This window comes from Pseudenhygromyxa sp. WMMC2535, assembly GCF_011083025.2.
The window spans coordinates 4,653,306-4,768,648 of record NZ_JABJWV010000001.1 but is presented as its reverse complement, the minus strand read 5'-3'; the positions used below and the strand labels follow the sequence as shown (position 1 = coordinate 4,768,648).

67 protein-coding genes and 1 tRNA gene (2 of these 68 cut by a window edge) are annotated in these 115,343 nt (G+C 68.8%); 40 read left to right on the top strand and 28 right to left on the bottom strand.

Translation table 11 applies throughout. The annotated features are described in order from the left end of the window. The 4 genes in view from G6O69_RS18655 to G6O69_RS18640 are tightly spaced (at most 50 nt apart) and all read right to left on the bottom strand, a layout consistent with a single transcriptional unit that may run on beyond the window. On the bottom strand, nucleotides 1–2,165 hold the 5' end (the start) of the coding sequence (locus G6O69_RS18655) for a HEAT repeat domain-containing protein (protein WP_172304856.1). The gene continues 2,206 nt to the left of window position 1, outside the view; only the first 2,165 of its 4,371 coding nucleotides appear in the window; the start codon lies at nucleotides 2,163–2,165; the stop codon falls past the left edge of the window. Between the two features lie 50 nt (nucleotides 2,166–2,215). After that, nucleotides 2,216–3,415: an undecaprenyldiphospho-muramoylpentapeptide beta-N-acetylglucosaminyltransferase gene (murG, locus tag G6O69_RS18650; RefSeq protein ID WP_172304855.1), complete on the bottom strand. Its 1,200-nt coding sequence runs from the start codon at nucleotides 3,413–3,415 to the stop codon at nucleotides 2,216–2,218. Nucleotides 3,416–3,422: 7 nt separating this feature from the next. Then, nucleotides 3,423–5,387 (bottom strand): VanW family protein, encoded by a 1,965-nt coding sequence (locus tag G6O69_RS18645; protein ID WP_172304854.1) that lies wholly within the window; start codon nucleotides 5,385–5,387, stop codon nucleotides 3,423–3,425. A gap of 49 nt (nucleotides 5,388–5,436) precedes the next feature. Then, nucleotides 5,437–6,858 carry a TIGR00366 family protein gene (locus tag G6O69_RS18640; protein WP_172304853.1) on the bottom strand — a complete coding sequence of 474 codons (1,422 nt, stop codon included), beginning with the start codon at nucleotides 6,856–6,858 and terminating at the stop codon, nucleotides 5,437–5,439. A 184-nt stretch (nucleotides 6,859–7,042) separates the two neighbouring features. Here G6O69_RS18640 and G6O69_RS18635 point away from each other — a divergent pair, with 184 nt between their 5' ends. After that, nucleotides 7,043–8,662, top strand: a complete 1,620-nt coding sequence (locus tag G6O69_RS18635; protein ID WP_172304852.1) for an ABC-F family ATP-binding cassette domain-containing protein — start codon at nucleotides 7,043–7,045, stop codon at nucleotides 8,660–8,662. Nucleotides 8,663–8,729: 67 nt separating this feature from the next. Here the strand turns inward: G6O69_RS18635 and G6O69_RS18630 are convergent, their stop codons facing one another. The 5 genes from G6O69_RS18630 to G6O69_RS18610 all read right to left on the bottom strand — a co-directional run bounded on the left by G6O69_RS18630 (nucleotide 8,730) and on the right by G6O69_RS18610 (nucleotide 17,450). Continuing rightward, entirely contained in the window at nucleotides 8,730–9,671 is a 942-nt protein-coding gene (locus tag G6O69_RS18630) for a phosphatidylinositol-specific phospholipase C domain-containing protein (RefSeq protein ID WP_172304851.1), read from the bottom strand. 251 nt (nucleotides 9,672–9,922) lie between these two features. Further along, nucleotides 9,923–12,976 carry a serine/threonine-protein kinase gene (locus G6O69_RS18625; RefSeq protein WP_255215813.1) on the bottom strand — a complete coding sequence of 1,018 codons (3,054 nt, stop codon included), beginning with the start codon at nucleotides 12,974–12,976 and terminating at the stop codon, nucleotides 9,923–9,925. A 193-nt stretch (nucleotides 12,977–13,169) separates the two neighbouring features. Then, nucleotides 13,170–14,240: an FAD-dependent monooxygenase gene (locus tag G6O69_RS18620; protein ID WP_172304849.1), complete on the bottom strand. Its 1,071-nt coding sequence runs from the start codon at nucleotides 14,238–14,240 to the stop codon at nucleotides 13,170–13,172. Continuing rightward, nucleotides 14,240–16,687: a LodA/GoxA family CTQ-dependent oxidase gene (locus G6O69_RS18615; RefSeq protein WP_172304848.1), complete on the bottom strand. Its 2,448-nt coding sequence runs from the start codon at nucleotides 16,685–16,687 to the stop codon at nucleotides 14,240–14,242. The genes G6O69_RS18620 and G6O69_RS18615 overlap by 1 nt, the downstream gene beginning before the upstream one ends. Before the next feature lie 283 nt (nucleotides 16,688–16,970). Beyond that, the gene (locus G6O69_RS18610) at nucleotides 16,971–17,450 is read right to left on the bottom strand and encodes an acyl-CoA thioesterase (RefSeq protein ID WP_172304847.1); all 480 of its coding nucleotides are present in this window, start codon (nucleotides 17,448–17,450) and stop codon (nucleotides 16,971–16,973) included. 36 nt (nucleotides 17,451–17,486) lie between these two features. Between G6O69_RS18610 and G6O69_RS18605 the strand changes: the two genes are divergently transcribed. Further along, on the top strand, nucleotides 17,487–18,278 hold the full coding sequence (locus G6O69_RS18605) for an enoyl-CoA hydratase/isomerase family protein (RefSeq protein WP_172304846.1): 792 nt from the start codon (nucleotides 17,487–17,489) through the stop codon (nucleotides 18,276–18,278). A 79-nt stretch (nucleotides 18,279–18,357) separates the two neighbouring features. Here G6O69_RS18605 and G6O69_RS18600 read toward each other — a convergent pair whose 3' ends face one another. Continuing rightward, entirely contained in the window at nucleotides 18,358–19,494 is a 1,137-nt protein-coding gene (locus G6O69_RS18600) for an aromatic ring-hydroxylating dioxygenase subunit alpha (RefSeq protein WP_172304845.1), read from the bottom strand. Nucleotides 19,495–19,612: 118 nt separating this feature from the next. Between G6O69_RS18600 and G6O69_RS18595 the strand changes: the two genes are divergently transcribed. Next, nucleotides 19,613–21,223, top strand: a complete 1,611-nt coding sequence (locus G6O69_RS18595) for a right-handed parallel beta-helix repeat-containing protein (RefSeq protein WP_172304844.1) — start codon at nucleotides 19,613–19,615, stop codon at nucleotides 21,221–21,223. Between the two features lie 5 nt (nucleotides 21,224–21,228). Beyond that, nucleotides 21,229–22,800, top strand: coding sequence for a hypothetical protein (locus G6O69_RS18590; protein WP_172304843.1), 1,572 nt, complete (start codon nucleotides 21,229–21,231; stop codon nucleotides 22,798–22,800). A 19-nt stretch (nucleotides 22,801–22,819) separates the two neighbouring features. Here the strand turns inward: G6O69_RS18590 and G6O69_RS18585 are convergent, their stop codons facing one another. The 4 genes from G6O69_RS18585 to G6O69_RS18570 form a co-directional block, all read right to left on the bottom strand. Next, entirely contained in the window at nucleotides 22,820–23,683 is an 864-nt protein-coding gene (locus G6O69_RS18585; protein WP_172304842.1) for a hypothetical protein, read from the bottom strand. 178 nt (nucleotides 23,684–23,861) lie between these two features. Beyond that, nucleotides 23,862–24,965, bottom strand: a complete 1,104-nt coding sequence (locus G6O69_RS18580; RefSeq protein WP_346017062.1) for an MBL fold metallo-hydrolase — start codon at nucleotides 24,963–24,965, stop codon at nucleotides 23,862–23,864. Nucleotides 24,966–25,071: 106 nt separating this feature from the next. Next, nucleotides 25,072–26,007, bottom strand: coding sequence for a DUF1295 domain-containing protein (locus G6O69_RS18575; RefSeq protein ID WP_346017061.1), 936 nt, complete (start codon nucleotides 26,005–26,007; stop codon nucleotides 25,072–25,074). 34 nt (nucleotides 26,008–26,041) lie between these two features. Next, nucleotides 26,042–26,677 (bottom strand): RDD family protein, encoded by a 636-nt coding sequence (locus G6O69_RS18570; protein ID WP_172304840.1) that lies wholly within the window; start codon nucleotides 26,675–26,677, stop codon nucleotides 26,042–26,044. Between the two features lie 191 nt (nucleotides 26,678–26,868). On the opposite strand from G6O69_RS18570, the gene G6O69_RS18565 reads away from it, so the two are divergent. Next, on the top strand, nucleotides 26,869–30,024 hold the full coding sequence (locus G6O69_RS18565; RefSeq protein ID WP_172304839.1) for a tetratricopeptide repeat protein: 3,156 nt from the start codon (nucleotides 26,869–26,871) through the stop codon (nucleotides 30,022–30,024). A 17-nt stretch (nucleotides 30,025–30,041) separates the two neighbouring features. Here G6O69_RS18565 and G6O69_RS18560 read toward each other — a convergent pair whose 3' ends face one another. Then, nucleotides 30,042–31,664 (bottom strand): hypothetical protein, encoded by a 1,623-nt coding sequence (locus tag G6O69_RS18560; RefSeq protein ID WP_172304838.1) that lies wholly within the window; start codon nucleotides 31,662–31,664, stop codon nucleotides 30,042–30,044. 198 nt (nucleotides 31,665–31,862) lie between these two features. Here G6O69_RS18560 and acnA point away from each other — a divergent pair, with 198 nt between their 5' ends. Next, nucleotides 31,863–34,526, top strand: a complete 2,664-nt coding sequence (gene acnA, locus G6O69_RS18555; RefSeq protein ID WP_346017147.1) for an aconitate hydratase AcnA — start codon at nucleotides 31,863–31,865, stop codon at nucleotides 34,524–34,526. Between the two features lie 113 nt (nucleotides 34,527–34,639). On the opposite strand, the gene G6O69_RS18550 is transcribed toward acnA, so the two are convergent. After that, nucleotides 34,640–36,832, bottom strand: a complete 2,193-nt coding sequence (locus G6O69_RS18550) for a serine/threonine-protein kinase (protein WP_172304836.1) — start codon at nucleotides 36,830–36,832, stop codon at nucleotides 34,640–34,642. A gap of 363 nt (nucleotides 36,833–37,195) precedes the next feature. On the opposite strand from G6O69_RS18550, the gene G6O69_RS18545 reads away from it, so the two are divergent. Then, nucleotides 37,196–37,972 carry a GNAT family protein gene (locus tag G6O69_RS18545; protein ID WP_172304835.1) on the top strand — a complete coding sequence of 259 codons (777 nt, stop codon included), beginning with the start codon at nucleotides 37,196–37,198 and terminating at the stop codon, nucleotides 37,970–37,972. Nucleotides 37,973–37,991: 19 nt separating this feature from the next. On the opposite strand, the gene G6O69_RS18540 is transcribed toward G6O69_RS18545, so the two are convergent. Then, nucleotides 37,992–38,183 carry a YjzC family protein gene (locus G6O69_RS18540; protein WP_172304834.1) on the bottom strand — a complete coding sequence of 64 codons (192 nt, stop codon included), beginning with the start codon at nucleotides 38,181–38,183 and terminating at the stop codon, nucleotides 37,992–37,994. Between the two features lie 118 nt (nucleotides 38,184–38,301). On the opposite strand from G6O69_RS18540, the gene G6O69_RS18535 reads away from it, so the two are divergent. From G6O69_RS18535 to G6O69_RS18510, 6 genes are all read left to right on the top strand, one after another. Beyond that, complete coding sequence (locus G6O69_RS18535; RefSeq protein WP_172304833.1) at nucleotides 38,302–40,146, top strand: hypothetical protein; 1,845 nt, start codon at nucleotides 38,302–38,304, stop codon at nucleotides 40,144–40,146. Beyond that, nucleotides 40,143–41,120 (top strand): hypothetical protein, encoded by a 978-nt coding sequence (locus tag G6O69_RS42240; RefSeq protein ID WP_172304832.1) that lies wholly within the window; start codon nucleotides 40,143–40,145, stop codon nucleotides 41,118–41,120. The genes G6O69_RS18535 and G6O69_RS42240 overlap by 4 nt, the downstream gene beginning before the upstream one ends. Further along, the gene (locus G6O69_RS42235) at nucleotides 41,117–41,818 is read left to right on the top strand and encodes a DUF6339 family protein (protein ID WP_172304831.1); all 702 of its coding nucleotides are present in this window, start codon (nucleotides 41,117–41,119) and stop codon (nucleotides 41,816–41,818) included. Before G6O69_RS42240 ends, G6O69_RS42235 begins: the two co-directional genes overlap by 4 nt. Before the next feature lie 230 nt (nucleotides 41,819–42,048). Further along, nucleotides 42,049–42,186, top strand: coding sequence for a hypothetical protein (locus G6O69_RS18520; protein ID WP_172304830.1), 138 nt, complete (start codon nucleotides 42,049–42,051; stop codon nucleotides 42,184–42,186). A 264-nt stretch (nucleotides 42,187–42,450) separates the two neighbouring features. Beyond that, nucleotides 42,451–42,819 carry a hypothetical protein gene (locus G6O69_RS18515; protein WP_172304829.1) on the top strand — a complete coding sequence of 123 codons (369 nt, stop codon included), beginning with the start codon at nucleotides 42,451–42,453 and terminating at the stop codon, nucleotides 42,817–42,819. Nucleotides 42,820–43,368: 549 nt separating this feature from the next. Next, the gene (locus G6O69_RS18510; RefSeq protein ID WP_172304828.1) at nucleotides 43,369–43,791 is read left to right on the top strand and encodes a hypothetical protein; all 423 of its coding nucleotides are present in this window, start codon (nucleotides 43,369–43,371) and stop codon (nucleotides 43,789–43,791) included. Nucleotides 43,792–44,134: 343 nt separating this feature from the next. Here the strand turns inward: G6O69_RS18510 and G6O69_RS18505 are convergent, their stop codons facing one another. From G6O69_RS18505 to G6O69_RS18495, 3 genes are read right to left on the bottom strand one after another with little or no spacing between them, the layout of a single operon-like run. Continuing rightward, on the bottom strand, nucleotides 44,135–45,295 hold the full coding sequence (locus tag G6O69_RS18505; RefSeq protein ID WP_172304827.1) for a ThiF family adenylyltransferase: 1,161 nt from the start codon (nucleotides 45,293–45,295) through the stop codon (nucleotides 44,135–44,137). After that, on the bottom strand, nucleotides 45,285–46,715 hold the full coding sequence (locus tag G6O69_RS18500) for a hypothetical protein (protein ID WP_172304826.1): 1,431 nt from the start codon (nucleotides 46,713–46,715) through the stop codon (nucleotides 45,285–45,287). Before G6O69_RS18500 ends, G6O69_RS18505 begins: the two co-directional genes overlap by 11 nt. A gap of 21 nt (nucleotides 46,716–46,736) precedes the next feature. Further along, nucleotides 46,737–47,411: a hypothetical protein gene (locus tag G6O69_RS18495; RefSeq protein ID WP_172304825.1), complete on the bottom strand. Its 675-nt coding sequence runs from the start codon at nucleotides 47,409–47,411 to the stop codon at nucleotides 46,737–46,739. A gap of 1,202 nt (nucleotides 47,412–48,613) precedes the next feature. On the opposite strand from G6O69_RS18495, the gene G6O69_RS18490 reads away from it, so the two are divergent. The 15 genes from G6O69_RS18490 to G6O69_RS18420 are packed head-to-tail and all read left to right on the top strand — an operon-like array spanning nucleotide 48,614 to nucleotide 67,578. After that, a complete protein-coding gene (locus tag G6O69_RS18490; RefSeq protein WP_172304824.1) occupies nucleotides 48,614–51,880 on the top strand; it encodes a hypothetical protein in 3,267 nt (1,088 codons plus the stop codon). Beyond that, nucleotides 51,877–52,569: a hypothetical protein gene (locus G6O69_RS18485; RefSeq protein WP_172304823.1), complete on the top strand. Its 693-nt coding sequence runs from the start codon at nucleotides 51,877–51,879 to the stop codon at nucleotides 52,567–52,569. Before G6O69_RS18490 ends, G6O69_RS18485 begins: the two co-directional genes overlap by 4 nt. Then, nucleotides 52,566–54,821 carry a hypothetical protein gene (locus G6O69_RS18480; protein ID WP_172304822.1) on the top strand — a complete coding sequence of 752 codons (2,256 nt, stop codon included), beginning with the start codon at nucleotides 52,566–52,568 and terminating at the stop codon, nucleotides 54,819–54,821. The genes G6O69_RS18485 and G6O69_RS18480 overlap by 4 nt, the downstream gene beginning before the upstream one ends. Then, complete coding sequence (locus G6O69_RS18475) at nucleotides 54,814–56,313, top strand: hypothetical protein (protein ID WP_176396944.1); 1,500 nt, start codon at nucleotides 54,814–54,816, stop codon at nucleotides 56,311–56,313. Before G6O69_RS18480 ends, G6O69_RS18475 begins: the two co-directional genes overlap by 8 nt. Next, nucleotides 56,310–56,759 carry a hypothetical protein gene (locus G6O69_RS18470; RefSeq protein ID WP_172304820.1) on the top strand — a complete coding sequence of 150 codons (450 nt, stop codon included), beginning with the start codon at nucleotides 56,310–56,312 and terminating at the stop codon, nucleotides 56,757–56,759. Before G6O69_RS18475 ends, G6O69_RS18470 begins: the two co-directional genes overlap by 4 nt. Next, a complete protein-coding gene (locus tag G6O69_RS18465; protein WP_172304819.1) occupies nucleotides 56,746–57,480 on the top strand; it encodes a hypothetical protein in 735 nt (244 codons plus the stop codon). Before G6O69_RS18470 ends, G6O69_RS18465 begins: the two co-directional genes overlap by 14 nt. Next, nucleotides 57,477–57,944: a hypothetical protein gene (locus G6O69_RS18460; protein WP_172304818.1), complete on the top strand. Its 468-nt coding sequence runs from the start codon at nucleotides 57,477–57,479 to the stop codon at nucleotides 57,942–57,944. The genes G6O69_RS18465 and G6O69_RS18460 overlap by 4 nt, the downstream gene beginning before the upstream one ends. Nucleotides 57,945–57,988: 44 nt before the next feature. Then, complete coding sequence (locus G6O69_RS18455; RefSeq protein WP_176396943.1) at nucleotides 57,989–59,365, top strand: hypothetical protein; 1,377 nt, start codon at nucleotides 57,989–57,991, stop codon at nucleotides 59,363–59,365. Then, nucleotides 59,362–61,263, top strand: coding sequence for an AAA family ATPase (locus G6O69_RS18450; protein WP_172304816.1), 1,902 nt, complete (start codon nucleotides 59,362–59,364; stop codon nucleotides 61,261–61,263). The genes G6O69_RS18455 and G6O69_RS18450 overlap by 4 nt, the downstream gene beginning before the upstream one ends. A 1-nt stretch (nucleotide 61,264) precedes the next feature. Beyond that, nucleotides 61,265–61,921, top strand: a complete 657-nt coding sequence (locus G6O69_RS18445; protein ID WP_172304815.1) for a 4Fe-4S single cluster domain-containing protein — start codon at nucleotides 61,265–61,267, stop codon at nucleotides 61,919–61,921. Beyond that, nucleotides 61,914–62,789 (top strand): hypothetical protein, encoded by an 876-nt coding sequence (locus G6O69_RS18440; protein WP_172304814.1) that lies wholly within the window; start codon nucleotides 61,914–61,916, stop codon nucleotides 62,787–62,789. Before G6O69_RS18445 ends, G6O69_RS18440 begins: the two co-directional genes overlap by 8 nt. Beyond that, a complete protein-coding gene (locus G6O69_RS18435) occupies nucleotides 62,786–63,619 on the top strand; it encodes a hypothetical protein (protein ID WP_172304813.1) in 834 nt (277 codons plus the stop codon). Before G6O69_RS18440 ends, G6O69_RS18435 begins: the two co-directional genes overlap by 4 nt. A 10-nt stretch (nucleotides 63,620–63,629) precedes the next feature. After that, on the top strand, nucleotides 63,630–64,505 hold the full coding sequence (locus tag G6O69_RS18430) for a hypothetical protein (RefSeq protein ID WP_172304812.1): 876 nt from the start codon (nucleotides 63,630–63,632) through the stop codon (nucleotides 64,503–64,505). Further along, nucleotides 64,502–64,753: a hypothetical protein gene (locus G6O69_RS18425; RefSeq protein WP_172304811.1), complete on the top strand. Its 252-nt coding sequence runs from the start codon at nucleotides 64,502–64,504 to the stop codon at nucleotides 64,751–64,753. The genes G6O69_RS18430 and G6O69_RS18425 overlap by 4 nt, the downstream gene beginning before the upstream one ends. Beyond that, nucleotides 64,711–67,578, top strand: a complete 2,868-nt coding sequence (locus G6O69_RS18420; RefSeq protein ID WP_176396942.1) for a hypothetical protein — start codon at nucleotides 64,711–64,713, stop codon at nucleotides 67,576–67,578. Before G6O69_RS18425 ends, G6O69_RS18420 begins: the two co-directional genes overlap by 43 nt. A gap of 417 nt (nucleotides 67,579–67,995) precedes the next feature. Here the strand turns inward: G6O69_RS18420 and G6O69_RS18415 are convergent, their stop codons facing one another. Continuing rightward, nucleotides 67,996–69,231, bottom strand: coding sequence for an ISL3 family transposase (locus G6O69_RS18415; protein ID WP_172304809.1), 1,236 nt, complete (start codon nucleotides 69,229–69,231; stop codon nucleotides 67,996–67,998). 86 nt (nucleotides 69,232–69,317) lie between these two features. Between G6O69_RS18415 and G6O69_RS18410 the strand changes: the two genes are divergently transcribed. Both G6O69_RS18410 and G6O69_RS18405 read left to right on the top strand, forming a co-directional pair. After that, nucleotides 69,318–69,533 carry a hypothetical protein gene (locus G6O69_RS18410; protein WP_176396941.1) on the top strand — a complete coding sequence of 72 codons (216 nt, stop codon included), beginning with the start codon at nucleotides 69,318–69,320 and terminating at the stop codon, nucleotides 69,531–69,533. Between the two features lie 27 nt (nucleotides 69,534–69,560). Further along, nucleotides 69,561–70,037, top strand: a complete 477-nt coding sequence (locus G6O69_RS18405) for a transposase (RefSeq protein WP_172304808.1) — start codon at nucleotides 69,561–69,563, stop codon at nucleotides 70,035–70,037. A 57-nt stretch (nucleotides 70,038–70,094) separates the two neighbouring features. Here the strand turns inward: G6O69_RS18405 and G6O69_RS18400 are convergent, their stop codons facing one another. Together G6O69_RS18400 and G6O69_RS18395 are read right to left on the bottom strand one after the other, a co-directional pair. Further along, nucleotides 70,095–70,742: an RNA polymerase sigma factor gene (locus G6O69_RS18400; protein ID WP_172304807.1), complete on the bottom strand. Its 648-nt coding sequence runs from the start codon at nucleotides 70,740–70,742 to the stop codon at nucleotides 70,095–70,097. A 2-nt stretch (nucleotides 70,743–70,744) separates the two neighbouring features. Then, the gene (locus G6O69_RS18395; RefSeq protein ID WP_176396940.1) at nucleotides 70,745–73,180 is read right to left on the bottom strand and encodes a serine/threonine-protein kinase; all 2,436 of its coding nucleotides are present in this window, start codon (nucleotides 73,178–73,180) and stop codon (nucleotides 70,745–70,747) included. Nucleotides 73,181–73,404: 224 nt separating this feature from the next. On the opposite strand from G6O69_RS18395, the gene G6O69_RS18390 reads away from it, so the two are divergent. Beyond that, on the top strand, nucleotides 73,405–73,767 hold the full coding sequence (locus G6O69_RS18390) for a hypothetical protein (RefSeq protein WP_172304805.1): 363 nt from the start codon (nucleotides 73,405–73,407) through the stop codon (nucleotides 73,765–73,767). Between the two features lie 110 nt (nucleotides 73,768–73,877). Here G6O69_RS18390 and G6O69_RS18385 read toward each other — a convergent pair whose 3' ends face one another. Continuing rightward, on the bottom strand, nucleotides 73,878–76,634 hold the full coding sequence (locus tag G6O69_RS18385) for a CHAT domain-containing protein (protein WP_217909862.1): 2,757 nt from the start codon (nucleotides 76,632–76,634) through the stop codon (nucleotides 73,878–73,880). Between the two features lie 506 nt (nucleotides 76,635–77,140). Here G6O69_RS18385 and G6O69_RS18380 point away from each other — a divergent pair. Beyond that, the gene (locus G6O69_RS18380; protein ID WP_176396939.1) at nucleotides 77,141–79,585 is read left to right on the top strand and encodes a CHAT domain-containing protein; all 2,445 of its coding nucleotides are present in this window, start codon (nucleotides 77,141–77,143) and stop codon (nucleotides 79,583–79,585) included. 338 nt (nucleotides 79,586–79,923) lie between these two features. Here the strand turns inward: G6O69_RS18380 and G6O69_RS18375 are convergent, their stop codons facing one another. Beyond that, nucleotides 79,924–80,574 carry an RNA polymerase sigma factor gene (locus tag G6O69_RS18375; protein ID WP_172304802.1) on the bottom strand — a complete coding sequence of 217 codons (651 nt, stop codon included), beginning with the start codon at nucleotides 80,572–80,574 and terminating at the stop codon, nucleotides 79,924–79,926. A 104-nt stretch (nucleotides 80,575–80,678) separates the two neighbouring features. Between G6O69_RS18375 and G6O69_RS18370 the strand changes: the two genes are divergently transcribed. Next, nucleotides 80,679–82,436: a caspase family protein gene (locus G6O69_RS18370; RefSeq protein ID WP_172304801.1), complete on the top strand. Its 1,758-nt coding sequence runs from the start codon at nucleotides 80,679–80,681 to the stop codon at nucleotides 82,434–82,436. 545 nt (nucleotides 82,437–82,981) lie between these two features. Here G6O69_RS18370 and G6O69_RS18365 read toward each other — a convergent pair. Continuing rightward, nucleotides 82,982–83,251, bottom strand: a complete 270-nt coding sequence (locus G6O69_RS18365; RefSeq protein WP_172304800.1) for an addiction module protein — start codon at nucleotides 83,249–83,251, stop codon at nucleotides 82,982–82,984. A gap of 228 nt (nucleotides 83,252–83,479) precedes the next feature. Here G6O69_RS18365 and istA point away from each other — a divergent pair, with 228 nt between their 5' ends. Together istA and istB are read left to right on the top strand one after the other, a co-directional pair. After that, entirely contained in the window at nucleotides 83,480–84,925 is a 1,446-nt protein-coding gene (istA, locus tag G6O69_RS18360) for an IS21 family transposase (RefSeq protein WP_172304799.1), read from the top strand. Then, a complete protein-coding gene (gene istB / locus G6O69_RS18355; RefSeq protein WP_172301660.1) occupies nucleotides 84,922–85,680 on the top strand; it encodes an IS21-like element helper ATPase IstB in 759 nt (252 codons plus the stop codon). Before istA ends, istB begins: the two co-directional genes overlap by 4 nt. A 758-nt stretch (nucleotides 85,681–86,438) precedes the next feature. Here the strand turns inward: istB and G6O69_RS18350 are convergent. After that, nucleotides 86,439–86,511: transfer RNA gene (locus G6O69_RS18350), tRNA-Gly, on the bottom strand. A gap of 290 nt (nucleotides 86,512–86,801) precedes the next feature. Here G6O69_RS18350 and G6O69_RS18345 point away from each other — a divergent pair. Both G6O69_RS18345 and G6O69_RS18340 read left to right on the top strand, forming a co-directional pair. Further along, complete coding sequence (locus tag G6O69_RS18345; RefSeq protein ID WP_172304798.1) at nucleotides 86,802–104,369, top strand: type I polyketide synthase; 17,568 nt, start codon at nucleotides 86,802–86,804, stop codon at nucleotides 104,367–104,369. 21 nt (nucleotides 104,370–104,390) lie between these two features. Next, complete coding sequence (locus tag G6O69_RS18340) at nucleotides 104,391–110,684, top strand: type I polyketide synthase (protein ID WP_172304797.1); 6,294 nt, start codon at nucleotides 104,391–104,393, stop codon at nucleotides 110,682–110,684. Between the two features lie 131 nt (nucleotides 110,685–110,815). Here G6O69_RS18340 and G6O69_RS18335 read toward each other — a convergent pair whose 3' ends face one another. Beyond that, nucleotides 110,816–111,136, bottom strand: coding sequence for a hypothetical protein (locus G6O69_RS18335; RefSeq protein WP_172304796.1), 321 nt, complete (start codon nucleotides 111,134–111,136; stop codon nucleotides 110,816–110,818). Nucleotides 111,137–111,574: 438 nt separating this feature from the next. Between G6O69_RS18335 and cysD the strand changes: the two genes are divergently transcribed. The 3 genes from cysD to G6O69_RS18320 all read left to right on the top strand — a co-directional run. Then, nucleotides 111,575–112,480, top strand: coding sequence for a sulfate adenylyltransferase subunit CysD (cysD, locus tag G6O69_RS18330; protein WP_172304795.1), 906 nt, complete (start codon nucleotides 111,575–111,577; stop codon nucleotides 112,478–112,480). Next, entirely contained in the window at nucleotides 112,480–114,426 is a 1,947-nt protein-coding gene (locus tag G6O69_RS18325) for a bifunctional sulfate adenylyltransferase subunit 1/adenylylsulfate kinase (RefSeq protein WP_172304794.1), read from the top strand. The genes cysD and G6O69_RS18325 overlap by 1 nt, the downstream gene beginning before the upstream one ends. Nucleotides 114,427–114,551: 125 nt before the next feature. Beyond that, nucleotides 114,552–115,343, top strand: the 5' portion of a protein-coding gene (locus G6O69_RS18320) for a cytochrome P450 (protein ID WP_172304793.1). The gene runs 537 nt beyond the window's last position; only the first 792 of its 1,329 coding nucleotides appear in the window; the start codon lies at nucleotides 114,552–114,554; its stop codon lies off the right edge, out of view.

Below are 115,343 nucleotides of genomic sequence, written 5' to 3'. Positions count from 1 at the left end.
AGCGCGGCCGCGGCCTCCTTCTTGACCGCCATCTGCGGCCGCTCGAGCGCCGCGAGGACCAGCGGCTCGGCCCAGCGCGCCTCGAGGCGTGCGACGGCCGCGAGCGCCTGCCGGGCCAGCCGGGGCTCCTCCGCGGCGACGAGGCTGGCCAGCGAGCGCTCCAGACCGCGGGCCTGCTCGGCCTGCATCTCTCGCCCTGCCCCTCCCTCCTCGTCCTGGCCACCGATGATCGCCTCGATCGCCGCGCGCCGCAGCTCGACCTCGCGGTGACGCCAAAAGTCCTCGACCATGCGCAGCGCCACGCCCTCGGGGCGGTGACGACCGAGGGTCTCGAAGAGCGCGACACAGACCGCCGGCTCGGGCTGCGGATCTTCTCGCAGCCAGTCGATCACCAGGCGCAGCAGGAGCGCGCGGCCGCCCTCGGGGCCCGCCTCGGCCCACCCACGAACGCTGCGTCCGCTGGCGGCGAGCTGGCGACCGTAGCGGTAGATCAGCTGCTCGAGCGCCGGCATGCGCTGGCGCTTGACCGCAAAGTCTCCGGCGAGGGCCTCGCCGACATAGCGGCGAAAGACCTGGCGAAAGCAGCGGGTGACCTCGGGCAGGAGCGCGATCTCGTCGCTCGCGCACAGCCGAGTCAGGCGCTCGAGCGGATCGAGTGAGTCGGCCAGCCCTGCCTCGATCCAGGGCTGCTCGAGCAGCAGGCTCGCAGCCAGGTCGTCGTGCGCGGGCAAGCGGCGAAGATCGAGGAGCCCGCTCTCGCGCGGGCCCAGGCGCCGAGACAGCGTACGCATCAGCTCCCGGCGATCCTTGGTCAGCGCCCACAGGCTCTCGATCGCCAGGCTGCGCAGCGGCGCCGGCGAGCGCTCATCGAGCGCCAGCTCGCGCAGGCGGAGGATCGCGGCCTCACCACCTTTGACCCGCAGCGCGGGGATCACCTGCTCCGGCAGGCGCTCGAGCCAGGCGAGCAGCGCCGCCTCGTCGTCGAATTCTGGCGAGCGCGCGGCGGCGTCGATCAGCGCCGCGGCCACCCGCGGCGCCTCGCAGGCACGAAGCTGCGCGGCGATGACCTGCTGCGCGCCCACGTCGACGCTGACCGCGAGGATCCCCGCGCGTCGGATCCAGCGCGGATCGTTGGCGGGGAGCTCGGCGAGCGCTGCCGGCAGCGCCCGGCGGGCGAGGTGAGCGACGCGCACGAGCTCTTCCGGGCGCCAGCCCAGGTGCCCGTCGTAGGCCGCGAGCAGCGTGGCGAGCAGCGGCTCGCGCACGAAGGCGCCGTGGCGGTGCGCCGCGAGCACGTGTTCGCGGCTGCTCGCCCCAAAGGCGAGGGGATCCGCGGCGGCCAGGAGCAGCGCGTACTCGACGTCCTCCTCGTTCGCCAGCACGCCGAGCCCCGCCAGCGCGTCGCCGCGAGCCGCCTCGTCGAGCCGCTCGTCGCAGGCTGCCGCGGCCAACCAGTCTCGACCCTCGAGCGCCACCGCCAGCGCGACGCTGGCTGCCCGCACCACGGGGTCGTGGTCCTCGAGGCCCGCGGCGATCCAACCCGCGCGCGTGGCCTGGGCGGCCGGGGAGAGCACGCGCAGCCACACCTGCCCGAGCGCCCGATAGCGGGCGCGGCGGGTGTGCAGGTCCTCTGCATCGGCCAGCGCCTCGAGGCACGCAAATGCCTGCGCCGGGGAGATCGCCAGGTGCTCGATCGCCGGCCCGAGGCTCGGGCAGACCCGCGCCCGCAAGCGTGGATCCGCAGCCCCTGCCATGCGCCGCAAGAGCGTGAAGGGCTCCCGCGCCGCGTGCGGGGCGAGACCCTCGGGGCCCTCGAGCGCGCGCAGCAGCCACAGCTCGTCGAGCGCCCCGAGAGAGGCTCCCGCGCGCAACGAGACGCGCAGCCAGGCGACGCGCAGCGCCGGCGCGAGCGCGTCGACGTCCCGCGGCGCGACCACGCCGTGATCGACCAGCGCCTCGGCGACACGCAGCAGGCGCAGGTTGATCTCCGGCGTGAGCCCTGCGAGCTCGCGTGGCAGCGCCGCGGCGATCGCCCCGAGGCGCGCAGGATCGGCGCAGCCACCAATCGCACGCTCGAGCGCGCGCAGAGCCTCGTCGGCCTGCGCCGGTGCGCCCTCGAAGAGGCTGGCCAGGGTCTTCTCTGCGCGCTCGAGGGGGGTGTCCATGGCTGACGCAGCATAGCGTCAGCGAGAGACCCCCCGCGAGCTGGCGCAGCTCAGCGCTTCGCCAGCTCGCCGAGCCCCGCGAGGATCTCCGCCGCAGCCCGCGGGCGCGCAGCCCCGAGCATGGCCTGGCGCATCTTCTCGAGCCCAGCCTCGTCTCCGAGCAGCCCCCCCACCTCCGCGACCAGACGGTCCGCGTCGAGCTCACTTTGGGGGATCAGCCGCGCCGCGCCAGCCTCGACCAGCGCCGCGGCGTTGTGGGTCTGGTGGTCGTCGGTCGCGTGGGGAAAGGGCACGAGCAGCGCCGGGCAGCCGACCGCGGCCAGCTCCGCCAGCGAGGTCGCGCCCGCTCGGCACAAGACCAGATCACACCAGGCGTAGGGCTCGCTCATGTCGCGGATGAAGGGCACCGCGCGGACCCGCGGCTCGCTCAGCCCGGCGGCGGCGTAGCCCTCGCGCACGCGCTCGACCTCGCTCTTGCCGGTCTGGTGCCAGATCTCCAGGCCGGGGAGCGCCTCGGCCAGCGCGGCCGCGGCCTCGATCATCGCGCCGTTGATCGCCTGGGCGCCCTGGCTGCCCCCGAACACGAACAGCCGTGGGGGACGTCCCCCCGCCGCGCTGGTGGCTTCGGCGTTGGCGTTGGCGTCGGAGCGGGCCTGCTCGAGGCGCTCGACCAGGGCCGCGCGGATCGGGTTGCCGGCGAGGACGACCTTGCGGGCCGGGAAGCGCCCGTGGACGTCGGGGAAGGTCGCAAACACCTTGCGGACCAGCCGACCCAGGATCCGGTTGGTGATCCCGGGGACGGAGTTTTGCTCGAGGATCGCCGTGGGCCGGCGCATCAGCCAGGCCGTGGCGACAATCGGCCCGCTGGCGTAGCCGCCCACGCCCACGACCACGTCGGGGTCGAAGCCCGCGATGATCCGCCGGCTCTGCAGCCAGGCCTTGGGCAGGCGCAGCAGCCCCGAGATCAGCCCGCGCACGCCTCGACCCTTGATCCCGCTGACCTCGATGCGGTCGAGCGTCCAGCCGAGCTCGGGGATCACCCGGGCCTCGATGCCGCGCTCCGTGCCCACGAAGCGGACCTCACCGCCGGCCGCGAGCACCTGCTCGGCCAGGGCGACGCCCGGGAAGAGGTGCCCGCCGGTGCCGCCGCCGGCGATCATCACGCGCAGGGGCCGAGCGGTCCCGGCAGCAGCAGCAGCGGGGGTGTCGGTGGAGTCGTGGGTCGGGGATCCCATCACGAGCGCGTTCATGACGATCCTATACCGAAGGGAGGATCGTCGACCCAGATTCTGGCGAATGCGATCGCCGCGCAGGCTCGGCGGCGGCGACCTCGGTTCCCTCGGCGTCGCCCAGGAGCTCCCTCAGCGCCTCGAAGAGCGCGTCGCGGTCGCCCGTGGGGAGCTCGCGGATCCCCGCCACGCCCGCGAGACCGCAAGCTCGAGAGGCGATCACCGGCACCCCCGCGGCGGCGGCCCGCAGCAGGCTGCGCGGCTGATGCTCGACCCACGCCGGGCAGACCACGGCGTCGAGCTGGTCGAGGCGCGTGGGGGCGCCCTGGTGCAGCGTTGCGCCCGTGTCCGCCCAAAAGCGCGGGCCCTCGAGCTCGCGGCCGGAGATCCACAGGTGCAGCGCGAGCTCGGGCCGCAGGGCGTGCAGGCGCTCGATGGCCGCGCGCAGCTCCCAGGCGCCCTTGCGACCGACGGTGCTCGTGGGCATCCACAGCCGCAGCGGCGCGTCGGCCTCGCGCCGCCCAGGCTCGCGCCGCGCGTCCAGATCGCCCCCCTCGCCCGCCCACGCCTCGCCCTCTAGGAGCCCGCCTGCACGCGCGCGCCCTCCCGCCCAGCGCAGGCGCACCGCCTTGTCGGGGAAGCAGGCGGCGACCTCGGCGTGGGGCGTGACCACGGCGATCGCCTCGTCCAGGGCCCGCGCCTCGTCCTCGACCAGCTGCGGATCCGCGCGAAAGTCCGCGAGGGTCGGGCTATTGGGGTTTTGCGCCGCCGCCTCGTCGAGGCGAGCCTGGAGCGCCGCGAGGGGCAGGCGCTGCATCAGCACCGTGACCCGCCGACCCCCGAGCGCCCCCAGCCGCCACAAGAAGGGCAGCAAGTTCTGGCTGACGACGAGCGCGGTGTCCTCGGGGCCCAGGGCCTCGGCCATGGCGGCCGCGAGGGCGGCGTCGTCGGCCAGCAGCGCGCGCTGGCGAGCGGCGCCCTGGCTGGCGAGGCTGCGCGCGCGCAGAGATCGGGTCAGCGCGCGCGCGGGGAAGTACTCGCGCGAACCCACGGCCGCCCGCGGCCAGGCGTAGCGCGAGCCCGGTCCGGCCAGCGCGGAGATCGGCAGCGCGGCGAGCTGCTCTCCGGGCAGGGGCGCGAGCAGGCGGTCGCTCGTGCGCCCCTGCCTGCGCAAATAGTCGGAGAACTCGGGCCACACGCCGTCGACGAGCCACGCCCGCCGACCCCAGCGAGCGCGCGCGTCGTCGGGCCCGAGGGGCGCGCGCGCCTGACCACAGGGCTGATCGCAAGACATGCAGCTGGGCTGCGCCTCGCCGGACCACCCTCCCCGCTCGGCCTGCCGGCGCTCCTCGACGACCTTCAAGCTCACCCCGGTCCGCCGCCGCTCGCCACGGACGGCGACGTGCAGCCACTCGGCGTCGAGCCGAAGCTCGAGGCGCCAGGGGAAGTCGGCGCAAAAGCGCAGGTCGATGTAGTTCCAGGCGACCGTCGCGTCCGTGCCCAGGGCCGCCCGCGAGCCCGGCGGGCGGCGGCTGTGAGCGTGGCGCTCGAGCATGGTCATGCCCGCCCGCGAGGCCGCGGCGAACAGGGCGTTGGACAGCAGGCACAGACCACCGGCCACGCCCGGGACCACGCAGCCCTCGCGCAGCTCTCGACCGTCGACGAAGCCGCGCGCGCGCAGGGGCGGGCCGACCTGCCGCCAAAACGAGAACACCTGCCCGGCCGCGAGCTCGAGGCCGTCGAGGGAGCGCGCCGCGATCCGCAGGTTCTCGACCTTGCCCCCCTCGAGCGGCCACTCCCGCGGATCGGCCGCGAGGATGTCGTGGTTCCACAGCGCGCTGCGGTCCTCGGCGATCACCGGGCGATCCACCAGGAGCCGGCTGTGACGAGCCAGAGGCACCGGCTCTCGGCGATCCGCCACGAAGCGCAGCAGCCGGTGGGCCTGGACCTTGGCCTGGTGGACGGCGAGATCGATGCGGTCGAGCTTGGCCATGGCGTCTGCGGACGTGGGAGCGCTCGGGGTCATTCCAAGCCAAAGTGGCTCAGGGGAGCAGCGCGAGGGCGGCGAGGATCCAGGCCCCGCCGACGAGCATCCACAGCGCAGCATAGCCGACGATGTCCCGAGCCCGCACCCCGGTGACGGCGAGCAGCGGCAGCGCCCAAAAGGGCTGAAGCATGTTCGTCCACTGGTCGCCGTAGGCCATGGCCATCAGCACCCGACCCGGGGCCACGCCGGTGTCGACGGCGGCCTGCATGATGATCGGCCCCTGCACCGCCCACTGCCCGCCGCCCGAGGGGACCAGCAAGTTGAGCAGCCCGGCGCTCAAAAAGGTCAGCGGGGCGATGAGATCGGGGCCCGCCGAGGCGACCGTGGTGGTGATCATCGCCGAGAGCCCCGAGCTGGCCATCACCGCCATGATCCCGGCGTAGAGCGGGAACTGGAGCACGATCCCCGTGCAGCTGCGGATCCCTCGCTCGCAGGCCGCCAGGAAGCTGTCCGGGCGCCCGTGGAGGATCAGCGCCGCCACCCACAGGCAGAGGTTGACCGTGTTCAGGTCGAGGCTGGCGAGGCCGCCGCGGGCAAAGCGAAAGCCGAGGGCCGCGAGCATCGGCAGCGCCAGCATCCAGACCACCGCACGCGAGCGCTCGAGACGATCGAGCAAGGCGGCGCCCTCGGCCCTCGCACTCTCGCTCTTCTCGCTCTCCCGGCTCGCATCGATGACGGCGGCCGGCGCGGCCATGGGCGAAGGGTCCTCGCCCTCGGCCGGCGTCATCGCCATGAACAGCCCCGTGGCCAGGACCAGCAGCCCGCCGCTGATCACCAAGTTGAGCGGGCTGAGCAGGCTCTCGCTCAGCGGGATCACCCCGACCTGCTCGGCGAGCGCGGGCCCGAGGACCTCGCTCATGTCCTTGGCCGTCGTCGCCTTGAGCGGCGCCGTCCCGCTGAAGCCGCCGTGCCAGCACATCAGCCCGGTGTAGGCCGCCGCGCACAGCAGCGGGTAGTGCAGCGTCCAGCCGCGCGCCCGCGCCACTCGTCCGGCCTCGCGGGCCAGCAGCGCCCCGCCGATCAGGCTCAGCGACCAGCTGAGCAGCGAGAGCACCACACTCACGAAGGCGGTGATGCCCACGAGCATGCGCGGCCCTCGAGCCAGGCTGGCGAGCCCCGTGATCCCCCGGCGCACCGGCGGCGCCTCGGCCAGGGCCGTGCCCAGCACCAGGATCACCACCATCTGCATGGAGAAGGCGAGCAGCTTCCACAGCCCCGACCCACCCCAGCCGTCGAGCGCCGCCTCGAGCCTCGCCAGCGGCTCGCCGCTGCGCTCGCCCAGCCCCGGCCAGTCACCAAAGACCAGCGCCGCGACGAGCACCAGCAAGGACAGGCCGACGGCGAGGACGAAGGGCTCGGGCGTGATCCGGCCAAAGCCGCGACGAAAGCTCACTCCCAGGCGGGCGAGGAGTCCCATCGGCCCAGCCTAGCAGTTCCAGGGGGCGGGTGCGCGTGAAGCTCCATGCCATGGACCGAGCCTGCTCGCCCTCGACAGAGCCCACGATCCCCGCGTCGAGCCGGCCGTCGTTGGCGAGCAACGCGTAGTGGATCACCAGCTGAACTCGCGCCCGCGCCCGCTGACTTGTAAGGTCCCGGCGCCCATGATCAAGCTCGAGAACATCAGCAAGCGCCACAGCGCCCAGATCCTCTTCCTCGACGCCTCGATGCAGGTCTTCAAGGGCGAGAAGATCGGCCTGGTCGGGCCCAACGGCGCCGGCAAGTCGACGATCTTCCGGCTGATCATGCGCCAGGAGCAGCCCGACGAGGGCACGATCACCATCGACCGAGGCGTCAGCGTCGGCTACTTCGACCAGGACGTCGGCGAGATGGCCGGGCGCAGCGTGCTGGCCGAGACCATCGCCGGCGCCGGCGAGGTCTCGGCCCTGGCCGCCGAGCTCGCCGAGCTCGAGCAGGCCATGGCCGACCCCGCGCGCGGCGACGAGCTCGAGCAGCTGCTCGCCCGCTACGGCGAGGTCCAGCCGCGCTTCGACACCCTCGGCGGCTACGAGCTCGAGCCCCGCGCCCAGGAGATCCTCGCCGGCCTCGGCTTCGCGGCCGAGGTCGTCGCCGGCGACGTCGGCAAGCTCTCCGGCGGCTGGAAGATGCGGGTCGCGCTCGCGCGGATCTTGCTGATGAAGCCAGACGTGCTGCTGCTCGACGAGCCCACCAACCACCTCGACATCGAGTCGATCATCTGGCTCGAGGAGTTCCTGCGCGGCTACCCGGGCGCCCTGGTCATGACCTGCCACGACCGCGAGCTCCTCGACCGCCTCGTCTCCAAGGTCGTCGAGATCGACGGCGGCGAGCTCACCACCTACTCCGGAAACTACGCCTTCTACGAGCAGCAGCGCGACCTGGCGGCGGCGCAATACGAGGCCCAGTACGCCCGCCAGCAGGCCATGCTCGCCAAGGAGCGCGCCTTCATCGAGCGCTTCGCCGCCCGGGCCAGCCACGCCGCCCAGGTCCAGTCGCGGGTCAAGAAGCTCGACAAGATCGACGAGTTCGAGCCGCCGCGCAAGCGCAAGCGCATCGAGTTCGAGTTCCCGAGCCCGCCGCGCTCCGGCAACGACGTCATCAAGCTCGAGGGCGTCGGCAAGCGCTACGCCGACAAGGTCATCTACGAGGACTTCAGCTTCATGGTCCGCCGGCTCGAGCGCTGGTGCGTCATGGGCATCAACGGCGCCGGCAAGTCGACGCTGCTCAAGCTCGTCGCCGGCGCGACCGAGGCCGACGCGGGGACCGTGAACATCGGCGCCAGCGTGACCATGGGCTACTTCGCCCAGCACGCCATGGATCTGCTCGAGGCCGACCTGACCGTGCTCGAGCTCCTCCAGCAGACCTTCCCCCAGGCCAGCCAGGGCTCGCTGCGCAACCTGCTCGGCGCCTTCGGCTTCTCCGGCGACGACGTCGACAAGAAGTGCCGCGTGCTGTCCGGCGGCGAGAAGGCCCGGGTCGTCCTGGCCAAGCTGCTCTACGTGCCGCCGAACCTGCTGGTCCTCGACGAGCCCACCAACCACCTCGACCTCGACACCAAGCAGGTGCTGATCGAGGCCCTGGCAAACTACCAGGGCACGATGCTCTTCGTGTCCCACGACCGCCACTTCCTCAGCCGCGTGGCCACGCGGGTGCTCGAGCTCGGCGAGGCCGGACCGCTCGAGTATCCCGGCAACTACACCGAGTACGTGGCCGCCAGCCACCACGAGGCGCCGGGGCGGGGCTGAGCGGGACGCCCGACGGGCGCGGACGACCCCTCTCCAGGCGCGCTCGCTTGCGAGGCCCGAGACCTGCTCAGAGATGTTGACAGCGCTCGTTCTGCCGATAAATGAAGCGAGTCGTGTTCGCGTCCGCGGAGTCGATGCAGACGAGCCCGACCATGGGCAGATGATAGCCTTGAGGGATCTGCCGGAGCTGAGTGTTCATGGCGTCCCCGTGCACTCGCGGCTGCTGACCTTGAACCACATAGCTAGTGAAGTTCAGATAGAGCCGCTTCCTGTTGAACTTGAATTTGTCAGTCCGCGCCCGCCTCAGGGCCGCTTTGATTGCGACCATCTTCTGGTGCGCATTGACTCCACTGAAGCGATCCTGGACTTCGGCCGTCAGGCTCCCCCCGATTGAATTGACGTTGATCTGATCGGAATTCCCGTTCCACCCCGTCACGTTGTAGTAGCTCGCGTGCGGGATGTTGGTGCGGCTGAGGACCAACACCTTTCCCCGGAGTTCGTCCACCGCGGGCCAGTGATACAGGCCCCGCGGCAGCGGGTGCGTCCACAGCCTGGCCCCGAGCTTCGCATTGAGGGCCGCGTTGAAATGGTTGCTCCAATCCATACCGTGCCAGACCTCGAACTTGAGCATGAAGATCAGAAACTCGGTCGGGTTGTTGGTCAAGAACTGAATCATGTCGTCCATCAGGTTCTCGACGTTGCTATTCGGCAGCTGGAAAGGCCCATGATATAGAGCGTATCCGTTGAGTCCGCCCGCTAAGGGGTTGTAGATTGTTCCAAGCCGAAGATCGAAGACCCGAACCCCGTATCCCAGCTGCGTGGGAATGTCCACGTGCTGGGCGTAGGTCATCGGCCGAGGGATCGTCCAGGGAGGCTGGTACGCGCCGCTGTCGTGTGTCCCCGGGATCGCAATCTGAGTGATGCATGACGCGTCGGACAGCCCCGACATCCAGTCATTTCCAGCCATTGTCTCCCTCTTGCACTCGACGCCAGGGGCGGCGTCGTTCATGACACCCTAGCACCGCTCCAAAAGCTTCCCAAAAATCCCCCCTCGCCGACTGCGAATTATGCGCTCGCTGCCTGAGTGTACAGAGAAAATCCTGTTTCCACTCGAGAACATGACAGGCGTTTCGATCTTCAAAATACGAAAGCACCACCATACTCGCCAACTTCCCTGGGATGAATGCACAAATCCCTCCCTGCTCTTCAATTGATTCAGCTATGCCAAAACAGATCGGCACATCACCTCATGAGGGCGGCCTAGTGTGCGCTGGCCTTCAACCACCGCGCGATGTTGTGACGCGCCAACGCGGCTCCCTCGGCGTCCTCCAGCTGCCTCATTGCCTCACGGGCATATTTCCGTGCGGCGCTCCTCTCCGACATGTCCGCTCCCGCGAGGCCAAAGCGCGCGGCGGCAAAGGCGAGCTTGATCTTGCCGAACTCGCTAGGGCTGCAGCCCTCGGTGCACAGCGAGATTCCCCTGCTGGCTAACGCGAGCGCGCGTCCCTCCTCCCCACGGGCGAGTTCGATGGCGCTGAGCGAGGCCAGCGACCCGACGAGCTCGACGTGGTCGTCGCCATGGATGTGCTCCTTGATGGCGAGCGAGCGTAGCTCGGCGGCCAGGGCTTCGTCGTAGCGCCGCAGCCCGCCGAGGGCGACGGCCCGGTTGTGGTCGAGAGCGGCCATCGCCGGGTGCTCGAGCCCATACACGGCAGCGAACAGCGGCTCGGCCTGGTCGAGGCTAGCGAGGCCAGTCTCCAAATCGCCTCGCGAATCGCCCCAGATGCCGCGCTCGACCTGGCTCGCGCCGATGTTCTGAAGACACACGCCCACGCTCACGTGCTCGCCACCCAAGCTCTCGGACAGGATCTCACGCGCGAGCTCGTAGTGCTCGATAGCCTCGTCGTAGCGCGCGAGGTTTTGTTTGGCCGAGCCGATGTTGACCTCGACGACGGCCACGTCCGGGTGCGCCTCGCCTCGATGCCTCACCATGATCGCCCTCGCGCGCTCGAGGGTACGCACCGCCGCGCCGTAGCGACCCGCCTCGTCGTGGATGATCGCAATACTGTTGAGAGTGCGCGCGACCTCGAGCGAGCTCGGTCCATGAATCTCCTCGCTGATCGCCAAGGAGCGCTGGGCGAACTCGAGGGCCTCGCCAAACCGACTCTGCTCGGCGAGGACATTGGCCAAGGCCACGAGGGTACGGGCGACGTCGGGGTGCTTGGGGCCCCAGACCTCGATCGCTTGTTCGCGGCCCTGCTCGAGCAGCTCTCGGGCCTCCTCGAAGCGCCCGATCTCGCGCAGGTCGTCGCTGACCTTGCGCAGCGCCCGGAGGTGGCTGGGGGTTTTCTCGTCGACGAGCCCGAGGACCCGGCGATGGTGAACGAGGGCCAGCTCGTAGTTGCCCTCGACCATCGCCAGGTCGCCGATCGCTAGCCCCAGGCCAACCTCCAACTCGAGGTCGCCCCCCAGCTCTTCGAGGGCGATCCGAGCGAGCTCGGACCACAGCTTGGCGAGCTCGACATCCGAGAGCGCATACTCGCCAACGAGCACCGTCGCCGCCTCCACGAACACGCGCTCGGCCCTCGAGCGCCTCGCCAGCAACGCAGCCTCACGCAGCGTCGCTTTCGCGCGCTCGGGGCTGCGACCGCGAGCGTGCAAGGTCGTGCCCAAAATGCGCAGGGCCTCCGCCTCTAGCGCCTCGTCGTCAACGAGCCGGGCGTCGCTGACCACCCTCTCGGCTTGCTCGATCGCCTCACCGTAGCTCGCCGCATCGAGCAGGCCCTCCACACCCGCGATCCGCTCGAGCAGCGCTCCGCGGGCATCATCGGCAGCCAGCTCACCGGAGCTATCGCCCCCCCCTCCCTCGAGGATGCTCAGGGCGTCGCAGCGCTCGGGGCTGGGCAGCCATTCCCGCTGCTCGACCAGGCGATCGAGCAGCACCCCCGGCTCGAGATCTACTTTTCGAAGCCCCCCGAGGGAGGTCTCGAAGCGGACCAGCTGGCGGTCGAGGCAGGCGAGGCGCAGCTCGAGAACGTCGGCGGTCTGCTCGCCACGCAGGCGAGTCGCCTGACAGGCCTGAAGTCGGGCGGCGCGCCAGCTCTCGCTCCAGTCGTCGAAGCCATCGGCGACGATACGCCAGGTCTGCTCGGCGTAAGGCAAATTGGAGGCCAGGGTGCGCGCTCGAAGATCGCGCTGTGCGCCCTCGTCCCATATCCCCGCGAGCATCTCCTCGCCATCGCTACAAACTTCGTGGAGATCCCCCGCATGGGTAAATCCCCATACACTACCGGAAATGGCAGCAGCCGCGGCAATTGGAGCGAGCCAGCTCCGCCACGAGCGCCGCGGAGAATCCGAGAGCGCGACCAGGAGCTCCGTCATCGTCGCCCAGCGAGCGTCTGGGTGGGGCTCGAGTCCACGCAAGAGCGCCTTGCGGACATGGCAGGGAACATCCGACCACCTCGATGCCGGCGCGACGTCGCGGCTCAAGATCGCTTTTCCCAGTTCCCCGAGGTTCTCGCCCGAGAACGGCCTCTCGCCGTAGAGGGCCTCGTACAAGGCCACACAGAAGCTGAACTGATCGCTCCTCGCGTCCGCGCTTCCCCCCGCGATCTGTTCGGGAGACATATAGGCGGGGGTCCCGAGCAGCGTCCCCGTCCGGGTCAGAGAATTCCTCGACAGACACTTCTCTCCGGCCTCCAGCGTGTCCGAGATCGCCTGGAAGCTGAGGCCCTCCTCGCCCTCTTGCCCGGCCGCCTTCACCAGACCAAAGTCCATGACTCGAACGCGCCCGTCGTCACCCAACATGACATTCTCGGGCTTGAAGTCGCGGTGAACCATGCCCGCGGCGTGGGCCGCCGCCAAGCCCCGCCCCGCCTCCGAGAACACCTTTAGAACATCTTTCCAGGTCCGCTGCTGCTCCGTCGATCGCATCCATGCCTTGAGGGTGTTGCCCTCGACAAACTCCATGCCAACAAAGAGTCGACCTCGGTGGACACCAACATCGTAGACCGTCACGACATTTGGATGATCGAGCTTGGCGAGCGCCTGCGCCTCACGCTGTAGCCGGGTACGGGCTGCTTCCTGCCCCCCCGCCTGGGACTTGATGAATTTGAGGGCGACCTTTCGTTCCAGTTCGGGATCGTATCCCGAGAGCACCACTCCCATGGCGCCAGCCCCTATCTTCGACAAAACGATGTATCGACCGACGATTGAGCCCCGCTCGGGTATATCACCAGGCGAAGCGCCTCCTTCGCCATGCCAGGACCCACTTTGGATGGTACTCTCCAGTGTTTCCAACTGTATGATTTGCATCGTTCCGTAGCCCGCTCTCGAATACATATGCCCGTTTGCGTCTCGGTGTTAGATCCTTTCACGCTTTTTCGATGGCGATTTTTTTGCGTCGCCAGCCCCGGCGCGCGAGGCGCCTAATCGATATCAACATGTTCTCCATCACCCATCGACCCAGGTCAACATCACGCCCCTCGCGCCAAACGACTCGACTCGGCTATGAACTAGCAGACCTGTGATATTGGCGTCGCTGTGCGAGGTACTGCGCGAAGATCGTCTCCATCCTCCCCGCATATCGAGCGACCAAGGTGGTATCGCCCGTCGTGTACCAGACCTCGATGGCCGAAGCCGCGACACTGGCCGAGAACACCGCGTTGCTGATGCCGTGCGAAGAGAGCGGATCGAAGGCGATCGCGGCGTCTCCCACCGCCAACCAGCCCGGCCCGCACAGCTGGCTCGCGCGTGAGGAATTCGCCAACGCTCCCACGGCGCCCTGGGTAGGCGCCCGAGCAGGGGCGAGGAGACGTCCCAGCAACCGCGTATCCGCGAGCAGCTCGGACCAGCGCCCTAAGTCCCGCATCGCCAGCGCCACGGGGCTGCCCCGCTCGGCGAAGAGAGTCAGGACATTGGTCGTCTCATCCAGGGCGGAGGCAATGCCCCAGCCCCCCGCGAAGCTCTCCGTGACCACGCCATGGCACAGTTCGGGGATCCGTACGCCCTCGACGTGGCAGGAGCTCGCAACTTGATGATCCTGAACCAAGCTCGGGACGTTCAACCTGCGCAGAACCGCGCGCCTGCGCCCCGTGGCGTCGACCAGCAGGGCCGCGTCGGCACTCATCTCGCGCCCTCGTTGCGCCCAGCTGATTCGCACGCGGCCTCGCCGAGGCTCTATACCCACAATCTGATTCAAAGTGACGACTCGATCCCCAACGATCTCGGTGAGCTGGTGAATCAGCCCCGCCTTGTCGACCTTGAGCCCATGGCCGTAGCGGCCCTGACCAAAGAAGTCGACCCGACGCAGCGGCCCAGTTCCCCACTGGGCGCAGTACCCAAAGGTCTTGCGCCCGTGGGCAAAAAACAGCTCGAGCAGCCCCTCGCGCTCCAACAGCGCGAGCGTGGTCGGAGGAAGGGTCTCGGCCAGCGAGCACGCCCTGACCCGCTCCTGGCGAGCGAGCACCAAATGCGGAACACCGGCCGCCCGCAGGCGCAAGGCCAGGCACAAGCCCGCGATCCCTGCTCCCACGATGACGACCGGCGCTCGTTCGCCAGCATGGTGCTCGTGCGCCACTACTGAAAGCACAGGTAGATTTCGGAGGCCCCGATCGACCCGCCACACTTGTCGCTGTACTCGATCTTCAAGGTGACGTAGTTGCCCGCGACCTCCGCGAAGGCGTCGGTGATGTCTCGAGGCGCGAGCGGCACGACTTGACCGCTGCACCCGTGACTGTAGTCATGCTCGAAGACCTGCCCGCCCCTGGCCCAGATCCTCACGACGTCGTCGACGCGGGTGTCACCTGTCCCGTCGGGCCTCGAACTCAACCAAATTTTCCTATCTTTGGGGATCCAGATTGTATCCCGGGAGTTTTGGTAGAACACTGTGGGCGAGTCGGGTGGCGCAGGTTCGTTGGGGTAGGCGGCTCCGAGGAACACCGCGAGGCGGTCCTTGCGGTTCTCACTGCCAGAAGACACGTACACGAGCTTGGGGATGCCGTCGACTTCGACGCCGGACGGACGACCCGCGATCATACCGATGTCCCTCCACTGATAGACCATATTGATGAGCCCATTGAGGTAGCCCCCCTCTGCGTGATAGCCAACAAAACCAGTGTCCGTAGTCTTCAGCCAGGGGAGACGGCTTGCGTAGATGTTGCGCCTGGTCGAATCGAGGACCGACACGTCCTGGATCTTCACCAAGCTCTCCTCGGTGAGGACGTCGACGGGGAGGTTCGCGGCCCACCATGCGGGCACGGGGTACTCGCTGTCGGTGAACACGGCCTGGCAGCTACCGGCATCGGACTGCCAGGGGATGCCCATCCACTTGGTCAGATCCCCGGGCGTGGACTTCCATAGCCAGGCACAAGCGCTCCCCGGCTTCAGCGAGTCCGTGACGTTTTGCGAGGTGATCTGCAGGCCGAAGTCGTTGTAGTAGATCTGCGCTTGCTCCTCCTCGCTGGCGGCGTTAACTCGGATCTCACGTAGTCCCATGAGCGAACTCCCGGGCGCCACGTCGTCGACGACTTGCTGATTGACGGCGTACATCTGCTCGTGGCGCATGGGCCAGGTCAGCTCGACCCCAGGGTGAAATCCGCCACCGTAGAGCGTCTCGAGCACCGCGCGGGTCATCAGCAGCGCGGCCTTGCCCGGGTCCTCGGCCGCCGCCGCGAACTGCTGCTGGTAGTGCCTCGCCAGCGCGTCGATGTCTGAATATTTTCCCGCGAGGGGCGGAAAGTCACCATCACGCCAGGCCTCGAGCTGACGATAGAGCAGCGGCGGAATCGCAAACCACTGCGCGGGACTGCCAGGGTAGTTGACGCCATCACCAGGGTAGTAGGGCAACTTGAGCTCTTGGGTGCCAGTCCCGGGGTTGCCGATGCTGGTCTTCTCCTTGCTGGGGATGATCGGCTCGTTGTCGTTGGGATAGCTCGGGTTGCGGAACAAGCTGAACACGGCCTCACGGACGCCGCGGGCCCCCGGACTGGGGTCGTAGAGCTTGCTGAACTCCCCACTGGCGATCAGCTCGTCGATCACCTCGCGGAAGGATGGAGCGAGGAAGTCGCCGAGGTTGACCCACTGCATTCGATATAGGCGCAGAAAGATCGGAAACACGAGGCTGAAGTCGGTCTCGTATACGGTCTTCCCCGCGCCGCAGATGAGGTCGTACATCGTCGCCAGCGGCTGGATCTGGGGGGCGTAGTCCGGGGGGGCGCTCGTTACCCACGCGGCCGTCTGGGCGCAATTCAGCTCGGCGACAACCTCTCCGGTCCCCCGGTGCCGGATCGTCGCCGTCACCCGGCCATCACAGATGTCGTCGTACCAGTTGGAGTTGTCGGCGAAATCAGTGTTCAGGTCGGAGGGGTTGAGGGCTGCAGACACCCCGTCACCCGCATAGAAGATGAGGCTCCCCTCGTCGTACTCAACCGTGCCCAATTTGACGTTCTTGGGCTCGAGGTCCATGGCCCGAGCTATCTGCGAGACTTCTTTGCTCTGTGGCTTGGGGAAGCAGCCCTCGATGGGGCTCTGCGGGGCGTCCTCGGACACGCTCACCGCATCAGGGTTATTTACCAGTTCACGCCGGTAGTTGTAGTTGTCACTGGTCTGCGCGGCGCTGAGGATGTTGGGGTTGCGATAGGAAGCGCCAATCCCCGGGGCGAGCTTCCGCTCGAAGAAGCTCGCGCTCAAGTTGTTATGGTTCTCGAGCGTGGCGGACAGATCGAGGCAGTTGTTGAAGTCATACCAAAATGGTTTCTTGTTCGCTACCTCGACCGTCCACTCGATCTTGTAAGTTTCGGCGTTGAGCTTGCTCTTCGGGAACCCTCGCTCATCGCATTCGTAGATATAGAAGCGCTGGGCCTGCTTGCGGATCGCTCCCTCTTCGTTGAGATATTGAGCTCCCGGATCAAACAGGTTTGCCCAGGGAATCTCGGGGCTGAAGATCGCGTCGACTTTGTCTGCCCTCCCGTTGCCAAGGCGTGCGACTCCGATGGATGGATAGATGCGGTAGCGAGGAGTTTCCATGTCTTACCTTTCCGATTCGGCTGCCTGAACAGCCGCCGTTTACCACGCCGCACGCACCATCGCGGGCAGCTCGACGAGTATAGCACAGTATCAGAACACGCCTGCTAACGACATCGACAATCAACCATTTAGAGTTTCCAACTCGAGGCGAAGACCACCATTTACATATGCACAGTGTGTCTCCAGGATGCGCTTTGAAACGCCCCCCCCGGCGCCCGAAACGCCGTGGCCGAGCCCAACATATTTCCCCACCATCTATTTGCCCAGCAGGGCAATCGCGCCCTCAGCCGACCCCGAACGCCTCGATCCGCCCGCGCAGATCCTCTGGCACCGGCACCGCACGCTCGTGCCCCGGCGAGCGCTCGTCGAGGTCCATCACCACGCACACCGTCCGCCCCTTCACGCGCAGCTCGCCCTCCACCGGGCCGCGGACCTCGTAATCCAAAGTGATCGAGCTGCGCCCGAGCTTCGCGACTCGCAGGTGGATCGCCACCCGATCTCCAAAGCGGCTCGGCGCCACGAAGTCGGCCTCGCTGTGCACCGCCGGGAAGCCGAGCTTGCGTCCGCGCACGAACTCGGCGTAGCCCATGCCCAGCGCCGCGGGAAACCAGCTCTCCATGGCCTGGTGGAAGAAGTCGAAGTAGCGCGGGAAGTAGACGATCCCCGCGGGGTCGCAGTCGCCAAAGCCGATGTCGAGGTGGTGGACGTGGGGCGCGGCGGGGGTCGCGGGGGTCGCGGAGCTTGGATCGCTGGGGTTCGTCATGACGGCGCGGCGCAGCGGCGAGTGTATGCTCCGCCCATGTCCCTCGTCGAGACCGCGACCGCAGACGGCATCGCCACCTTCACCCTCAACAACGCCCCGGCCAATTGCTACTCGCGCGAGATGATGAGCGAGCTGGACGCCGCGATCCTCGATGCGCGCTTCGACCCCAGCGTGCACGTGATCGTGATCCGCGGCGCCGGCGAGAAGTTCTTCTGCGCTGGCGCCGACATCGCGATGCTCCAGGGCGCGGATCCCTACTTCAAGTACAACTTCTGCCTGCACGCCAACGAGACGCTGCTGCGCCTCGAGAACACGCCCAAGCTGGTGATCGCCGCCATCGACGGTCACTGCGTCGGCGGTGGCCTCGAGGTCGCGCTGGCCTGTGATCTTCGCGTCGCGCGCAAGGGCGTCGGCAAGTGCGGGCTGCCCGAGGTCAAGCTCGGCGTGCTCCCGGGCACCGGCGGAACGCAGCGCCTGGTCCGGGTCGTGGGCAAGAGCCGGGCGATCGAGCTGATGGCCGCCGGCGAGGTCTTCCCGCTCGAGCGCGCCCTCGAGCTCGGCGTCCTCGACCACCTGTGGGAGGCCGACTCCCACGAGGACTTCCACGCCAAGGTGCGCGAGTGGGCCGGGCAGTTCGTCCCGCCCAAGGCGGCCTCGCGGGCGGTGGGGCTGATCAAGCGCGCCTGCCAGACGGGGGCCGAGATCGCCCTGGCCGACGGCCTCGCCCTCGAGCGCGAGCTCCAGCAGCGCCTGTTCGAGAGCGAGGACGCCCGCGAGGGGCTGGCCGCCTACAACGAGAAGCGGGCGCCGCAGTTCAGCGGCAAGTGAGCCGCGCGGCGCGACCTCCAGCCCAAAGCGGGCAGTCCCGCCGCGCCGATCCACGCTTGCTTCGCGCCCGCGCCCGCACCTACCTGGCGTCGTGGCCCAGCGCCGCCAGGTAGGCGCGATCGAAGGCCGCCGAGAGGCTCTCGCGCTCGGCGTAGGGCCCCGGCACGTAGGCCCGCGAGCGCACGCCCAGCTGGTTGCTCTCGGTCAGCGCCTTGTCCTCGCGGTTGACCCGATCCCAAAACACCACGGCGCGCTCGGGGTCGCTGGCCGAGTCGTCGACGTAGCCAGGATCGAAGAGCCACTCGCAGGTGATCCGCGTGCGGTCGACCGCCGTGGGGTCGAGGCGATAGGTCAGCACGTAGTCGGGGTGCAGGGCGATGAAGAGCGCGGGGAAGATCGTGTAGTAGAAGACCTGCGTGCGCGCGGGGCCGTCGACGAGCAGCGGGCCGCAGCGTCGCCCGTCTTCGCTGAGGGTCTCGACCCCGACGAGGCGCATCGGCCCGCCGAGGAGCTCGCCCTGCTCGAGGTCGTTGTCGGCTGCGCGCGCCGGCGAGACCGCTTCGAGGCGCGGGTGGATGATCGGGCAGTGGTAGCACTCCACGTAGTTCTCGAAGATCAGCTTCCAGTTGGCGGCGATCTCGTACTCGCGGCGCGCGGCGACCCGCAGCGAGGGCATGCGCCAGGGCTCGAGCTTGCCCGCGAGCGCGGCGAAGGCCTCGGCCAAGGGCGCCGGCGCGTCCGCGAAATTGACGAACACGCCGCCTTGCCACTGCGCCGTCGCCAGCGAATGTAGCGGGTAATCGGCGCGATCGAAGCCCGCGACCTCGTCCATCTGCGGCGCGCCGATCAAGCGCCCGTCGAGGGCGTAGGTCCACGCGTGGTAGGGGCAGCGCAGCGTCCGAGAGGGCGAGACCCCAGGCCCCGCGCACAGGCGGGCGCCACGATGGCGACACAGATTGTAAAACCCACGCAGCTCACCGGTCTCAGCGCGAACGATCAGCGCGCTCTCTCGCGGGGACAGCTCGGGCCCTCGGCACTCGGGCGCGAGCTCGAAGACCATCCGACTGCCCGCTTCGGTCAGCGACTCGGCCCGCCCCGCGTAGAGCCAGCGACGCATGAAGATGCGCTCGATCTCCTCGGCAAAGATCGCGTTGGAGCAGTAGTAGCGAGCCTCCAAGCTCCGTGCACCACCTGCGCTTCGCGGCCGAGAAGACATCGCTCCAGCATAGCCGAACTGAGCCCCTTGGGGGGCGAGCTCCCCGGGCGCGCTCATGCATTTCGTGTAGGCCCTACCCGGCTTTTTTGACGCTCGGATCGCGACTAGGTCACTCCCCATGCATATCACTGACTGTGTTCGTACTCGCGTCTTCGCGCTGTCCTTGACGAGCGTCCCCGCGCTCGCCGGCTGCGTGCCCGAGTCCGGCGCCGACGACGATGTTGGCGAGGGGGAGAGCGGCAGCGAGGGCGAGGACAGCAGCGAGGGCGACGGCGACACCTCGACCACCGACGGAGGCGCCGACGCGGGCGAGAGCGCCGACGCGGGCGAGAGCGCCGACACCGGTGAGGGCGGCGAGGAGGAGCCCGACTACGAGATCACCGGCGACCTCTACTACGTCGACGCGGTCGCCGGCAGCGACGACAACCCCGGCAGCGCCGAGGCGCCCTTCTCGACCCTCGCCCACGCCCTGACCCAGGTCCAAGGCGGCGACGGCGTGCTGCTGCGCGACGGCGACTACGGCGACCTCGAGTTCGGTGCCGACAACGGTCTGGCGATCCCCGAGGTCTTCGATGACTGGGTGACGATCCGCCCCGACGACGGCCACAGCCCCTCCGCGGGCAACATCGTGCTCGGGACCTGGGGCAGCGAGGCCTCGACCGACGCGATCCCCTTCGAGATCGTCGGCAACAGCGACCTGCGCCTGCGCATCGACGGCCTCGAGATCCGCGACCGCATCGAGGTCTACGGCAGCCGCTACGTCGACATCCGCAATTGCGAGGTTCAGGCCGAGGGCGAGCTCACCGAGCTGTCCGACGACTCCTGCATCTCGGTGATCAACGGCCAGTACGTCAGCGTGACCGGCAACGACCTCCACCACTGCGGCATGGGCGTGCAGGCGATGACCACGGACTTCGTGCTCGCCAACAACGAGATCCACCACAGCACCCACGACGGCCTCAAGGTCTACGGCGGCCGCAACTGGCTGGTCGAGGGCAACATCTTCCACGACCTCGACGACGGCCTCGACGACGACGACATCGCCGACTACCCCAACTATCACGTCGACGGTATCCACATTCACACGATCATCCACGAGGGCGGCTACTACAACGTCAAGTGGGCCGACTTCGCCGACAACCTCGTGTTCCGCGCCAACATCTTCTATCACCTCGAGTCCATGGGGGTGATGATCAACCAAAACGACTCGGGGACCGGCGACTGGGGCAACTTCGTGTGGGAGAACAACATCTTCGGGCCGACCGGGGGCATCGCCTTCATCCAGGGCAGCAGCTTCGTCGGCACCTTCGTGTTTCGCCACAACACGGTGCTCTTCGCCCCCGGCGACATCTGGACCAGCATCTTCGGCCGCGAGATGCACCCCGACAACCTCGACAGCCCCGGCGCCTCGGCCTACTACATCCAGGTCTGGGGCAACCCCGAGGGCCACGACTACTACAACAACATCTTCACCACGGCGACCACGCTGACCCAGGACCAAGGCTATATCGGTGACAACATGTTCATCGCCGAGGGCGACGCCCTGCCCTACGTGGAGATCCCGGGCAACATCCAGGACTTCCTCGATCAGGGCGGCGTGCTCGGTGAGCTGGTCGCGGGTAGCCCGGCGATCGACGCGGGCACGAGCGCGCTCGAGGTCCCCGCGGCCGACGTCTATGGCACGCCGCGGGACGGGGCGCCGGACATCGGCGCGGTCGAGTACGATTGAGCTGCATGCCCGCGCGGATCGGCCTGATCTTTCTCGACGATCTATGCGCCTTCGCGCCGTGGATCAGCGATCGCGCGCCCAGCTGGGCGGCGAGCCGCGAGCTCGATGGCCCGCTGCTCCCGCCCACCTTCGCGCCTCCGCCGGTGCTCGTGGTCGTCGCGCGCTCGCTGACCTGGGCCCGGCTGGAGGACGCTGCCCCGTGGTTGGCCGAGGCCGACGCGCTGATCTTGGTCGTGGATCCCCGCGACGATCCGGGTCACGACGAAGACGACCCCGAGCTGCGCGAGCTCGCCGGGATCGAGCGCGAGCAGCTGCGTGCGCAGCTCGGCGCGCTCCCCCTCGAGTTCGTGGACGTGTCCCCGGCCCAGCCCCTCGAGCAGGCGATCGACGCCGCGCTGACGCTGGCCCGCGCGCGCGCCAGCAGCTGCACGCGCAGCTGGCCGACGCTCGCCCCCACGCCCACCTTCGAGCCGACCACCGCGAGCGAGGCGGGGCCTTGGATCGCGTGGACGCCACCAGGCTGGCGAAGGCCGATCTGCGAGACGAACGAGGCGCTGCGCCACCTCGCCGCGGGCCTCGGCCATGGCGACGGGCGGCCCTTCTTTCTCGACGGTCTCGCCGGCGTCCGCGTCGATCTCCGCACCGGCGCGCGCGAACACATCGATGGCCTGGCGGGGAGCGCCCAGCCGGGGTGGCCGATCGCCGCGGCGCCCGGGGGCGGCTGGCTCGATCAACGACGCGCGCCCGGGGACGCTCGGCCCAGCTGGACGCTCCACCGACTGGGCCACCCAGCGCAGGCCTGCGGCGGCGGCTGGGGTCGCGCGATCGCCATCGACCCCGGCGGCCGCGTGGCCTGGACTGGCGGCCGCTGCCACTTCGATTGGCGCGTGATCACGGCCCGCGGCCCGGCGTGGTGGACCGCGAGCAGCCACGACTGGCCGTGCGGCCACGCCAAGAAGCTCTACGGCTTCGAGAACAACGAGCCGCTCACCGTCCAGCTCGCGGCGGATCTCGGCGCATGCGCGTCGACCTACGAGCACGACAGCTTGCTGACTCCAGGGCTACCGCTGCGCTGGCGCGAACTCGGGGAGCTCTGTCTGGCCGAGCGCGCGCGCGGTGAGCCAAGGGCGCTCTTGTTCGTGCGCGCCGACGGCGAGGACGGCTTCCCCGGGGATCCCATGCAGGCCGACGAGGACGCCCGCGACGCCTTCGCCCCGCTCAGCCTCGGCCCCTCGCCGGCGCTGCGCTACGTCGTGGGCCTCGAGGCGCCGACCTACCGCCTCGCTGGCGGCGCGGTCGAGCGCCTCGGTCCCACGCGCGCGGGCGCGGCCGAGTGGATCGTCTGCGACGCCGAGCACCGCGTGGTCCACCGCGCGCCTGGGCGCATGCTCGCGGGCTGGGGCCCCTGGCTGGTGATCCAGCACAACGCCCAGCTGTGGCGCGTGGACCTGCGCACGCGCGCGCAGACCCCTCTGGGTCCCAGCGGGCGCCCCATCGCCGGCGCCGTCGCCATTGTCGGCACCCCGATGGTCGTCCTGCTCGGCCTCGAGCCCACGCCCGCGCTGCGGCTGGTCTGAGCCGCAGCGCGGGCCGCGATCAAAAACCGATCGCCAGCCAGTAGAAGGACTGCGCCCCGTCGATGGCCGAGTTCCGCTCGACGATGAAGCTATTCGAATTGATCGGCCGAGCCAGGGGGAGGATCGCCTTGGTGTTGCTCTGCGACCTCGAGGTGAACACGGCGAAGTCCATGTCTCGGAAGGGCTCCGGCATCATGAACAGCTGCTCGCGGTCCGTGTCGCTGACGGCCTGGCCCCACTGGAGCTTGAAGCCCCCGCAGTCCTGAACGCCGCGACTCTGCTCGCCCTCGCTCGCGCCGACGGCCACGTAGTTGAAGTCCACGGCGCCCGAGAAGTCGTTGTGGCGGTTGAGGGTGAGTTTGGCCGCGGGACCCTCGAAGCTGGAGATCGAGAGCACCGCGCGCACGTTCGCCTTGGTCACGGTGGCCAGGGCCGCGTCCACGCCAACGCCGAGCGCCGCCGGCATCTCGAAGCGCTCGAGCTTGTCGCTGGTGCTGGTCGCGTCTCCCCACATCAGCGTGGTCTCGCCGAGGCTCACGCTGCGGGGATCGTCCTGAGCCGTGTCTGGCGCGTCTCCGACCGCAAACCAGTAGAAGGGGTAGTAGCCGTCGATGTCCTTACCGCGGTCGAGCACGAACTCGCTGGCGCCGCGGTTTTGCACGGGCACCGCCTGACGCGCGTTGCTCCGCGAGCAGCAGACCAGCATCGCGTGACAGCGGCTTCCAAACTCGCGGTGGTAGAAGAAGCTCTGGGCCTTGTCAGCGGTGCTGACGTCCTGGCCCCACTGGAACATCAGGTCGCCCACGATCGCCGACGCACGAAATCCATTGTAGTGCAGCCGGCCGTCATCGCTCGTGAAGATGAAACGTTCACTCGTTGTCATATCAAACTCTCAAAACCAGGGTGTATCCATTCAAGCATCAACGGATGCGTTCGTCAGAAGGTAAAACACAGCCCAAACAATGGCGCAATCGAATAATAAAAAGGCAGGCCCCGAGGCCTGCCTTTTTGCAATTCCAACGCTCGGGCACACCAACCGTGCACGCAGTGTCCACGATGCTTCAGTCGATTGGCACGATGAGGCGCCCGCCGGTATCCGGCTCGCGCTCGCGCTCGGGCTCGGGCTCCACCGCCTCGCCCAGGCGCCGCCACCACGGCTTGGTCAGCCCATCGAAGCGCGCGGGCTCCACGGGCGCGCCGAGCTCGGGCATCAGCAGCGCGATCCCGCGGGCGGGGGCGAGCTCGAGCAGGCGCTCGGCCGGCTGGTCCCAGGCGTGCAGGGCCAGGCTGAATGTCCCCCAGTGCACCGGCAAGAAGCAGGGATCCCCGAGCAGGCGCAGGGCCTCGAGGGCGTTGTCCGGGCCGAGGTGGATGTGGCCCCACGAGGGGTGGAAGGCCCCGACCTCGAGCATGACGAGGTCGAAGGGGCCCAGGCGCGCGGCGATCTCGGCGTACTCCGGGGTCAGGCCCGTGTCCCCGCTGAAGAACACCGAGCGCGTCGGCCCGCGGATCACGAAGGAGGACCACAGGGTGTGGTTGCGGTCGCGCAGGCTGCGACCCGAGAAGTGCTGCGAAGGCGCGGCGTGGAGCTCGAGGTGGCTGCGCCCGTCGGCGCGCGGGATCTCGACGCGCTCCCACCAGTCGAGCTCGACGATCCGCGCAGGATCCACGCCCCAGCCCTCGAGGTGCGCCCCCACCCCCAAGGAGGTGTAGAAACGAACATGGGGCTGGCGACGGGCGAGCTCGACGACGCTGCCACGATCGAGGTGATCGTAGTGGTCGTGGGAGATGATCACCGCGTCCAGGGGCGGGAGCGCGGCGATGGCCACGGGCACGGGCTGAAAGCGCTTGGGCCCGGCAAAGGGCAGCGGCGAGGCGCGCTGGCCCCAGACCGGATCCGTGAGCACCCGCTGGCCGTCGATCTCGAGCAGCACCGTGGAGTGGCCGAGCCAGGTCGCCCGCAGGCCAGAGTCGGCCGCCCGCCGCCATCGCTCGCGGGGATCGTGGGCGGGCAGCGGCGCCGGCGGACGACGCAGCGACCGGCTGCTCACGAAGTCACGCAGCGTCGGCGAGCTCGCGTTGGGGTCGAGGCCCGGCGCCGCCCCGCTCGCGTTGGCGAAGACGCCGCCCCCTTCTTTGTCGAGATAGCGCGGCGAGGCGAGCACCCGCTCGCGCCGAGCCGCGGCCGAAAAACGGCGTAACTGAGATGCGGAGAGCTCTTTTTTAGTCATCGGTGGGTCTTGGGGGCTGTACGGTGATGACCCTGGGTCGTTACGAGTCCTGCCTGCGGAGGATCCCCCAAGGTAGCAGCCTGGGGATCCGCGCGCAGACCTCGGCGTAGTCGGAGCGCCGCTTGGCCATGCGCTTCTCGATCAGCGGGATGCTGGCAAAGTTGAACATCGCGATCATCGCCAGCGCCCCGACGCCCAGCCACCAACCCGAGGGGCCGAGGGCGGCGAGGCCAAAGAGATAGAGCCCGCACCAAAAGCCGATCTCGCCCAGGTAGTTGGGGTGTCGGCACCACGACCACACGCCCTGTGTCATCGTCTGCCCCGGGCGTCGGCGCTCGCGGACGAAGTCACGCAGCTGGTTGTCCGCGACGAGCTCGAGGATCACCGCGCCCGCCGTGACCAGCGTCGCCAGGCCGTCGAGCCACCCCAGCGGGCGCCCCGACCACGCACAAGCCGCGACGACCGGGAGGCAGCCCAAGAACACCTGGACCGTGGGGAAGAGGTGAAAGGCGAACAAGCTGATCAGCCAGTAGGCCCGCCCGCCCGGCTCGCGGAAGGCGACGTAGCGCCAGTCTTCGTGGTCGAGGCCGGTCCAGCCCCGGGCCCAGTTGTGCGTCAGGCGTACGCCCCAAAACCCGACCAGGGCCACGACCAGGAGCGCGCGCGTCCCATCGGCGCCGCCGCCCCAGCCCACGACCGCGACATAGGGCGCGAGGGCCAGGGGGATCACGCTCCAGTAGGGATCGTAGAGGCTCGTGTTGTCGTGGCGCAGGCTGAAGCCAAAGATCACCAAGGTCGCGGCGAGGTCGGCAGCCGCCAGGCGCCACAGCAGCCCATCGAGCCCAGCGCTCAGCGCCATCACAGCGGCCGCCGCTGCGAGGGCGACGACGTAGGCCCAGGCGACCCGAACGAGATCGCCCGCGTGGCCTCCTGAAGAGGGCGACGCGGGCGGCGAGGACGAGGCGTCGGTAGACACCCCGGGAGTATGGCTCAGCGCAGCCGAGACCGGATCAGTACTGGGCGATCACGACCTTGGTGCTGGCGATGTGGTCGTGCAGACAGCGGCGCTCGTCGCCAAAGATCATCAGGACGTCGACCAGGCCGATGATCCCACCAGCGAAGGGGATCTGGCCCAGCAGGCCCATGACCCAGCTGCGCAGTAGCACCCCGTGCACGAAGTCCACCGGCGAGCCGTCGAGCATGGTGATCCGGATGCCCATCCACTTCTTGCCCAAACTCTGACCCGTGTTGGTGATCAGGTACCACTGGTAGATCTGCAACCCGAGGATCCCCAGCATCATCACGACGATCATCGCGGTCTCGTCGACGGCGACGAGCGCGACGCCCGGGAGCATGGCGCCGACCATCAAGAGGCCGTCGAGCAGCGCCGCGCCCAGGCGAGTGCCCCGCTCGGCGAGGGGCAAGCTGCCCGCGAGCTCGGGCTGGGCCCAGGGTGCCGCGTCGGCGCCGAGGCTCGGCGGGGCGTAGGGGTTGGCTTGCTGCGCACCAGGAGCGGGATCGGACCCAGGACCAGCGTCGGGCCCCATGCCGTAGGGGTTCGACGAAGCGTAGGGGTTGTTCGACGAAGCGTAGGGATCGTTCGGCGAGAAGTTGGGTGGCGGCTGGGAATACGGGTTTTCGTTCACGAGGAGCTCCGACTGATCAAAGTGACCGACGGCGAGATTGTAACTGCTCGAGTGTGCTTGGGCAGTCCGTTTTTTGGCCATCTGCGCTCTGTACGGGTGGGCAGGTCCACGCAGACGAGATCCAGGCGGATCGAGCGCCGCGCTCACCTTCGTTGTACGCTCGAGAGCCCCTGCGGCATGCTGGAGACGGCGTGAACGAGGACCCACCCAACGCGGCGCCAGGCCTGGTGTCCATGACCCGAGACGACTCGCCCGAGTCGCCCTCGGAGCGGCCGCGCTCGCCCTCGGAAGCGCTCGCGCGCGAGCTCGCCCATGAGCCGATGTCCCGCGGCACACAGATCGGGCGCTATGTGATCCTCGACAAGCTCGGCTCGGGGGCGATGGGCGTGGTCTACAGCGCCTACGACCCGGAGCTCGATCGCAAGCTCGCGCTCAAGCTCCTCCACCCCGGCACGGATCGCAGCACCGAGGCCACGCGTCGACGCCTGCGACGCGAGGCCCAGGCCCTGGCCCGCGTCAGCCACCCCAACGTCGTCGGCGTCCACGACGTCGGCACCCACCGCGGCCGGGTCTTCGTGGCCATGGAGTTCGTCGCGGGGCACACCCTGCGCGCCTGGTTGGCCGCCGACGGCAAGCGCCCGCGCCCCGTCGAGGACATCATCGAGGTCTTCCTCGAGGCCGGGCGCGGGCTCGCGGCCGCGCACGAGGCAGGGCTGATCCACCGCGACTTCAAGCCCGAGAACGTGCTCCTCGATCACCTCGGCCACGCCCGGGTCGTGGACTTCGGTCTGGTCCGCCGCGCCGGGGAGGAGCTGCTGACGGACGACAGCGCCGAGGAGCCCACCTTGCCCCCGCCGCCGGAGCCCCGCCACGGCTACGCCCGGGATCCCTCGGAGGAGTTCCTCGATCCCGACAAGCGCTCCCTCGAGATCTCGCTGACGCTCACCGGCCGGGCCATGGGGACGCCGGCCTACATGTCCCCGGAGCAGCACCTGGGCCAGACCGCGACCGCGCGCAGCGATCAATTCGCGTTTTGCATCGCGCTGTGGGAGGCGCTCTACGGCGAGCGCCCCTTCCCCGGCAACGACTACCAGTCGCTGTCGCGGGCGGTGATCGACGGCCGCATCAACGAGCCGCCAGACACGGGCCCCTACGCCAACAGGCACGTCCCCGGACACGTCCACCGCGTGCTGCTCCGTGGCCTGAGCGCGAGCCCGGGCGAGCGCTTCCCCAACATCACCGCCCTGCTCACCGCCCTCGGCCAGGACGCCGGTCGTCGGCGCCGACGCGACATCGGCTTTTGGTCTGCGAACCTGCTCGGCGGCGCGCTGCTCTTCGCCGCCGGGGTGTTCGTGGCCGATCGCCTCGAGCCCGACGCCCCCAGCGCGGGCCCGCGCTGTGAGGCCGCCGCCGAGCTCGACCCGATCTGGAACGCCGAGGCGCGCGAGGCCATCACCAAGCGCTTCTTCGCCAGCGAGCTCCCCTACGCCGACTTCACCAGCCGCGAGCTCGGGCGCCGCCTCGACGCCTACGCCGACCAGTGGATCGACGCCCGCGAGGCGCTGTGCGAGACCACCCAGCTCCAGGGAGAGTCCCCCGCCCTGCTCGCCCAGCGCGCCTGCCTCGACGAGCGCCGCCGCGAGCTCGCGACCTACACCGCGACCTTGCTCGAGGCCGACCCCGAGCGCTTTGCGAGCATGGCCGAGCACGCCCTCGCCGCGGCCGAGGCCCTGCCCTCCGTGGCGGCCTGCCGCGACCCCGAGCGCCTGCGCTCTCCCCTGGGCGAGCCCGAGCAGCGCGAGCGCGTCGAGCAGCTCGAGCAGCGCCTGGCCGAGGCCGCGACCTTGGCCCAGCTCGGCGAGCCCGCGGCCGGCCTCGAGCGCGTGCGCGAGGTCGCCGAGGAGGCCGGCGCCCTCGGCAGCCGTCGCACCCAGGTCCGCGCGCTGATCGCCCTGGCCGACCTCGAGGAGAAGCTCGGAGAGAGCGACGCCGCCGTCGGTGAGCTCGAGCTCGCCTACGCCCTCACCGAGCGCGAGGGCGAAGACTGGCTGCGAGCCCAGGTCGCCATCGAGCTCATCGCCCTGCTCGGCGCTACCCTCGAGCGCCCGCCCGACGCCCGCCACTGGCAAGAGATCGCCGACCCGCTGCTCGAGCGCATCGGAGACCCGATGGATCTGCGCGGCAAGTGGTGGTTTCAAGTCGGTCGCGTGCACGCCCGCGCGAGCGAGTTCAGCGCGGCCGAGCGCGCCCTGAGCCAGGCCGTAGCCGTGCTCGAGCAGGCCCACGGCCCCGACTCGGCCCAGGTCGACCCGGTGCTCCAAGCCCTCGGCGCCGTCGCCCGAGATCGCGGCGACTACCAGCGCGCGATCGACTTTCACGAGCGCGTGCTCGACCGCCGGCGCGCCGCCTACGGCCCCGATCACCCCCAGGTCGCCGCGATCTACGGCAGCCTCGGCCACGACGCCTACGAGCGCGGCGACTACGAGCAGGCCCGGGCCTACTACGACAAGGCCCTGCGGATCATCGGCGAGTGCTATGGCGAGGACAGCCCCGCCTACGCCTCTCGGCTCAACAACTACGCCGCCGTACTCGAGCGCCTCGGCCAGCTCGACCAGGCCGAGGACATCCACCGCCAGCTGCTCACCGCCCGCGAGCGCCGCTACGGCAGCGACGACGTCCGGGTCACGACCTCGCTCGAGAACCTCGGCCTGGTCCTGCTCTCGGCCGGGCGCTTCACCGAGGCCGCCGAGCAGTTCGAGCGCTCCTTGGCCCTGCGCCGCAAGCACTACGGCCCCGAGCACGTCGCCACCGCGACCTCGCAGCTCAACTTGGGCTACGCCCTGGCCCGCCTCGACGAGCGCACCCGCGCCAGGGCCCTCTACCAGGCCGCCCTGTCCACCTGGACGCGCAAGCTGGGCGAGCGCCACCCCGACCTCGCGCTGATCCACGACAACCTCGGAGAACTCGACCTGCGCGAGGGCAAGCTCGCCGCGGCCCGCGAGCACTACACCCTGGCCCTCTCGCTGATCGAGGCCACCTTGGGCGAAGACGCCGCGGACCTCGGCTACTCGCTCACCGGCCTGGCCGAGGTCGCGCTGGCCGAGGGGGACTTTGGCGTGGCCATCACCCGCTGCGAGCGCGCCCTCGAGGTCCGCCAAAAGAGCTGGCTGCCGCCGGGCGACCTCGGCCAGACCCAGCTGACCTTGTCGCGCGCCCTCGCCAAGCGCGACCAGCCGGGCGACCACAGCCGAGCCCGGGACCTCGCTCGCCTGGCTGTGGATGATATCGAGCGCAGCCGTGACCAGCAGCGAGTCGAGGCGGCTCGGAGCTGGCTCGACTCGCTGTGACTCCGGCGTAGCGGCGGCTAGGCGCGCTTGCGGGCCCGGGGCTTCTTCTTGGCTGCCGGCTTCTTCTTGGCTGCCGACTTCTTCTTCGCGGCCGGCTTCTTCTTGGCGGCCTTTTTCTTGGCCGCCTTCTTCTTGGCTGCCGGCTTCTTCTTGGCGGCCGCCTTCTTCTTGGCGGCCGGCTTCTTCTTGGCGGCCGCCTTCTTCTTGGCGGCGGTCTTCTTCTTGGCGGCGGTCTTCTTCTTCGCCGCGGTCTTCTTCTTCGCCGCGGTCTTCTTCTTCGCGGCGGTCTTCTTCTTCGCCGCGGTCTTCTTCGCGGCGGTCTTCTTCTTCGCGGCGGTCTTCTTCTTCGCGGCGGTCTTCTTCTTCGCCGCGGTCTTCTTCGCGGCGGTCTTCTTCTTCGCCGCGGTCTTCTTCTTCGCCGCGGTCTTCTTCTTCGCCGCGGTCTTCTTCTTCGCCGCGGTCTTCTTCGCGGCGGCCTTCTTCTTCGCGGCGGTCTTCTTCTTCGCGGCGGTCTTCTTCTTCGCGGCGGTCTTCTTCTTCGCGGCGGTCTTCTTCTTCGTCGCGGTCTTCTTCGCGGCGGTCTTCTTCGCGGCGGTCTTCTTCTTCGCCGCGGTCTTCTTCTTCGCCGCGGTCTTCTTCACCGAGGCTTTTTTCTTGGCTGCCGTTTTTTTCTTCGCCGAGGCATTTTTCTTGGCCGTCGTCTTCTTCGCAGCCGCCTTCTTCGACCCCCCACCGGCCACCATCTCCACCTGCGGCAGCACAGCCTGCTCCCCAGCCGTCACCTCCACCACAGCGTCCCCAGCCGCCTCGACCTCGGCCGCCACAGCTCGCTCCCTGCGCGGCTGCTCCAATTCCTCCCGCGCCTGCTCCGCATCACGCTCGGGCGACCAGCACACGCTCCGCGGGCGCTTGGCCTTGCCCTTCCAGCGCTCGAAGACCAGGAAGTACGAGTGGCTCTTGCGCGCATGGACCTGCCGCAGCAAGCGGCTCACGCCCGGCGCGTTGCTCCGCACGAGCACGAACAGGTCCTTGCAGTAAAAGCCCATGTCCTCGTAGCCCGTGATGATCTCGACGTGGGTCAGGCGCTGCTTGTTGGCGCTGACCTCGTCTTGGCACTTGACGATCAGCATCCCGCCCTCGCGCAGCACCCGGCGCGCCTCGAGCCCGGCTCGCAGGTAGAGATCGGTCACGGCGTCGTGCCACTTGGGGGCGCCGTCCTCGGCCTCGTAGGTGCTGCTGTCGGCGTAGGCGTCTCGGAAGGCCGAGTGCGAGCCCGATCCCGCCCGGTGCTCGTGCGCCCTGCGGTAGAAGCCCTCCATATAGGGAGGATCGAGGACCACGCAGTCGAGGCTCTCGTCCTCGTAGGGCAGCGCCCGGCAGTCCACGCCGTCGCGGTAACGCACGAACATGTCCTGCTCGCCGGCGCTCAGCTCGATGTCCGAGGCCAGCAGATCGTAGGTCCCCGGGGTGACCCGCCGCCAGAACACGCCCTTTCCGTAGGTCACGTCGGCGACCTTGCTGCGCGGCGGCACGTGCAGCTGCATGATCTTGCGGAAGAGCTCGGCGTTGTCGCCGACGTGGGCGCTGGTGACGAGGTCGGAGGTACTCTCGCCTCCCTGGACGCGCTTGGCTTCTGTCACCCGCGGGACGCTACACGAAGTTTGGCCGTTCGGACGCGCGCCCCCCGACCATTTCAGCAATTCGGGCGAATTCGGCCGATTTCCACCACCTGCGGGTGCTGCGGGTCTGCGCTATAGTCCGCCCGCCTCCCCCCCCACACACACCCCAAGAGATCCAAGCTCGTGGCAAGCGCACTTCCCAACGACACCCGTGAAACCATCGCCCTCGCCGACGGCCGCAAAGGCATCGTCGCTCGCCTCCAGGCCCTCGAAGACGCCGGCCTGACCAAGCTTGCGAAGCTGCCCTTTTCGATCCGCGTGCTGCTCGAGGCCGCCCTCCGCAACCATGACGGCTTTTTGGTCACCGACGACGACGTGCTGGCCATCGCCAACTGGAAGCCCAAGGCCGAGCGTGGCGAGATCCCCTTCATCCCCGCCCGCGTGATCCTCCAGGACTTCACCGGCGTGCCCGCCGTGGTCGACATCGCGGCCTGCCGCAACGCCATGGTCGAGCTCGGCGGCGACGCCAGCAAGGTCAACCCCGCGGTCAACGTCGACCTCGTCATCGACCACTCCGTCCAGGTCGACGTCGACGGCCGCCACACCGACGCGCTGCTCAAGAACCTCGACATCGAGTACAAGCGCAACGAAGAGCGCTACGAGTTCCTCAAGTGGGGCCAGCGCAACCTTTCCAACTTCCGCGCCGTCCCCCCCGGCCGCGGCATCGTCCACCAGGTCAACCTCGAGTGGATCGCCCAGGTCGCGTTCCGCAAGCAGAGCGGCGACGAGATCCAGCTCTACCCCGACAGCCTGGTCGGCACCGACAGCCACACCACCATGATCAACGGCCTGGGCGTGCTCGGCTGGGGCGTGGGCGGCATCGAGGCCGAGGCCGTGATGCTCGGCCAGCCGGTCTACATGCTCGCCCCCGACGTGATCGGCTTCAAGCTGGTCGGCAAGCTGCGCGCCGGGGTCACGGCCACCGACATGACCCTGCGCATCGTCGAGATGCTGCGCCAAAAGGGTGTGGTCGGGAAGTTCGTCGAGTTCTACGGCCCCGGCCTCGACTCGCTCTCGCTCTCGGACCGCGCCACCATCGCGAACATGGCCCCGGAGTACGGCGCCACCTGTGGCTTCTTCCCCGTCGACGATCAGACCCTGGCCTACATGCGGCTCAGCGGCCGCGACGAGGGTCACGTCCGTGACGTCGAGACCGCGCTGCGGGCCCAGGGCCTGTTCCGCACGGCCGAGACCCCCGACCCCGAGTTCACCGACACCCTCGAGCTCGAGCTCGGCGACGTCGACCCGGCCCTCGCCGGCCCCAAGCGTCCCCAGGACCGCGTCAACCTCTCGCAGATGAAGTCGCACTTCAGCGAGAGCCTGACCGCGCCCCTGGGCCTGCACGGCCACGGCGTCGCCGCGGACAAGCTCGACACCGAGGTCGCCGTCGCCGGCAAGGACTTCAAGCTCGGCCACGGCGACGTGGTGATCGCCGCGATCACCTCGTGCACCAACACCTCCAACCCCGCGGTCATGCTCGCCGCCGGCCTGCTCGCCCGCAACGCGGCCGCCCGCGGCCTGAACACCAAGCCCTGGGTCAAGACCTCGCTGGCCCCCGGCTCGCGCGTGGTCACCGAGTACTACGAGAAGGCCGACCTGCTCGGCGACCTCGCCAAGCTCGGCTTCAACGTGGTCGGCTACGGCTGCACCACCTGCATCGGCAACTCGGGCCCGCTGCCCGCCGAGATCGACGCCGCGATCACCGAGGGCAACCTCGTGGTCGGCTCGGTGCTCTCGGGCAACCGCAACTTCGAAGGCCGCGTGCACAACAAGGTCAAGGCCAGCTACCTGGCCAGCCCGCCCCTGGTGGTCGCCTACGCCATCGCCGGCACCCTCGACATCAACTTCGACGAGGACCCGATCGGCACCGACGCCGACGGCAAGCCCGTGATGCTGAAGGACATCTGGCCCAGCGACGACGAGCTGCGCAAGGTCCTCGGCGAGTGCATCACCCCGGAGATGTTCAAGGCCAAGTACGGCGACGTCACCGAGGAGCCGCGCTGGGACGCCATCGAGGTCGCCGACAGCGACCTCTACCCCTGGAACGCCGAGTCCACCTACGTCCAGCAGCCGCCCTTCTTCCAGGGCATCACCCCCGAGATCCCCGCGCTCTCGCCGATCTCCGGCGCCCGCGTGCTGCTCAAGCTCGGCGACTCGGTGACCACCGACCACATCAGCCCCGCGGGCTCCTTCCCCGCCGACGGCCCGGCCGGCAAGTACCTCGTGTCCAAGGGCGTGCAAAAGGCCGCGTTCAACAGCTTCGGCAGCCGCCGCGGCAACCACGAGGTCATGATGCGGGGCACCTTCGCCAACGTCCGCATCCGCAACCAGATCGCCCCGGGCACCGAGGGCGGCTACACCACCTACTGGCCGTCCGGTGAGGTCGAGTTCGTCTACGACGCGGCCATGAAGTACGTCGAGGCCGGCACCCCCCTGGTCGTCCTCGCGGGCGAGCAGTACGGCACCGGCTCGAGCCGTGACTGGGCCGCCAAGGGCACCTTGCTGCTCGGGGTCAAAGCCGTGATCACCAAGAGCTTCGAGCGGATCCACCGCAGCAACCTCGTCGGCATGGGCGTGCTCCCGCTGTGCTTCGTCGACGGCCAGGGCGCCGACGAGCTCGGCCTCGACGGCAGCGAGAGCTTCGACATCCCGATCACCGACGACGTCAAGCCGCTGCAGACCCTGAAGGTCACGGCCACCAAGGCCGACGGCAGCAAGGTCGAGTTCGACACCCAGGTCCGCCTCGATACCCCCGTGGAGGTCGAGTACTACAAAAACGGCGGCATCCTGCAGACCGTGCTGCGCAAGCTCGCCAAGGGCTGAGCGAGCGCCCGCCGACGGTCAGCGTCGACGGCCAGCGTCAACCACGAAAGAGCCCGTCACCGGTCGACCGGTGGCGGGCTCTCTCGTGGTTGGCGACGCGCGAGTCGGCTCGGCTACCAGCGCGACACACAAAAGGGCCGCGCCGCGTTGCGGCCGATCTTCTCGGAGCTGCGCTTGCCGCCAGGGATGCCGTAGACCTTGGCCTTGCCCTGCCAGACCGCCGAGCTCCAGTAGCGACCGCGCTTGAGCTCGCGGCTGCCGAAGAACTTGGCGAGCTGGGCCGGGTTGGCCAGGCTCCAGCTCGACACCCCCGCGAAGCGCTCGGCGGCGAGGGCCTCGCAGGCCGCCTTGGCGCCGGTGAAGTCGGTGGTCCCTGGGGCCTCGAGGGGCGTGATGAAGCCGCCTCCCCGCACCGTGTCCGCGGGCGCCGGCCGCTCCGTGGAGAAGGCCGGGTCCCCGCCAGACTCGTCGCCGACGTCCTCGTCGCCGGTCTCGGTCTGCGCCTCGCCGGTGTCCGTGTCCGTGTCCGTGCCGGTCTCGGTCTCACCGGTCCCCGTCTCGGTCTCACCGGTCCCCGTCTCGGTCCCACCGGTCTCCGCCTCACCCGTCTCCGACGCCATCGCCAGCGCCCCCATGTCGCCCGCAGCGAGCCCACCGGTCTCCGTCTCGGTCCCGGCCTCGAGCTGCGCGGCGTCCTCGACCAACGCGACATCGTCGGACTCGCCCTGCTCGGACCCGCCAAAGAGGCGATCGCCACCGACGACGAACACCCCGACCAGCGCAGCCAGGCCCACGAGCACCCCGATCCACACGCCCGCGCGGCTGCGCGACTCCTCGGCGACCGCGACCTCGGACGCTCGCTTGGCCGCGACGGCCAGCTCGGCTGCGCTCGCGGGCGCTGGCGAGCCAGCGTCCGACGCCGGGGTCTCGCTCTCGGCCTCTACTTCTTCCGCCGTCTCGCTCGCGGCGACCGCTTCGCTCGCGACTTCAGCGTCCTCCGAGCCGACAACCTCGGCCTCTACTTCTTCGCCGGCCTCGTCTTCATCCTCGAGCTCGGCCTCGAGCTCGGGGACCTCGTGAAGCTGGGTCGCCTCCGCCATGGAGTCGCCCGGATCTCGATCCGCGCGAGCGGCCTCGCCCTCGCGCCACAGCCGGGTCGACTCGACGCCGGAGACCCCCGGGTCGAGATCGTCTGGCGCCGCCTCGGCCTCGGCCTCGACATCGGCTCCGGCCGACTCCGACGCCTCTGCTGGCGCCGCCCGGTCCTGCGAGGCCAGGGCCGCCGCCACCGGCGAGAGCTCGCTGTGGATCGCCACGCTGCGCGTGCTCTCGGGCTGGTCGAAGGCGCGGACGATGACATCCAGGGACTCGAAGGGCAGCAGCGCCTCGGACAGCTCGCTCGCCGTGGCGTGGCGCTTGTCCGGATCCCGCTCGAGGGCCTTGTGGATCACCGCCTCGAGCTCGGGGGGCACCCCCTCGACCAGCTGCGAGATCGGCGTGACCTCGTCCACCGCCATCGAGCGGATCACCGCCGCGAGGTTCGGGCCCGAGAACACCTGATGTCCGGTGATCGCTCGGTAGAGGATCGCCCCCATGGCGAAGATGTCGGCCGCCGGACCGATCTTGTGGGCGCCGTCGAGCTGCTCGGGCGCCATGTACTCCGGCGTGCCCAGCAAGATCCCGCTCTTGGTCTCGGCCTCGCCCGTGCCGTCGAGGAACTTCGAGACCCCGAAGTCCATCAGCTTGACCACCGTCTCGCCGCCGGGGGTCTTGTGCAAGAAGACGTTCCCCGGCTTGAGGTCGCGGTGGACGATCCCCGCCTCGTGGGCTGCGACCAACCCCTCGAGGGCGTGGCGAACCACGCGGACCGCATAGCCGGGCTGGAGCAGCCCCTGGCGCTTGATCAGCCCTGCCAGGTCGATCCCGCGCAGGCGCTCCATGACCATGTAGGGACCGATCGGCGACTCGCCGAGGTCGATGATCTCGCAGATGTTCTCGCTCCCGATCCGACCCGCCGCCTTGGCCTCACTGCGAAAGCGCGCGATGACCTCGGCGTCACGGCCGATCTCCGGGCGCAGGAACTTGATCGCCACTTCACGATCCACGCGCTCGTTGATCGCCAGCCAGACCGTCGCCATCCCGCCGACGCCCAGGGCCTCGACCAGACGGAACTTCTTGTCCAGGCGCCGACCTTCGAGGTCCAGCGGCATGTCCGTGTTGGGACAACGCAGCAGGTCCTCGCCGTGGGTCTCACCGCAGTGTGGGCAAGGGGCGAGCCGCGCCGTCGATTCGACCTCCCGGCTCATTCGCGCGCGAGGATATCACGAGCGCGGCGCGCAACAGCGTCCCCGACACACTCCCCTTCGTGGCTGGAGAAAGCCCCCGACCAGCGCCCCTGAACCCTCGGGCACAGCCCGGGGCCCTGACACCGTGCGATACCCGCGTGCCCAGATTGGGACTGGACCAGCGGGTCTTGGGAGGTCTCGTCGACGACGACAGCACCGACACCAACGAGGAGAGATCGCCGAGCCGAGATCCACCACGACCCATCGTCGCCCCGCCTGACCGGCCGGCCCTCGAGACTGCGAACGAGCAACATCGCCCGCCCACCTCTCCAAGCGCAGGTCCATGGGCTCCCGTGCTAACGTCCTCGGGTCAGGGGGTGAAGCATGACGAGTGATCCAGAACGTCAGCAGGTAGCGCGACGTCAGCAAGAGCAGATGCTCAAGCTGATCACCAAGGGCTTTTACAACGAGCTCATCAACTACGGCGTCCCCGAGAGTGACATCGTCACCATCGCCACCCACCTGCTCGGCCACGTCTCCAGCCCCGACCCCTCCGTGAGCACCCAGACCGGCTTCTACAGCCGCGTCTTCGACCTCGAGAGCATCGCCGACCGCTGGACCGAGGCCCGCGAGATCGCCGTGGGCGACGAGATCCTCCTGCGCCCCCTCGACGCCGGCACCCTCCCCGAGCTGCTCTCCGACATCGGCGAGTGGCTGTCCGACCCCAAGACCGCCATGGGTTTCGTCTCGCCCTACCCCGGCGACCCCCGAGAGCTCGCCGCCCACTTTGCCGGCGAGCGGCGCAGCTACTTCGTGATCGACTTCAAGGGCGAGCCCGTGGGCTTCATCGGCGCCGAGAACCTCGACACCCGCACCTCCAGGCTCGAGATGCGCAAGCTCGTCGGGCGCCGGGATCTCCAGGGCATGGGGATCGGCAAGCGGGCGACCTTTGGGTTCTTGTATTATGCGTTTCGGATCCTCGAGATCGAGAAGGTTTATATTTATTCTACGGACATCAATGTTCGGAATTTGAACATCAACAATCAGTTCGGGTTCAACCTCGAGGGCGTGCTCTTGCAGGAGCTGCCGGGGGAGGCTGGGCGGATTGACGTGCTGCGCATGGGGTTGATGCGCGAGACCTGGAACGGGATCTTTTGCTGAACGGAGCGTAGTGTCTCCGCTATGAGTCGGACTTCTTTGGCGGCCCGACTCGCTCCCAGCTTCGGTTGGGTTTCGCCGTCGGCGGGAGCGGGCTGTCGCCGGGCTCGATCGTGACCTCGCGGGGCTCGGGGACTTCTCCACCACGGGGTCCACGTTCGACGTACTCACCTGGCTTCGCGGGCTTTTCTCCGGGCTTTTGTGTCTTTGCCATGTCCTACTGGTGATCCCCTGAGAAGAAAGGATCACCACTCGGGCGATTTTTCTTGGCTCCCCGAGCCGGTTCTCCCCCTCCCCCTGGATCTGGCGCATCTTGTCATATAGTGCGCCCAATGCCGCGCACGCCGCTCCGCTGGGTCTTCGACGAGCTCCCGCCCTCGGGCGCGCGCCGTGGCGGACAGGTCGCCGAGCATGCCTTTGGCCACGGCCTCGGTCAGTTTGTCCGCGAGGTCTGTCAAAACGCTAACGATCAGGAGTCCACTCGCGTCGACTTCGAGCTCGTCGAGCTCGAGGGTGACGCCCTCGCCGAGCTGCTCGGCGCCTTGCGTTGGCCCGAGCTGCACCGCCACCTCGCGGGCGCCGGCGAGACGCAGACGCCCAGCGGCCGACGCTTGCGCGAGTTCCTGACCACGATGGAGCCCGAGCGCAGACTCCTGCTCCTGCGCATCGAGGACCGTGGGCTCATGGGCCTGACGGGTGAGGAGGACGGCGAGCGCTCGCACTTTCGTGCGCTGTGCAAGGACACGCTGTTCAGCGTCAAGGCCAGCGAGGACGCGGGAGGCAGCTACGGCCTCGGCAAATCGGTGCTCTGGACCTTCTCGGGCCTCTCGACGGTGCTGTTCACCTCGGCGCTCTCGGAGCTGCCCAGGGGCCGCCGCTCCCCGCGGGTCATCGGGCGGGCCGAGCTCCCCTATCACGCGGTCGATGGCGAGGGCTTCATGGGGCCGGGATGGTTCGGCCGCGAGGTCGAGGTCCCCGGAGGTCTGCGCGCCGAGTCGGTCTGGGGTAAGCGCGCCAGCGCCCTCGCCGAGCGCCTGGGCATGTCCCGCGCGCACGAGGACCCAGGCACGACGATGCTGATCCTGGGCTTCCGCGAGCCCGCTCGCGAGCAGGTCCAGAGCCCCGCGCAGATCGCCAGCGAGCTCGCCTACGAGGCCGCGCGGTGGTTTTGGCCGGCGATGGAGGCCGACTTTCGCGGGCTCGAGCTGCGCGTGAGTGGCTCTGGCGCGACCGAGGTCAGGGCCGAGGGCCACGCCGAGTTCGCCCCCTTCGTCGACGCCTGGCGCCGTCGCCACGAGGCCAAGACCGGGGCCGAGGCCAAGCTCGAGCGCCCCGGTGACCTCGCCCGGATCCCCCTGAGCGTCGAGCTCCCGCGCCCGCGCAATGGCACACGGCGCACGCGCGGCGAGGTCGAGCTCCTCGTCCGCCTCGCCGAAGAGGACGCGCCCATGAGCCGGCGACTCGCAACCTTCCGCGGCGCGGGCATGGTCGTCGAGTATCGAGACTTCTCCGGGCTCTCGGGGCTGCGCCCCTTCCACGCCATCCTCGCCTGTGGCCGCGGTCGAGCGCCCGGCGCGGCCAGTGATGAAGACCGGATGATCGATCGCTTCTTGCGAGACGCCGAGCCGCCGGGCCACGACGCCTGGGAGGTGACGCCGACGATCAAAGACAACTGGCTGCGCGGCTCGGGCCAGGTCTTCGTGCACCTGTGGGGCAGCGTCCACACCGCGCTGCGCCAGCTGCTCATGCCCCCAGTCCAAGCTGGGGTCGAGGGCCCCGAGCGCCTGCGCAAGCGCTTTCCCCTTGGCCGCGCGGGCCGGGCCTCGTCCGCCTCACGAGACCTATTTGCCCTGCGTGACTTCGAGGCCAGCCTCGTGGACGAGGCCTGGCGCTTCTACGGGAGCGTCACGACCGAGCTCGACGCCCAGCCGTGGCGCGTCGAGTTCTCGCTTCATCACCTCGCCGAAGACGGCAGCCACGCCCGCGACCTGGCGATCGAATCACTCGAGACGGAGCCGCCGCTGCCCCTCACTCAGCGCGGTGAAGCCGTCGAGGTCACCGTCCCCCTCGGCGTCAGCGCGTTCGCCCTCGCGGGGCGCTCGATCCCCGTCGAGGATGAGCTGCGCTACACCGAGATCGGGCTGCGCGTCGTCGGCGAGCAAGGAGACCCGGGGTGAAGCAAAGCCACGAGCAACGCTTCTATCCCTGGGCCTACGAAGGCCACGGGCTCCGCCTGCGCGTGCTCGGCCTCTCCCTCGACGCCCGCCCCGTCGAGCTCGTCGAGCCCAACGCCGCGAGCCTCGAGCTCGGCGGCAGCTGGGACCACGCCGCGCTCGAGCTCGAGCTGCGAGCGCCCCGACGGCTCGTGCGCCGCCTCGTCGCCGCGAGCGAGCGCGAGGCGGCCCCCGTCGCCGTCCTGCTCACCTTGCGCTGCCCCCGGACCCACCTCCGACGACGCGTCGCGCTCGAGCCGTGGCCGAGCCACGAGGGCGAGCGCTTCGAGCTCCCACTCGCGCTCGCGCGCCACGAGCTCGCCGGCCTCGTCGAGCTCGACGCCCACCTGATCCGAACGGCCCCGCTCCCCGCCCCGCTGGAGGACGCTCGCTTGGCCTCTCGTCCAGGCACCCGCCTCGCCGCCTCGCGCACGCTCACGCTGATCATCGATCAACCCGAAGTCCGCGCAGGCAACTACCTCGACGTCCAGTACCGCCGCTTCTCCAAGGACCCCAGCGCCCCCGACTCGCGCGCGCTCTACCGCCTCGAGCTCCAGAACGAGGCGCCGATCCTCTACCTCAACGCCGAGCACGAGTCGCTGCGGGCGACCCTCGACAGCAAGGGCACGCGAGGCCCCAGGGCGCGCGTCCGCGACCTCGTGTTCGAGCGGATCGCGGCCAGCGTGTGGACCCAGCTCATCCTCCGCGTGAGCGCTCGCCTCGTCGAAGACGGAGAGCCCGCCTACGACTGGGAGCGAGCCGTGCTCGACCAGTGGCTCCCGCGGCTCTACCCCGAACACCAGCCAGACCTGCGTCAGCCTCACCTCGAGCGCGACTATCAAGAGCTCCCCGCTCTCCTCACCCGGCTCGACGCCCTCCTCCAGGTCGAGGGCAAGCTGGCGACGCTGGCGACCAAGCTCATGGACGAGCTCTCGTGACGACGACCCACCTCCATCGGCTCGGACCCACGGGTCGGCGCCTCGTCACCCCCGAGCTCGCCAAGGGAGAGCTCGATACCCACCCCCGCGAGGTCTGGGCGCCCCACTGCGATCTGCTCGAGCGAGACCACCCCCTCGACGAGCTCGGCGAGGCCATCGCGCGCCTCCAGGCAGAGATCCCCGCGCACTCGACCGAGCTCGACGCCCGCGCCGCGCCCCTCATCCACCAGGCCCTCCCCCTCTCCCGGCGCGAGGCCGCCGACACCGGGATCTGGCGCTTCCTCGCCGTCGTCGTCCATCCCGCCTTCATCCGTCATCGCTACGAGTTTCAGTCATGGACGACGATGCGCGCCCGCTTTTGGCGGGCCGGTCTTCGCCACGACAGCAACACCTTCTCGCGCCTGTGGTGGATCGCCGAGCTCACTCGGCTCGAGGACGACTACAGCCTCACCAAGCGCGCGTTCGCGTCGCAGTCATTGGCGATCCAGGTGTTCATCCGCAGCTTCGCCCACTACCGACCGGCCGCAGCCGCCTGCATCGACGCGCTCGAGGAACAACCCACCGCCATCATCGAGCGGGTCTTGCCGCGCTTTCACGCCAACTTGAGCACCGTGGCCCTCGAAGGCCGAACGCAGGCCCAGCTGCGAGAGATTCTCGACGAGCTGATCGACCTCGCCTGGGACGACTATGCTCGCTGAGCATCTCGCCGAGACATCTTCACATCAATATATCGATATTCCCACCGACGTCCCGCCGCTCCCCGAGGCGGATCAAGAGCAACGCCAGGCCACCGACCGGCGGCTTGCGCAGCCCCAGGCCAAAGCTAGTGTGCGGATCAGAATCACGGAAGGCGATATCCGCAGTACTTGAGCCAGCCGAGTGCGTCCGAGGCTCGGATCCGACGCAGAGACCCCAGGCCGAGACGATCTTGCTCGATCAGCTGGAGGTCGTCTCGACCTCGCTACGCACCGGCCGCGCCGAGCTGGACGAGCACGCCCAGGGCATCCACGCCTCGGAGCTCGACGCGATCCGCCGGACCCTGGTCGCTACCAGCGGTGGCACCTGAGTCCCGCTCGAGGCCTCGGGCTGCCGCTCGCGCTCGCGCTTGGCGAGCCCGGCAGCGAGATCCAGGCGCCGATGGCGATCGTGATTATCTTCGGGCTGATCACGTTGACGTGTTCAACATGTTTCGTGGTCTCAGCGGCGATGCTGTCGTTTGGCTCCGTCCGCCCGCGATGTCCTGAAACGGACGGGTCGCACGTCCGACTAAGGTCTCGCCGAGGCGATGTTGCCTCGGCCACCAACGAAACACTCCGCCCAGGACCCCACCATGTGCACCAAGTTCCTCACCGCTACGCTGACAGCCGCGCTCGCCCTTTGCTCACTCCCCTCGACCGCAGAGGCGAGCTGGATCACCTACGAACAAGCCTGCCAGAAGCTCAGGGAGGCCGGCGAGAGTCCGCCAGACCGCTGGGTCGTGACTGCCAACACCTGGTCGGTGATCTGGGCCGGCGAGGTCATCGCGCTGGAGGTCGACGACGAGACCGGCCACCTGACTGAGAACATCGAGGTGCGGGTCACGTGGTCGAGCAAGGACGCCGTTAAGCGAGGCTACGCCTGTGACAGCGTCAAGCGCCGCACTTGGAGCGACACCAAGGACTTCACGCACCGCTCCGTGGTCATGTATCGCTGCAAGTAGGCCATGCTCGGCCCTGCTGCGCTCGGAGGTTTGTGTCAGACTCCGGCGCAGCCGGTCTCCCACCCTCAGCGACAGGTGAAGTCGTCGTAGTGAGTTCGTTTCGTTCGGCCACACCTCGGGCACGACGATGGACCGCACTTGCGGCAGTACTTGGTCTTGCAATGCCAGCACGAGTACTGCGGAACGGTCAGCCCACGCGTGTTGGAAGTTTGACCACAGTTCGGACAATTCGCTGCTTTCGTCATACCCGTGTTTGTCGCAGGACGCTCAGGTCCGTTTCATGGTCACGGAAGCAGGCACCCGTGGTCCGTGTACCACGAACCGACGAACGCCGACGGCTCCCACAGGTGAGGCGAGCCCAGTGCATCGCCCGGGTGATCCCCGCGAACGCGCTTGCACCCGCGCGTTTGTGATCCAGCGATGATCAACCTGCTGCCTTCCTCGACGCGATTGGCCAAATTCGAGCAGGTGGTGAAGCTGGGCCGGCACGCGGTCGTCGCTCGGATCTCTCCGTCGTCACTGAACTCGTAGGAAATCGACTTGTAGCACATGCAGTACCAAGTCGTGGACGAACTCGGCGGCACCACTGGGGCCGGCTTCGGAATGGGCTTTGGTTTCGGAACCGGAGGCAGGGTTGGTGTCGGGGCCGGAGTGGGCGTCGGAGTCGGTTTCGGTTTCGGTTTCGATTTCGGTTTCGGTTTCGGTTTCGGTTTCGGCGGGCTCTCGTCACGCTCCGGCTCACGCTCCGGTTCTCGCTCACGCTTCGGCTCGCGCTTCTTGGAGCCCGACGTCGACGAGGCTGTCTTCTTGCCTCCTCCCGAGCTCGAGTCACACATCCCGATGCCCGCGAACAAGATGAGCCACCCAACCAGGACGGCCACGACCGCCAAGATCGCTTTCTGGGCAGCCCCCCCCTGCACTGTGGGTGCCGGCGGCGGCGGCGGCGGAGCGACAGCTGCCGGGTTCACGTAGATCCGACTCGGCGCAGAGGCCGAGGTCGCGCGGCGCCACCACCAAACCAGCCGCCTCGTCCGCCTCCGTCGAAGTCGGTTGTAAGACCAGTGGACCGTGCCCTCAGGGTAGCTCGACCGCAGCTGCGCGAACGTGGTCGAAGGGTCCAAGTCGTAGATCTGGCCATCCCTGCACAGTAGATAGACTGACGGCTGCCAGTTCCGACCCGCGTGGCCGAGCGTGCTGCTGATAGTCTCTGCGTAGCGAGTCCGCAGCTCGGCCATGAGCTGGCCGATCGTCCGGTTTGGCGTCTGTCCCGGATCAATGGTGTCCCTAGTCCCCAGCTCTTGACAGATGACGACAGTCATGACGCCTCCGGCTCACCGAACAACCACGCGTAGATCCAGTCAGCGGCCGCGTCCGCGTCCTGAACCCCTCCCAACGTCGAGTCCGGACCACAGACCACACAGCCCCGCGCGCCCCGACGCCGGCCGCTCTCCATGTGCATGTACGCGCCCGCAAACGAGACGAAGTTGTACTTGGCCCCCCGGCCCATGAGCTCGGCGAGCACGCACTCCGTAGTGACGGCGCCAACGATGCGCTGGGCCGAGAACTGCGCCAACGTGCAAGCACCCCCGTCGGCGAATTGCCCGGGCCAATGTCCGCAGCAATAGCAGACCTGTTCGTCCGGACGAAACACGCCGACCTCACCGATCGCCGCGTCGAGCGAGGACGAGACGAAGGTCTTGTTCAACACGCGCGCGAGGACCTGCAGCACGCCCCGCGCCGAGAAGATGTCGAAGGCCCCAATCACGAGATCGGCACGCTCGATCTGCCTCCACAGCGTAGCGATCCGCTCGCCGAACCAGGCACGATCGGGCGGGCTCGCCAGACACGGGACCTCCCGCTGTTCCGCCTCACACTCGATACCGCCGACCTTCGCTAGCGCTTGGCCGAGCGCGACGGCCTTGTTTTCGTAGACCGACTCGCGACCAAACAGCTGCTGGCGATAGATGTTGTACCAATCCACCCTCCCCGAATCGAGCACGAGTAGCTCACCGACACCGCACACGCACAGCCCCCATGCGACCTCGTTGCCCAGCAGTCCGGCGCCCCCGAGGACGACTCGCTTGGTCTGCAGGACGTCGGTGCCGTAGCCGACCCGACGCAGGCGATCGGTGCGAAACTCGAACACGAGTTCGTCCGACAACGCGCCGACGTTGAAGTAGAAGGGCAGCCGAGAATCGCGAAGCCCCGCGAGCGCCTCGACCGCGAGCATGTCCTCCGGGAAGTAGACCTCGTCGCCGTCAACCCGCGCTCGGTCGGCCAGACCCTCGGCGAAGTCTCGTGAACAATAGCCGTAGATCAGCAAGCTCGAGTCATCCTCGCGCAGGCCCTGGACCACGCGCGAGAGCGCGCCGATGGTCATGTCCTCGTCGAGCGCGACGGTGTGTGATTCCCCCGTCTGGGGGCTCTGGACTCGAACGTCCACGCCGGCCTCTCCCTGTTCGTCTTCAGTCTTCATATCGCTGCCACTGGGTCTCCGCGACGCGATGCTCCGCGTCGTGGAAATCGACCGCATCGCCGTGGCTCCGGCCCGCGCGACGCTCGATCGCCATTGTCTGAACCGTCTGCGCCCCCTCGTTGACAAGAACACGAGAGTACTTGAACTTTGTCATATTCAGCTTGCGATGAAAGTTCTCGAGGAACACGTCTTCGAACGAATCCGGGATACGCTCGAACGGAAACGTCTTCCAGAATCCGATGATCGGATGGCTCGGTGAGGGTGAGAACATGTCATCGTACGACTCGAACGAGAGATCGGCCCACCGTTCGCCATAGTATGCGCCCATGTCAGCGCCGCCCTCGCGTCGCTCTTCGATCTCGCGAGCGAGCTCGTCGTCGAACTCCTCCGACTTCCGCGTAAAGCTGGCCACGGTCGTCATCGTGTAAATGCGGAAATTCCCTGTGGCCCCGTCAAAGATCAAGTGAGTCTTGGGAGTTGTGGCAAAGGGCTCACCCGCGTTGATCAGGATTCTCTCTTGAAACAGCTGATGGCGATCGACTTGCGAGAATTGCGATCCGTAGCCTGGCGGGTGAACGTGCCACGTACCAATGAAGCCAAATGTCCGTGACGAGTCTCGCGAGCGCCGCAGCGCGAGGCGCTCGGCGCTGTCGAGGATGTCGAAGCTCAGGCGAATCGACCCGGCCGTCGCCTCGGCGTCATGATCGAGCAGGAAGTCGATGATCGTGAGCTGCCTGCCATCGAAGGTGCCAACGAGCGGGCCTCCGACCTCGACGAAGTCCAGGAGTCGGCGGAGTACGCCGCGAAGCTCTCGGACGCACTCGGACAACGCGCGGGCGTCGATGACGACGCGAAAGTCGCCCGTCGATCGCGGCCGAGACAACCCGCTGGCCCCGCGAGCGGGCAGATCGAGGGGATACCGCACTCGCCCCTCCACGAGCTTGGGGACGTAGCTGGCAGAGACCCCCGGCGCCCGGCTGCCATCTGACGTCGTGCGCGTGCGATCCGTCGCTTCACGTGCCTTGTCCGGCTCTGCGCGGTTGTCATCCGACTCCTCGTCGGTGGCCTCCGACGGCGTCGCCTCGCTCTCGCCCTGCCGCCAGTGCTTCTCCTGCCAGTGCTCTTTCCTCTTCTTGAGCCAGACACGAATACCTTCGATCACCGACGATTCCCGCTCGAGCTCCTCGGCGAGAGGCTCCCGGTCGCCACGAGTCTGCTCGGCCTGTTCATCGGTCCCTTCGCCGTCGGGCTGCTCTGGATCCGCCTCAGGCCTCAGCTCGGCTTCACTCTTAGGCGCTGTCTCCTCCCCCTCCTCCCGTCCATTGGCGCTTTGCTGCATCGATGGGTTGTGACTCTCCGCGTCCTGGACATCGGCGCGACCCTGCTCCGGCTCCGGTGTCCCGTTCTTGGACTCGTCCATTGTCGCCCTCCACTCCCGCTCCTATATGGCAAAACCATATTTTTGCAGCAGCTCCTGGATCAGAGCGTGCAGAGGATTGAGCCCGCTCCTCCAGTCGTCCGCGAGATCAGTCCACGGCGCCCCCCCGCCGTGAAACTTCGTGTAATGAAGCACTCCGCGAGACCAGCAAGGGTCATCGGAGAAGGGAGGCTCGGAGACAACTGTCGGAGGCGTCTTCGGATAGTTGCCACTCGGTGTGATGGTGATGGTCCGAATGACGCCATTGCGATCCGGCCCGATGGCCTGGATTCCGTATCCAGGTTTGTCTTGGTACACGCAGGACCAATTGCTGTAGGCCGGACGGCTGACCAGATCGACGGCGTGCTGGCCAAAGATCTGCCGGAACGTGGGTCCTCCTCCAGTCGGAACGTGGTCCCAGAGGATCTGATCAGCCCCTTGGGCCAAGATTGCCGCGACCTCCTCCGAAGGCTCGATCAGCACCTGGGATCCGCCCGCGTCAACGTACTGAAAGCGAATCGGCATTCGCTCTCGATCCGCGATCAAGTTGCCGACATCCGACCGGCCGACGCCGATCAGTGTATCGCTGTATTTTGACCAGAGCCGCTTGGCGATGCCCAAGAACGTCCCCGACGCCGGGAATGTATCTCGAGCGCTGATCCGATTATTGACGAGAATGATGCTTGTTGGTGCAGCCATGATCTAGACTGGGTGAATGAGCGGTACAGTGAAGGACGCCTAGCATGCAATCGATATGTGCCATTCACTCGGAAGATGAACTGTACTACAATCTCAAGTGGAGCTCGAAGTGATAATTGCGCTGATCTGCGGCGCGCTTCACATGAGAGGGCACACGCCGACCCGCCGGCGAGTCCACGCAGAACACTGCGCCGATTTGGCGGCCGAATTCGTGCAGCGATATGATGAGAACATTGTCGAGTCATGTGGTCGGTCCCTCGCACCATCAGAGATTGAGCTTCACGGTCGACGATAAATAGCGAGCTGGTTCTGAGCCCCAAGCTGACCCTTGGCGAATTCGCGCAGTGCCATACCGGAGCACTGCACTGGCGTCTCTCGACCGCGGACGCACGTCGTCCAGCGTCCGCGTCGTCCAGCGTCCGCGTCGCCCCCCGCGCGGCCGGCCAAAGCCCTCGTTCGCCACGCCGTCCGCCGCCGCCGACCCATGACCCGCACCCGAGGCCGATGGAGGAAGATGACATCGCGCCCGCGGGCAGCACGTGTAGTTGTCCCGCCCTTGGCGCTATCGCGTTCGCAACGCTGGCCTTCGTGGATCTCCTGATGGTGCACTTCAGCGTTCGTTGGGCTGACAAGACTGCGACCGCCGAGTTGGCGAGCCTGCGAGCTGAGAGCGAGCGGTCCGAGGCGAGCGTGAAATTGGATTTTCGAGCGGCACCGGGAAACCAATGAAGAGGCCGACTGCAGCGCGGGCCTCGCGTGCGGCTGGACGTTGCAGCTCTCGTCGGTTCTGACAGTGTTCGACGCGGTGGAGACCGCGACGAACTCGAAAGTCAGATGCGAAACCATGGGATGCCGGTCCAGCCTTATCGTCCTCAGGAAAGCACACTTCGTGGGCGCCGGGGGGGACTTCGCGCGTGAGGAAGATGTCGAACAAGGGGTCGGCTCGGCGGCGAGGTACCTTGGCCAGGGAGAATACAAGCGCAACATGGCAGACTGGTGCCGTTTTGCCGTTCCGGCGGCGGTGTGTGTGTGTCGCAAGGGCCAGATAAACGCCGTTTTTGGCCGATTTTTTTTTTTGAAACGGTCCTTCCGCTCCACCGACTATCTGATGTTCATCCAACCGGGAGCGGAACAGTCTGCTCGATTATTCGACCCATGTTTCGGGCACGTCCAGCATGTTACGATGGGTCGGACTTCGTGGCATGAACGCGCCATTTCGCTATTTCTGGTTGCGAGACGAGGGCCTCGTTTACCTCGACGGCAGTAATTCGACGGCGCGGAGTGGGCGACTCGAGGTCGTCGCCGGGGGCCGATCCGAGTGCGTGCACGAGTTCGAGCGACGCCGCTCGCTTCTCGTCACGAGCCCAGGCACCGACACGTTCTCGCTGACCTGGACCTCGCTCACGGGCGAGGTCATCGAGCGGGCCGAGTTCTCCAGAGCGGTCTGCGTTGCCTTCGAGCGTGACAGCTGGACGGGGAGTTGGCAGCACGCGAGCCGGCTCGAGATCGAGTTCTCGAGTTCGTCGGAGATCGCCCAGGCCCCCCAGTTTGCGAGCTTGCGCCGACGCAAGCCGGAGCAGCTCCACTTCTCACTCCTGGATCTCTCGCCGTCTGCGGCTCTGGACAGCGCCCTGATCGCGCCACGGGACGGGAGCGCGCGATGGGGGCCGGCGGTCCAGCTGCGCCGCAGTACCGCCTGCTCGGCCAGCCCCGTGCGTGTAGAGACCATGTCGAGCCCAGACCGCAGCGCGTTGCGGATCACTGTCGACGCACCGCGTGGCGCTCGCGTCCGCCTGTGGGCTTACCAGGGCTACGCCAAGGTCATCAACGCCGTCCGCGAACTCACGAACGGGGCGTCGACCACGGTCGAGATCGAGAGTAGGGGCGGCGTCTTCGTCGCGACCGACGCGCCGAGGGGCGTCTCGATGTCGGGCTCACTCGTCGAAGTCGACGGGCACACGCTGGCGTGGATCGGCGTGCACGAGTGGCGCACGCTGAGCGATCCGCCTCGAGACGCGATCGAGGCTCTGACCCAGAACCCAGAGTTTCCCGTGTACCCCGCGCGAGACCCCGCGCGCGATCGCTGGCGTCAGCGCTTCCCCGAGTCCACCGAGTTCGTCGACAGCCTCCCCCAGAGTGACCTCGATCGCCTCGACGGGCTGCCCACCGGCGTCGGGAAGCTCGTCTTTGAACGAGCCTGGCGCTGGCAGCAGATGGACTCCGATGTGCCCTTCGTGACGGCGTTGGCCCCTGACTCGGCCGTCGATGCGTCCATGTCGGCGCCCGAGGCCATCGACATCCTCGTGCGACGTCCCGGGCTCGCGCCGCTGGTCCGCGACTTCTGGCCGAGCGACGCGCCGCCGCCCGCTCCCAGCGAAGTCATCGCGCGCGTAGCCGGTGCTCCGGAGGCCGCGAGCTGGCTGCGCGGTTGGCCAGCGCAGATCGACCAGTGGATCGACCTCCACAATGGCGGCGTTCCGCTCGACGAGGTCGATCGGGTGCTGCGCGTCCACGCCATCGCATCCCGTCCTGACCAGATTCGAGCGGTTGCGAGCGCTCTGCGCCAGCTGACCGCGCCTCATCTCCAGTTCGAACCCGCGCGCTTCGTGCGTGATTCACAGCTCGCTCGCGACTGCCAGGCCTTCCTCGCCGCGCGCTCGGAGATCGCTAGCGGCCGCGCCACGGCTGCGCGAGTTCTGCAAGCCCGCGACCTGGGCGTCGAGCTGCAGCGTTCGCTGTGTCAGCACATCGACGAAGTCATCGCTGCACGCGGCCCGGACTGGCAGCGCCTGCAGTCGTGTCTGCGAGCGGCGAGCGGCGAGCGCTACGTCGCGCTCGATGAGCTCGAGCGGCTCGAGCGAGAGTTCACGGATGAGCGAAGCCGACTCGGCGCGACCACCCAGACGCCGCCCCCGAGCCCCCAGCTGACCATCGACGAGCTCATGTGCCTGCAACTCGACCGCGCGAGGCGGGACCACCACGCGCGCCTGCGTCAGCTCGTCGAAAACCTCGAGCGCGAGCTCGGGGTCGACCGGGCTACGAACGAGTTCATCAATCGCGGCGAGCGCTGGTACGCGGCGCTGTCTCGAAGGGGGTTCGAGACCGAGTTCGACGCGGGCGTGCAGCGCACACGCGACTTCGCCGCAGAGCTCGCGTCGCTGCTGCGTGATGGCCGGCGATGGCAGACACAGCCCGAGGTCGCCGAGCTCGCGTGTTGTGTCGAGTCGTGGCGAGATCTCCTCGTCGAGCACCGGGATGCAGTCGCGACGATGCTCGTCGCTGGCCGGATACGGCAGACGATCCTTGCGCGCATCGAGGACACGCGACGCAGGCTCACCTCGCTAGGAGCGGCCCCGCTCTCATACGCGGCACAGTCCACGGATCTCGACCTGCTCGTCCGCGACCTCACGCGAGTCGAGCGCGAGCTCGCGCGAGTCGAGCGTGACGTTGCTACCTGGCGGCGCGCGCTCGCCCAGCTTCCGGCAGAAGTGGCGACCGAGCTCCGCCTGCCCAACGACGACATCGAGGGAGCCAGTGCGGCGATCCTCGATCGTGCTCAGCCCATCATCGACGTCCTCGCGTCCGAACGCGAGCAATCCGAGCTGACCTGTAGCGAGCTGTGCCGCTGGCTCGAGCGTGATGCGCCCCTCGACATCGAGCTCGAACTCGACGAGCACCTCGACGCTGCGACCGTCGAGCTTGCCGCTGCTGGCTTCGCCCAGCTCGTCGCGCTGGTGCGAGCGCTGCGACGATACGACGCGTGGGGCAAGTGGCAGGCCCGCCTGTTCGCCGAAGCCCGCGAGCGACTGCTCGCTCGCTTCGAGCGTCACAGCGAGAACTTCGTGGCGCTGCGGGACTACGAGGCCCGCGTGCTCGAGAGCCTCGAGGCGCCCGACTTCGACGTCCTATCCCGCCTGGCTTCGACCATCGACGAGCTGCTCGAGTTGGTCCGCGACCACAATCGGATGTTTCGACCCCTGCAATCGCCGCCCGTGGCGAAGCTGCTGTGGCTGATACCCGGCGATCCTCGCTGTCAGGCCCTGGCCGTCGTCGAGCGACTCACACGCGACCACATCGCGCTGTTCGAAGACGCGGCCCTCCGAGCCCAGGCGCGCACCGCGATCGATGCTGCCAACGAGGTCGTCAAACACTACGGCCGCTCGTCTACCACGCTCGCCGCGCTGTGGTCGAACTTATTCGAGCTACTGCGCGCGACGTTTCGCCAGCGCGTCGAGCGGCTGCGTGCGGCGCTGGAGCGCGAGGACCAGCTCGGTCAAATCCACTGGACCGACGGCGAGTTAGCGACGCTGATGTCTCTGCTCGCGCAGGTCGGCGTCGATCGGCTGGGCCCCACGGGCCCCCCCAACTCCAGCACCAACGTAGCGATGTTGCGGCCCGCCGAGGCCCAGCGCCTGCACGACCTGCTCGTGGAATTCGACCTCCACCCCGCCCCCGAGGACGCGACATGACTCGACCGCTCATCACGATGTGGGGCAGCTCCCAAGTCGGCAAGACGACATACATGACGATGGCCCTGAGCCATCGCTCCGTGTCCAGGCTGTTCGATCGCGAACGCTCGGAGCGGGCGCTCGCTACCTTGCTCGGCAGTCGTCGGCGGCTGATGAGTCAGCAGGGCATGAACCCGACGTCCGTCAGCCCGGCCCCGCTGCAGTTGACCCTGGCGGCCGGGCAGGAGGTCGCGCTGTCCGACGTCCGCGGGGGCGACACGCAGTTGTTGGGCCAGGATCGAGTCGCCGATCGACTCAAGCAAGCCGACGTGATCTTGTTCTTCGTCAGCTGGCGCTCGTCGAACCTCGGCCACGAGTTCCTCGCGGTCCGCGACGGCCTCGACGCGACGCCGACGAAGCGCTGGGGTCTGGTGTTCACCAAGTGTGAGACCGCGTTCGACTTGCGCGACGATGACTGGGAGTGTAGCGAAGGCTGGTGGCGCGAGCGCGAGCTGCTGCGGCCCCACGCGAGCATCATCGAGCTGTTCGGGGACGCCGTCTGGCCGATCTCGTCGTTCGGCTACGACCGAGAGACGGGGCGGCCGGCCGTCATGCTCGACGAATTTGGCAACGAGCTCCCCTGGAACATTCGCCCGAAGAACGTCGAAGTGCCGCTGCTCTGGGCCCTGAAGCAAGTGGGAATCGAGTGAAGGATACGATCGACATCACGCAGCTCGGGCTGATCAGCAAGCCGAACCCGCGCGACGACTTCGGGCTGACGCGGGCCCACGGGCACGTGTCGAGTGAGGAGCTCGAGCTCCTGTTCGCGTGGCTGCAAGTTCACATCGACGCGGGCAACCCTCACTCGGAGTTCGCGGTCCTGGACGAGCGCGGGGCTTGGGTCTTGCGCGCCGTAGATGAAGCTGCGACGGACTTCAGCGGGCGGACGATGCGGCACCTCGTGTTTGGTCGCGTCGCTACGCGCGACCCAGAGCTGCTCGCCCGCCTGGTGTTTGGCATGCACCTGCATCACCAACCCGACGCCAAGGCCAGCGAGGGGCCGAGCTGCCGCGTCGAGCTCGCGGGACCAACCCAGGCCGACGTCGGAGGGGCCGAGCTCGGGCTGTGGACGATGCTCACCAGCTCCGAGCCGGCGGTCGTCGTCAACCCGGCGACGGCGTCCACAGTCGCCCGCCGAATCGGCGCCGACAACCTGGCCTACCTGGCCGTGATGCGCAACACTTGGCCCTCGCGCTGGCCGCCGGGGTTCGGCCTGGCCATCAGCCGCGCCCAGTTCACGGCGCCGGCGATCTCCTCCGAGCTCCGCGGCGTTGACCTCACGAGCCTCGATCTGCCTGCGCTCTTCTCGATCGCGCCGCGACCCGAGACTCGCCGCGCGCTGGTTGGCTGCGTCGGCGGTGGCCCGATCGACCCGATGTGGTCGCCCGCGGCGCTCACGTGGCTGGTAGCGACCCCAGGCGGCCGAGACCGAGCGATCGCCGAGGCCGAGCTAGCGAGCTTGGCAGCGTGGCTCGACGCCGGCCTCATCGACTTTGAACTCGTCGAGGGTCGGCTGCGAGGCGAGCCCCCGCGGGCCACCGCCGAGCTGCTGCGTGGACGAGACGGAGCGCTGACTTGGTTCGTCGAGCACCACGGCCCAAGTGCCGCGGGGCTCGACCTGCTCTTGCTCGACGCGGGGATGCCCGCGGCGGTATGCCGCGCCCTGACCGGAGACGAACAGTTGCTCGCTCCTCCCCACGAACCGCCCGCCCCGCCCGCTAGCAAAGCTTGGGCGAAGGGGCTCGAAGCCGCGCTCGTGTGGCGAGCCGGGGTTTGGGCGTGCCTCGACGATCGCTGGCACCCATGGTGGCGAGCGATCGTCGAGGCCCACCCTCAGCTCGGGCGAGCCGCACTCGATCTCGATCGCGCCGACTGGTCGCCCACGCTGGTCGCCCACCTCGAGGCGGAGGTTCGCTCGCAGGCGATCGCCCATGACCGCGTCCACGCTACGCTCGGACGCTGGCGAGGGCACGGCGCCATCGATCGGCGCGAGGTCGGGCGGCTGCTCCGGTCGCTCGACGGCGGACCGCGGGCGCTCGTAGACCTGCTGTCCGATGAACCCAGCGACGAACGACCGACCACGGAAGACCTCGACCAGCTCGCCGCGGTTCGCCGCGTCGGGCTTGTCGTGGACGCCGACGTCATGCTCGCCGTGACCGGCGGCGCCGCGACCGCCTGGCTGCGAGCGATCGACGTCGACGAAGTCGCGCTCGCGCTGATCGACCCAGACGAGACACCACCCCTGGCGCCACCGCGGCGCTGGGACCCGCGCCTCGACGTGCTGCTCGCTCGCGCGTCGAACCAGCGATGGTTCTGGCGACGATTCGCCGGGTTCGTGAGCGCGGCGCTGTTGGAGTGGTGCACCGAGCGCCTGCGGGGCACCACGACCGAGCTCCTCCTGACGCGGGTCCTCGCCGCCTTCGATCGACGTGTCGACCTGAGCCCGAGCGAGCTCGAGCTCGTTCATGAGTCGCTGCCCGCGAAGGTCGTCTGCGCGCACGTCATGACCACAGCCCGCTCGACCTCCGGCCCGGCGCGCGACACCGCGCTGCGCATGCTGCTGGCGGCCCCCGCCATCTCGTCCGAGCTGCGCGCGTGGTTGTCGGGCGAGCTGCTCGAGTTCCGCCCACGCCTCGCGCCGCCAGCCATCGAGACCTCCCTGCTGCGAGAGCTGCTCCCGCTCTTGCATCCAACCCGTGAAATCCTACGCCCCCTGCTGGCGCGGAGCACTCCCGAGCCCGGTGATCTCCAGCTTGGGGCAGCCCTCGCTGACGCGATCGTCCGCGCGGCAGCTCCGCCTCTGGCAGCGCCCGACCTAGCGATACGCAGGCGACACGCGGAGCTCTTGCGTGGAGTCGGCGAGCTACCTGGCTGGGAGCACTGGAGGAGCGGACGTGAATGACGCGAGCCTAGATGAATTGTGGGCATTGTTCGGTGAACGATGGGCCACCCAATACACCGCGAATCTCGCGTACTGCGATCTCCGCGACGGCGCTTGCGAGTTTGGCCACGTCTTTCGCCGTTGCTGGTCGAGCCGTGGCCTGCGCGTGGTCCCGGCGAGCGGCTCGTTCTCGGTCTGGTTGAGCTCGCTCGACCCAGCGCGCGAGCTCGTCGCGCTCGTCGAGCAAGACCAGGACTGCCTCGAGCTCGACCAGCTGTTCGAGCGCGACGCGAAGATCATCGTCCGAGCGACCGATGGAATCTCGAGCCACGCCGGCAACGAATTGGTGTGGAACCCCAACGCCGTGCCCGTTCTCGGCCGCTCGACGCAGCTTCGTGTCGAAGGAGCGAACACGCTGCGGCGCAACCGCTGTGACTTGCCCGTGGAGATTGAGGTGAGCGTGCCCAGCTGCGGTCCGAGTCAACGGGTGCTCCGCATCGCGTCGAGTTCGTCCTACGCGACCGACCTGCCCACGCCCCTGTGGATCTGCATCGACGGACCGCCATCGGGCAAGTTGGTGATCGACATCGAGCCAATGGTCGACGGGGACGCCTGGAAGCTCGTGTACGCCGGCTCCCGACGAAACGTCCAAGTCGTCCCCGCCCCCGACCAACATCATCGTGGATTTCACCTCGAGCACCTCGCGCTGGTCTTCGATCGAACGTGCCCGGACACCCAGTCCTGGGCGCGGGCCTATGCGTGGTCGCGGCGCGGACCGAACGCCGACCACTACAGCTCGCTGAGTCCGGCGCTGCAGCAGTCGGAGTGGGGGGGCGCCGAGCAACCCAATACGGTCGACCCCGAGGACTTCAATTCCGAGATTCGCAGGACGCTGGGTCGGGCCCTCGCCGAGGTCCTCGACCCGGAAGTTCCGGTCGACGCCTGGGCCGTGAAGGACAGCCACGAGCGGAGCGACGTCGTCGTCGAGTTAACGAGGCGCTCGGGCTCCGAACTCGCGCACGCGTTCGAGCCTTGCACCTACTCCACGGGGATCGACCTCTTCGATCCGATCGAGCGCGGCCTCGAGTGCGCAATCGAACGCCTCGAGAACGTCGGGGCAGGATCAGCCGCGGTATTGATTGTCGGGAATTCGCCACCAACCGTTTCGTTCGGACCCGGAAAAATTCGCAACTTGCTCGAGTTCCCCGGCTATCGAACGTTTCCACGCTTCGAGACCGATCTCTGGGCGTCTGTGTTGCGGCGTTGCGAAGAGCAGGAGGTTCGGGTAGTGTACGTGTTCTTAGAGCACGCGTTTCGTCCTGGTGAACTCGACGTGCGATCACACGACTACAACCGCGCGATGACGCTCAGCAACAAGGTCGCGCTGGCGCTCGAGTCCGACGTCGAACTCGTCCGAGCGCAGGCCGACGAGCCTGGTCTACGCGCCGGTATCGAGGACGCGCTCGCGCTGCTCGCCCGCCCGCCAAAGAGCAAGGTCAGGCTCCGCCGATGAGCCGCAGCGCAGAGATCGCCAGGACCTGGTGGGAGCTCCTCGTCGAGCGTGGCGTCGAGGACTGCCGCGAGGCGATCGCTAACCAGGTGCTCGTCGCGGATGAGTCCCAGTACGGTGACCTGAGCATCGCCTTTCGGCGCTTGTGCTCGGGGATCATGGGCGAGCGCGGCCGAACCCGTGAGTTCGTCGCCTCCCTCCGCGAGCAACCCCTCCAGCAGGACGGTGTGGCTTGGCTCGAATCCAAGGAGCTCGCGCCCCTCGTCGCCCAACGCGACGAGCTGCGCGCGCGCTGGACCGAGATCCAACGAGCGATGGTCGACTCGGAGAGGACCACACAAACCGAGATCGACCGACTGCGGACACAGCTGACGAAGCTGACGAAGCATCGCGCTACACTCGAAGCTCAGCTCCGCGATTCCAAGCGAGGTCGAGATGACCAACAATGACGCAACCGCTTGGCTCGACGCGATCCGTCGTCAGGGCCGAGACTCCCGCACAGAGCTCGAGCGATCGCTACGCGACGAGATCGTCGAGCTCAAGGTCAAGCTCGACAGCTTCTCGGACCTGGCCTCGACGCGGGATTGCCTGCGCCGCGAGGTCACACAGATACGCGAGGACTGCGAACGACTCGAGCGTGAGCTCGAGAGCGTTCAGAAGGATGAGCTCGAGCGCGCGCGCATCGAGACAGATGCGCGCCTGCGCAAGCTCGCGGCCTTCGCCGCCATGCGTCGCGCCAGCCTCGATGACGAGCTACTCGAAGAGCTCGGGCGCAGCTTCCCCACGTTGGCGAACTACGACGCGATGAGCCTCGCGCAGTTCGAGGTCAACCTTTCTCAGCTCGCGCTCCGACGCGACACGCTCCGTGGCGGGTTTCAGGAGCGGCTGTCCGACGCGGTCGACCAGACGCGATCGGGTGAGGTCGCGCAGCGACGCTGCCGCGAGCTCGAGGGGCAGCTAGCGACCCGACGGGCCGAGCTCGAGCAGCTGCGTCACACCCTGCGGCTGCGCCACGGCGTCGCGGAGCAGGTCCTCGACTCGCTGCGCAACCTGAGCGTGCGCAGTGCTCAGGTCCACCGGACACGCGTGCTCGAGGCGGCGCTGGCCCAGTTTGGCCGCGAGCGCGACTGGGCCCTGGCCGACGACGTCTTTGCGGGGCTGGAGCGATGATCGATCCCTACGAGCTCGAACGAACGGTCGCCGCCCTACGTCAGCAGTACCAGCGCGGGCAACCGGTCGCTCAGACGCTGCTCGAGCTCGAGCGCGCGGTCAGTTCTGCTCTCGACAACGCCCCGGACGAGGTCTCGACCACCGCGCTCGAGGCCCGCTCGTGCAAGGTCGCGCGGGCAAGGGACATGCTGGGTCTGGGGGAGCTCGCGGCGCCTATCGGCGCCGACGACGAGCTGCGCGCGCTGGCCGAAGAATTCCGCAATAGCGTCCTCACGCGACCTGTCTGCGAGCAATTCGAGTCGCGCCTCGACGCCTACATCGAGAGGGCACGCACGGCCAGTGAGAGGAAAACCCAACTCGAGGCAGAGGTCGAGGCAATCGATGCTCAGCTCGAATTGCATCGAGCCTTCCTCGGGCTCCTCGACGCACTAATTGGCCATTCGGTGAATGGAGACGGAACATGAGCGCGACGATCAATACCAGGTCAACCTACGATTATGGTGCCGCGATGCGAGCCGCCCAGGCTCGGCGCGAACGCGAGAGTCGAGCCGCAGCCGACCGCGCGCGCGAGCAGCTGCGCGCGTCCGAGCGGCGCGTCTCCCAACTCCGATCGGAGCTTCGTACATCCGAGGCGAACACCGAGCGACAGGCGCGGGTCAACGCGCAGCTCGGCGAAGAGGTTCGTAACCTCGAGCGCCTTCAGAACCGCCTCGCGCGTGAACAAGAGGCAATGGACAGGCGCCTCACCCGCTCGATCCAGCAGGTTCGCAATGAAGCCGCCAAGAACCGCGCGGACCTCTCCCAGCTCGAGCGCGCGCACGAACGCCACGTCGTGGAGGTCAATCAGACCTTCGCCAATGTCCGCCAGGAGGTCTCCGATGGTTTCGCCAGGGCGTCGCGAGAGCGCGAGCAAATGCGCGCGGAGTACAACGCGAAGATCGCCTCCGTCGAGGCCGATCTCGAGCGCGAACGCCAAGCTCGACTGCAGCGCCTAGCCACCGACCAGGCCCGGGCTAGCGAGACACTGACGAGCGCCGGCCAGCTCCTCGACGCGGCCGAGCAGGACTGGGAGCGCGCCGACCTCGGCGAGGACGCCCACGAGATCCGCGAGAACCTCGCGCACGCCCACGGCGAGCTCGCCGCCGACTCACCGACGGCGGCGCTGTCGACTGCGATTCAGGCCCTGACCAAGTCGCGCGCTCTGACCAAGATGAGTCGAGATCGTCGCGCGCGGATGAGCGCGACGCGCCAGAATATGCTCGCTCGGATCGAGCAATTGCGGGTGAGCACCGACGACGCTCGCCTGAAGACCTGGTTCACCCTGGAGCTCACCCGCATCGACAGAATGCTCAACCGACTCCAGCGCCGAGTCGAATCGAGCTACGAGAAGTGGAGTCAGGTCGAGGTCGACGCGCGCGAGCACGAGAAGATCGTCGAGCGATTGCAAGACGCCGTCGAGATGATGCTGACGAATGTCGACAACATCATCGAACAAAACGAGCAGCGGCGGCAGATCGGCGCGCGATTGATCAGTAGCCTTAATCAACTCATGGGCCCGGCGTTCGAGGCGCCCAACGACTCGCAGTCCGTACCGGGTGACTACAAGTCGACGGCGATGTTGACCTGCAATTATGGTGGACCGAAGGTGCTCCTGCACTTGCCACTCGAGGGCGGGTTTGGCGTCGACGCGTTTGGCTTCGGCTCGAACGCAGATTGCCACGCGATGGGCAAGGCCCTCGCCCGCGAGTTGAGGGCCGAGTTTGGGCACGTGGAGGAGCCCACCCTCAGCGGACAAAACCGCACGACGCCCGAACTCGCGGTCAATACCGAGACCGAGTGGCAGCAGATCTCCACCATACTGGCCAACGCGGAGCGCGACGTATGAGCCTGGCCGAGCCGCTGTCCGCCGTCTGGGAAGCTACGCGCGAGGGCAACGCCACCCTCATCTGCCATGGCTGCGGCGGACCGTTCTACGCGGGCCTCGACCGGGCGCCGGCAAAGACCCTGCTCGAGGTCGTGCTCCAAGCTGCGCTGCTCGGCGCCCACGAGGACGTGCTCGTGTTCTCCGAGATCGACTCGAGCCTGCCGCGGCTGCGCCTGTCTGCGGACTTCACCGTCGGCCAGCGCGCGGGCGCGTGGCTGCTGCGGGGCGAGCCCGAGGAATCGGAGGCTGCACCCGAGCCCCCGCCCGAAACGAACAACCCAATCTCGTTGTTCGGTCTTGTCGAGGTCTCGACCCACCAACACGATCGCGGGCGGCTCTTGTGGCCTCGCTCGCACCAGACCTGGCTACAGACGATGGACAGGGTCTGCGCGGAGATCGAGCAACGCTGCGGCGTCCGCTGGCTCAACGGACAGCACGAAGCCGATGGACGCGCGCGGCGATCGCTGGTCCTCATCCAGGACCACTTCCTCGCACTGCGTCAGCGAGACGTCAGCGCTGTCCGCGCCGATTTCAACGCCGCGACGAGCCTCCCGTTTCGGTTCCGCGAGTTGCCGAGACTCTCGCAGGATTGCGACCTCATCATCTGGTGTCAGGACGCCGAGACCGCGACGGCCCTGGCCGAGGGGACGTTTCTGCAGCGCCAGGTCGGCCGTTTTGGTCAGCAAGACGCCCCCCGAGGCCACGAGGCGTTTGCGTGGTCCAACGCCCGCGTCGTCGAGTTTCCCGCGCTCGAGCGCGCCGACGCCTGGCAGCCCTACCTGCGTCGAGCTGACGCGTCGAAGTCGTTCTATGACGCGCTGCGCACGACCCCCGTCGAGGTCACCCGAGCCCACGGGCCCGTCGCCGATCCCTGGGAGCCCGACCGCCTCGCGGGCTTGTTGCCGACCGCGGCGAGCGTGTTGCGTGAGCGAGTCATCGGGCAAGAGCGAGCCATCAACGCCCTCGTTAGCCTGCTCTCGCTGTCCGCGTCGGGGCTCGAGCACGCCCACAAGGGCGAGCGAGGGCGCCAGGGACCTCGCGCGGTGTTCGTGTTCGCAGGCCCCACGGGCGTCGGCAAGACCGAGCTGGCCAAGGCGATCGCCGAGCTGCTGTTCGGCACGGAGCAGGCCCTGGTTCGCTTCGACATGGGCGGGATGAAGAACGAGCACGACGTCGCGCGCCTGATCGGTTCGCCGCCGGGCTATGTCGGCTCGACCGAGGGTGGCCCGCTCCCGCGGGCGGTCCTCGCCCAGCCCAATTCCGTCGTCCTGTTCGATGAATTCGAGAAGGCCCACCCGAGCGTCTACGACACTCTCCTGCCCATCATAGGCGATGGGACCTACACCGACGAGGCGCTCGGACAGACCGTCTCGTTCAAGAACTGCGTGTTCATCTTCACCTCGAACATCGGCGTCACCCAAGTCAACCCGAAGATGGAGAGGGCCAGCGTCAAGCGGCGCATCAAGCAGGCGGTCATCGAGCACTTCAATTCGATCAACCGTCTAGAGCTGCTCGGGCGCATAGGCAAGGCGCGGATCATGGTGTTCGACTACGTCTCGGGCTCGCTCGCCCGCATCCTGTTCGACAAGATGTTCGATGCGCTGATCGAGCGCCTACACGAGACACGCGGCGCGGAGCTCGCGGTGCCTCCCGAGTTCCGCGACGCGCTCGCAGCGTACTGTATGGCCGACGTGGGCCAGGGGGTCCGCGGCATCGAGGATCGCTTTCGTGAGTCCGTCGCCGAGGCCCTGTCGATGAAGCTGTTGGAATTGGGTCGGATCCGTGGTCGTCGGCTCGCGGTCAGCGAGTGGCGAATCGACGGTGGGGGCTCGGAGATCGTGATCGAGGACGAGGATTGAGATGGACGCATCACTCGAGCTCGGGCACCCGCTCGCTACCCTCCGGCCGAGCAGCCATAATGGCCCCGGCCTGCGCGTCGCGCTGTGGCTCAAAGGCTGCAGCCTGCGCTGCACGCGAGACTGCCTCAACCCTCACCTGCTCGATCCCCGTGGCGGCCACCGCCACACCGTCGAGCAGGTTAGCGATCGCGTGCGCTCGATCGCCGCGGTCTATCCTCGACTCAAAGGCCTGACCGTGCTCGGCGGGGAGCCGACCGATCAGGCCCGGCCCCTCGCCGAGCTCTTGCGACGCGTGCGCGAGCTTGGTCTAACGACGATGGTCTACTCGGGCTACACGCTCACCGCCCTGCGCCGCGACGTCGACGGCCGCGGCCAGATCCTCGCCCACGTCGACTTGCTCGTCGATGGACCCTACATGGACTCGCTCTACGACGAGACCCTCGCCTGGCGGGGCTCGTCGAATCAGTCGGTCCACAGGTTGAGCGCCGCCTACTCCCGCGCGGACCTCGAGCGAGCGTACGCCGACCAGAAGAAGGGCTGCACGATCTCGGTGACGAGCTCCGGCCTGGTCTCGATCACGGGCTTCCAGTCGCGGCCCGCGGTAGAGTCCGTCGAGCGCCTGCTGTCGACCGCGCTCGGGAGTCCGTCCGATGGCTGAGAGCACCAACCTCATCATCGGCCCGGCCGGATCTGGCAAGACGACCTTGCTCGCGTCCCTCTACCACGCGTGCGCGAACATGAAGCCGAACACGACCAAGATACACGCGCAATTCTATCCCCAGTCCGAGCCCGCGCGTCGGATCATCAGCATCGCCAACACCATCGTCGAGGAGCGCAGGCTCCCGCTCGCCGCGAGCGACACGGTCGAGCAGTTCACGTTTGACCTGAAGATCAAGCGCAACCGCATCTTCTACAGGACACACTCCATGACCTTCCGAATGTGGGATGGTCCGGGCGGTACGTTGTTTCCCCAGGTAGGGCAATTCACCGACATGGTCGCCCACCAGCAATTCCGGACCCAGCTCGTGGGCGCGTTGCGGGGCGCGAACGGGTTGATGCTCTGCATCGACTCCACGGACCCCGACGCGCACAAGAGCTTGTTTCGCTCGCTGCCAGACTTCCTGTTTGAGACCGGGCAACGCGAATTGCCCGTCACCAAAGCATATATTTGCTTGACCAAGGTTGATCGCTATTTCTACAGGCAAGCAACGAAGGCGCGCGCCGCTGCCGAGGCCCCAAACTCGGCCCGAGCGCGCCTCGACGAGCTCATGCCCACTGCCGTCAAGTCTGCGCTGTCCAACTTCCTGAAGCCGAACGTGAAGATCGCTATCAGCTGGTGTTCCCCCTACGGGTTCATGCCGGAGGGGGAACCGAACTACGACGAGGACACGGATGAGCTCCGCAGGGCGAGCGGCGTCGCCGACATCAACGCCTGGCACCCCTACCGAGTGCTCGAGCCCTTCATGTTCCTGATGGGTTTCAGGATCCCCAACCTCACGGTCATTCGCGCAAGGGACTTCGTATGACGAGCGTGGCGATCGTCGGTCCGAGCGGGGCAGGCAAGACCGTGTACCTGGCATGCCTGATCCGCGCCGGGTTCAGCCCCCGGATACGACGACGCCCGGTCAAGATCCGGTCCGCGGGCGCGGCCAATGACGCCAGGTTACGCCAGCTCGCGCTCGAGATCCTCCAAGGCCAGACCCCAGAAGCCACGGCGGCGCTCGAGCAATTCGAGCTGAGCGTCCACCTGCCAGGCTCTCGTCTGTTTGGCATCGGCGAGGAGTCGATCAACCTCCGGCTGATCGACGGGCCGGGAGGCCACTCGATGCCGGGCCCGGAGCAGAGCCTGTCGACGACCTCGATCGAGGCCCTGGCCCAGGCGAATTGCCTCATGATCATGATCCCGGCGGCGCTCTTGCGCCGTCCCGAGAACGACCTCCCCGAGCGGCTCGAGCGACTCAGCGCCCAGCTGCACAGGGGCGAGTCCGGCGCCCCCCCCTTCTTGCGGGTGGCGGTCGTCATGACGATGGCCGAATTGCTCGACTTCGAGCACGGCGACGAAGCCTTCGCCATGCTCGACGCTCGAAACCCACGCGAGACCTTCGCCGAGTTACTCGGGCACGGCTTCCTCACGACGGTGCGCTCGCTCGTCCCCAGCGGCGGAGACTACTACGCGCTGGTCTCGGCGTTCGGGTTCGAACAAAGCGGCGAGGTCGCCGCCATTCTCGACGGCCCGCGCGGCTGGCGGTTGCGCCTCGACACCGACGAATTTCGCAACGCCTGGTACCCCTATCGTGTCTTCGAGCCGATCGAGTTTCTCGGGCGAGGGATCGCGTGGCGCGAGCACATTCACTGAGAGGTCGAACATGGACGAAGATCAAACCCAGTATCGAACTCGGCTCGTGCTCGTCATGGTCGTCACCTCGGTCGCGGGTGGGCTGTGGCTGCTGGTCGAGCACCTGCTGCGTGGGAGCGTGGCCGAGTTTCGCCTCGACCTCGACGTCGTCGCGGTCATGGCGGTACTGGGCGCGCTCACCGGGCTGGTGATCCGCGCGCGCGAGACCGCGGCCGGCGAGGGGTTGGCGTTGATCGAGCTCGTCACGCTCACGCTGCTGATCATCTCCGTGTTGCCGGCGGTGCTGCTCGTCATCTACATCATCGCGCTCGTGGTGTCGGCGAGCATCGTCGCGGTTTGGTGGCTCCTGTGGGTGATCCTCCTCGTGGTCGTGGTCATCATTCAGTTGGTGATCTGGACCGGAGCGGTCATCATCTTCGGCTTCGTCATGAGCGAGTCCGATGGTGAGGGCGCCGGGGTCGGGGGGGTCCTGGCGCTCATCTATGCGGGGCTGGTCTGCGGCCTCAGCCGATGGATCTTTGGTGACATTTGGACCGCGTGGAATGGGGACATGGTCGAGTCGACCGTCGATCTGTCCAAGCGGATCGAAGCCTGGGACTTCCTGTTCGCCGCGCTGCGAGCGACCCTCGCCAGCTTCGATCACGAGCAGCTCATGAGCTTGCTCGCGACGATCACGGTTGGGTTGGCCGTCGCCCTCGTCGCGAGTGTGGCTGTCCGCGTGATCCGTCGGGTCTGTGCGATCAACCCGAACCTGCGGACCTACCTGCCCATGACCGCGGCGCCCGTCCCCGACGAAGTCCCCGTGCTGGGGCTGCGCCTGCTGTGGCCAACACTGGCCTACGTCGGTTTCGCCTGGGCGCTGTTCTTGGGCTGGAGTTTCGGATGAGCGGCTCGCCCCAGCTCTCCCACGACGCGATGTGCAGGGCCCTGCAGACCGTCAACTACGAGCTCCACCTCATCCAGTATGGCCTGCGCAACTTCGTGCACGCGCGACCGTGGCTGGGGTTTGTTCCCGGACTCGTCGGCCAGGTCGCGTTGTGGTCGCTGTACCTGGTCAGCTATCCTGTGCTCCTGGTGGTGACGATCGGCACGTGGCTGCTCAAGCCCATCGAGCGAGCGATCCGGGGAGCCTGATGAACGGCGTGACGAGTTGGCAGCGCTATGTCTATGGCAAGCTCGTCGAATCACCCGATGGCCCGATCGTGCGGGGCTGGGAGCACGGTTGCACGGGACGCAGCCCGGCGTTCCCGGCCGAACTCGAGCACCTGTGCCACCCAAACAAAGTCGGCCTCGGCAGCCGCGACTCGACCGCGTGGCGGCACTCGCCGTGGGCCCCCGACGGCGCGATCGTGCAGCGTCCGGCGCAGGTCGGCGGCCAGCCGTGGATCTTCGCGGGCCGGGTCCGCGAGCGCCCCGAGCAAGGCGAGGGCGCGAGCGGCCGGCTCTACGGCGAGGCGCACTACGTCGCCTTGCCGGCGAGGCTGTACAGACCGACGTCGCTGTTGGAGCTGTCCAGGCACCTGTTCGCCGTGCCCCGGCTCGAGGTCTCGAACCAGCTGCGCCCGGTCGAGCTCGCCCGGGCGCAGCCCCTCAAGCTACCCGATGACTGGCTGACGAGGGTCGGGCCCAAGCTGCGCGCAGTGATGTCGGGGGTCGCGTGGAGCGAGCAAGACTGGGAGATCAGCATTGACGAATTCCTCGTTCAGGTCAGCTGGTGTCTGGCGGCTCTACCCGCTACGCTGACCTGGCGCCTGCCGATCGACGCGGGAGTGCTCCAGATGCGTGGTGACGCCGCACTCGCGTGCGGCGTCGCGGCGCTCGGCGGTCTGCGCGTCCTCCGGGGCTCGACGCGCAACGCGTCGGACTTCGACTTTCGTACCGGCAACGCGTATCTTGAGTGGCTGCACGCGAACGCGGCTGGCAGCAGGTCAACCGCCGAGCTCAGCGCAGCGATCGCCGAGGCCGCGCCTGAGCTGAGCAGCCTCGAGATCGTCGCTATCGACGTGCCCTGGTCCCGGGCCGTCAGCTCGGTCGACGAGCGCCTGCACGACTTTGGCACCGCCCGCGCGGCACTGGTCGAGCTGCAGGCAGGACGCCTGCAGAGCTTGCCGATGATGAAGTGGGGGCGGCGGCCCTTCATCCTCGCCGTCTGCCAGCGCGCCGTCGACCAATGGCGTGGTCACGAAGTGAGCGCGTTCGGGCGAACGCTCGAACTGGCCGCGCTTGCCGAGCGAGCCTGGCCAGATGCATGGGCCGGGCTCCCTGCCCACGACAACGGCGATGACGTCGCTCAGGTCATGCAGCTCGTCGACCGTGGTGAGCTGTCGAGCCCGGCGCTGCTCGCCTCGGTCGCCACGTTCGAGCTGCCCGACGGCATCGAAGCAAACCTGCTCGAGCGCCTGCGGCCGGCACTGGTCGAGGCCAAGCCTGGGGCCTGGCTCGACCTCGTCGTCGATGCACCACCACAGTCGTGGCTCGTTCGACGCTTCGACGCGCTGTGGATCCCGTGGACGTGGGCCGCGCTGCGACTCGCACCACCGGGCGGCCCCGGCCAGCTCGCGCACGCGCTCCGGGCTCTGCCCGAGCATGACGGCGTCGCGGCGCTGCTTCGCGCGCTGCGTGAGGTCGAGTCGGATGACCTGGAGCGGCTGATCGCGTTCGCGTCGAACTGCGCGCCCGTGGACGCACACGTGCTCGTCCGCCTGTTTGACGCGATCGCGGTGCACAGCCCGTGGCTGGCGATGGTTTTGGCCGACAACGCGCGCGTCGAACATGGGCGACCGCACGATGTGGCCACGACCACGGGACTCGTGTTCGCGGCCGAGCTCGCCGCCGAGTCCTGTCGCCACCCCCGCGAGCTGAGCCCGAGCATGACCAGGCTCCTGCTCGACGCGTGGCCGTCGCTCGAGCTTCAGTTCGACAACACCAGCCTCGTCCGACACCTCGCCAAGTCGGTCGGGGCGCCCTACTCCGTCGCTATATTGGGCGTGCGCACGAGCACTCTCGGGCGTGACGCCGACATCGCAGACGCGTGGTGTCGCGCTCGCCTGCGCTCCGATCCCAACCTGCTCGAGCAGCTGCTCGAGGGGCTCACGAGCATGCCGGAGATCGCGGTCGACCGCGCGCGGGCGCTCGCCAGGCTCGGACTGCAGATCGCGCCTCCCGTCGAGGCGCGCACCCATCCGATGATCGCCTGCTTGCGCGCGCTCGCCGGAGGCCAGACGGAGGCCCTGACCAGGGGCGCGGTGGTGCTCGAGCCCGAGCTCCTCGACATGCTCGACTTCGACGTCCCTGCGCTGATGAAGCACGCGACCGACGTCGCTACACTGTCGTTCCTCGCCCGCGCGTTCCCCAAGACCAAGCCGCCCCAGCTCGACGCCAACCAGCTCGCCGATCTGCTCGTCCACGTGTTCGATCGTGGCGCCCACAGTACGACCCTCGTCACCCTGGTCACCGAGCAGGGTTGGAGCGAGGCCCGCGGCTGGCGACTCCTCGTCCCCGCCCACGTCCTCGCGGCCGACCCCGGCCCGTACGGCGTCGAGGAGTGGGGCGCGCTCAATCAGCTCCACGCCAACTACCTGCTCGGGCTCGCCGCGAGCGGCCACGTGCTCCCACCCGAGACGTTGCAGTGGGTGGACGCGGCGATGCTCGAGCAACTGCTGCAGTCTTCCCCCGAGATCCCACCGGCGCTGCTCGAGAGCGCGACCAGTTCGGTCCCAAATGACGGCGTTCGTCGCGAGCTGGGAGTCGCCATCCTCCGACGCTTGCGCGGCGCCGGGGTTCCCCGCGAGGACGTCCGTGCGCGGCTGAACCCGACCTTGATGCGACGCTTCACGCAGCTGCTGTCGTCGCCGTCGCAAGCGCACGAGGCAGACTTCGCAGCCCTCGCCCGCCTCGTCTCCGGATGGAACAAGACCGAGAGCGACGATCTCATCGCGTGTGTGTTCGATGCAGGCTAGGGATCTGATCGCCACCCGCGAGTACGAAGAATTTCCGCATCTCGCGCACATCCGCTACCAAGCTGAAACCCAAAAAGAGTCGGAATCGACAACGCCGAACCCGACCCTACCCCAGCAAAAGGTGGGTCTCTGATGCCACGCCACGAGCACGTTGTCGAATTTTCGACTCGAGCGAGCGTGCGTGGAACCAACCCTGCGGATGATCTTCTGTGGCTGCTGTGGCCAGCTGTTCTACCTGTGCTCGAGCTGCGACCGCGGTCATCGATATTGCTCGTCAGCGTGCTCTGAACAGGCCCGAGCCGCGTCTTTACGGGACGCCCGCCGCCGCCACCAACAGAGCCCGGAGGGCCGCCTCGACCACCGAGATCGCAACCGCGAGTACCGAACTGGCTCATCGCGATTTAGAGTGGATTGCCGTCACCCCGCACCTCGAGGGTAGAGATCGAGCCCTCCGCGGAAGAACAGGAGCGCCGTCCGAAAGCGCTCCCGGCTCCGAAAGCCCCGGGCCATGTACTTCGACCGCTGGATCAGCGAGTTGATGCTCTCCGCGCTCGCGTTCGTCGCGTCGTAGAGCTGCGCCCGGAGGACCCCCTCGAAGTGCGCCCGGATCGTCTTGGCCGCGCGCTTGATCGGCTCGAGCTTCGAGCGGCCTGCCCAGCTCAACACACGCCTCCAGTCGCGGCGTAGCTCGTCCTCGTCGAGGTGCGCACCCCAGACCTCCATCGCGGTCTCCTTGATCGCCCACGCACGCGCCGTCCGTAGCTTCGACTCGCGCAGCGCCTCGAAGCCCTCCCAGACCGCGTCCGACATCTTCGTCGGGTTTCGAAGCCACAGATACTTCGAGCCCTTGAGCCGCTCGTCTCCCTCGGCCATCAGCGCGCGGTGCTCTTGGCGACGGACCAAATCGACCGCCTTCGACCACAGCGCGGCGACGTGAAACTTGTCGAACACGATCTTGCCGTCACCACCCGGGACGGCCTCGCGCACGGCCGCGATGTAGGGCCCGTGCATGTCCATGGCGACGAGCTCGACCGAGGCCAGCTCCTCCTCACCAAACTGGGCGAAGAAGTCCAGCAGCGCCTGCTTCCCGCGTCCGTCTGCCACGTAGATGACGTCGCGGGAGTCGAGGTCGTGGACGACCGTCACGTACTCGTGGCGCTTGCGAAAGCTGGTCTCGTCGACGCCGAGCCTCCGCGGAAGTCGACGGGGCCTGGCCGCGAGGCCGCGATCGACGGCGCGCTGCATGATGCCGTCTACGGCCCACCAGCCCAGGCCCAAGCGCTCCGCGACCTTCGAGGTCGGAGCGGTCTCGAGCCAATCGATGACGAGGGCCTCGAACAAGGCCGTGAACCTCGAGCCCGGCTCGGCCCACGGCACCTTCATCCGCCGAACCCCGTGCTCCTTGCACGACGCGCGCGGGACCTGGGCGGTCAGCAAGGTCCGCATCTGGCAGGTGTCGAGGTGCCTCCAGCTCCTCTTCTTCGTGTCGTGTCGAGGGCACGCAGCCCCGCACTCGGGGCAGACGGCGGACTCGTCTGGGTCGAGCTCGACGTGGACGACGACTTGCTTCTTGGCCATGTCGAGGTCGACGTGGGCGACCTGCCAAGGGGCGTGGACTCCGAGGATCTGGGCGTAGAGCTGCTCGCTCTGCATCGGGGGATGCTATCCTGACTGCTCGCGGTGTGCGATGTCCGCCACCCTGTCTCGCGAAGACCCACCGAACTCGTCAACGCGCCGTGATGGATCAGGGTCCAGAAGATCCTCTGCAGCCCGTAGATGTCGTCGAAACCCAGGCCCCCGCGGCCGAAGGAGGAGACGATGACGACACCAACGCTGAGCCCATGCCCAGGCCCCGCTGCCGCACCTGCGGCCAAGAGGCCGACTTCATCCGCCACACGACGCTGGCGCGCATGCGCGAGGCGCCGACGACGACGTGGGCACGACCGCCGCCGTGACAGTGACCACGCGCGTGGAGGCCCGCGATGATCGACGACGAGACGCGGGCGAAGATCCGCCGGCTCCACTACGCCGAGCACTGGCGGGTCGGGACCATCGCCGCCCAGCTCGGCCTGCACCACGACACGGTCCGGCGCGCCCTCGGCAAGCGCAAGGTCGTGTCGCTACGCGTGTGCCCGTCGAAGCTCGACCCCTACAAGGACTTCATCCACAAGGCCCTCGAGGAGTACCCGCGGCTGCGCGCGACTCGGCTCTACGACATGGTCGTCGCCCGCGGTTTCGAGGGGTCGGTGACCATCGTCCGCCGCTACGCTCGTCGGATCCGGCCCTCGGGTGGCCGAGAGGCCTTCTTGCGCCTCAACACACTGCCGGGCGAACAGGCCCAGGTCGACTGGGGGCAGCTTCGGCCGCGTCGAGGTCGGCAACGCCAAACAGACGCTGTCGTGCTTCGTAACGATCGCGGGTGCTGCCCTGGTGGGAAGCGGCGGAGCTCGCGGACATGATCTCGAACGCGAGTATCGCGCGGCTGCTGTCGACGTTGCATCGCGCGGTCCAGGTCGTCACGGGTCTATAACCTCGCGGCCGCCGGGGATCCCGAGTTCGCACCCGAGCTCGCGCAACTGTTGCTCAAGCTCGTTGACTAGGTCGCCGCGGGATACTTCTTCGAGCTGCTCCCCTAGGCAGTGCCTAACGGAGAGCCGAGCTCGGCGCAGGCGCGTGCGGATGGTCGCCTCTGGCTTGCCGAAGAGCTCCGCGATCTCGGTGGCCCGCCAGCCGTGCCAATAAAATAACTCGACCATTTCGCGATCGTCGATCGGGAGCAAGCGAATGCACGCATTGAGTCGACGACCCTCTTCGAGCCTGGTTACTGCGGTCGACGGCGTGACGCCGGCAACGTCTTCAACCGAGGAGTGACTCGCATCAAAATTCTTGGCGATCTTGTAGTGCTTGCGGTAGTAGTCAATCCGCGTGTTTCGTGCGATCACAAACAAGAACGTGCGGAAGCTGGCGGTTGCCTCGAATCGAGCGAGCGCGGTAGTCAGTCGCACGAACGTATCGTGCAGCAGATCGAGGTGCTCCTTTTCGCCGACGGCGTTCACGAAGTAGCCACGAAGCTGGTCGTAGTATCGACCAACGAGCTCATCGCCTGCAGCGCGGTCCCCCTCACGCCATCGCGCGGCTAGCTCTAGGTCCGGTGCGTCCGACATGTCTAGTTCGTACCATGGTTAGCCTCAAGCAGGGGCTCGATTTCGGTGAGAGCAGCCTCGGCGTCCGCTGGCAGAGTTGACGACCATTCGCTAATCTGGCGGACCTCTGCCCGTGCCTCGTCGATGCGACCGAGGTTGTAGAGGGCCTGTGCGATCGCTACCGCGACCCGGCCAGTGTTCTCGCTTTCGGGGAAGCGCGTCATCCATAGGGTCAAGCTCTCCCGAAGGGCCGATACCCCGGACTCATCGCCGGCGCTAGCGATCACCTGCCCAGCAACAGTCAGGGCCTCGGCGCGGGTCCGGGTCTCCAGCGCTGGTTGCGCATGAACATTTTTGAGTAGCTCGCGGGCAAGGGCGAACTGCTCGGGTGTCGCTTCGCCGTCGAACTCGACGTAGAGCCAGGTGGTTGTGGCCGCGACCTGCGTGTCGAGCTCGGGGGCGCGGAGCAACGGCGTGAGTCGCTCGAGGGCACGCTCGGTCTCGCCGGTCGCATACGCCAGCAGGCCTTCGTTGAGTTGGACCGACCGGCGCGCGCGCTGGGCGAGGGGGTGCTCGGTCGCAAGCATCGTGGAGATAGTGTGGTGCGCGCGTGCGTAGTTCTCGCGTGCGCCATCGAAGTCCCCGAGCAGGTGGGCGGCGGCGCCGATGCTCTCGTATAGCTTCGCAACACGCAGGGGATGATCCTCGGTCGCGCCGAGCGCGACCAGAGCCTGTCCGAAGCGCTCGATCGCTCGGGGCAACTGCCCCGATTTGAGCTCCGCAAAGCCCTCGGCTTCGAGGAGGTCCGCACGCCGTATCGACTCGCTTGGCTCGTCGAGGCCGTCGAGGCGCCCTTGGACGAACCCAAGCGAGGGCCAGGCCGCGTCGATGAGCTCGAGCTCGAGCGCGAGCAGCCTGGCCAAGCTCGTGTGCGCGTTAATCGCCAAGGAGTCGTCAGCACATGCGCTCGCGTGGATCAGCGCAGCCTGGAGCTCGGGCCGCGCGAGCTCGGCCTGTCCGGCCTGCATCAGTGAAAGACCGAGACGAAGGCGAGCGAAACCCTGCTCGCGCGAGTACTCACCCTGGCTGGTGCAGCCTCGCCCGACGTGGCCGGCGAGCTCAAGGGCGTATCGGGCTAGCGACTGGGCGAAGGCGTGATCGAGCACGAGCGATGCGTTCTCGGATTCTTCAAGGAGCTGTTGGACACCAGCGTCGAGCGGAGCCGGAGCCTCCATGCGTGCGCACAACTCGGCGTAGGCGACGAGGGGTTCGAGCAAGCGCATGGCCTGGGGAAATTTCTCGGACTCGAGAGCCTCAAGAGCCTCGAGCTGCGCAGTCGTGCGCAAGCGCCAGCGTTCAAGGCAGCGCTCTCGCCCTGCGAGGAGTTCGGGATTTGGGACTCGCTCGCGCTGCTCGCAGAGTGCGCGCCAAGACTGGTGACGTAGCTCAACGTTTGCAGCAAGCCGCGCGATGACGTGCTCGGCAAGCTCAGCAGCATAGTCGAAGTCGTAGCTCTCGAGGTGTGCGCGGAGCTTTGTCGCGCGCGCGTCAGTCCAGACCTTGTCGATGTGCGCGGCCTCGCTGCATTCGGGTGGTCGAGAACCGTAGGTGTAGCCTAGCGCGCCGATCAGCACGGCGAGACCCGCGGCCACACCAAGCGTCGGCAGTCGTCGCTTTCGACGTTGCACTCGCTCGATGCGCTCGAGTAGCATCGCCAAGCTCGGGTGGCGATCCTCGGGCCTTGGGCTCAGACCGATGATCAGCTGGCGGTAGAGCCAGCGGGGCATGCCCGGGGGGCGTGCGGGACCCGGTCGATCGGCCAAGGGTCGAGCGCCGATGCAGGCCTCCCAGAGCGCGACGCAAAAGGCGTACTGATCGCTCTGTGTCGTCACGCAAGCGCGTTGGTGCTGCTCAGGCGCCATGTACTCGGGCGTCCCGAGCACGCCTCCGCCGATCTGTGTGTCGAACTCGGGGCTCCAGGCGAGGCCGAAGTCGGCGACGTAGACTCGCGGTGGCGTCTCCCCCTCGAGTAGTACGTTATCGGGCTTGAAGTCGCGATGAACGACCGAGCGCTCGTGGGCCGCGATCAGCCCGCGACCGGCCTCAAGGTAGACAGGCAGGATCTCGATCAGAGGTCGCCCCACCTGCCATTCGCGCAACGTCGGGCCGTGAATGTACTGCATGGCGAGGAACAGATCTCCGTTGCGGGAGCGGCCAATGTCGTAGACGACCAAGATGTTGCGGTCTTGAATGCTGGCCAAGGTCTGGGCCTCGTGGATCAGGCGGTGTTCGATCTGCTCAGCTTGCAGTGCTCGGCGACGCAAGACCTTGAGTGCGACTTGACGATCGAGGCGTAGGTCATGGCCGCGATAGACGATGCCCATTCCGCCCACGCCGATGATCTCGTAGACCAAGAAGCGGCCGTCGTGGTCGAGGGCGATGGGCTCGAACTCGGCCACTAGGTCAAGCCTGTCGCGTAGTTGCGCGAGCTGCAGCTCCGCGACGATGTCACGTGCGAGTGGTCCAAGGACTCCACGCTCGTCGACCACATTCATCGCTTCACACGGTCCCAGGCCCCGCTCCGCGCGCGCGCACGAAGTCCGTGAATTGTTGAGTCGAGCGCTCGCCGTAGGCACACACGCGAGCGCCCAACAACTCGTGGCCTCTCCGAGATGAGTTCGACATGACAAGTCCAGCTCTCATCAAGGTGCTCGTGGCGTTGATCGCCACGAGCGGTGTACTGCAAATCTCCTTGGATGACAACATTCTTGGGGACTACGAGGAGGTCGAATTCGTCGATGACGACCTGCCGGTTCGAATGGAGGTCGATGACTTCGTTGACGGCCGGGGCCTCTGGATCATGACCGCGCTCCAAATCAACGAGGACACTCAAGTCGTCGAGACGTGGCCGCGGTTTGTAGACGGCAGCTACTTCGTGTTCGACAAGGTCACTACGATCCAGACGTACACGCTGAGGCTTGAAGCCGACAACAGCTCGGAGTCCACGGTCAAGCTGATCAAGATCGTGCTGCACCCGAAGCCCTGAGCGCACCGAGACAATCGTTGCTCCGTCCGGAGGCAGCTTCGCCTGCCTCCGGGCCTTTGTGTTCATGTCGCTGTCAGTGCTGGGCATCGGCTTGCGTGGACGGTGAAGCGTCAGAGGTAGACAAGCAGCGGGCATTTGAGCAGACGCTCCGCGCCCGTCAGGGGATCGTCGTCGTCCGCGACCTCGCGCGAATGTGACTGCCAGCTCCGACTCGATTCGACCATCGCGTTCTGGATCTCGTACAGGCTGCGGACGATGTCGAAGGGTTTGTCCGAGCAGGCGGCGATCCCTCGGAGCAATTGACCGACGACCTCAGCCATGAGCGCGTCGGCCACGGGCCAGAGGCTGACAGCGAGGGCACCGGCGCCGGCCGCGATGAACGAGCGAATGAAGCCCGAGACCTCGCCTGAGGCCGTGTCACCGCCGAGTCCGCTGACGCAGGCCCCAAGCACGGCCCACTTGTTGCGTCGCATTCGCAAGCTCGTGGCGAGGTCGTACTGCGTCAGAAACTCGTCGTTCGCTAGCTTGAGTACTATCTCGACCCCACCAGCGTTGGTCGACACTGAGACACCATGACCCGCGAACACAAACAGCTCGGCCTGGGTTGCGAGCAAGCGATGAAGCCCGATTTGGTCGCCGTCACCACAGTATTGGAAGTGATCGGCTTGAAGCCGCACTGGCTTGAAACCCGCGAGGTGGAACGATTCTCGCGGCCACTCGACGTTTTCGAGTTCGCCAGGGTAGACGCCTACTTGCTCGGGCGCGAGCGCACACAAATCGCCACGAGGGTCGCGGGGCTGAGTCCGAAGCAGGTAGCGCCAGTGTGTCACGAGGGCCGTCGCGCTGACCGAGAACGAGAGCTCGATTCGGGTGCACAGCGGCGCTACCTGCTCGGCGTCGGGGGTCGCAACGTGCAGCGGTAGGCTGAACATCCCCGGCGCAGGGATCAGGACGAGTGGGTGCCGTGGGGCCTGAGCCTCGACGTGGACCCAGATCGGCGCGATAAACAACCGCCACAGCGCGGCTGCGTAGGTCGGACTGGGGCAGGGGGGGGACGGCGCGTTGAGTAGGGCTCGGATGGCGTCGGTGTCGAACTCGACGAGGACGAGGCGACCGCGCTGTGCGAGGAGGGCGTTGATGTGACGTGGATGACCGTCGACCCAGCCTGTGGGGAAGTAGCGGACCACGCTCAGCCCGGGCTGGATCGCGGTCAGGCACCGCAGCGCGCTGGAGAACTCCGCGTCGTGGGCGATGAAGGTCACGGGCCGCTGCAGCGCGACGGTCTCGAAGTCCTGACGCGCTTGGTTAACCGCGATGTAGGCTGCGGAGTCGGGCCCACTGCGGACGAGCGAGCTACGGGTCTCGTCTGTCCGCTTAGCGTTTTGGGCTTGGCCTTCGATGGGCGGGAGTTGATCGGGTTGTGCACCGGAGCGACTCACGTCGACCAGAGTGTCGAGCAGATCGCGCGCCATGACTTCTTCGACGCGCGCGAGGAGTTCCTCGAGGGCCTCGACGTCACTTATGTCGAGGCAGGCGCGATCCCGCGCCCGGTCGAGTTCGGCGAGGTAGACGGGATTGATGACCTGGGCGACGCGAGCGCGATAGGTTGCGACCTTGACGACGCGTCGGATGCTCGCGGCTGCGGCCAATTCGCTAACGTGTAGCTCCTGTGTTGAGGTTCGGTCGGCCTCGGGCAGCGCCGGCTGGATCGACCGCAGCGCGGCGACAGTGTAGCGGTACAGGTCGACGTCGAAGCCGCTCTCCTCACCGCGCTCCCTCCGACGGGTCTCCAACTCCGCGAGGATATCGCGCAGGCGTTCGGCCGTGGCTAGCGAGGGTGACAGCCGGGCGAGAGACTGGGCGGCGATCCAGCGCCCACGTCGCCAGCTCCAGCAATTATGGAGGACCTCAAACCAGCGCTGGGCCCGGGCCTCGGCGTCGTCGCCGATCGTGTCAGCGTGACGCAGGTAGAGGGCGGCGCGGTGGCGCAGTGCTTGCGCGAGGCAGTACTCGTCGCCGAGCCCGTATGCAAGCGTGGCGCTGGCTCGCGCCAGCTTCAGCGCGCGATCGAGATCCCCCTTCCAGTTGCGTGCAGAGTTTGGCTCCCAGACGATCGAGGTTTTGTGATAGATGTTAGCCAGACCGCGAAGGAATTCGCCCCTGCGCCTCGACTCGTCGTCGTCTTGGAGCCCCAGCGTTGCGCGCAAGACCTGACGGGGTGCGGGCAGCTGGTCTTGTGCCATCGTGTCGTCGAGATGCTCGCCAAGCTGCTCGTAGCGCAGCGCGAGACCGCGTTCCTTGGCCTCGGTCTCGACTGCAGCGAGTAGCGCTGTGAACTTCCGGGCCTCGTTGACCAGGTTGCGATGTTCCCCGGCTTGCTCGCGCTCATCGAAGTTCGCGCGGAGCCAGTTGCTACGCATATCTGGCAGGCAGCGCCACGGCTCGGCGGCTTGGGCGGTGTCGCAGGCGAGCTCGAACGCAAGCCGGGCCGACACCATGTCGCCGCAGCGAAATTGAATTCGCCCGCTCGCGTCGTGCCAGCGCGCGAGCACGTAGGCTTCGAAGCCGCCGACACTCGTGACCTCGCGCAGCGCGTTGGCGTGGCCCTGCGAGTCGGTGACCGCCTCGAGACTACGAAACAGCTCATGCTCCCTGTCCCACTGGACAATCCGGCACCAGTAGGCACCCACGATCACGGCGAGATCACGCGCGCCGGCTGAAAACGCGGCGTTGGCTTCGAGTAGGCCGATAAAGGGGTAGCGGCGCAGGACCGAGTCGAAGTCCTGGTCGAAGCGCGCGATGAGTTCGCGCGGCGCGAGCTTCGCCAAGCGGATGAGATCATGGATCGTGAACGGGTCCTCGAACATGTATGAGTCCGGCGAGGCGGCTAGTCGAACGTTGGGAAGAAACGTTTCACGTGGCGTGCTGAACACGAATATCCTATAACCGATCTGATTTTTGTGAAACGAACATCGGCGCAGTGCGACAACCGGACCGGCAATTCAAATCGATGAACCCCCTCCACAACACCGCCCTGAGCCTTACCGATCGCGCGCAGCGTCGACTCATCGAGATCGCGGACGAGCTCTGGCCGCTAGCGATCCTCCCCCTCGGTCACATGATCCCCGAGCATCGTCAGGCCGATCTCGACACCCTGCTGTGCTCGGCTCGTGCGGTCGTCGTCGAACTCGGCGCCGACGCAGACGCCGTCCTCGACAACCCTTTCACGCTGCGTGAGCTGCTCCCAAAAGATACTTCGGAGCAGGAGGAATGCCTGTTCGAAATGCTACTCGCGCGGATTTTCGAGGCCGCGTGGTTGATCTGCCGCTGGCTTACCCCCAAAGCCGAGACACTCCACGATCTTCGCGCGCAGATGGCGCTGTCAGGGGGAGCCGTTCGCCACTTTGCCGACGCCGCGGAGTTCGAGCGGGCTGAGCAGCTCCTAGTGTTGTTCGTCGAGTGTGTACCGAGCGTGGGCCTCGACACCCGCCAGAGCGAGGCCTCTATCCGGGAACACTTCGAAGACACCGACGGCACGTTCGACTACGAGCTCGCTCTGAGCATGCACGTGGTGGTGCTCAGTGACTACTGCAACAACGCGATCGAGTTCGGCGAGCCGGAGCGTGTCGCGGCTTGGCTCCCCTACTTCGATCCGCTTGAGTACGCCGACGAAGTCATGCTGCGGCGCGTGCAAGGCTGGCGCTACGCGATAATGCGAACACGCTTGGCGCTGGCCGAGGGCGACGGCCAGCAGGCACGCGCGTGGGCTGAGCGCGGCCGCGTCTTGGCTGTCGACGAGGTCAGCGATGAGGCCACCCGGCTGATGTTCGACGAAGTTCAAGCCGCGCTGTTCTCAAGCGAGTCACTACCTCTGGCGATGTCTGCGAACACCCACCTCGACGCGATGATGGTGGCTCTACACGAAGAAGTGCAGGCGATCGAGGCTGGGGCGGTCCCGCTCAGTTCGCAGTTGTTGACGCGCACCATCGAGGCCATTCGCGCCTTCATACGCGAAGAACCTCGAGCCGTAGGTGAGCCCCAGATCCAGTTCATGCTAGCGTGGTTCGAGTTTCAACAAGCCGACTGTCCGCCCCACCTCCTGCCCGAGTTGCGCGAGCTCGCTCGCGATTTCGACGCCGAGCACCTCGTGAATCTCGTCGTCCTCGACGGGGCCGACGCGAGCGGGCCGACGCGGGTCGAGGCTATGCGTGATGCGCTCACGCAGGATCCCTTCGATGCGCGCCCCGTGCACAAGGCCATCGCTAGTTCGAGCCCCGTCGACCTCCTCGAACTGTGGCCGGACTATCTCGGCTACCTCGAGCGCAAGCTGGCCGCGCTCGAGTCCGAGTGGTCATCGAGCACTCCCGAGCACGTCGCTACTGAAGCGGGGTTCGAGATTCCGAACCTCGAAGAAACGCTCATGATCCTCGTTGGTGCCGACGCGCCAGGTTTCGCCGCCTATGACGAGCGCCGCGACGCGCTAATCCATCGCCTGTTCAACCTGCTGTGTTCGCCACGGCTGCGCCGAGAGGTCGTGTGGAAGCAGGGCCTCGACGGCCGCCCCCCTTGGCTGCTCGAGCTCACTCGCAAGCTGTCCCGCAAGCTCGCGCATAGGGACTACGACGAACTCGGGAGGCTCCGGCGTGAGCTCGACGCCCGCGCCTACGGCATCCGTCGTGACGCACCCGCGCTCCCTGCTGTAACCCCGTCGCGGAGGATCCCGGAGCTGCTGCTCGCCACCTGCGGGCCGTTTTCAGGCTCCGAAGACGTCTACACCATCGCGTTTTGGTCGCACGCCGGTCAGCTGTCCGAGCCCGAGACACCCCAATTCCCCTGCGATCTACCCGAGCGGACCGACGTCCTGCTGCACGATCTGCAGCCGACTCGAGCACGCCGCGGACGCCTGCGTGAAGTTGCTGACGACGACGACTGGGACGAAGCCAACGATTCGAGCGACTCATTCGACGCCCTCGTCACCTCTGGTGACATCAGCGCGACCTCACTGCGCGGCGACACGCTCTACTCCAGTCGCTTCGGCGACGTGTTCCGTGGCGAACTCCCCGAGATCTTCGGCGTCCGCGCCAGTGGCTTCGCCCAGCGTGTCCCCTTTGCGGCCATCGTCGTCGACGAGCGCTGGCTCGGCGAGCGCAGCCTCCCGATCCTGCTCTCGGGAATCGGCGATCCCGACCATCAACTGCGTCCCCTCTCGGACCCTGCCCGCAGCCTCATCCTCGCGTTGTCCAGCTACCGCGGCGCTCTGCCCGACCTCCCAGGTACGACGATCGAAGCGACGCGGATCCGTCGCGCACTCGGCCCGTCGTTGGTCGGAGACCTGATCGGCGCTCGGGCGACGCCAGCCGCTTTCGTCGAGGCCCTCAAGCAACGGCCCGAGATCGTCCACATCGCCGTCCACGGTGTCGCCGATGAGGGCCACCCCGAGCGCTCCTACCTCGTCCTCGCGGGCGAGGGCGATCAGGTTACGGCTGTGCTCGGCTTCGACGAGATCACGACCCTCGATCTGTCCAAGACCCGCCTGGTCGTGCTCAGCGCGTGCTCGACCATGGTCGGACCACGGCGCCGCTCGGAGGGGATCATGGCCCTGTCCTGGGCGTTCAAGTCAGCCGGCGTCGACATGGTCATCGCCGCCCGCTGGCCTGTCGTCGACATGGCCGCGCCCGACTATTGGGCATCCTTCTACGCCGCGCTCGCTCGATGCAAGGACGTGCCCATGGCAATGCTGACCGCTCAGCGCGAATCGATCGGATCGCGGACCAATTGGGACCCTTCAATTTGGGCGTGCTATCAACTAATTGCCTAGCCCGAGAGTGTAATATTGTTCATCTCAACTCACCAAACGAACTCTGTGGACCAGAACGAAAACTACCCATTGCAGCACACATCGAATTTTGGACAATGATCCATATGCACACATCAACAATTCACGTCCCCTACGGTGATGGCTCCCCGTGCTCGAGTACGCGCGTCGTACTGGGCTTCAGCGGCGGCATGACTAAGCCGGCGTACACAGACAACCGTGGCTATGCCACGGTCACCCACGCCTCGACGGGCCAGGCCACGGTTTTACGTGTCGGGGCGCAGCTACCACTCGTTCCCCGCTCCGGGGGAGACCTCGGTGACAGTCCGTTGACCGCTGGCTCAGTCTGGCTCGTGTTCCTCGCCCCGCTCACGCGTGAGGCGGTCGAGAGTGTAGAACAGCTCCTCGAGCTTGAGCTCGAGATCTGCGTTTTCGTCATCGCTGCTCTTGAGGATGTCGAGAAAATTTTCTGGTAGTTTCCCTTTGAGCTTGCGCTTGATCTTTGGCCCCAGGCCTCGAATCGTACTTGCGGGACTCCCGATGACTTGCGCGACTTCGGCAAAGGTCATCTGGTGGGCGTAATACAGCTCGAGCACTTTGAGCTCTTCCTCTCGCAGAACAGTCAGGGCTCGGGACAAGTCCCTCATTCCAAGGGCAACCTTCTGGCTGGGAGTCGACGGGTCGGGGCAGAAGAGTTCCACAGGATCGATGTATTGCTCCCGCCACCCTCGCCGACGCTTTCGTGCGACGTTGTGAGCCACGCCAAACAAGTAGACTCGCGTCGGGGCGAAGTTGGGCGAGCTGGCCGACGACTCCAAGAATCCGCACAGGGTCTCCTGGGTGCGATCGTCGGCTTCCCAGGGCGGGAAGCGACGCAGCATGAACCGACGGATCTCGGCTCGCAGTGTTCGGTTGAACTCCTTGTCGGCCTTGGGATCGCGCTTGAGCCAACGGCGCAGGAGTTCGGTGTCGGGGTGTTCCTCTGGGGGCATTTGAAGTCTCCAAGGTGCACGTCTCCGCAGTGCTCCAAAATGTTGACCGATCGACGAAAAAATCTCCTCCTAGCGACCGATATTGACCTAGATAAGAGGACACGATGACCACAGCTCCCAAACGGATCGCCCTCCTCATCGGTTGCGCGACAGACGCTCTCACGGTTGACCTTGATCTTCACCGCATGTCCGTGTGCCTGCACCAACACGGTTTTCGAGTCGAGCCGCTGTGCCAAGGGCCAGCCGCGACCCGTGAGGGGGTCCTTGGCCGCCTCGACACCCTCCTCGCCACCGCCGACGAAGGCTGCGCCTACGTCATCTACTACACGGGCCACGCGCGCCTGTGTCAATTCGAGGGCGAGCTCCTCGCTGGCGTCGCAGGTGAGCGGCTGTGGCCCTACCTCGTCACCGTACCGACGCGCGACGATGGATCCTTCGAGGGGATACTGTCCGAGGAATTGTCAGAGCGGGTCCGCGCGCTTGCCGAGGTGACCGTCAACGTCACGACGGTGCTCGACTGCTGCCACGCAGAGGTCATGGTCCGTCGCCCGCCGGACACGTTCCCCGCGCCGGTGAACCTTGAGCGGCTCGTCGAGACGCTCAAACGCTTGCGGGACGAGCGAACCTTGGCCACCGAGCACCCCAACGTGGTCCAACTCGCCTCAAGTCCACGCGCCGCTCGGTCGGCGCAATCGACGCGCGAGGGCAGCCTGTTCACGCAGCTGCTGACGGATCGCTTGAACCAACCCCGCGCTGACCGGCGCCCCTGGGCACGACATCTCGCGGCGATCCACGAGCATATGGGCGGTCGGAGCCCGGTGCTCCATGGACCCCGAGGCCGTCTGCCGTTCTCCACCGAGAGCGTCGAGATTGTTGGTGACGTTGCCTACGCGGGTGACGTCTGGCTTCGCGGAGGTAGCCTGCAGGGCCTCGAATTAAAGACTCTCGTCGAATTTCGAGGACAAGACGAGGACGAGCCCCCGGTCGTTGCTCGGGTCGACCGCGTGGAGGGCCTGCGAGCGCGCGTCGTGTTCGAGACCGAAGCACGCCCACAGCTTGGCGCCTTCGCTCTGGTGAAGTCGGTTGCGACCAAGCTCGGCGTCGACCTCCGCGGACGTTCGCCTCTCGCCGAGCGTGCGCGCGATCGGCTACGTACGGCTTGCCGCGTCGAGCTCTCGACACAATCCCCCCTCGTGCTTTCGATCGACGACGTGATCACGCTCGAGCACGGCGGGATTCCGATTCGTCACCCACGGCAACTTGGAGCCCTCGACGCCGCTCTCGCAGATGTCGAGGCGCTCGCTCGCGCCGAGGCCTTCGTCGCCGCGCTCGCTCCCGAGCACGAAGGTCTGATCCCCGACGCGCCCTACGCCTTCGACTGGGCCATCGAGCTACTCCTCGGTGACGAGCGTCGAGTCTTGAGTCCGAACGATGTGATTCACCATGGTGATCGCTTCTGCGTCCGATTCACAAATCGATCCCGAGGCAACTCCTCGCTGCTACACTTCTCGCTGCTCGATCATGGCGTCGCCGGCAAGCTCGGCCTGGTGACGACCTACTCGCGCGGTGGTCTGAGCGTGGCACCGAGGACGTCCGCGTACTTCTTCACCGGAGAGCCTCTCGCGCGCAAGCCAAAGCGCTTCGAGTGGCCGTCGGAGGTCCCGGAGGACCACTCCGGAGAGTGTGAGCTGATCGTCGTCGTTAGCACGGGGCCGACGGACCTCACCCCCATGACTGCTCGACAGCTTGGTGATCAGCTGGACAGTCTTCGTGGTCCGCGAGTCGACATGCGGGTTGAGTGGGGCTTTGCTCGGCTCCCGCTTCGACTCGCTCCCTCTACTCGGCCCCCAGCGGGTGTCTGAGCCCTGTCCCGTCGAGGAGCTACATGTGCAAGGAGTCGAGTTGGCTGCGTAAACCCACGTCCAATTCTGGGGAAAGTCTACGCCCAGGTTGCGAGTGCCACGGTCTTGTCTGTCCTCAGCTCACCGGTTAGCAGGCCCAAGCCGGGATCGACCCGTGCTAGAGCGGCGACCAGTTTGAATTCGGTGAGCTACGCCGCATTTGCCAGCTTCGGGCACTCCAGCTCATGCTGGATGACCTGCAGACTTGAAGGACGGGCTCACCGCTCGCGCCAGTAGTCGGGGTGACGCTTGTCATGCTTGACAGCCAGCACGACAACGACATCGGCTTCGATCGTAAACAGCAGCGAGTACGGGAACTTCTGAAGCACAACCCGACGAACACCCGGATCGAGCTCGGCCCAACGCTCGAGAGCTTCCTCGATGAGACCTCGAGCGTGCTTGTACGCGTTTACAATCGCCGAGCGACTCCTTTGGAGCGCTCGGCATACCAGCGTGTGGCCTCTCGAAGCCTTCCCGAGCCTCTGCGGTCAGAACGACGCGCATGCTCAACCGGCGCGCCGGTTCGCTGATGTGCCTTCGATCAGCTCCTCTAGCTCCTGCTCGACCTCACCGGTCGAGACCAGCGTCGCACGTCCACCGCGGACCGCCTCGAGCCGGCGTTTGGCCTCCGCCAACCATGCCGCATCGAGCTCCGCTTCTGATCGACCGTCACCGATGCTGTCAGCCAAGACAGCAGCGAGTTCAGCGCGTTCGTCCTCCGGGAGTTCCATCGCGGCGTCCAGGACACTTTGTGTTGCGGGGTTCAAGACGGCCATAGGATAGCTCGGATCCTCCTGTCGAGATCGAGTCGACCTCGCCTTGCGCCAGCAGCTGTCCACGCTCTGCCACCGTGGGAAACGACCTCGTGATCGACGACAATAACTTTTGCCGGTCGACGACAACTAAACCTGCCGGTCCGAGCCAGCCAGAACGCGCGTGGGACGCTGGGGAGCAGGAGCCCCCACGTGGTCACGGACGAGCAAGTACGGCTGCTACGGAGCAAGATGAACCAAGGCAAGACACAGCAGGCCGCAGCAGCGGCGGCGGGAATGAGCGTGAGGTCGGCGCGGAAGTGGCAGAGCGGGCCACTGCCCTCGCAGACCAAGGAGCCGCGGCACTGGCGGACGCGCAAGGATCCCTTCGAGGGGGTGTGGGAGGAGAAGATCGTCCCGCTGCTCGAGCGGGACAAGGAGGGCGAGCTCGAAGCCAAGACGCTGCTGAAGCAGCTGATCGAGGAGAAGCCCGAGCGCTTCAACCAGGGCCAGCTGCGGACGATGCAGCGGCGGGTCCGGGACTGGAGAGCGCTGCACGGACCAGACAAGGAGGTCTACTTCCAACAAGAGCACCCGCCCGGCGAGGAAGCGGCGCTGGACTTCACCAACTGCAACGAGCTGCAGGTGACGATCGCGGGCGAGCCCTTCCGCCACCTGCTCTTCGAGCTGGTCCTGGTCGCGAGCGCGTGGACCTGGGCCTGCGTGGCGCTGTCGGAGAGCTACGAGGCGCTGGTCGAGGGGCTCCAGCGGGCACTGTGGGCCCTGGGCGGGGTGCCGCGGAAGCTGACCCTCGACAACATGTCGGCGGCGACGCACGAGCTGAAGAAGGCGCGGGGCCGGAGCCTCAACAAGCGCTTCGCGGATGCGTGCACGCATCTGGGCATCGAGACGGTCCGGCGCATCAACGTGGGCAAGTCGCACGAAAACGGCGCGGTCGAGGTCCGGCATCGGCGAACCAAAAAGCTGCTGAAGCAGGCGCTGATCTTGCGGGGCAGCCGGGACTTCGCCAGCGTCGAGGATTACGAGCGCTTCGTCCAGCAGACCCTCGAGCGCGAGCACAACCAGCACGTCACGGCGAAGCTCGAGCTCGAGAGCCCCTTGCTGAGGCCGCTGCCGATCAAGCCGGTGCCGACCTACACGACCGAGACGCCGAAGGTCCGGCGCTGGAGCACGATCAAGGTGCGGGGGCGGATCTACTCGGTGCCTTCGCAGCTGATCGGCCACCAGGTCGAGGTCCGGCTGCACGCCAACGAGGTCGAGCTGCGCTACGGCGGTGAGGTGGTCGAGACCTTCCCGCGGCTGCGAGGCGAAGGCGCGCACCGCATCGACTACCGCCACGTGATCGCCTCCTTGGTGCGCAAGCCCGGGGCCTTCCCCAACTACTGCTTCCGCGAGGAGCTGTACCCCTCGCTGATCTTCCGCCGGGCCTACGACGCGCTCGAGCGCGCTCGACCCGGGCGCGGCCACGTCGACTACGTGAGGATCTTGCACCTCGCGGCGATGACGATGGAGTCGACGGTCGAGGCCGAACTCGCGCAGCTGCTCGAGGCCGGCGCGCCCTTCGACTACGCGACGGTCAAGCAGCGGGTCCAGCCCACGGAGTCCGAGGTCCCGCAGCTCGAGGTCGGCGAGCCCGATCTGAGCGTCTACGACGAGCTGCTCGGAGGTGCGGCGTGAACCCTCGACCCCCCGCCCACGCCGAGCAGATCACCACGCTGCTGCGCAGCTTCAAGCTGACGACCGCGGCCGAGGAGCTGGTCCCGCGCCTGGTCACCGACGGCCACGAGCCAGCGCTGGCGACGATCGCCGAGGTCCTGGACCTCGAGGCCGAGGCCCGCCACGCTCGCCGAGTCGCTCGCCTGCGCCGGGCCTCGAAGCTCAGCGTCGGCAAGACCTTCGAGACCCTCGACGACAAGCGGCTGCCGCGACCGGTGGTCCGCAAGCTCCGCGAGCTGCAAGCCGGCGACTTCCTCGACGAGGCGATCAATGTGCTGGCCTTCGGCCTGCCCGGCGTCGGCAAGAGCCACGCCCTCGCGGCCCTCGGCCACGCCCTCGTCGAGCAGGGCCGCTCGGTGCTGTGGACGCCGACCTACTCGCTGATCCAGGAGCTGCTCGCGGCCAAGCGAGATCTGGAGCTGCCCCGGAAGCTGCGTCGGCTCGACAACTTCGAGCTCGTGATCCTCGACGACATCGGCTACGTCAAGCAGTCGGCCGAGGAGGCCGAGGTCCTCTTCACCCTGCTGGCCGAGCGCTACGAGCGACGCTCGACGGCGCTGACGAGCAACCTGGTCTTCAGCGAGTGGGACCGGATCTTCAACAACAAGATGGCGACCTCGGCCGCGATCGACCGGCTCGTGCACCACTCGGTGATCCTGGAATTCAACGTGTCCAGCTACCGGACCGAGAAGGCCAAGGGGCGCAAGAAGGGCTGACGCCCGACGACAACTACACCGGGCTGCGACAACTGCCCGAACGACAACTACCCCGCGCGCGAGGTCGCCGTGCACGGGGACGCGCAAGTCTCGCACCGGCAGGAATAATCGTCGCCAATCGGAAAAAATAATTGACGCTGATCAACCTCGACCCGGATCTCGTCAGACCTGGTCGACCTTCCTCGCCAACCACTGTCATGAGCTGTTGGCGATCGACTTCGCCGTCGTGCCCCCTCACCTTCGAGGTCCGCTGCGTGTTCTTCGTCATGAGCGGCGGAATTCGTGGGGCTAGTGTGCGCGCCAGCCTCGGCCTCGAGCAGCAAGAAGTGTTATCCCTCGCCGCAGCCAATTGCCCCATCGGAGTTCGAATAGGGCGAGTCACGATACCGGTAGCACACCACCTCCCCGTTCACCTCCTCTCCGTAGTCGCACCACATCTTGGTCGGCGGCCGTGCAGCTCGCACTCATACCGATCGAGCAACACACGTGGTCGGCCCACAGCGGCGCGTCGGGTCCGGTCCACTTACAAAATCGAGAGAGCCTGGTGCCCTCACCATCGGTGAGCGGCGCGCCGATCTCATCGAGGTAGGCGTCGTCACAGACATGACCACGCGCGACGCCCATCTCTCCAGCCACTGGCCCCTCGGCCGGGCGCACTCCAGCCCGTCCCGTGACCGCCCTGCGGCGCCATGGCGGCATCGCCCGGCCCGAACAATTGAAAACGGCGTCCCAGGGTACCTGAGACGCCGAATTCAGAGAGCGGGAGACGGGGTTCGAACCCGCGACATTCAGCTTGGGAAGCTGACACTCTACCAACTGAGTTACTCCCGCGCGGCGCAGGACCGTAGCACCAGCGCCCGCGCCGAAGCAAGCTCGAACGTCGGTCACTGTCCCTTCGATCACCTCGCGCAGGGCGCATGACCGAGCTCGGGATAGGCGCGTCAAAAGGGGGCGAGCACGAACACGACCGGGCACCCCCACACCTCCAAACGCGCCCAGAGCGGGCTTTGCATCCGCTATTCTGGACCCGCTCCAGTGAGGACCTAGGGTGCGAGCACACCACGCATCAGGTCCGAACGGGGACCAGGTACATGGTCCCGAGCGGACGAAGGATTGAGTTCGTGAGCGAACATACGAGCGACCAGAAGCTCCGTGCCTACCTCGAACGCGCCACCTCGGCGCTGCGCCAAACCAAGCTGAAGCTGCAGGAGCTCGAGGCGCGTCAGCACGAGCCAATTGCGATCGTCGGCATGTCCTGCCGGCTGCCCGGCGAAGTCCGCGATCCGGCGCAGCTGTGGTCGCTGCTGGACGGTGGTGTGGACGCCATCTCGCCCCTGCCCGAGGACCGCGGCTGGGAGGTGAAGCGCCTCTACGATCCCGATCCCGATCACGTGGGCACGACCTACACCCGCGGCGGCGGGTTCATCGACCACCCGGCGGGCTTCGATGCGCCCTTCTTTGGCATCAGCCCACGCGAGGCCGCGGGTATCGACCCGCAGCAGCGGGCGCTGCTCGAGCTGAGCTGGGAGGCGCTCGAGCACGCGCGGATCGTGCCCGAGTCGATCTACGAGAGCCGCACGGGGGTCTATGTCGGGGTCTGTTACGACGACTTCGCCCAGCTGCTGCCCTCGGCCGATGTCGCCGAGGACGGCTACGGGACCCTGGGCAATCTCTACAGCGTGGCCTCGGGGCGCATCGCCTACACGCTCGGGCTCCAGGGCCCTGCGGTGACGGTGGACACGGCCTGCTCGACTTCGCTGGTGACGATCCACCTGGCTTGCCAGGCGCTGCGCCGTGGTGAGTGCGAGCTCGCCCTGGCCGGGGGCGCGACGCTGTTCTCGACGCCCGAGCCGATCGTCGCGTTCTCTCGCCTCAAGACCCTGTCCGCCGACGGTCGCTGCAAGGCCTTCTCCGACCAGGCCGACGGGGCCGGCTGGGCCGAGGGCGCCGGCGTGCTCGTGCTCGAGCGCCTGTCCGATGCCAAGGCCAAGGGTCACCGGGTCCTGGCTCTGGTCGCGGGTACGGCCGTCAACCAGGACGGGCGCAGCCAGGGGCTGACGGCGCCCAACGGGCCCGCCCAGCGGCGGGTGATCCAGGCGGCGCTCGCCGACGCGCAGCTCGAGGCCAAGGACGTCGACGTTGTCGAGGCCCACGGCACGGGCACCAAGCTCGGCGATCCGATCGAGGCTCAGGCGCTGATCTCCACCTACGGTCGAGCGCACAGCCCCGAGCGCCCGCTGTGGTTGGGATCGATCAAGTCGAACATCGGCCACACCCAGGGCGCGGCCGGGGTCGCGGGCGTGATGAAGATGATCCTCGCCCTCGAGCACGAGCGGCTGCCGCGATCGCTGCACAGCGAGTCACCTTCGGCGCAGATCGACTGGAGCGCGGGCACGGTCCAGCTGCTCCAGACCAACCAGCCCTGGGCGCGCGGCGAGACGCCGCGGCGCGCGGCCGTGTCCTCCTTTGGCATCTCGGGCACCAACGCCCACGTGATCCTCCAGGAGGCGCCGGCGCCCGAGCAGGATCAGCCGGCGCCCGCCCCCGCCAAGGCGCCGACGCGCGCGCTGGCCTTGATGCTCAGCGCCCACGACGACGCGGCCTTGCGCGAGCAGGCCACCCGCCTGCGCGCCCACGTCGAGGCTCACCCCGAGCTGCGCCTCGCCGACCTCGCCCACTCGCTGCTCACCACCCGCGCGCAGCTGCCCCGACGCGCGACGATCGTCGCACGCTCGCGCGAGCAGCTGCTCGAGCGCCTCGCCCCCGAGCACGCTCCGCCCACGCCGCGGCCGGCTCGGATCGCCCCCAAGCTCGCCTTGCTGTTCACGGGTCAGGGCGCTCAGCGCCTGGCCATGGGCCGCCAGCTCGCCAAGGCCTACCCGGCCTTCGCCAAGCTCCTCGACTCGCTCTTCGCTCGCTTCGACGCCCTGCTGCCCACGCCCCTGCGCGAGGTGGTGTTCGCCGCCGAGGGCTCCGAGCTCGCCCAGCGCCTCGATCAGACCGCCTTCACCCAGCCCGCGCTCTTCGCCATCGAACTCGCGCTCTACCGCATGCTCTCGGTCCTGGGCGTCGAGCCCGAGCTGCTCCTCGGTCACTCCATCGGTGAGCTCGTCGCGGCCCACGTCGCCGGCGTGTTCTCCCTCGACGACGCCTGCAAGCTCGTCGCCGCCCGCGGCCGCCTGATGCAGGCGCTGCCCGAGGGCGGCGCCATGATCTCGATCCAGGCCAGCGAGGACGAGCTGCGTCCCGTGCTCGATCAACACCCCGGGGTCGACATCGCCGGCCTCAACGGGCCGATGTCCACGGTCGTCTCGGGCGACGAGCAGCCCGCCCTGGCCGTCGCCGCCCACTTCGAAGGTCTCGGCCGCAAGACCCGGCGGCTGACCGTCAGCCACGCCTTTCACTCCCAGCGCATGGCCCCGATGCTCGACGAGTTCCGCAAGCTCGTCGCCAGCTTCGAGCTGCATCCGCCCAAGATACCCGTGATCTCCAACCTCACGGGTAAGCTCGCCAGCGCCGAGGCGCTGTGCGATCCCGACTACTGGGCTCGCCACGTCCGCCACGCCGTGCGCTTCCTCGACGGCGTCCGCGAACTCGAGGCCCAGGGCGTCGAGCTCTGCCTCGAGCTCGGACCCCACGGCGTGCTCTCGGCCATGGCCGCCGGCTGCCTGTCCGACGCCAGCACCCTGGCGATCCTGCCTCCGGCGCTGCGCCGCGAGCTGCCCGAGGACGAGGCCTTCGCGGCCTGCCTGGGCGCGCTGCATGCCAGTGGCGTTGCGATCAACTGGGGCGCGCTGCTCGAGCCCTTCAGCCCCCAGGTCGTCGATCTACCGGCCTACCCCTTCCAGCGCCACCGCCACTGGCCCGAGGCCATCGAGCGCAGCTTGGACCTCGGGGCCGCTGGCCTGCGCAGCGCCGAACACCCGGTGCTCGGCGCCGCCCTGGCCGTCGCCGAGCACGACGCGCTGCTGCTGACCGGCAGCTTGTCCTTCGCGGCGCAGCCGTGGCTGGCGGATCACGTGGTCTTTGGTCGGGCGATCGTGCCCGGCACCGCGTTCGTGGAGTTCGCCTGCGCGGCGGGGCTCCGCCTCGGCCTCGACACCCTCGAGGAGCTGACCTTGGAGGCCCCCCTCGAGCTCGGCGAGGACACCAGCGTGGCCGTGCAGATCTACGTGGGCGAGCCCGACGAGCGCGGGCGCCGAGAGCTCACGATCCACTCGCGCGAGGACGACGATGATCCCCAGCGCGGCTGGATCTGCCACGCCCGCGGCCTGCTGGCGCTGTCGACCGCCAGCTCGACGCGCGCGAGCGACCCGAGCCTGAGCAGCTGGCCGCCCGCGGGCGCCGAGGCTCTCCCCCTCGACGAGGCCTACCCCACGCTGGCCGCGGCCGGCCTCGCCTATGGCCCGCAATTTCGCGGCCTGCGTTCGGCCTGGCGCAGCCAAGACGGGACGCAGAGCTTCGTCGAGGTCCAGCTGCCCGAGCCGGCCTGGCCCGGAGCCGAGCGCTACCTGCTGCACCCCGCGCTGCTCGACGCCGCGCTGCATGTCCTCGCCCTCGACGAGCGCTTGCCCGCGGGCAAGGTGCCGCTGCCCTTCGCCTGGTCCGGGGTCCACTTCGCCGTGGCCGGCGCGACGAGCTTGCGCGCGCGCCTGGATCACCACGACGACGGCTCGGTCTCGCTGACCCTCGCCGACGGCCTGGGCGAGCGGCTCGCGACCATCGATCGCCTCGCCACCCGCCCCGTGTCCAGCCACGAGCTCGACGCCTCGGCGCGCAGCAGCGCAGAGCAATTTCATCGCCTGCGCTGGGTCCCGGCCGAGCAGGCCGCGGGCGCGAGCGCGGGCCGGTGGATCCAGCTCGGGCCCGGCGCGCCGCTGAGCGCCTCGCCGGACACGCTCCCGCGCTTCGCCAACCTCGACGCGGCGCTGACCCAGGGCGAGGCCCCGGCGGTGATCCTCGCCAGCTTCATCGACGCCGGCGACGACCCGCTCGCGCTCAGCGAGGCCGCGCTCGCGCTGATCCAGCGCTGGCAGTCCGAGGACGCCCTCGGCGAGAGCGCGCTGATCTTCGTGACCCGGGGCGCCGTCGTCACTGACGAGACCCAGACCCAGCCCGAGCTCGACCTCGCCGCGGCCCCGCTTTGGGGGCTGGTCCGCAGCGCCCAGGTCGAGCTCGGCGATGTCCGCCTGAGCATCGTCGATCTCGACGCCGAACAGGGCACCGGCGACGCGGTCAGCCTCGATCTCTCCTCGCTCGAGCCCCTCGCCAGCGGCGCCCACCAGCTCGCCCTGCGCGACGGTCAGAGCCTCGAGCCTCGCCTGGTCCGCGCCCCCGCCGAGGGGCTGGCGATCCCCCCGGCCCGCGCCTGGCAGCTGGCGATCACCAACAAGGGCGCCCTCGACGGCGTGGCCCTGGTGCCCAACCCCGCGGGCGAGGCCGCCCTCGGAGCCCTCGAGGTCCGCGTGGCCGTGCAGGCCGCTGGCCTCAATTTTCGCGACGTGCTCAACACCTTGGGCATGTACCCCGGCGAGGCCGGGCCGCTCGGCCTCGAGGGCGCCGGCGTGGTCCTCGAGGTCGGCGCGGCGGTCGAGGACCTGCGCCCGGGGGACCGCGTCATGGGCATGTTCCCCGGCGCGTTCTCGTCGATCGCCGTCGCCGATCGCCGCTGGCTCGCGCCGCTACCCGCCGGCTGGACCATGGCGCAGGCCGCCGCGACCCCGGCCGTCTACCTGACCGCCTACTACGCCCTGGTCGAGCTCGGCTCGCTGCGCGCGGGCGAGCGGATCTTGATCCACGCGGCGACCGGCGGCGTGGGCATGGCCGCGACCCAGCTCGCCCGCCACCTCGGCGCCGAGGTCTTCGCCACGGCCAGCGAGCCCAAGTGGGCGACCCTGCGCGCGCTCGGCTTCGACGACGCGCACATCGCCAACTCGCGCACCCTCGAGTTCGAGGCCGCGGTCATGGCCACCACCGAAGGCGCGGGGGTCGACGTGGTCCTCGACAGCCTCGCTGGCGACTTCGTCGACGCCTCCTTGCGCCTGCTGCCCCGCGGCGGCCGCTTCCTGGAGATGGGCAAGACCGACGTCCGCGATCCCGAGCAGGTCGCGGCCGACCACACCGGCGTCGCCTACCAGGCCTTCGACCTCTTGCAGGTCGACGCCGCGCGCATCCAGGCCATGCTCCGCGAGCTGCTCGCGCTCTTCGAGCGCGGCGCCCTCGAGCCGCTGCCGCTGCGCAGCTGGGATATCCGCGAGGCCCCCGAGGCCCTGCGCTTCCTGGGCCAGGCCAAGCACATCGGCAAGGTCGTGCTCGAGTTCCCGCGCGCCCTCGATCCCCGGGGCACGGCGCTGATCACCGGGGGCTCCGGCGCGCTCGGGGCCCTGGTCGCCGAGCACCTCGTCGAGCACCATGGCCTGCGCAACCTGCTGCTGGTCTCGCGCCGTGGCCCCGACGCGCCCGCTGCCGCCGAGCTGCGCGCGCGCCTCGAGGACGCGGGCGCCCGCGTCGAGCTCGTCGCCTGTGACGTCAGCGATCGCCAGGCCCTGGCCGCGCTGCTCGCCGCAATCCCGGCCGAGCGCCCGCTGACCGCCGTCTTCCACACCGCCGGCGTGCTCGAGGACAGCACCCTCGAGTCCCTCGACGCCGACAAGCTCGCCCGGGTGTTCGCGGCCAAGGTCCCCGCCGCGCGCAACCTCGACGAGCTGACCGCCGAGCTCGAGCTCGCGGCCTTCGTGCTCTTCTCCTCGGTGGTCGGCACCCTCGGCAACCCCGGCCAGGCCAACTACGCGGCCGCCAACGCCTTCCTCGACGCCCTCGCCGAAGATCGTCGCGCCCGCGGCCTGGCGGGGATCAGCCTGGCCTGGGGACCCTGGGCCCAAGGTGGCATGGCCGCGCGCCTGTCCGAGGCGGACCGCCAGCGCCTGCGCCGTCGCGGCCTCCGCCAGCTCGCCGTGGCCGACGGCCTCGCCCTGCTCGACGAGTCCCTGCGCCGCCGCGAGGCCGCCCTGGTCGCGGCGCCCCTCGACGTGCGCGCGCTCGCGGCCAGCGACGATCCCCTGCACCCCACGCTGCGTGGCCTCGTCCGCCGGGCGCCGCGGCGCAGCGCCGGCGAGGCCGCGTCCTCGGGCGCAGCGGGCTCGGAGCTCCTGACTCGCCTGGCCCCGCGCTCCGCCGACGAGCGCGAGCGCGTGCTCCTCGAGCTCGTCCTCGGCGAGGCCGGTGTCGTGCTCGGCGCGAGCGCGTCTTCGATCCCCGCCGACCGCCCGCTCCAGGAGCTCGGCCTCGACTCGCTGATGGCCGTCGAGCTGCGCGGGCGCCTGCAAAAGGCCACGCAGCTGCGTCTGCCGGCGACCTTGCTCTTCGACTACCCCACGGCCAACGAGCTCGCGCGGATGCTCCGGGACGGGCTCGAAGAGAGCCTCGTGAGTAGCCCGAGCGCCAGCGCCAGCGCGCCGAGCCGGCCGACCAAGGCGATCACCGCGAGCGCCTCGGTCGACGACGACGCCATCGCGATCGTGTCCATGGCCTGTCGCCTCCCCGGCCACGTCGAGTCACCCGAGCAGCTGTGGCAGCTCCTCGTCGACGAGGTCGACGCCATCTCCCCCTTCCCCGCCGAGCGCGGCTGGGACGCGGACGCCCGCTTCGATCCCGCCGCCGACCGACCCGGCACCCTCGCGACCCGCGGCGGCGGCTTCATCGATCACCACGACCGCTTCGACCCCGCCTTCTTCGGCATCAGCCCGCGCGAGGCCATCGCCCTCGATCCCCAGCAGCGCCTCCTCCTCGAGCTCGCCTGGGAGTCCCTCGAGCGCGCCCGCATCGACCCCGCCTCGCTCCGCGACTCCCTGTCCGGCGTGTTCGTCGGCGTCTGCTACGACGACTATCGCCGCCTGCTCCCGGATCCCGAGCACGCCGAGGACGGCTACCCAACCCTCGGCAACATCGACTCCGTCGCCTCCGGCCGCATCGCCTACGCCCTCGGCCTCCAGGGCCCCGCGATCACCGTCGACACCGCCTGCTCCACCTCCCTGGTCACCTTGCACCTGGCCGCCCGCGCCCTCCAGCGCCGCGAGTGCGACCTCGCCCTCGCCGGCGGCGCCACGGTCTTCGCCACCCTCGACCCCTACCTCACCTTCTCCCGCCTCAAGACCCTGGCCCCCGACGGCCGCTGCAAGCCCTTCTCGGACCAGGCCGACGGCGCCGGCTGGTCCGAGGGCGCCGGCCTGCTCGTGCTCGAGCGCCTGTCCGACGCCACCGCCAAGGGCCACCGCGTGCTCGCGATCGTCCGCGGCTCGGCCATCAACCAGGACGGGCGCAGCCAGGGCCTGACCGCCCCCAACGGGCCCGCCCAGCAGCGCGTGATCAAAGCCGCGCTCGCCGACGCCAGGCTCGGGCCCGCCGACGTCGACCTCGTCGAGGCCCACGGCACCGGCACCCCCCTCGGAGATCCCATCGAGGCCCAGGCCCTCCAGGCCACCTACGGCCGCGCCCACGGCGACGACGCCCCGCTGTGGCTGGGCTCGCTCAAGTCGAACATCGGCCACGCCCAGGCGGCCGCCGGCGTCGCCGGCGTGATCAAGGCCGTGCTGGCCCTCGAGCACGGCACGCTCCCGCGCAGCCTCCACGCCGAGCAGCCCTCCGCGCACATCGAGTGGCGCGGCGGTGGCGTGGCGCTGCTCGATCAGGCCCGCCCCTGGCCGCAGCTCGCTCGACCGCGCCGCGCGGCCGTGTCCTCCTTTGGCATCTCGGGCACCAACGCCCACGTGATCCTCGAGCAGGCGCCCGCCCAGGACACGGCCGAGTCCCTGCGACCCGAGCCCGCCGCCTCGCCCGCGCTGCCGCTGATGCTCAGCGCCCACGACGACGCGGCCTTGCGCGAGCAGGCCGTCCGCCTGCGCGCCCACGTCGAGACCCACCCCGAGCTGCGTCTCGCCGACCTCGCCTTCTCCCTGCTCTCGACCCGCGCGCAGCTCCCTCGCCGCGCGGCGATCGTCGCAAGCTCGCGCGCGCAGCTGCTCGCCCGCCTCGGCGGCGAGCAGGCGCCGCCCGAGCTCGCGCCCTTCACCAGCCGCAGCGGTCCCAAGCTGGCCGTGCTGTTCACGGGTCAGGGCGCTCAACGCCTGGCCATGGGCCGCCAGCTCGCCAAGGCCTACCCGGCCTTCGCCGAGCGCCTCGACTCGCTCTTCGCTCGCTTCGACGCCCTGCTGCCCACGCCCCTGCGCGAGGTGGTGTTCGCCGCCGAGGGCTCCGAGCTCGCCCAGCGCCTCGATCAGACCGCCTATACCCAGCCCGCGCTCTTCGCCGTCGAGCTCGCGCTCTATCGCCTGCTCGAGTCCTGGGGCGTCGAGGCGGCGCTGCTCCTCGGCCACTCCATCGGCGAGCTCGTCGCCGCCCACGTCGCCGGCGTGTTCTCCCTCGACGACGCCTGCAAGCTCGTCGCCGCCCGCGGCCGCCTGATGCAGGCGCTGCCCGAGGGCGGCGCCATGATCTCGATCCAGGCCAGCGAGGACGAGCTGCGTCCCGTGCTCGACCAACACCCCGGGGTCGACATCGCCGGCCTCAACGGGCCGATGTCCACGGTCATCTCGGGCGACGAGCAGCCCGCCCTGGCCGTCGCCGCCCACTTCGAAGGTCTCGGCCGCAAGACCCGGCGGCTGACCGTCAGCCACGCCTTCCACTCCCAGCGCATGGCCCCGATGCTCGACGAGTTCCGCGAGCTCGTCGGCTCTCTCGCGCGCTCGGCCCCCTCGATTCCGATCGTCTCCAACCTCACGGGCAAGCTCGCCAGCCCCGAGGCGCTGTGCGATCCCGACTACTGGGCCCGCCACGTCCGCCACGCCGTGCGCTTCCTCGACGGCGTCCGCGAGCTCGAGACCCAGGGCATCGAGCTCGCCCTCGAGCTCGGGCCCCACGGCGTGCTCTCGGCCATGGCCGCCGGCTGCCTGTCCCGCGAGGACGACGAGGGCGAGCTCGCCCTGACGATCCTGCCGCCGGCCTTGCGCCGCGACCTGCCCGAGGACGAGGCCCTCGCGGCCTGCCTGGGCGCCCTGCATGCCAGCGGCGTCGCCCTCGACTGGGCCGCGATCCTCGGTCCCATCGACCCGCAGATCGTCGACTTGCCGGCCTACCCCTTCCAGCGCCACCGCTTTTGGCCCAAGGCCGAGGCCGGCGCCCAGACAGGGACCGCGAGCGCGGCGCTCGACCCGAGCGAGCAGGCGTTTTGGACGGCGGTCGAGTCCAGCGACGACGCGGCTCTCTCGGCGCTGCTCGACACCGACGCGTCCAAGGGCGAGGCCCTGCGAGCCGCGCTCCCGGCCCTGAGCGCCTGGCGTCGCAACCAACGCGAGCGCTCGACCATCGACGGCTGGCGGTACGTCACGAAGTGGCGCCCGCTGCCCGAGTCCTCCGGCCGCGAAGGCGGCGAGCCACCGCTGGTCCTGCTGTCCTCGGCGAGCGCCGCCGACCCGGCCCTCGCCCCCTTGCTCGACGCCCTCGGCGACGCCGCGCACCGCCTCCAGCTCGACGCAGGGAGCTCGCGCGAGGCCGTCGCCGAGCGCCTGCGCGGGCTGCTCGAGGGCCGCGAGCACGCGCGCCTGTTCTCGCTGCTCGCCCTCGACCAACGCCCCTGCCCCGGGCAGGCCGCGATCCCCTCGGGCCTGGCCGGCAACCTCGCGCTGCTCCAGGCCGTCGAGGATCTCGACGCGCGCGCCGACCTGTGGCTGCTGACCGCCGGCGCGACCTCGACCGGCGCCGCGGATCCCCTCGCCCATCCGCTCCAGGCCATGACCTGGGGCCTGGCTCAGGTCGCCTCCCTCGAGCTGCCCAAGCGGCAGATCGGGCTGCTCGATCTCCCCGCCCTCGCCGCGCTCCCCGAGGGCGCGAGCCAGCTCGCCGCCTTCGCCTCGCGCGTCGTCGCGGCCACCGAGCGCGACGACTACGAGGCTCAGCTCGCCCTGCGCGACACCGGCCTGTTCGCTCGCCGCGTCGCCCCCGACCTCCGCAGCCCCGGCTCGCGCAGCTTCGTGGCCCGCGGGACCGCGCTGATCACCGGGGGCACGGGCGCCCTCGGCTCCAAGGTCGCCCGCTGGCTCGCCGAGCGCGGCGTCGAGCGCATCGTGCTGACCAGCCGCCGCGGGCCGCAGTCCCCCGGCGCCGCCGAGCTCGTCGCCGAGCTCGAGGCCCTCGGTCCTCGGGTCAGCGTCGTCGCCTGTGACACGGCCGACGCCGCGGCCTTGTCCGCGCTGCTCACCGAGCTCCAGACCAGCGAGCCCCCCCTGCGCTCGGTCTTCCACGCCGCCGGGGTCGCCGGCGCGTTCACGCCCCTCGTCCAGCTCGATCCCCAGACCCTGGCCGAGACCGTCGCCGGTAAGGTCGTCGGCGCGCGAGTGCTGAGCGAACACGAGGCGCTCGAGCTCGACGCCATGGTCTACTTCTCGTCGATCTCTGGCGTGTGGGGCAGCGGAGACCAGGCCGCGTACTCCTCGGGCAACGCCTACCTCGACGCCCTCGCCCTGCACCGCGCCGGCCGCGAGCTCCCGGCGACCGCCCTCGCCTGGGGCCCCCTCGGCGGCGGCGGCATGGCCGACGAAGAGGCCATGCGCCACCTCGGTCGCCGCGGCCTGCGGGCCATCTCGCCCGCGCAGACCCTCGCGGCGCTCCAGGCCGTGCTCGAGGACGGACGCAGCCAGGTGACCGTGGTCGACATCGACTGGGAGCGCTTCGCTCCGGCCTACGCCGCCGCCCGCCCGCGCCCGCTGCTCGACGAGCTCCAGCCCCAGCAAGACGAAGACACGCCCGCCAGCGGCCCCGAGCGCGCGGGCTCCCCCCTCGCCGCGGGCGTGGCCGCGCTGCGCGAGCTCCCCGAGGCCGAGCGCCTGCGCCGGCTCATCGCCCTCGTGCTCGGCCAGCTCGCCAAGATCCTCGGCGTCGAGGATCCCGGCAGCCTGTCCCCGCGCACCGGCTTCTCCGACCTCGGCCTCGACTCGCTCATGGCCGTGGAGTTCCGCCAGCGCCTCCAGCGAGAGACCGGCCTGCGCCTTCCGGCGACCTTGGCCTTCGACTACCCGAACGGCGAGCGCCTCGCTCGCATGCTCGAGACTCGGCTCTTCGTCCAGGCGGCCGAGGCCCCCCGCGACCCCGCCAAGGCAGACGCCCGCGAGCCGGCCGTGGCCGAGGATCCGATCGCCGTCGTCGGCGTCGGCCTGCGCCTGCCCGGCGGGGTCGACGATCTCGACAGCCTGTGGGCCATGCTCTGCGCCGAGACCGACGCCGTCGCGCCGATCCCCGCCTCGCGCTGGGACGTCGACGCCTACTACGACCCCGATCCCGAGGTCATGGGCAAGACCTACGCCCGCGCGGCGGGGCTGCTCGATCGCGTCGATCGCTTCGACCCGACCTTCTTCAACATCAGCCCGCGCGAGGCCGCGGCCATCGATCCCCAGCACCGGCTGCTGCTCGAGGCCAGCTGGGAGGCCCTCGAGCACGCGGGCGTCGTGCCTGCGCGCTTGCTCGACTCTCAGACCGGCGTGTTCGTCGGCATCGGGCCCAGCGACTACGCCATGCAGCACGGGCTCAGCGAGGGCGACGCCTACAGCTTGCTCGGCACGCACATGTCCTTCGCGGCCGGGCGTGTCGCCTTCACCTTGGGCCTCCAGGGTCCGGCCCTGTCCGTGGACACGGCTTGCTCGTCCTCGCTGGTCGCCCTGCACCTCGCCTGCCAATCGCTCCAGGCCGACGAGTGCAGCCTCGCCCTGGTCGGCGGCGTCCAGGTGATCTCCGCCCCCGACAGCTTCATCGCCCTCTCGCGGACCCGGGCCCTCGCCCCCGACGGGCGCTGCAAGACCTTCTCCGAGAACGCCGACGGCTACGGGCGCGGCGAGGGCGTGGTCGTGCTCGCGCTCCAGCGCCTGTCCGCGGCCGAGGCCGCCGGGCGCCCCGTGCTCGGGCTGATCCGCGGGACCGCCGTCAACCACGACGGTGCGAGCAGCGGGATCACGGCGCCCAACGGACCCGCGCAGCAAAAGGTCCTCCGCGCCGCCCTGGACGCGGCCGGCCTGAGCCCCGCCGAGGTCGACCTCGTCGAGTGCCACGGCACCGGCACCTCCCTGGGCGACCCCATCGAGGTCCAGGCCCTGGCCGCCGTCTATGGCGAGGATCGCCCCGCCGAGCGCCCGCTGCTGCTCGGCGCGATCAAGACCAACATCGGCCACCTCGAGTCGGCCTCCGGCCTCGCCGGCGTCGCCAAGGTGCTCGCGGCCATGCACCACGCCGAGGTGCCCGCGACGCTGCACGCTCAGCCCCGCAACCCGCACATCGACTGGGACGCGATGGCCGTCGAGGTCGTCGACGCCCGCCGGCCGTGGCCCTCGCGCGGTGCCCCGCGGCGCGCCGGCGTCTCGGCCTTTGGGCTCTCGGGGACCAACGCCCACGTGATCCTCGAGCAGGCGCCCACCCGCGAGCCCGCCAGCGAACCCGCCCGAGCCCAGGTCCCCGCTGACACACTCGAGCGCCCCCTGCCCTTCGTGCTCAGCGCGCGCAACGACGCCGCCTTGGCCGAGCAGCTCGCCCACCTGCGCGCGCACCTCGACGCGCACCCCGAGCTCCCCCTCGACGACCTCGCCCACGCCCTGCTCCAGGCGCGCTCGCACTTCGAGCGCCGCGCGGCCGTGGTCGCGAGCACCCGCGCGCAGCTGCTCGCAGGCCTGAGCGCCGAGCCCACCTCCAGCCTCGCCCACGCCGACCCCAAGCTCGCGCTGCTCTTCACCGGTCAAGGTGCCCAGCGCGTCGGCATGGGCCGCGAGCTGTCCGCGGCCTACCCCGAGTTCGAGCGCGCCTTCACGGAGATCTGCGCGGCCTTCGACCGCCACCTCGAGACCCCTCTGCGCGAGGTGATCTTCGCCGCCGAGTCCGACGCCCTCGACCGCACGGCCTACACCCAGCCCGCGCTCTTCGCCCTCGAGCTCGCGCTCTTCCGCCTGCTCGAGTCCTGGGGCCTCGTCCCCGCGCTCCTGCTCGGCCACTCGATCGGGGAGATCGTCGCGGCCCACGTCGCCGGCGTGTTCTCCCTCGACGACGCCTGCACCCTGGTCGCCGCCCGCGGTCGGCTGATGCAGGCCCTCCCCGAGGGCGGCGCCATGATCTCGATCCAGGCCGCCGAGGACGAGGTCCAGGCCGCGCTCGCCGAGCACCCCGGGGTCGACCTCGCCGGCCTCAACGGGCCGATGTCCACGGTGATCTCCGGCGACGAGGCCCCGGCCGTGGCGCTCGCCGAGCGCTTCGCGGCCCAGGGTCGCAAGACTCGCCGGCTCACCGTCAGCCACGCCTTCCACTCGCGGCGCATGGAGCCGATGCTCGACGACTTCCGGGCGATCGTCTCCAGCCTCGAGCTGCGCCCGCCCGTGATCCCGCTGGTCTCCAACGTCACGGGGACCATGGCCAGCGACGCGCAGCTGACCTCGCCCGACTACTGGGTCGAGCACGTCCGCGCCGCCGTGCGCTTCGTCGACGGCGTCCGCGTGCTCGAGCAACGCGGCGTGACCATGGCCCTCGAGCTCGGCCCCCACGGCGTGCTCTCGGCCATGGCCGCCGGCTGCCTGTCCGACGACGGCGACGCTGCCGGCGACACCGCGCTGCGCCTACAGACCTCGCTGCGCCGCGACCTCCCCGAGCCCGAGGCCCTCGCCCAGGCCTTGGCCGCCCTGCACTGCCACGGCGTCGCCCTCGACTGGGGCGCCGTGCTTGCTCCGCACCCGCTGCGCGCCCTCGACCTGCCCACCTACCCCTTCCAGCGCGCGCGCTACTGGCTCGCGACCGCCTCGCGCGGCGCTGGGGATCTCTCGTCGGCCGGGCTCGGCGCGAGCGAGCACCCCCTGCTCGGCGCCCTGACCGAGCTCGCCGACGGTGGCCTGCTGGCGACCGCCCGCCTCGACCTCGCCCGCGCGCCCTGGCTCGCGGACCACGTCGTCTTCGACCACGTGCTCTTCCCGGGCACCGGCTTCTTGGACCTCGCGCTCACGGCCGCCGCCGAGCTCGGCGAGCCGAGCATCGACGAGCTCTCGCTCGAGGCCCCGCTGGTCCTGCGCGCCGGTGAGGGCGTCGACCTCCAGCTGGCGATCGCGGCCCCCGACGACGAGGGTCGCCGCGTGCTCACGATCCATTCCCGCGGCGAAGCTGGCTGGCTGCGCCACGCCGCCGGGAGCCTGCGCGCCCCCACCGAGGCCCCCGCCGACTTCGAGCTGCGCACCTGGCCGCCGGCGAAGGCCGAGGTCATCGAGGTCGAGGGGCTCTACGAGCGCCTCGCCGACATCGGCCTGGCCTACGGGCCCAGCTTCCGCGGCCTGCGTCGAGCCTGGCGCCTCGGGGAGCAGCTCTTCGCCGAGGTCGAGCTCGAGCTCGAGGACAGCGGCGACGCCGAGGGCTTCGCCCTTCACCCCGCCGCGCTCGACTCGGCCCTGCACCTGCTCGCCCTCGCCAAGGGCGAGCTCACCGAGCAGGTCGAGCTGCCCTTCGCCTGGTCCGCCGCCCGGCTGATGGCCACCGGCGCCGCCAACTTGCGCGTGCGCCTGCGCCCCGGCGAGTCTGGCGTGGCCCTCGACATCGCCGATGCCACCGGTCAGACCGTGGCCAGCGCCCACCTGCAGACGCGCCCGGCCGCCCCCGCCGACATCCGCAACGCCCTCGCGCGCGCGCAGACCACCTCGCTGTATCAGCTGCGCTGGACCGCCCAGCCCCTGCCCGCCCAGGCTCGGCGCCCCGACGCCCTGCTGGTCACGGCTCGGCACGCGGGTGCGGACGCGCCCGGGCTCCTGGGTCTGCGCGCCCACGCCACGCTCGACGAACTGCTCGCCGCCGGCAGCCCGCAGCGACTGCTGATCTCGACCCTCGACGACGGCCTCGAGAGCCCCCTCGACGCCAGCGCGGCCGCCCTCGAGGTCCTCAAGCAGGTCCTCGCCGACGAGCGCCTCGCGGAGGCCCGCGTCACCTTGCTGACCCGCAACGCCGTATACGCCGAGCTGGCGGCCGCCGCCGAGCCGGCGGCCGCCGCCGAGCAGGACACGCGAGCGCCAAGCGCGGCCTTCGACCTCGCCCACGCGCCGCTGTGGGGCATGCTCCGCGCGGCCCAGGCCGAGCACCCCGACCGCGAGCTGGCGATCCTCGACGTCGACCTCGACGCCGCCGCGCTTGCCCAGCCCGCCGCCAGCGAGCGCCTCGCCAGGGCCCTGGCCAGCGACGAGCCGCAGCTGGCCGCGCGCGGCGAGGCCCTGCTCGCCCCGCGCCTCGCCCCCGCGAGCGCCCCCGATCTGCTGCTCCCGCCGCCCGCGGCCCGGGCCTGGAACCTCGACTCCTCGGCCAAGGGGACCCTCGAGAACCTGCTCTTCGTCGACGCCTCCGAGCTCCTCGACGATCCCCTGCCTCCGGGTCACGTCCGCATCCGCGTGCGCGCCACGGGGCTCAACTTCCGCGACGTGCTCAACGCCCTGGGCATGTACCCCGGCGACCCCGGCCCGCTCGGCTACGAGGGCGCCGGCGTGGTCGAGGCCGTCGCCGACGACGTCACCGACCTGCCCGTGGGCACCGCGGTGTTCGGCCTGCTGCGCGCGGGCTTCGGCTCTCACGCGATCATCGATCGCCAGCTCGTCGCCCCGGTCCCCCGCGGCTGGAGCTTCACCCAGGCCGCCTCCGTGCCGCTGGTGTTCCTCACGGCCTACTACGCCTTCACCGATCTCTCGGCCCTGCAGCCCGGCGAGCGCGTGCTGATCCACGCGGCGACCGGCGGCGTGGGCATGGCCGCGACCCAGCTCGCCCGGCACATCGGCGCCGAGGTCTTCGGCACCGGCAGCACGCCCAAGTGGCCCACGCTGCGCGCGCTCGGCTTCGACGACGCGCACATCTCGAACTCGCGCACCCTCGCCTTCGAGCAGGACTTCATGGCTGCCACCGGCGGCGAGGGGGTCGACGTCGTCCTCGACGCCCTCGCCCACGAGTTCGTCGACGCCTCCTTGCGCCTGCTGCCCCGCGGCGGCCGCTTCTTGGAGATGGGCAAGACCGACGTCCGCGATCCCGAGCAGGTCGCCGCCGCGCACCCCGGAGTGCGCTACACGGACTTCGATCTGATCGACGCCGGGCCCGAGCGGATCCAGGAGATGCTGCTCGCGCTCTTGCCTCTCTTCGAGTCCGGCGCCCTCGAGCCGCTGCCCACCAAGATCTGGGATCTTCGCCGGGCGCCCGAGGCCTTCCGCTTCGTCGGCCAGGCCAAGCACATCGGCAAGGTCGTGCTCGAGGCCCCGCGCGCCATCGACCCCGAGGGCGCGGTGCTGATCACCGGCGGCACCGGTGCCCTCGGAGCGCTGACCGCCAGGCAGCTGGTCGAGCGCTGGGGCGCCCGCCACCTGGTGCTGACCTCGCGGCGCGGACCCGATGCCCCGGGCGCCGCCGAGCTCACGGCGGAGCTCGAGGCCCTCGGCGCCTCGGTCGAGATCGCCGCCTGTGACCTCGCCGCGCGCGAGGCCATCGCCGCGCTGTTGGAGCGGATCACCAGCGAGCGCCCGCTGACCGCCCTGATCCATGCCGCCGGCGTGCTCGATGACGGCATGCTCCTCGACCTCGACCGCGAGCGCCTGGCCACGGCCTTCGCTCCCAAGGTCGACGCCATCGCTCACCTCGACGCGCTGACCCGCGACCAGCCCCTGGCCCACTTCGTGGTCTTCTCGTCGATCTCCGGGACCATGGGCTCCGCCGCCCAGGCCAACTACGCGGCCGCCAACGCCTACCTCGACACGCTCTGCGCCCGTCGCCACGCCCTCGGCCTGCCCGCGACCAGCCTGGCCTGGGGCCCCTGGGCAGAAGGAGGGATGGCCGCCCGCCTGTCCGCCGCCGACCGGGCGCGGATGAAGCGACAGGGTCTCCCGCCCCTGTCCTTCGCCGAGGGCACCAGCTTGCTCGCGACCAGCCTCGCGCACCCCGACCCGGTGCTGATCCCCGTCCACCTCGACCTCGCGGCCCTCGGCCAGCGCGCCCACGAGCTCCCCGCGATCTTCCGTGGCCTGGTCCGCGCCGCCCCCCGGCGGGCCAGCGCCCACGGCCAGGCCGAAGCGGTCTCGCTCGCCGAGCGGCTGCGCGCCCACGACCCCAGCGAGCGCGAGGGCCTGCTGCTCGAGCTCGTCCAGCTCGAGGCCGCCACGGTCCTCGGCCTCGGCGACCCCGCGTCGATCCCCGCGGATCAGCCCCTGCGCGGCTTTGGCCTCGACTCGCTGATGGCCGTCGAGCTGCGCAACCGGCTGCAAAACGCCAGCGGCGCCCGGCTGCCGGCGACCTTGACCTTCGACTATCCCACTCCCGAGCAGATCGCCGGCTTCTTGCTCGACAAGCTCGACCTGCGCGACGCGGCCCCCACGACCGCCGCCGCGACCACCCCGGGCACCAGCCCCGACGCGGACGCGAGCGCGATGTCCGACGACGAGCTCCGCGAGCTGCTCGCGCGCCTGCCCCTCGACGCCCTGCGTGCGCAGGGCCTGCTCACCCAGCTCCTCGCCCTCGCCCCGAGCGCCGGCAAAGCGCCCGCCCCCGAGAACGAGCCCGAAGGTGAGGACGACGCGGGCGAGGCCCTCGACGACATGTCCCTCGACGACCTCGTCGCCCTCGCCCTGGGCGATGATGACGACGACGACGACGACGACGACGATGACTGATCTCCGCCCCCTCACTGCGCCATGACAGAAGCAAACGACAAGGTCACCAAAGCCCTCCGCGCGTCGCTCAAGGAGGTCGAGCGCCTGCGCAAGCAAAACAAGAAGCTCGCGGCCGCCGCGAGCGAGCCGATCGCCGTGGTCGCCATGGCCTGTCGCATGCCCGGCGGCGTCGAGACCCCGGAGCAGGCCTGGGCGCTGCTCGACGAGGGCCGCGACGCGATCACGCCGCTGCCCGAGGATCGCGGCTGGCCGGTGGCCGAGCGCTACGATCCCGACCCCGAGCGCGTAGGCGCCTACTACACCACCGGCGGCGGCTTCCTCGACGGCACCGACAAATTCGACGCCGCGCTCTTCGGCATCAGCCCGCGCGAGGCCGAGGCCATGGACCCCCAGCACAGGCTGCTGCTCGAGCTGTCCTGGGAGGCTCTCGAGCGCGCCAAGCTGGCGCCCATGAGCCTGCGCGGCAGCGACACCGGCGTGTTCGTGGGCGTCTGCTACCACGACTTCGAACACGTCGGGCCGACGATCCAGGAGGCCAGCGACGGCTACAAGGGCCTGGGGATCGCCTCGAGCGTGGCCTCGGGGCGCATCGCCTACACCTTCGGCTTCGAGGGCCCGGCGCTGAGCGTCGACACGGCCTGCAGCACCTCCTTGGTCGCCGCTCACCTCGCCTGCCAGGCCCTGCGCCGCGGTGAGTGCAGCCTCGCGCTCACCGGCGGCGCGACGATCTACGCCACCCTCGAGCCCTTCGTGCTCTTCAGCCGGCTCAAGGCCCTGTCCCCCGACGGCCGCTGCCGAGCCTTCTCCGACCAGGCCGCCGGCGCCGGCTGGGCCGAGGGCGGCGGCGTGCTCGTGCTCGAGCGCCTGTCCGACGCCAAGGCCAAGGGTCACCCGATCCTCGCGCTGATCCCCGGCTCCGCGATCAACCAAGACGGGCGCAGCCAGGGCCTGACCGCCCCCAACGGCCCCTCGCAGCAGCGCGTGATCCGTCAGGCCCTCGCCTCGGCCAAGCTCGAGCCCAGCGAGGTCGACGCGGTCGAAGCCCACGGCACCGGCACCGGCCTCGGCGACCCCATCGAGGTCCAGGCGCTCCAGGCCACCTACGGCCGCGCACGCCCGCCAGGCACCCCGCTGCGCCTGGGTACGCTCAAGTCCAACATCGGCCACAGCCAGGCCGCCGCCGGGGTGCTGGGGATCATCAAGGTGATCCTCTCGCTCCAGCACGAGCGCCTGCCCAAGACCCTCCACGCCGAGACCCTCTCGCCCCACGTCGACTGGGACGAGGACGAGGTCGCGGTGCTGCGCGAGGCCGTCGACTGGCCACGCGGCGAGCGTCCGCGCCGGGCCGGGGTCTCGTCCTTCGGCATCTCGGGGACCAACGCCCACGTGCTCGTCGAGGAGGCCCCGCTCGCTCCTGCTCGGGATCGGGATCAGGCTCAGGATCAGGCGGTCGGCTCGACCCCGGCCCACGCACATCCCCTGCCCCTGCGCCTCTCGGGCCACGACGCGGCCGCCCTCGACGAGCACGCCAAGCGCGTGCGAGCCTTCGCCGCGGCCACCCCCGAGCGCCCCCTCGCCGAGCTCGCCGCCGCGCTCCACACCACGCGCACGCACCTCGGCCAGCGCGCCACGGTCATCGCCAGCTCGACCCAGGAGCTCGTCGACACCCTGACCGCCCTCGAGCGCGGCGAGCCAGCGCCGCGCTTCGTGTCCGGGCGCGCCGACCTCTCCGGCAAGGTCGTGTTCGTCTTCCCCGGCCAGGGCTCCCAGTGGCCGGACATGGCCAAGTCCCTGCTCGCCAGCGCCCCGGTGTTCGCCGACGCGATCGCGGCCTGCGATCGCGCCCTCGCCCCCCACGTCGACTGGTCGCTGCTCGACGTGCTCCACGGCCGCCCCGGCGCCGCCGCGCTGTCCCGCGTCGACGTGGTCCAGCCCGCGCTCTTCGCAATGATGGTCGCCCTCGCCGCGCTGTGGCGCAGCCTCGGGGTCGAGCCCGACGCGGTCATCGGCCACTCCCAAGGTGAGATCGCCGCGGCCTGTGTCGCCGGCGCGCTGAGCCTCGAGGACGCCGCCAAGATCGTCGCGCTGCGCAGCCGGGTGATCACCTCGCTCGCTGGCAGCGGGGCCATGGCCGCCACCGGCCTCTCGGCCGAGGCCCTCGCGCCTCGCCTCACTGGCTACGGCGACCGACTCAGCCTCGCCGTCGACAACGGCCCGGCCTCCACGGTGGTCTCGGGTGATCCTGCCGCCGTCGACGAGCTCGTGGCCGCGCTCGCGGCCGAGGACGTGTTCGCGCGCCGGGTCCAGGTCGACTACGCCTCCCACTGCGCGCACATCGAGTCCGTCCGCGACGAGTTGCTCGCGGCCCTGGCCAGCCTCGAGCCCAAGCCCGCGGCGACGCCGATCATGTCCACGGTCACCCAGGCCTGGGTCGCCGGCGAGACCATGGACGCCGACTACTGGTATCGAAACCTGCGCCAGGCCGTGTCCTTCGCCGGCGCGACCACGGCCCTGCTCCGCTCGGGGCACCGCTTCTTCGTCGAGGTCAGCCCCCACCCGGTCATGCCCGTGGCGCTCGCGGGGATCTTCGACGCCGCCGGCGTCCAGGGCCTGAGCGTGCCCACGCTGCGCCGCGAGGACGGCGAGCTCGAGCGCGTGATGCTGTCCCTGGGCGAGCTGCTCAACCGCGGCTGCGCCTGCGCGATCGAAACCCTGTGGCAGGCGGCCGCCCCAAAACCCATCGCGCTGCCCACCTACCCCTTCCAGCGCCAGCGCTTTTGGCCGCCGCCCCAGACCGGGCACACCGCGCTCGCGGCCACCGGCTTCGATCCGGTCGACCACCCCCTGCTCGTGGCCACGACCACCCTGGCCAGCGGCGACCTGCTGTTCACGGCCCAGCTCGACCCCACCAAGGCCGCGTGGTTGGGCGAGCACGCGGTGTTCGGCCACACGCTGATCCCCGCGACCGCCTTCCTCGAGCTCGCCCTCGCAGCCACGGACCAGGTCCAGGTCCAGGCCCAGACCGGCGCGCTCGACCTCGAAGAGCTCACCCTCGAGGCGCCGCTGATCGTCCAGGACGCGCGGGCGATCTTCGTCCAGCTGACCGTGGCCAGCCCCGACGAGGCCGGCGTCCGACGCCTCGCCATCCACGCTCGCGTGGGCGACGACTGGGTCCGCAACGCCTCCGGCAGCCTCGTCCCCGCCACGGACCCGAACGCGACGCTCGACCCGGCCGCCAGCGACGGCCTGCGCGACTGGCCGCCCGCCGGCGAGGCCCTGTCCCTCGAGGGCTTCTACGCGGCCGGCGCGGCCCGAGGCTTCCGCTATGGGCCCAGCTTCGAGGGCCTGCGCGAGGCCTGGCGCGACGGCGATCAGCTCCACGCCCTGGTCGAGCTGCCCGAGCGCCCCGAGGCCGGCCAGGCCGGCGACTACCTGCTCCACCCCGCGCTCTTCGACGCCGCCCTCCACCCCCTGGCGATGCTCGAGGCCAGCCGAGACGGCCAGGCCTACCTGCCCTTCTCGTGGTCCAACGCCCGGCTGTTCGCGACGGGCGCCTCGACCCTGCGCGTGACCCTTCGCCCTCACCCCAGCGTCGCCGGCAGCTACGCGGTCCAGGCCGTGGACGCCGCCGGTCAGCCGGTCGCCCGCGTCGACATCCAGCTGCGCGCCATGTCGAGCGCCAGCATCATGGACACCATCGCCCGGGCTCACCTGCCCCACCTACGTCAGCTGCGCTGGCAGCCGGTCGCCCTGGGCAGCGAGCGCGCGCGACCGGACGCGCTGCTGACCACCGGCCGCCCGCTCGCCCTCGAAGGCGTCGCCCACTACGCGAGCTTCGAGTCCCTGCTCGCCGCGAGCGAGGCGCCGCAGCACCTGCTGCTCTCGGCCCTCCCCGACGCCGAGGACCCCGCCAGCACGGATCCCCTCGCGCTCACCCGCGTCGTCGCCCGCGCCCTCGCGGCGCTGCTCGACGACGAGCGCTTCGCGGCCACCCGCGTCTGCCTGCTGACGAGTCGCGCGCTCCAGGTCGCGGCCGACGACGACCCCCAGGGCCTCGCCGCGGCCGGCGTGTGGGGCCTGGTCCGCAGCCTCCAGACCGAGCACCCCGAGCGCCGGATCGAGATCCTCGACATCGACGTCGACGTCGACGAGCTCGATCCGGAGCTGCTCGCCGCGCTCGTGGGCGCGGAGCAGCCCCAGCTGACCCTGCGCCGCGGCCAGGCCTACGCCCCTCGCCTCGACGGCGCCTCGGCCTCGGAGGCCCTCGAGACCGCCACGCCCCTCGACCCCGCGGGCACCGTGCTGATCACCGGCGCCTTCGATGGCCTCGCGGCCCTGGTCGCCAAGCGCCTCGTGAGCGAGCACGGCGCGCGCCACCTGCTCCTGGCCGCCCACGCTCCAGCCGAGACCAGCGTCGGCCCACACCCCGCCGAGGCCCTCGCCGAGGCCCTGCGCGACCTCGGTGCCGAGGTCGCGCTCGCGCGCTGTGACCTCGGTGCCCGCGAGGCCCTCGCGCAGCTGCTCGACGCCATCGATCCAGCCCACCCGCTCACCGCCCTCGTCCACCGCGACGCCCCGCTCCCACCGAGCTCGCTGTCGGCCATCGACGATCACCTGGCCGCGGCCTTCCGCCTCGGGGTCGAGGCCCTCACCCACCTCGACGCCCTGACCCGCGCGCGGCCGCTCGTCCACTTCGTGCTGCTCTCGTCGAGCTGCGGCACCCTGGGCGCGCCCCGTCGCGCGCTGCGGGCCAGCCTCGACACCTGGCAGGCGGCCCTGTGCGCCCACCGGCGCGCCCTCGGCCTCCCGGCCACCAGCCTCGCCTGGGGCCCCTGGGCCGATCCCGACGGCCCGACGGGCGATCCCAAGCTGCGCCAAGCCGGCGTCCAGACCCTCTCCGCCCTCGAGGTCGGCCACCTCTTCGACGCCGCCCTCGCCCACCCCGCCCCCAGCCTCGTCCCCTTGCGCCTCGACGCCAGCCGCCTCGGCGAGCGCACCCGGGCGCCGCAGGTCTTGCGCCACCTGATCCGCGAGGCCCCGCGCGCCGCGAGCAACGAAGCCCGCTCGTCCTTCGCGAACGCCCTCGCCCGGCTCGGGAGCATGACCGAGCAAGAGCGCGTCCCCGTGCTGGTCTCGCTCCTGCAGCACGAGGTCGCCGCCGTCATGAGCCTCGCCCGCCCCGAGGACGCCGCCCCCGACCGCCCCTTCCGCGAGCTCGGCCTCGACTCGCTCATGGCCGTCGAGCTGCGCAACCGCCTCCAGGCCAGCTTGGCGCTGCACATCAACACCGCCGACTTCTTCACCCACCCCACCCCCCTCGCCCTCGCCCAGCACTACGCCGCGCAGGTGCGCACCACGACCGCGAGCGCCGACGCCAGCGACGACGACGGCTCGATCCTCGGCAACATCCGAGAGTGGCGCAGCTACAGCCCGACCGCCGCCGGCCCGGCCATCGGCTTCATGCAGATGTTCCACGACGCCCTGCGCTCCCGCCAGAGCGAGGAATTTTGGAACCTGCTGAGCACCCTGGCCAAGATCCGCAAGCAGAGCCAGGCCCTGCGCGAGCACGATCACCAGCCGCTCTTCTTGTCCCGCGACGAGCGCGAGCTGGCGATCTACTGCACCCCCTCGCTCGCGGTCCCGTCCACGCCCCTGCAGTACACCCGCCTCGCCGACGCCGTGGGAGATCGCGTCGAGCTGTGGGCCGCCGCCAACACCGGCTACGCCCCCGACGAGCGCCTGCCCTCCGCGCGCGAGGACCTGGTCAGGCCGCACGTCGAGCACGTCCAGCGCGCCTTCGCCGACAAGGACCTCGTCTTGCTCGGCTACTCCTCCGGCGGCTGGCTGGCCTTCGAGATCGCCGCCCAGCTCGCGGCCGAGGGCACCCCGGCCAAGGCGCTGATCCTGCTCGACGCTCCCCACCCCGACGAGATGCCGCTCTACGCCGTGCCCGCGTTCATGCTGTGGACCGTGCGCTACTACATGCAATACGACTCGTCGAAGGCCGCCCTGGAGAACTTCCTCCAGGAGGTCACCGCGATGCACAACAACGTCTCGATGTACGCCTCCTTGGCCCTCGGCAAGCTCGAGCTCCCGACCTTGTTCGTCCACGCCGTCGACGGCTACGACTACGAAGACGGCTCGGACCCGACCTTCCTGCACCCGCGCGAGTCGTGGCCCAAGCACTTTGGCGACCTCGACTTCGAGACGATCCACGCCACCCACTTTCACCTCGTCGCAGAGCGCCACGTCGACGAGATCGGCGAGATCATCAAGGCCTGGCTCGAGCGGCGTGGCCTGACGCGCGCCGGCTGAGGCCCGCGGCTCGCGGCCCAATTGCAAAGAGCCCTCTCGATCGAGAGGGCTCCCAGTACTGCGCGACAGTTGCTACGCGACAGTTGCTGCGCGGCGCCCGACGGATGGCCAGGCGCGCACCTCAGCAGGGTCTAGGTCTTGACGTAGACGATCTGCGAGGGCTCCGCGTCCTCTTCCTTGGGCAGCGACCAGGTCGTGGGATCGAAGTCCGGCGGCTGCAGGCCCATGGCCTCCCAAGCCTTGACGGCGTCGCCCCAGGCCGCGGGCACGTCGGCCTTCGACTCCGAGATGCCCGAGCGCTCCTTGCCCGCGACCCACAGGACGGCGGTCATCACACCGCGCATCAGGGCGTTGGGGACCACGGTCACCGAGCCGAGCAGCCCGGGGTTTTCCGTGTCGTTCTTCAGCGACTCCGCGAGGTACTTGCGGACCGTCGAAGGGGGAGGCGACATCTTCTCGATGATGCCAATGATGTAAACCCGCGTCCCGACCGAGGCAGCATAGTCAGCCCATTCAGCACGGAATTTCAGAAAGACATCATAGACAGGAATCGTGAGTTCGCCATCCGTGAATGTGAACATCAACGGAAAATGCCGGGCATCGACAACTGCGTTGCACTTATCGCTTTTGACAAAGATGAAGTCACGATCCGGTCGTTTCATCTGGCCTCTCGCTCTCTCCTGGGTTGAGTTGAACACCGTTGCCCAACTCTTTTGAAACGGCAACGAAAGCGGTCGGAACGCTACCACCACGGCGGAGCGGCGCGCAAGCCCTTTCCAGCGCGCTCAGAGCCCATTGCGCGGCATCCTCGGCATGAGGCAAAACGCCCCAAGCCCCTTTTGTGGGGCACCCTTCCGCACCCGACCTCCAGCGAGTACCCTCCGCCTCCGATGGACGCCCGCCGTCTCACGCACCTACGCCAACTCGAAGCCGAAAGCCTGTTCATCATCCGAGAAGTCGTCGCCGAGTTCGAAAACCCGGTGATGCTGTTCTCGATCGGCAAGGACTCGATGGTGATGCTGCGCCTCGCCCAGAAGGCTTTCTGGCCGGGTCCGCTGCCCTTTCCGCTGCTCCACGTGAACACCACGTGGAAATTCCGCGAGATGATCAGCTTCCGAGATCAGCTCTGTCGTGAGTCAGGTCTCGAACTCCTCGAGCATATCAATCAAGATGGTGTTCGCGAAGGTATCAACCCCTTCGACCATGGCGCGGCCTACACGGACATCATGAAGACCGACGGGCTCAAGCAGGCCCTGACAAAATACGGTTTCGACGCGGCATTTGGTGGCGCACGACGCGACGAGGAGCGCTCCCGGGCCAAGGAACGCGTCTACAGCTTCCGGGACCGAAACCACGCCTGGGACCCGAAAAATCAGCGCCCGGAGCTCTGGCGGCTCTACAACGGCCGCCACAAGAAGGGCGAGAGCATCCGCGTCTTCCCACTGTCCAATTGGACAGAGCTGGATGTCTGGCAATACATCCACCTCGAACAAATACCGATCGTCCCGCTCTACTACGCGGCAAAACGCCCCGTCGTCGATCGTGATGGAACATTGATCATGGTCGACGATGATCGCATGCGACTGGAGCCCCATGAGCAGCCCAGCATGCAAATGGTGCGCTTTCGCACCCTTGGCTGCTATCCGCTGAGCGGCGCGATCGAGTCCGACGCGACCACTGTGCCTCAGATCATTCACGAGATGCTGACCACCACCGTCAGCGAACGCGCCGGTCGCGTCATCGACCGCGACGAGGACGCCTCCATGGAGAAGAAGAAACGGGAGGGTTACTTCTGATGGCCGTCGAGCACCGCAGCTACCCCTTCCCCGCCAAGCCGCCCGCGGCCGAAGATCGCCCCGTCAGCAGCCTGATCGAGACGATCCCCGCCCCCGACAGCAGCGACCAGGAGACCCTCGAGTTCCTCGCCGACTACGAGTCGCGCACGCTGCTGCGCTTCGTGACCATCGGCTCCGTCGACGACGGCAAGTCCACGCTGATCGGCCGGCTGCTCTACGAGACCGGCGGCGTGTTCGAGGACCAGCTCGCCGCGGTGACCAGCGGCGAGGGTGAGGGCGAGGAGGTGATCAACTTCGCCAACCTCACCGACGGCCTGGTCGCCGAGCGTGAGCAAGGCATCACCATCGACGTCGCCTACCGCTACTTCGCGACCAAGCACCGCAAGTTCATCATCGCCGACACCCCGGGCCACGTGCAGTACACGCGCAACATGGCCACTGGCGCGTCCACGGCCGACGCCGCGATCATCTTGATCGACGCCCGCCTCGGGGTCCTCCAGCAGTCCCGGCGCCACGCCTACATCGCCAACTTGCTCGGCATCCCGCACCTGCTGGTCGCGGTCAACAAGATGGACCTGGTCGACTTCGACCAGGGCACCTACGAGGCGATCGTCGCCGAGTTCCGGGCCTTCACGGGGCAGCTGGCCTTCGCCAAGGTCGAGTTCTTCCCGGTCAGCGCGCTGCTCGGTGACAACGTCGTCGCGGCCTCGGACAAGACCCCGTGGTTCGCGGCCGCCGGCGGCAAGCCGATCCTCGAGCACCTCGAGACCATCGAGCTGGCCAGCGCCGGCGACGAGGATCGCCCGATCTTCCCGGTCCAGCTGGTCTCGCGCCCGAACCTCGACTTCCGCGGCTACGCGGGGACCATGGCCGCCGGCTCGCTGCGCCCCGGTGACGCGATCAAGGTCCTGCCCTCGGGCAAGACCAGCAAGATCGAGCGCCTGGTGACCTGGGACGGGGATCTGCCCGAGGCCTTCGCCCCGATGTCGGTGACCCTGACCCTCGCCGACGAGATCGACATCAGCCGCGGCGACGTGATCACCCGGGTCGACAACGACCTGCACGTCAGCCGGCGGCTCCAGGCCACGCTGGTGTGGATGCACGACATCCCGCTCGAGCCCGGGCGCCAGTACCTGATCAAGCACATGACGAACCTGGTCTCGGGCACGGTCGTGGCCGTCGACCACCGCGTCGACATGGACACGCTCGAGCGCGTGCCCACCCAGACCCTGGCGCTCAACGAGATCGGCGACGTGACCTTGAGCCTCAACCGGCCGCTGATCCTCGACGACTACGTGCGGGACAAGACCGCCGGCTCCTTCGTGATCATCGATCGCGTGAGCAACGTGACCATCGCCGCCGGGATGATCCGCGGCCACGGCGAGGACTACCAGGACGACGGCCGGGCCGTGGCCGCGGCCCTGAGCGCGGAGGAGCGCGCCGCTCGCTTCCGCCAAAAGCCAGCCGTGCTGTGGATGACCGGCCGCGCCGGCACCGGCAAGATCGTCGTCGCCCGCTCCCTCGAGCGCCGGCTCTTCGACGCCGGGCACCAGGCCTATGTCTTCGACCCGCGGCGGATCAGCCGCGTCGAGCGTCAGGCCCAGGGCAAGGCCCTGGACTTCCTGATCGACGCCGCCGAGCTCGCCGCCGACTCCGGCATGCTCGTGATCGTGGCCTTCACCTCGCCGGCGCGCAGCGATCGTGACCGCGCCCGCGAGCGCCTCGGCGAGCGCTTCGAGTTCATCGAGGCCTTCTTCGACGCCGAGCTCCCGACCTGCCGCAGCCGCCTCGAGGCCCTCGGCCGCGACCCCGAAGAGGCGAGCTACGCCTACGAGCCGCCCGATGACCCCGACGTGATGGTCGACGGCGACGAGCTCGATATCGAGCGCGAGGTCGACCGGCTGATGCGGGCGCTGGAGCGCCGCGGCATCATCGAGACCATCTGATCCCAGCTCGCCCACGGCGAGCGGACGAGCGAGAGGCCCACGCAGCGACGTGGGCCTCTTTTTTTGCGCGTCCAGCTCGGACGAGACGACGAGCCCTCCTGACACCCGCTGCTAAAATCGCGCAGATGGGTACGCTCCCTCCAGGATCCCGGGCAACGCTGCGCAACACCTACCACTCCGCCCTGCACCCCTTCGAGTTCATGGCGAAGATGCGCGCGCGCTACGGCGACCCCTACTCGCTCTCGACGCTCAACGGTCAGGTGGTGGTCACCGCCGAGCCCGAGCACATCCGCGAGCTCTTCACCTACAGGCAGGTCGAGAACTTCGACGTGTTCGCCAGCTCGTCGGTCGCCGCCATCATCGGTCGGCACTCGCTGCTCTTGCTGACCGGCGAGGCCCACCGCCGCGAGCGCAAGCTGCTCAACCCGCCCTTTCACGGCGAGCGCATGCGGGCCTACGGCGAGGCGATCATCGCGGCCACGCGCCACGCCATGTCCGCGCTGCGTCCGGGCGAGGGCTTCCGGGCCATCGAGCGCACCCAGGCGATCTCCCTCGAGGTCATCATCCGCGCCGTGTTCGGCGTCGACGATCGCGCGCTGATCGACGCGCACATGCGGGCCACGGCCGCGACCTTCGACGCCGCCAAGCCGGTGTTCTTCTTCGCCAAGGCCACCCAAGTCGCGCCCTTCGGCCTCGGCCCCTGGGCCACCTACAAGGCCCGCTTCGAGGCCGCCGACCGCCTGCTCCAGGACCAGATCGATCGCGTCCGCGACACGGCCGAGTCCCGCGCAGACATCCTCTCGATGATGCTCTGCGCGCGCTACGAGGACGGCTCGCGCATGTCCGACGCCGAGATCCGCGACGAGCTGCGGACCTTGCTCCTCGCCGGCCACGAGACCACCGCGATCACCTTGGCC

What these genes read in the sequence shown, in the direction of transcription:
- murG (WP_172304855.1), bottom strand. Translation starts at nt 3,415, where the DNA reads ATGAACGCGCTCGTGATGGGATCCCCGACCCACGACTCCACCGACACC.
- G6O69_RS18645 (WP_172304854.1), bottom strand. Translation starts at nt 5,387, where the DNA reads ATGGCCAAGCTCGACCGCATCGATCTCGCCGTCCACCAGGCCAAGGTC.
- G6O69_RS18640 (WP_172304853.1), bottom strand. Translation starts at nt 6,858, where the DNA reads ATGGGACTCCTCGCCCGCCTGGGAGTGAGCTTTCGTCGCGGCTTTGGC.
- G6O69_RS18635 (WP_172304852.1), top strand. Translation starts at nt 7,043, where the DNA reads ATGATCAAGCTCGAGAACATCAGCAAGCGCCACAGCGCCCAGATCCTC.
- G6O69_RS18630 (WP_172304851.1), bottom strand. Translation starts at nt 9,671, where the DNA reads ATGAACGACGCCGCCCCTGGCGTCGAGTGCAAGAGGGAGACAATGGCT.
- G6O69_RS18625 (WP_255215813.1), bottom strand. Translation starts at nt 12,976, where the DNA reads ATGCAAATCATACAGTTGGAAACACTGGAGAGTACCATCCAAAGTGGG.
- G6O69_RS18615 (WP_172304848.1), bottom strand. Translation starts at nt 16,687, where the DNA reads ATGGAAACTCCTCGCTACCGCATCTATCCATCCATCGGAGTCGCACGC.
- G6O69_RS18610 (WP_172304847.1), bottom strand. Translation starts at nt 17,450, where the DNA reads ATGACGAACCCCAGCGATCCAAGCTCCGCGACCCCCGCGACCCCCGCC.
- G6O69_RS18605 (WP_172304846.1), top strand. Translation starts at nt 17,487, where the DNA reads ATGTCCCTCGTCGAGACCGCGACCGCAGACGGCATCGCCACCTTCACC.
- G6O69_RS18600 (WP_172304845.1), bottom strand. Translation starts at nt 19,494, where the DNA reads ATGTCTTCTCGGCCGCGAAGCGCAGGTGGTGCACGGAGCTTGGAGGCT.
- G6O69_RS18595 (WP_172304844.1), top strand. Translation starts at nt 19,613, where the DNA reads ATGCATATCACTGACTGTGTTCGTACTCGCGTCTTCGCGCTGTCCTTG.
- G6O69_RS18590 (WP_172304843.1), top strand. Translation starts at nt 21,229, where the DNA reads ATGCCCGCGCGGATCGGCCTGATCTTTCTCGACGATCTATGCGCCTTC.
- G6O69_RS18585 (WP_172304842.1), bottom strand. Translation starts at nt 23,683, where the DNA reads ATGACAACGAGTGAACGTTTCATCTTCACGAGCGATGACGGCCGGCTG.
- G6O69_RS18550 (WP_172304836.1), bottom strand. Translation starts at nt 36,832, where the DNA reads ATGAGCCGGGAGGTCGAATCGACGGCGCGGCTCGCCCCTTGCCCACAC.
- G6O69_RS18545 (WP_172304835.1), top strand. Translation starts at nt 37,196, where the DNA reads ATGACGAGTGATCCAGAACGTCAGCAGGTAGCGCGACGTCAGCAAGAG.
- G6O69_RS18540 (WP_172304834.1), bottom strand. Translation starts at nt 38,183, where the DNA reads ATGGCAAAGACACAAAAGCCCGGAGAAAAGCCCGCGAAGCCAGGTGAG.
- G6O69_RS18535 (WP_172304833.1), top strand. Translation starts at nt 38,302, where the DNA reads ATGCCGCGCACGCCGCTCCGCTGGGTCTTCGACGAGCTCCCGCCCTCG.
- G6O69_RS18515 (WP_172304829.1), top strand. Translation starts at nt 42,451, where the DNA reads ATGTGCACCAAGTTCCTCACCGCTACGCTGACAGCCGCGCTCGCCCTT.
- G6O69_RS18510 (WP_172304828.1), top strand. Translation starts at nt 43,369, where the DNA reads ATGCAGTACCAAGTCGTGGACGAACTCGGCGGCACCACTGGGGCCGGC.
- G6O69_RS18505 (WP_172304827.1), bottom strand. Translation starts at nt 45,295, where the DNA reads ATGAAGACTGAAGACGAACAGGGAGAGGCCGGCGTGGACGTTCGAGTC.
- G6O69_RS18500 (WP_172304826.1), bottom strand. Translation starts at nt 46,715, where the DNA reads ATGGACGAGTCCAAGAACGGGACACCGGAGCCGGAGCAGGGTCGCGCC.
- G6O69_RS18495 (WP_172304825.1), bottom strand. Translation starts at nt 47,411, where the DNA reads ATGGCTGCACCAACAAGCATCATTCTCGTCAATAATCGGATCAGCGCT.
- G6O69_RS18490 (WP_172304824.1), top strand. Translation starts at nt 48,614, where the DNA reads ATGAACGCGCCATTTCGCTATTTCTGGTTGCGAGACGAGGGCCTCGTT.
- G6O69_RS18485 (WP_172304823.1), top strand. Translation starts at nt 51,877, where the DNA reads ATGACTCGACCGCTCATCACGATGTGGGGCAGCTCCCAAGTCGGCAAG.
- G6O69_RS18470 (WP_172304820.1), top strand. Translation starts at nt 56,310, where the DNA reads ATGAGCCGCAGCGCAGAGATCGCCAGGACCTGGTGGGAGCTCCTCGTC.
- G6O69_RS18465 (WP_172304819.1), top strand. Translation starts at nt 56,746, where the DNA reads ATGACCAACAATGACGCAACCGCTTGGCTCGACGCGATCCGTCGTCAG.
- G6O69_RS18460 (WP_172304818.1), top strand. Translation starts at nt 57,477, where the DNA reads ATGATCGATCCCTACGAGCTCGAACGAACGGTCGCCGCCCTACGTCAG.
- G6O69_RS18455 (WP_176396943.1), top strand. Translation starts at nt 57,989, where the DNA reads ATGCGAGCCGCCCAGGCTCGGCGCGAACGCGAGAGTCGAGCCGCAGCC.
- G6O69_RS18450 (WP_172304816.1), top strand. Translation starts at nt 59,362, where the DNA reads ATGAGCCTGGCCGAGCCGCTGTCCGCCGTCTGGGAAGCTACGCGCGAG.
- G6O69_RS18445 (WP_172304815.1), top strand. Translation starts at nt 61,265, where the DNA reads ATGGACGCATCACTCGAGCTCGGGCACCCGCTCGCTACCCTCCGGCCG.
- G6O69_RS18440 (WP_172304814.1), top strand. Translation starts at nt 61,914, where the DNA reads ATGGCTGAGAGCACCAACCTCATCATCGGCCCGGCCGGATCTGGCAAG.
- G6O69_RS18435 (WP_172304813.1), top strand. Translation starts at nt 62,786, where the DNA reads ATGACGAGCGTGGCGATCGTCGGTCCGAGCGGGGCAGGCAAGACCGTG.
- G6O69_RS18430 (WP_172304812.1), top strand. Translation starts at nt 63,630, where the DNA reads ATGGACGAAGATCAAACCCAGTATCGAACTCGGCTCGTGCTCGTCATG.
- G6O69_RS18425 (WP_172304811.1), top strand. Translation starts at nt 64,502, where the DNA reads ATGAGCGGCTCGCCCCAGCTCTCCCACGACGCGATGTGCAGGGCCCTG.
- G6O69_RS18415 (WP_172304809.1), bottom strand. Translation starts at nt 69,231, where the DNA reads ATGCAGAGCGAGCAGCTCTACGCCCAGATCCTCGGAGTCCACGCCCCT.
- G6O69_RS18410 (WP_176396941.1), top strand. Translation starts at nt 69,318, where the DNA reads ATGGATCAGGGTCCAGAAGATCCTCTGCAGCCCGTAGATGTCGTCGAA.
- G6O69_RS18405 (WP_172304808.1), top strand. Translation starts at nt 69,561, where the DNA reads ATGATCGACGACGAGACGCGGGCGAAGATCCGCCGGCTCCACTACGCC.
- G6O69_RS18400 (WP_172304807.1), bottom strand. Translation starts at nt 70,742, where the DNA reads ATGTCGGACGCACCGGACCTAGAGCTAGCCGCGCGATGGCGTGAGGGG.
- G6O69_RS18390 (WP_172304805.1), top strand. Translation starts at nt 73,405, where the DNA reads ATGACAAGTCCAGCTCTCATCAAGGTGCTCGTGGCGTTGATCGCCACG.
- G6O69_RS18385 (WP_217909862.1), bottom strand. Translation starts at nt 76,634, where the DNA reads ATGTTCGAGGACCCGTTCACGATCCATGATCTCATCCGCTTGGCGAAG.
- G6O69_RS18380 (WP_176396939.1), top strand. Translation starts at nt 77,141, where the DNA reads ATGGCGCTGTCAGGGGGAGCCGTTCGCCACTTTGCCGACGCCGCGGAG.
- G6O69_RS18375 (WP_172304802.1), bottom strand. Translation starts at nt 80,574, where the DNA reads ATGCCCCCAGAGGAACACCCCGACACCGAACTCCTGCGCCGTTGGCTC.
- G6O69_RS18370 (WP_172304801.1), top strand. Translation starts at nt 80,679, where the DNA reads ATGACCACAGCTCCCAAACGGATCGCCCTCCTCATCGGTTGCGCGACA.
- G6O69_RS18365 (WP_172304800.1), bottom strand. Translation starts at nt 83,251, where the DNA reads ATGGCCGTCTTGAACCCCGCAACACAAAGTGTCCTGGACGCCGCGATG.
- istA (WP_172304799.1), top strand. Translation starts at nt 83,480, where the DNA reads ATGAACCAAGGCAAGACACAGCAGGCCGCAGCAGCGGCGGCGGGAATG.
- G6O69_RS18340 (WP_172304797.1), top strand. Translation starts at nt 104,391, where the DNA reads ATGACAGAAGCAAACGACAAGGTCACCAAAGCCCTCCGCGCGTCGCTC.
- G6O69_RS18335 (WP_172304796.1), bottom strand. Translation starts at nt 111,136, where the DNA reads ATGTCGCCTCCCCCTTCGACGGTCCGCAAGTACCTCGCGGAGTCGCTG.
- cysD (WP_172304795.1), top strand. Translation starts at nt 111,575, where the DNA reads ATGGACGCCCGCCGTCTCACGCACCTACGCCAACTCGAAGCCGAAAGC.
- G6O69_RS18325 (WP_172304794.1), top strand. Translation starts at nt 112,480, where the DNA reads ATGGCCGTCGAGCACCGCAGCTACCCCTTCCCCGCCAAGCCGCCCGCG.